Genomic DNA, 115343 nt, shown 5'->3' on the forward strand with positions numbered 1-115343 from the left:
GAGCCGGAGATCCGGACCGCGGCCGCGTCGTCGCCGGTCTCGAGGCCCACGAGCAGCTCGCCCGCCGGGTCGGCGGGGGACCCGCCGGTGAGGCCGCGGACGGCCTCCTCCAGCTCGCCGGGCGGGATCTTGCACGCGCAGCCGCCGCCGTGGGCGTACTGGGTCAGTCGGAGGGCCACGGGGTTCATCGTGCCCGTCCGCCGCGGACTTGGCAGGATGGCAGCCATGGTGCAGGGAGGCGTATCCGGCCTGGTGACCGGCGCGGTCTTCAAAACCGTTGAGCGGCAGGTCCTGCCGCTGGCGGGTTCGATTCCCGTCCGCCTCCGCCATGGGTGACCCGCGCCGCGCGATCCCGCGGACCGACGCGGTCCTGGCCGAGCCGCGGGTCGCGAAAGCGGCCGGCACGCTCGGGCGTGACCTGGTCAAGGCCGTGGTCACCGACGTCCAGCGGGCCGCGCGGAACGGCGAGATCGCGCCGGGGGACGTCGTCGACGCCGTCCTCGCGCGGCTGCCGGCGGGCGCGGCGTCGCTGCGGCCGGTCGTCAACGCGACCGGTGTCGTCGTGCACACCAACCTCGGGCGCGCGCCGCTGTCCGCGGCCGCGCTGGACGCCCTGGTGGCGGCCGGCGGCGCCACCGACGTCGAGTTCGACCTCGCGACCGGCGAGCGGGCCCGCCGCGGGCGGGGCGCGCTGGCGGCGCTCGCCGCGGCCGTCCCGGACGCCGGCGGCGTGCACGTGGTCAACAACAACGCGGCCGCCCTGCTGCTGTGCGCGCTCGCACTGGCGCCGGGCCGGGAGATCGTCGTCAGCCGCGGCGAGCTGGTCGAGATCGGCGACGGCTTCCGCATCCCCGACCTCCTCGCGGCCACCGGCGCCCGGCTGCGCGAAGTCGGCACCACGAACCGGACGTCGGTCCGCGACTACGCCGACGCCCTCGGCGCGGATACCGGGTTCGTCCTGAAGGTGCACCCGTCCAACTACCGGGTCACCGGCTTCACGTCGGAAGCGGCGCTCGGCGAGCTGGCCGGCCTCGGCGTCCCCGTGGTCGCCGACATCGGGTCCGGCCTGCTGGCGCCGCACCCGCTCCTGCCGGCCGAGCCGGACGCCACGACCGCCCTGCGGGCCGGTGCCACGGTCGTCACGGCCAGCGGCGACAAGCTGCTCGGCGGCCCGCAGGCCGGCCTGCTGCTCGGCGACGCGGACCTCGTCGAACGGCTGCGCCGCCACCCGGCCGCCCGCGCGCTGCGCGTCGACAAGCTCACGCTCGCCGCACTCGAAGCGACGCTGCGCGGACCCCGCCCGCCGGTGCGCGCCGCTCTCGACACGCCCGTCGAGAGCCTGCGGCAGCGGGCCCGAGCCCTCGCCCGCAGCCTGGCGGACGTCGGCGCCGAAGCGGTGTCCTCGGTGGCGGCCGTCGGCGGCGGGGGCGCACCGGGCGTCGAGCTGCCCAGTGCCGCGGTGAGCCTGCCCGCCCGGTACGCGGCGGCACTGCGGACCGGCGAGCCCGCGGTCGTCGGCCGCGTCGAGCGGGACCGCTGCCTGCTCGACCTGCGGACCGTGCGCCCCGAAGAGGACGCGAAGCTGCTGGAAGCCGTGCGCCGATGCGGGTGATCGTCACGGCCGGGCACGTCGACCACGGGAAGTCGACGCTGGTGCGCCGGCTGACCGGGATGGAACCGGACCGGTGGGCCGAGGAACGGCGCCGCGGCCTCACCATCGACCTCGGCTTCGCCTGGACCCGGATCGGCGGCGAGGACGTCGCGTTCGTCGACGTGCCGGGCCACGAACGGTTCGTGCCGAACATGCTGGCCGGCGCCGGGCCGGCCCCGGCGGTGCTGTTCGTGGTCGCCGCGGACGAGGGCTGGATGCCGCAGTCGGCCGAGCACCTCGCCGCGCTCGACGCGTTCGGCGTCTCCCGCGGCCTGCTGGTCGTCACCAAGGCCGACCGCGCCGACCCGGGCGCCGCGACGGAGGCCGCCCGCCACGAGATCGCCCGCACGTCGCTGGGCGCGGTGCCGAGCGTGGCCGTCAGCGCCGCCACGGGCGCGGGGCTCGACGAGCTGCGCGCGGCGATCTCGGCGCTGACCGGCGGGCTGCCGCCACCCGATCCGGACGCCGACGTCCGGCTGTGGATCGACCGGGCGTTCACCGTGTCCGGGGCGGGCACGGTCGTCACGGGCACCTTGGCCGCGGGTACCGTCGCGGTCGGCGACGAGCTGCTGCTGGGCCGGACGCGGGTGAAGGTCCGCGGCCTGCAGGCGCTCGGCGAGCCCCGCGACCGGGTCGCGGCCGTGGCGCGGGTGGCGGTCAACCTGCGCGGCACCGCGCGTGGCGACACCGGCCGCGGTGACGTCCTGCTGACGCCGGGCCGGTGGCTGACCACGGCCGAGTTCGACGTCCGGCTGCGCGGCGCGGCCGCCGCGGACCTGCACCGGAACCTGGTGCTGCACTTCGGGACCGCCGCCCTGCCGGTGCGCGTCCGTCCACTGGGGACGGACACCGCGCGGCTCACGACGGCCACCGCGCTGCCGCTGCGCGCCGGGGACCGCGGCCTGGTGCGCGACCCCGGCGAGCACCGGATCGCCGCGGGGTTCGACGTGCTCGACGTCCGGCCGCCGCCGTTGACCCGGCGCGGGGCGGCCCGCGCCAGGGCCGCCGAGCTGGCCGGCCCCGATCTCGCCGGAACCTTCCTGCGCCGCACCGGGTTCGTGCGGGCCGCGGACCTGGCGGCGATGGGCCTGCCGGAGACCGGGCAGCGGGTGGGGGAGTGGCTGGCCGACCCCGCCCGGCTCGCCGGGCTGCGCGCCGAGGCCGTGGCGCTCGTCGGGTCCTGGGACGCCGTCTCCGCCGGGATGCCGGTGGAAGCGCTGCGCCGGCGGCTCGGGCTGCCCGCGCCGGAGCTGGTCGCGCCGCTGCTGGCGGGCACCGGCCTGGACGTGGCGGGTGGTCTCGTGCGCCGTCCGGGCGGGCTGGCCCCGGCGGTGGAGAAGGCGCTGGAGACCGTGGAAGAGGCGCTCGCCGAGCACCCCTTCCGCGCGCCGGAGGCGGACGAGCTGCGGGCGCTGGGACTGGGCCGGCGCGAGCTGGCGGCGGCCGTCCGCCTCGGCAGGCTCACGGCGGTCGCCGACGGTGTCGTACTGGGACCGGACGCCGAAGAGCGGGCCGTGGCGCGGCTGCGCCGGCTGCCCCAGCCGTTCACCGTGTCGGCCGCGCGGCGGGCGCTGGACAGCACCCGCCGGGTGATGATCCCGTTGCTGGAACGCCTCGACGCGGCCGGGCGCACCGAACCGCTCGGCGACGGGACGCGCCGGACGCGTGGTTAGACCTGCGAACCGCGGGTATCGGTACTACCGTGCCAAGCATGGGTGTACGGCGGTGGATCGAAGGCTGGCCGGTGTACCGGCAGCTGACCGGTCCGGACCGGACAGGGCGCGCCTCCGCCGTCAAATCGGACGGGTCGGAGAAATGGCACGCGCGCACCGAGGACGCCGACAAGGTCGTCCCGTCCGTGTGCCCCTACTGCGCCGTCGGCTGCGGCCAGAAGGTCTACGTCAAGGACGGCCGCGTCACCCAGATCGAGGGTGACCCCGACTCGCCGATCTCGCGTGGCAGGCTCTGCCCGAAGGGCTCGGCCAGCAAGCAGCTCGTGACCAGCCCGAGCCGCGTCACCGAAGTCCTCTACCGCCGCCCGTACGGCACCGACTGGGAGCGCCTGCCCCTCGACAAGGCGATGGACATGATCGCCGACCGGGTCCTCAAGACCCGCGCCGAGACGTGGCAGGACGCCGACGACCAGGGTCGCAAGCTGAACCGCACGCTCGGCTTCGCCAGCCTGGGCGGCGCGACGTTGGACAACGAAGAGAACTACCTGATGAAGAAGCTGTACACCGCGCTCGGCGCGATACAGATCGAAAACCAGGCCCGTATTTGACACTCCGCCACGGTTCCCGGTCTGGGGACCTCCTTCGGTCGTGGGGGCGCCACGACGTTCCAGCAGGACCTCGCCAACGCCGACTGCATCGTCATCCAGGGCTCGAACATGGCCGAGTGTCACCCGGTCGGGTTCCAGTGGGTGATGGAGGCGAAGGCCCGCGGCGCGAAGATCATCCACGTCGACCCGCGGTTCACCCGCACCAGCGCGGTCTCGCACGTCCACGCGGCGTTGCGGGCCGGGACGGACATCGCGTTCCTCGGCGGCCTGATCAACTACGTGCTGGGCAACGAGAAGGACTTCCGCGAGTACGTGCTGGCCTACACGAACGCCGCCGCGATCCTGCGTGAGGACTTCGCCGACACCGAAGACCTCGACGGGCTGTTCTCCGGCTACGACCCCGAGCGGCGCCAGTACGACATGGCGTCCTGGGAATACGAGGGCGCGCCGACGGTGCCCGCGTCCGGGTCGGCCGACCCGGAGCAGCCGGGCGAGCCGGGCTCGGAGCACCACCACGGCGGCGAGGGCCACCAGAGCACGGCCCGGGCCGACACCTACGGCAGCGGTGGGGCGGCGGTCGGCGGCAAGCCGAAGACCGACGAGACGCTGCAGCACCCGCGGTGCGTGTACCAGGTGCTGAAGCGCCACTTCGCGCGCTACACGCCCGAGCTGGTCGCCGACGTCTGCGGCCTGCCGGTGGCGCAGTTCCACGAGATCGCCGAGGCGATCACGGCGAACTCGGGCCGCGACCGGACGACGGCGTGGGTGTACTCGGTGGGCTGGACCCAGCACACCGTCGGCGCGCAGTACATCCGCACCGCGTCGATCCTGCAGACCCTGCTCGGCAACATCGGCCGCCCCGGCGGCGGCATCCTCGCGCTGCGCGGCCACGCCAGCATCCAGGGCTCCACCGACATCCCGACGCTGTTCAACCTGCTGCCCGGCTACATCCCGATGCCGCACGCACACCAGCACCAGAGCCTCGACGAGTTCGTCGCCGCGGACGCGGGCAAGACCGGCTTCTGGGGCAACATGCGCTCGTACACGGTCAGCCTGCTCAAGTCCTACTGGGGCGACTCGGCCCGGCCGGACAACGACTTCCGGTTCGACTACCTGCCGCGGCTCACCGGCGACCACGGCACGTACGCGACCGTGCAGCAGCAGATCGCGGGCGAGTGCAAGGGCTACTTCCTGGTCGGCGAGAACCCGGCGGTCGGCTCGGCCAACGGCAAGTTCCAGCGGCTCGGCCTGGGCAACCTCGACTGGCTCGTCGTGCGCGACCTGCAGCTGATCGAGAGCGCGACGTTCTGGAAGGACGGCCCGGAGATCGAAACCGGCGAGCTGAAGCCGGAGGAGATCGGCACCGAGGTCTTCTTCCTGCCCGCCGCCGCGCACACCGAGAAGGACGGCAGCTTCACCAACACCCAGCGGCTCCTGCAGTGGCACCACAAGGCCGTCGAGCCGCCCGGTGACGCCCGCAGCGAGCTCTGGTTCTACTACCACCTTGGCCGGCTCATCCGCGAGCGGATCGGCGACGACCCGCGCGACGCGCCGATCCGCGACCTCACCTGGAGCTACCCGACCGAGGGCCCGACCGGCGACCCCAGCGCGGAGTCCGTGCTCGCGGAGATCAACGGCCACGGCCCGGACGGCCCGCTCTCGGCGTACACGCAGCTGAAGGACGACGGCTCGACCGCCTGCGGCTGCTGGATCTACTGCGGTGTCCGCGCGGACGGCAAGAACCACGCGGCGAACCGGCAGCCCGGCCCCGAACAGGACTGGGTCGCGGCGGGCTGGGCCTGGGCGTGGCCGGCGAACCGCCGGATCCTCTACAACCGCGCGTCGGCCGACCCGGACGGCAAGCCGTGGAGCGAGCGGAAGAAGCTGCTCAGCTGGGACGCCGGACAGGGCAAGTGGGTCGGCCCGGACGTGCCGGACTTCGAGCCGGCGAAGGCACCGGACTACGAGCCGCCGGAGGGCGCGAAGGCACAGGACGCGCTGAGCGGGCGGGACCCGTTCATCATGCAGACCGACGGCAAGGCCTGGCTCTACGTCCCGGCCGGGCTGGCCGACGGCCCGCTGCCCGCGCACTACGAGCCGTTCGAAAGCCCGGTCGGCAACGCGCTCTACGGGCAGCAGGTGTCACCGACGCGGCAGACGCTGGAGAGCCCGGCGAACCCGTACAACCCGTCCCGCAGCGAGGTCTACCCGTACGTGTTCACCACCTACCGGCTGACCGAGCACCACACCGCGGGCGGGATGAGCCGGACGCTGCCGTACCTGTCGGAGCTGCAGCCGGAGTTCTTCTGCGAGGTGTCGCCGGCGCTGGCCGCCGAACGCGGCCTCGAGAACGGCGGCTGGGCGACGATCGTCTCGGCGCGCACGGCGATCGAGGCCCGCGTGCTGGTGACCGACCGCGTGAAGCCGCTGAAGGTCCGCGGCCGGACGATCCACCAGATCGGCCTGCCCTACCACTGGGGCACGAACGGCCTGTCGCGCGGCGACGCGGCCAACGACCTGCTGTCGATCGTGATGGACCCGAACGTGCACATCCAGGAGGCCAAGGCGGCCACCTGCGACATCCGGCCGGGACGGCGGCCGCGCGGCGCCGCGCTGCCGGCCATGGTCGAGGAGTACCGGAGGCGAGCCGATGGCTGAGTACGGCACGCAGCCCCGGATGGGGTTCTTCACCGACACGTCGGTGTGCATCGGCTGCAAGGCCTGCGAAGTGGCGTGCAAGGAGTGGAACGGCGTGCCGGACCGGGGCGAGCTCGACCTGCTCGGCTCGTCCTACGACAACACCGGCGCGCTGGGCGCCGACAGCTGGCGGCACGTCGCGTTCGTCGAGCAGCCCGCGGTGGACCTCGGGATGCCGTCGGTCGGCGCGCCCGGCCAGGACGACCCCGGCGTGCGCTGGCTGATGTCCAGCGACGTCTGCAAGCACTGCACGCACGCCGCCTGCCTCGACGTCTGCCCGACCGGTTCGCTGTTCCGCACCGAGTTCGGCACCGTCGTGGTGCAGCAGGACATCTGCAACGGCTGCGGCTACTGCGTGCCGGCGTGCCCGTACGGCGTCATCGAAAAGCGCGAGAGCGACGGCCGCGCGTTCAAGTGCACCCTCTGCTACGACCGGCTGGGCGCCGGCCTGGAACCGGCGTGCGCCAAGGCGTGCCCGACCGACTCGATCCAGTTCGGCGAGCTGGAGCAGCTGCGGGAGCGGGCCGACGAGCGGGTCCGCGACCTGCACGAGTCCGGCGTGCCGCAGGCGCGGCTCTACGGCCGCGACCCGGACGACGGGGTCGGCGGCGACGGCGCGTTCTTCCTGCTGCTGGACGAGCCCGAGGTCTACGGGCTGCCGCCGGACCCGGTGGTCACGACCCGGGACCTCCCGGCGATGTGGAAGCGGGCGGCGGTGACGGCCGCCGGCGTGGCGGTGGCGCTCGCGGCGTCGTTCCTGGGGCGGCGCCGGTGAGCCCGCGCCGCGAACGGGCGATGGTCGAGCCCGCCGAGTTCCGCTCGTACTACGGCAGGCCGATCCTCAAGGAACCGGCCTGGAAGCAGCCGGACGTGCCGCTCTACCTGTTCCTCGGCGGTGCGGCGGGTGCGTCGGCGACGATGGCGGCGCTCGCCGACGTGACCGGGCGGCCGGGCCTGGCCCGCGTCGGCAGGCTCGTCGCTTCGGGTGGCTCGCTCGCCAGCGTGGCGGCGCTGATCCACGATCTCGGCAAGCCGTTGCGGTTCCTGCACATGCTGCGGGTGCTGAAGCCGACGTCGCCGCTTTCGGTGGGGTCGTGGATCCTGTCGCCGTTCTCGGGCCTGGCGGCGGTGGCCGCGGCGTCGGAGGTGACCGGGCGGCTGCCGCTGGCCGGACGGCTGGCCGGGGCGGGCGCGGGCGTGCTGGGCCCGGCCATGTGCACGTACACGGCGGTGCTGCTGGCGGACACGGCGACGCCGTCGTGGCACGAAGCCCACGGGACGCTCCCGGTGCTGTTCGCGGGCAGCGCGGTGACCAGCGGCGCGGGCGCGGCCCTGCTGGCGGCTCCGGCGGGCGAGACCGGCCCGGCGGTGCGCGCGGGCGTGGCCGGGGCGGTCGCCGAGCTGGTGGCCGCGCGGCACCTGGAGACCGGCCTGGGCCTGGCTTCGGAGCCGTACCGCACGGGACGCGCAGGCAAGCTTCTCAAGGCGGCCAAGGCGCTCACGGCGGCGGGGGCGGGACTGTCACTGGTGGCCCGGCGCCACCGGGCGGCCGGAATGCTGGCGGGCGCGGCCTACCTCGCGTCGGGGCTGTGCACGCGGTTCGGGGTCTACGCCGCCGGGGTCGAGTCCACAAGGGACCCGAAGTACGTCGTGGTGCCCCAGCGGGAGCGGGTCAGGCAGCGGGAAGGCCGCTGAAAGCCGCCCGGGCCGTTGATGCCCGTGCCGCGGCAGACCACAGGCGGAAGCCGCACCCCGGCGGACCGGGGTGCGGCTGTGGCGGGACGCGTCAGTCCTTGTTCGTCACGCCCTTGACGGCGTCCTTGACCTTCTCGCCTGCCTGCTTCAGCGAGCCCTTGGCCTGGTCGGACTTGCCTTCGGCCTGCCACTGCTCGTTGCCGGTGGCGTCGCCGACGGCCTCCTTGGCCCGGCCCTTGAGCTCTTCGCCCTTGTTTTCCAGCTTGTCGTTCATGAGGTGCACCTTTCGTCGCGGCGACATTTCCGGTTCGGCCAGTCGCCAAAAGGGCCTTGACATCGGAGTACCCACTCGTCCGGGGCGTACACATCAGAGCCACACGAGTGCGGTGAGCGCCGTCACCCCCACCAGGAGCCACGCGACGTAGTCCCCGACGTGCCCCGAATGACCGCGGTGCAGACCGTCGAGCGCCGCTTCGACCGGCCGCGGCCAGGACGGCAGCCGGTGCGGCCAGAGCGCCGCCGCCGCGAGCGCGACGGCCAGCAGCACGGTGAGGCCGCCGGTCAGCAGGCCGGTCGCGGTCCACTCCGCGTCCACCGCGGGCAGCATCCCGGGCGCGCCCACGGCCGGCAGGACGTCGTGCAGGTAGCCGCCGCGGTCGGCGTCCTGCCGCCCGGCCGCGACGGCGACGTCCCGCAGCCACGGGACCGCGAGCGCGGCCGCCAGCACCGCGACGATCGCGCCCGTCATCGTCGCCGGCGTGCGCGCGATCCGGTTCCCCGTCTCGGGTTCCTCGTTCGTGCCGGGCGTCCGGTCGCCGTCGTCGCGCCGCGGTGGCCGGCCCAGTCCGAAGTAGACACCCAGCCCGGCGCGCAGCACCGCGGCCGCGGTGACCGCCGTGACGGCCACGGACACCACCACCAGCCAGCCGTGGCCGGTCCGCCCGAGCGCGTGGCCGGCGACATCGCTGCCGAACGCGACGCCGAACGGCGGCAGCCCGGCCAGCACCAGCGCCGCCAGCACGAACAGCCCGCCCTCCAGCCGGGAATGCCCGCACTTGCCGAACAGCTCGTCCTCGTCGACGCTGCCGTAGCGGTCCTTCAGCACCCCGGTGAGCAGGAACAGCGCCGCCTTGGCCCCGGCGTGCCCGGCCACGGCCAGCACGAACCCCGCGGTCGCTTCGCCGTCGGCGGCGGCCAGGCCGCACAGGAACAACCCGGTGTGCGCGATGGTCGAGTAGGCCAGCAGCCGTTTCAGGTGGCGCTGGGTGAAGCACAGGACGGCGCCGAGCAGCGCGCTCGCCACGCCGAGCACCACCAGCACCCGCGCGAACGAGCCGTCGTCGAGCACGCCGCCGAACACCGTCCGCCGCACCCGCAGCACGCCGTAGACGCCCAGCTCCACCATGACGCCGGAAAAGAGCACGCACACCGGCGTCGGCGCGACCGCGTGCGCGTCGGCGAGCCAGAAGTGGAACGGCACCGCCGCGGCCTTGACCAGCAACCCGGTGCAGACGAGCACGAACGCGGCGAGCACCAGCGCGTCGGCGGGCTTCCCGTCGAGGGCGACGCCGAGCTGCGCCAGGCCGAGCTGCCCGCCGCGCGCGTAGAGCAGCCCGATGCCCATCAGCGAGAAGTACGCGCCGAGCGAGTTCACGACCCCGAAGTTGAGCGCGCCCTGGACCGAGTCGGCCTCCTCGACGCGGTAGCCGGTGAGCGCGTAGGCGACGCCGCTCATCAGCTCGAAGAAGACGAAGAGGGTGAACAGGTCGCCGGTGAGCAGGAACCCGAGCATGCCGGTGAGGAACAGCAGCATCATCGCGTGGTAGCGGGCTTCGACGGCCTCGAAGTAGTGCCAGCTGTACAGCAGCGCGCACGTCGTGAGGAACGACGCCAGCAGCGCCAGGGTCGTGTTGAGGCCGTCGGCGGCCAGGACGATGCCGAGCGACCGCGCGCCGTCCGGCCGGTGCCCGCCGAGCCAGCTCACCACCCGGCCGTGCTGCACGGCCACGAGCAGCACCGCGGTCAGGACCGTGACCGCGAGCGCCGCGGCGGTCGCGACGACGTCGGCCGCCACCCGCGGCAGCTTCGGGCCGATCCCGAGCAGCAGGCACGCGGCCAGCAGCGGGACGGCGACGACGAGGGACGGCAGCGCGTTCATCGGCTCAGCCGCGCAGCGCGCGCAGCTCGTCGGGGTCGACCGTCCCGTGCCGCTTGGCGATCTGGATGGTCAGGGCGAGCAGCAGCGCGGTGATCGTCGCCGACACGACGATGTCGGTCAGCGTCATCGCCTGCACCATCGGGTCGACGACGGGCTGCCGCTGGTCCTGCGCCACGATCGGCGCACCGGCGTCGCGCTGGTAGCCGATGCCCAGCAGCAGCACGTACGTCCCGGCCTGGGCCACCGAGAGCGAGACGACGGTGTGGACGAGGTGCCTGCTGCGCACGATGCCCGCCGCGCCGGCCAGCAGCAGCCAGCCCGCGACGCAGTAGCAGGCGAGGCCGGTCACGTGCCCTCCGCCGGGATCAGGGCCTGGTCGAGGAACCGGGACAGCAGCACCACGAACCCGGCCGTCACCTCGATGCCGATCAGGACGCTCAGCACCGGCACGGTCCCGGCCGACAGCAGCGACCCGAACCGGCCCGTCGGCAGCACGTTGGCCAGGAACGCCCCGCCGGCGAGCAGCCCGGTGAGGCCGGTGACGACGTACAGGCCGGTCGCCGCCGCCTCGGCGTACTCGCACCAGTCGATCGGGCGCAGCCGCACGAGCGCCGGGTAGCTGCCGGAGACGTAGAGCAGGTGCCAGCCGGTGGCCAGCACGACGCCGCCCTGGAAGCCGCCGCCGGGGGTGAGGTGGCCGTGCGCCACCACGTCGATGCCGAGCAGCAGCGTCACCGGCAGGACGACGTAGCCGGCGAGCTTGACCACGGGCAGCACGTGCCCGTGCTGGGGCCGCAGCCGCTTCCGTTCCGCCGGGGACGGCTGCAGCAGCGACAGCGCGCCCACGACGGCCGCGGCGACGATCGTCTCCTCACCCAGCGTGTCCAGCGCGCGCAGGTCGAAGTTGACCGAAGACACCAGGTTCGGCGTCGCCCGCGCGATCGCGGCGGGCAGCGCGAGGTCGCGGTAGCCGTGCAGGGCGCCGCCGAACTCGGGCATCCGCAGGAACGCGGTGACGAGCAGCACGGCGACGCCGAGCACGCCGGCCGCGCCCAGCCACGTCCGCGCCCGCCGCGTCACCGCCCGCCCACCTTCCGGATCGTGAGCAGCACGATCAGCGGCACCACGGCCGAGCCGACGGCCAGCTCCGACAGCGCGACGTCCGGGGCCTGCAGCGTGACGAACAGCAGCGCCAGGCAGAGGCTGAACACCGAGAGCGTGATGGCCTGCCGCCGCGGGTCGGACGTGGCCACCACCGCGAACCCCGCGACGGCGACGAAGGCGAGGGCGACGAGCTGCAGGACCGTCGTCACGACGGCAGGTCCTCGTCGATGACGCCCTGCCGCCGCGCCTCGATCCGGCCGACGGCCGACTGCAGCACCGGGCCGGTCACGGCGAGCAGCACGGCGGTGAGCAGGATGGCGCCGGAGCCGAGGTTCCAGCCGTTGGCCAGCGCCAGGCCGAGCCCGACGAGCGGCGCGCCCAGCGTGGTCACCGGCGCGAGCAGGTGCAGCCGGTTGAGCAGCGTGCGCGCCCGCAGCATCGTGCCGGCCGAGACCACGACGACGGCGACGCCGGCGAACACGAGGATCTGCGCGGCCACGGTCATTCCGTCGTCCCCAGCAGCCGGATGAACACGAGGGTGCCGGCGAAGGCCAGCACGGTCAGCGCGAGCGGCAGGATCACCGCGCTGGACGGCCCGTAAGCCTGCACGAGCAGCAGCAGGGTCAGCACGGTGACCGGGCCGGCGAGCTGCAGCCCGGCGAGCCGCCCGACCGCGTCGCCCCGCGCGGCCAGCCACAGCGCCGGGCCGAGGCCGCCCGCCATGAGCAGCACCGCGGCGACCAGCCAGCCGGTCACCGGCGCACCTCGTCCAGCACCCGGGAGCCGCCGTCGAGCAGCCGGTGGACGACCAGCTCGCGGTCACCCGGCGGGGTGGCGACGACCATCGTCCCCGGCGTGCTGCCGACGACGACGGCCGCGCAGGCCGCCCGGGCGTCCTGCACCGCGCCCGGCTCGTCCGGCAGGCTCGCGGTGTCGAACCGGCCCGCCCGCGGGTGGCGCACCACCTCCGCCACGGCCCGCACCGACTCGCGGACGGCGGTGCCGGGCACGGCGAGCGGCCAGCGTGCCCACCGCGCCCGTGGCCGCCACGCCCCGCCGACGGCCCGGCGCGCGGCACGGGCGGCGAACGCGCACGGCACCGCGGCGACGCCCGCGGCCACGATCTCGGGCAGCGACGGCGTCGACAGCGTCAAGACCCACAGGCCGGTCAGGCCGGCCCACCACGGCAGCACCTCGGATGTCACCCGCACGCCACGCGGGATACCCCGTGGCCGGGCCCGCCAACCGGGTCAGCGGGCCGGCAGGTGGCCGCCCATCCGTTCGATCCGCTGGATCGCCGGCTCGGCGAGCACGCCGTGCACCACCACGGACACGGCGACGGCGAGCGCGCCGACCCGCCACAGCACGTCCTGGTGCGCGACGGGCAGCCGGTCGAGGGCGTAGGCGAGGTAGTAGAGCGTGCCGATGCCGCGGACGCCGAAGAAGGCGATCGCCAGCGTCGCGGGCCGCCCGGCCGACGACCCGAGCAGCGACACCCAGCCGATCACCGGCCGGACCACCAGCACGGCGACGACGGCGAGCACCACTTCCACGGGACGCAGCCCGCGCAGCAGCCCGTCGCCGATGGCGAGCCCGAGCCCCAGCAGCGCCAGTGGCACGAACAGCCGTTCGAGCTGGTGGCCGAAGGCGTGCAGGACGCCGTGGTACTCGTGCTCGCGCTCCTGCTTGCGCACCACGACGGCCGCGACGAACACGGCGGCGAACCCGTTGCCGTGGGCCAGTTCCGCCAGCGCGTAGGGCAGGAAGGCCAGCGCCAGCAGGACCAGCCCGTCGCCGTACTCGGCCAGCCGCAGCCGGTCGGAGGACGTGTGGAAGATCGCCCAGCCGAGCCCGCGCCCGGCGACCAGGCCGATCAGCACGCCGGTCACGACCGGCAGCAGCAGGTCCACCAGCACCCAGGACAGCTCGAGGCGGGGCCTGCTGCCCGCCATGGCCAAGCCCAGCAGGACGAACGGCATGGTCAGCCCGTCGTTCAGCCCGGCCTCGGTGGTCAGGGTGAAGCGGATTTCGTTGTCCCGCGCCAGTTCCGGCTCGACGTCCGGGTGCGGCACGCCGACGTCGCCCGCGAGCACCGGGTCGGTCGGCGCCAGCGCCGCGGCCAGCAGCAGCGCCACGCCGGGGGCGAGCGCGAGCCACCAGTGGCCGAGCGCGGCGATCACGAGGATCGACACCGGCATGGTCAGCGCGAGCAGCCGCCACGTCGAGCCCCAGCGTTTCAGGCCGAACGGGCGGTCGACCGACAGCCCCGCGCCGGCGAGCGCGACGAGGATGCCCAGCTGGGTGAAGGATTCCACGCCGTCGAGGTGGGCCGTGGGGTCGCTCCAGCCGTTGCCGTAGGGCGACGGGAGCGGCAGCAGGCCGAGGACGACGCCGGCGACGAGCATCACCAGGGGCACCGAGAACGGGCGGTCGGCGACGAGCTTCGGCACGATCGCCGCGGCGAGCGCGAGCAGGCCGGCCACTCCGAACAGCACCGTCAACGCCGACAACGTCCCCTCCTGCCCGCTCGTGCCGTGCCGCCGGGGCGGGAGTCCGCGCGCGGAGCCGGCCGAGCGTGGAGCCGGGTCCGCGGACGCACCGGGCGGCCGGATGCGGGGTAGCGTGGCCACCAGGTGCGTCGCGTCCCGGGTTCCCGGCAGGCGAGCGGCGAAACCGGTGAGGAGGCGGCGTGACGGCGGCGAACGGGGCCGGGCGGCCCTGCCGGTTCTGCGGCACGGTGCGCGGCCCGCGGGTCCCCGGCAAGGCCGGGCCGATCTGCGTGGACTGCGTCCGCGCCGGGCTGCGGGTGGTGCGCGACGGCGCGGACCGGGAGACGACGAGCGGGGACGTGCTGGCGGCGGTGACCTCGCCGCTGGCCGCCGTCTGCGAGTTCTGCGGCCGCCGGGAACGGCGGACGTTCCTCGGCCTGCGGCGCCCGCTGCTGCGGGTCGACTGCGCCGCGCGGGACGCGGTGATCTGCGTCGACTGCCTGGACCACGCCGGGGACGTGCTGAACCTCGCCCTGCGTCACTGAGCGTGTTTCCGGCGGGGGCCTTCGGGTAACCGGACGGCATGACGTCGACTCAGGTGACACGCCCGGTCCCGGCTTCGGTGGCCGAGACCCTGCGGGTCGCGGCCGAGGTGGTGCTGCCGGCCCTGGCGGGCGGGGTGATCAAGCGCCGTCCCGCGGCGATGGGGCTGGCCGGGAAGCTGCAGTTCGACCGTCCCGCGGTCAAGCTGCTCACGCGCCTGCGTGACCGGTACGACGGGCGGCCGCTGCGGCTGCGCGTGCCCGGCCGCTCGGTGGAGCTGGCACTCTCCGGCGACGACGTCGCGACGCTGCTCGCCGGCGCGCCGACGCCGTTCAGCCCGTCCACCAAGGAGAAGCGGGCCGCGCTGGGGCACTTCCAGCCGCACGGTGTGCTGATCTCCGACGCCGCCGACCGCCCGGCGCGCCGGCGGTTCACCGAAGCCGTGCTGGAGCCGGGCCGTCCGCTGCACGAGCTCGCGGCGCCGTTCGCCGCGGCCGTCGCGGACGAAGCGGCCGTGCTGCTCAGCGAAACCACGCGCGAGGACGAGCTGAACTGGGACACCTTCAACGTCGCGTGGTGGCGGCTCGTGCGGCGGATCGTGCTCGGGACCGGCGCGCGGGACGACGAGACGCTCACCGACCTGCTGGAACGGCTGCGGATCGACGCGAACTGGGCGTACCTGCACCCGCGGCGCAAGCAGGTGCACGCGCGGTTCCGCGAGCGGCTGGCCGCGCACCTCGGTCGCGCCGAACCCGGCAGCCTGGCGGCGGCGGTCGCCGAGGCCGGCGACGACGGCAGCGCCGCCGACCAGGTGGCGCACTGGCTGTTCGCCTTCGACGCGGCCGGCATGACGACCTACCGGACGCTGGCCCTCTTGGCCACGCATCCGGCGGCGCTGGAGCGCGCCCGCACGGACCTGGCCGGCCTCGACCTGGCCGAGCCGAACCAGCTGGGTTACCTGCGCGCCTGCGTGCTGGACACCGTCCGGCTGTGGCCGACCACCCCGATGATCCTGCGCGAGACGACGGAGGAGACGGCGTGGGGCCCGGCGGGCACGACGGTGCTGATCTTCGCGCCCTTCTTCCACCGTGACGCGAAGCTGCCCTACGCCGACCGCTTCGAGCCGGACATCTGGCTCGACGGCCGGGCGGCGGCCAGCCCGGCGCTGGTGCCGTTCAGCGCGGGACCGGCGATCTGCCCGGGCCGTGACCTCGTCCAGTTCTGCGCGAGCACGATGCTCGCGAACCTGGTGTCGGGCCACGCTTTCGAGCAGACGTCCGGGCCGGTACTGGCCCCCGACCGGCCGCTGCCGGCCACTTTGGACAACTTCCACCTGGAGTTCGCGGTGCGGCCGGTGCCGCCACGCGAAGGTGGCGGCACCGGCTGATCGTCAGGCCCGCGCGGTGAAGACGTACGAACCCGCGGGCACGAAGAACGTCCCCGGCGCGGACGGCACCGCTTCCGGCGGCGCGGCGACCGACCCCGGCTGCGAGGTCGGCACCTGCACCGTCGCCGAAGTCCCGGCCGGGACGGTCACCCGCAGCGTCAGCTGCCCGCCCGTGATCGACCAGTCGCTGACCGCCGCGCCGTACGGGGTTTCGTACGCCGACTTCGCCGACGTCAGCCCGCCGCCCGGCCGCGGCGCCACCAGCAGCGACGCGTAGCCCGGGGACGCGGGCGACAGGCCGCCGACCGAGCGGTAGAGGAAGTCGCCCACCGAGCCGAGACCGTAGTGGTTGAACGAGTTCATCCCGGGGTCGTTGAACGTGCCGTCCGGCTTGATGCCGTCCCAGCGCTCCCAGATCGTCGTCGCGCCGCGCCCGATCATGTAGCCCCAGCCGGGGAAGTCCGGCTGCAGGAGCACCTGGTACGCGACGTCGGCGTGGCCGTGCGCGGCCAGCACCGGCAGCAGGTTCTCCACGCCGAGGAACCCGACGCTGAGGTGCCCGCCGGCCGCCGCGACCCGGGCGGCGAGCTTGTCCGCCGCCGGCTGGACCCGGTCTTCTGGCAGCAACCCGAACGCCAGTGCCAGCACGTATGCGGTCTGGGAACCGGCGCCGACCGTGCCGTCCGCCGCGACGAACCGGCGGGTGAAGGCGGCGGCGACCTGGTCGGCGAGCGTCCCGTACTGCACCGCCTCGGCCGGGTGCCCGGTGGCCGCGGCCATCCGTGACACGAGCCGGGACGACCAGGCGAAGAACGCCGTCGAGATCAGGTCCTGCGCGGTGCTGTCGTTGACGTTGAGCCAGTCCCCGTAGGTCGGGTGGTCGCGGATCAGGTCGGCACCGGAGGTCGAGCGCAGGTACTCCACCCACTTCACCATCGCGGCGAAGTGCTCGTCGATCACGGCGGTGCCGCCGTACCGCTGCCACAGCGTGTAGGGCACGATGACGCCGGCGTCGCCCCAGCCCGCGGTGCCGGAGCCGCCCAGCACGCCGGGCGCGACGTCGGTGAACGACCCGTCGTCGTGCTGCGCGTCGACCAGGTCGTCACTGAACTTGCCGAGGAAGTTGGCGACGTCGAGGTTGAAGGTCGAGGTACCGGCGAAGATCCCGATGTCGCCGGTCCAGCCGAGCCGCTCGTCGCGTTGCGGGCAGTCGCTCGGGATGGCGAGCATGTTCGAGCGCTCGCCCCAGACGATGTTGTGCTGCAGCTGGTCGACCAGCGCGTTCGACGTCGTGAAGGTGCCGGTCCGGGCGCCGGAGGTCCACATCGCCCGCCCGGTGAGGGTGGCCGCGGTGGGGGCCGAGGGCAGCCCGGTCAGCTCGACGTACCGGTAACCGTGCACGGTGAACCGCGGCTCGTACGTCTCGGCACCGCCGGTGCCGGCCAAGGTGAACCGGTCGGTGGCCTGCGCCGCGCGCAGGTTCGCCGTGTAGATCGTGCCGTCGGGGTTGAGGACCTCGGCGTGGCGCATGGTCACCGTGGTGCCGGCCGGGCCGGTCACCGCCAGCCGGTTCCAGCCGCTGAAGTTCTGGCCGAGGTCGGCCACCCAGACCCCCGGCTTCGGCTGGGTCCAGGCGACCGGCTTGAACTCCTGCTGCACCGTGACGCCGTTGTCCACCTGGGACACCAGGTTCGGCTTGGCGCCGCTGCCGATCCGGGGCGCCGCCCAGCCGCGGTCGTCGAAGCCGGGCCGGTCCCAGCCCGCCGCCGCGAGCCGCGCGTCGTAGGTTTCGCCCTGGTAGAGGTCGTCGGCGCGGATCGGGCCGTCCCCGGCTTTCCAGGTGCCGTCGGTGGCGATCGTGGTGCTCGTGCCGTCGGTGAACGTCAGCCGCAGCTGCGCCGAGTACCACGGCTCGGTGCCGTACTTCCGGCTGCCGGCGATGCCGATGCTCCCGGAGTACCAGCCGTTGCCGACCAGCGCGCCCAGGACGTTCTCGCCCGCGCGGATCTGCCCGGTGACGTCAGAAACGCGGTACTGCAGGCGTTTCGTGTAGTCGGTCCAGCCGGGGGCGAGGACCTCGGAGCCGACCTTGGCGCCGTTGAGGCGGGTCTCCTGCAGGCCGAGCGCGGTGGTGAGCAGGCGGGCGCTCGCGACCGGCTTCGTCACCGTGAAGCTCTTGCGCAGCAGGGGAGCGGGGGCACTGACCGCGACGTCCGCACCCCACGGCCCGCTGCCGTACGCGGTCAGCGCCCGTGCGGCCGGCCAGGTCGTGTCGTCGAAGCCGCGCTGCTGCCAGCCCGCCGGCCCGGTCTGGCTCGCCTTCCACGAGCCGTCCGTCACGACGGACTGTCCACCTTGGACGGTCAGCTTGGCGATCGCCCCCGCCGGGCTCTGCGTGGTGTTCTCCGTGCTGACCGCGATGGTGTTCGTACCGGCGGTCAGCAGGGCGCCGACGTCGAGGACGGCTGCGGTCTTCCAGGAGTCGGTGACCCGCGGCGAGTCGCTGACCTGCGTGCCGTTGACCCAGACGGTCGCGGTGTCGTCGCCGGTCACCACGAGCGTGGCCTTCGGCGGCGCGGCGGCGAGGTCGAAGGTCTTCCGGAAGAACCGGGTCGAGGGCGGCACGCCGCCGAGCGGATCGCCTTCGGGGAACCAGATCCAGCTCGCCCCGGCGAGGTCGGGCCCGGCCGTGGCGCGGCCGAGGAACGCGCCGGTCCATTCGGCGGCCGGGTCGCGCAGGGCGGTTTCGAAGCGCTGCACCGGGCTCCAGCCGCTCATCCGGCCCTGGCCGTCCCAGACCCGGACCTTCCACGTGTAGGCGGTGAGCGAGGCGAGCGCCGGCCCGCCGTAGGCGACGTCGGCCTGCTGCGCGGAGGTGACGCGGCCGCTGTCCCAGACGTCGGTCCCGCCGCCGGACACCACGATCTGGTACGCCGACTGCCGTTGCTGCGGAGCCGCCGACGCCAGCTTCCAGCCGAACCGCGGCCGCGCCGGGTCGACGCCGAGGGGGTCGGCCCGGTTCCCGACCGTGGCACTGGCGACCGACAGCGGTGTCTTGTCCGAGGGGCCCGGCGCGGTGACGCCGGTGCCCCACGGCGCCGTGCCGTACGTGCCGAGGTCGGCGGCCGCGGGCCAGCCGCCGTCGGCGAAACCGGGCTGTTCCCAGCCTTCCGGCGCGGTGGTGGCGCTCTTCCAGCCGGACCCGGTGGTCACGTCGGTGCTGCCCGAGGCGGTCGTCACCCGCAGGTGCCCGAGCAGGCCCGCCGGACCGCCGGTGTTGCGGACGGCGACGGCGAGCGTGTTGCCGCCCGGCACCAGCGCGGGCCGCAGGTCGACCCCGAGCGCGGAGCGCCACGAGTCCGCGGTGCGGGCCGAGGAGGCGAGTGGCTTGCCGTTGAGCCAGACGTCTGCGGTGTCGTCGCCGGCGACGACGAACCGGGCGTCGCTGACCGCGCCGGCGGGAACGGTGAAGGTGGTGCGGAAGTACCGGGTCGCGGCCGGCGCGGAGACGCGGGCGTCGCCTTCCGGGTACCAGATCCAGTGCGCGCCGGCGAGGTCGGGCGGTGGGGCGGCGCCGGCGGGCGGCACCGCCGCGGCGGAGAGGGCCAGGATCGCGGCGAGCGTGGTGGTGGTGGTCGCGCGCCAGCGTTTCGAGGGCAGCATCACGAGCTCCCTTACGGCGGGGGACGAGCGGGATTTAAACGTTTCAAGCAAACGTGACACGTGACTGTAATCACAAACCCACACGTTGGCAATACTCCACCGGGGCGCCGAGTCGGTGAACCGCTTCGACAGCAGTGGTGGCCCTGAAACGGTTCAGGGCCTCCTGCTCCCTCTGGCCGGGTCAGGCGCCCCGGTGCCGTTTCCGCGGCCGGACGGCCACTGTGACCGCCGAGCGCCCAGCAGGATCAGCACACCACGGGCACCGCCGTGGGCAGCCACAGCCACGCCCGGCCTTCGAAGCGGACGCCGTCGGGGGGGGGGGGGGGGGGGGGCAGCTCCAGGACCTTCGCCGTCCAGCGCGCCGTCGCGACGCCGGTGCGGCGCGAAAGGGCGCTCACCGCGGAGTCGTACGGGAACCCGGGCCGGTCGTGGACGTACTCGGGCGCCGGGCCGCCGGGCGGCGGGGTAACTCCGCGCGCCGCGCCGGGCACGAGCAGCCGGGCGAGATCCGGCGCCGCGGCCAGGCTCGCGCGGGGCGGGAACGTCAGCCCGTGCCGCGACCGGACGGGGCCGCGGCCGGCGCTGAGCGAGAGCGTGCGGGACGACAGCGACTGACCCTGCGTGTCGAAGATCGACGCGAGCTCGATCTCGCCGGCGCCGTCGGCGAGCAGCACGCCGATCTCGTCCGGGTTCCAGCGGAAAGCGGCGTTGACGATCGCGGCCGCGTCCGGCATCGACGCCGGAGCCGTCAGCCGATCGCCGTCGCGGCGCCCGCGGCTTCGCGCCCGGCCGGCCGTTCGACCCAGTGCAGCGTGCCGTCGATGCCGGAGAGGATGCCGGCGGTTCGTCGACGACGTCGCCGTCGTCGACGAACCGCCGGTTCCGCAGCCAGTGCACGGCGGGGTAGTCGGCGGCCCAGCTGTCGACCTTCAGCCAGTGCGCGGTGGCCGGCCGTCGGTCGAGCGGGCCGGCGGACGCGAGCACTCCGGCGCCGTTACAGACGCCGAGCAGCTTCGCGCCGCGGGCGGCCTGCGTCCGCAGCCACGTGGTGACCGGCTCGGTGCCGGCCTCGCCGACGTCCGGCAGGGCGGGTACGACGACGAGGTCCGGTGCCTCCGGGTCGGGCCGGGGGAGTACAGCGCTCCGAAGGCCGACAGCGCCGAGACCGTCGCGCCGGCAGCCGGGACGAGCAGGACGGCGAGCCAGAGCGCGACGCGCTTGAGGACGGTCCGCACGTCAGTGCCAGTATTCGGCGCGGCGCCACACCATGGCGGCGAGCATCAGCGGGAACATCACCACGTGCCCGGTGCCCATCACCGTCGCGCCGTCGACCGCCCCGAACCAGTACGGGACCAGCAGCGCGGCGAACGGCAGGTACATCACGGCGGCCATCTCGGCGATCCGCGGCCACGAGTGGCGGCGCAGCAGCATCGCCGCGGTCATCGCGACGGTCATGTCCGTGGCCATCACGAGGGCGCCGGCGTCCGGGCGGACCAGCCAGGACGGCGGCCACAGCGGCTGCAGCACCACCATCCCGACGAGCATGGCGGCGACCATTTCGGCGTAGTGGCTGGTGAACCGGGCGAGCTTGCGGGTGGTGCTCCGGGGCGGTGCGGTGGTGGTCATGGGTCCCTCCAGGGTTGCTCCCGGACGAGGATCCCGGGTGCCTGCCGTGCCTTGACGTGCCGGAAGTCACGACCCGGGTCATGTGACCGTTCAGAACAGCCCGAGGTCGCGGGCGCGCAGCGCGGCCTGGGTGCGGTCACGGGCGCCGAGCTTGCCGAGCACGTTCGTCACGTGGTTCTTCACCGTGCCCTCGGCCAAGAACAGCTTCGCGGCGATCTCCCGGTTGCTGCGGCCGTCCGCGAGCAGGCGCAGCACGTCGAGCTCCCGCTCCGACAACGGCACCACCAGCGGCTGCGGACGCGGCCCCGGCGCGTCGGGCAGCTGCACGAACCGCGCGACCACCTTCGCGGCGACGGACGGCTGCAGCACCGACTCCCCGCGCGCGGCGGCGACCACCGCTTCGACCAGCCTGGCCGACGAGACGTCCTTGAGCAGGTACCCGACCGCACCCGCGCGTAGAGCGGCGAAGACGTCCTCGTCGTCGTCGAACGTGGTCAGCGCGATGACCCGGACACCGGGGTGCTCCAGGCGCAGCCGCCGGGTCGCCGCGACCCCGTCGAGGACCGGCATGCGCAGGTCCATCAGGACGACGTCGGGCGCCAGCGCGGCGGCGCGGCGCAGGGCTTCGTCGCCGTCGCCCGCCTCGCCGACGACCTCGATGCCGTCGTTGGTGGCCAGCAACGTGGCGAGGGCTTCGCGGAACAGCGCCTGGTCGTCGACGAGCAGGACGCGGACCGGCGTCATCGCGGAACCTCCATGCGCAGCGTGCTGCCTTCGCCCGGCGCCGAGGTGAATTCGAGCGTGCCCCCGAGGTGCGCGGCGCGTTCCTGCAGTCCCAGCAGGCCGAACCCCGTCGTCCGGCCGCCGTCCGTGCCGGCGCCGTCGTCACGGACCTCGACCCGCACCGAGCCGCCGGTGTAGTCCAGCACGACGTCGGCGCGTCCGGCCGACGCGTGCTTGCGGACGTTCGTCAGTCCTTCCTGCGCCGCCCGGTAGAGCGCCTCGCGGTGCTCTTCCGGCAGGTCTCGTTCGACGCCGGACACCGTCAGCCCGGCCGGCACCCCGGCGGCGGAGGTCTCGGCGACCAGTGCCTGCAGCGCTTCCGGCAGCGGCGGCGCCGACCGCGGTTCGCGCAACGCCGTGACCGAGCGGCGCACCTCGGCCAGGGCGGCCTCGGCCTGTTCCTGCGCCTTCGCCAGGACTTCGTCGGCCTTGGCCGGATCGGTCGGCAGCACCGCCCGCGCGGCCTTGACCTGCATCTGGACGACGGTCAGCGCATGCCCGAGCCCGTCGTGGATGTCGCGCGCGACGCGGTTGCGCTCCTGCGCGGTCGCCAGCCGTTCCGCCTGGGCGGCGTAACCGCGCAGCTTCCCGTGGGCCTCGGCGAGTTCGCCGCGGGAGCGCTGTTCGCGCAGCAGCAGTTCGGTGATCACCGCCGCGAACAGCACGGAAACGAGCGTGCCGAGCCCTTCCCGCAAGCCCTCGCCGAGCGACATCCCGAGGTGCACCAGCGGCACCACGGCGATGACGAGCGCGATCACCGGCAGCGGCAGCCGCAGCAGCACGCACTGGCTGACCAGTACCACGAGGAACAGCGTCGTCCCGACCCCGGCGTCGATCGTGAACGTCACGAAGGCCAGCGGCAGCGCCACGACGACGTACGCGGCCGCCCACGCCCGGCCGCCCCGGGTCCGCACCCAGCCGAAGCCGGCGATGGCCAGCGCCGCGAAGACCGCGCCGAGCACGAGGGCGGCCACGGGCTCCCCGGAGCCGAGGACCCCGAGCACGATCGAGAGGAAGGCGCCGCAGGTCAGCACCCCGAGGGCCCGGTTCACGGTGTCACTCTGGGGGTTCCGGCGTCCGCGGTCAACCACTCCCGCGGAAGGGAAAGCGCTCTCCGTTCGCCCGGCCACGTCCCGGCGAAGCCCGTAGGGTGGAACCGGCGGCGAAGCCGAGACGGGAGTCCGACATCGATGTCAGTCCTCTGGGGCGTGTCTTTCGACGCGACGGCGCTGTCCGGGGTCGTGGTCGAGTTCCTCAAGACGGCGGGCCGGCTCGCCGGGCGGCGGGTGCACCTCGATCTGGGCTACGACATCAAAACCGACAAGGGCGCGTTCTTCCGCCCTTACCGCGACGAAGCCGGGCTGCTGCCCGGCTGGGTCACGCTCGACCGCGTCGCGGGTACCGGCGAAATCCGCGGGTACGACCGGGCGTTCGCCGAGCGGGTCCTGCGGGAGTTCGTCCAGGGCGGGGACGGCAGGCTGTGGCCGGAGATCGACCGGATCGCCGGCGAGCTGGCCGGGAAGATCGTCGCCACGTGGGAACGTCTCGGCGTCACGATGGTGATGGTGGAGAACGGGACCCTGCCGGAGAACGTCACCTACACCGAAGCGCTCTACCGGGCGATCGACCGCTACGGCGGCCGCCACCGGCTCGGCCGGTTCGTCTTCTGGCGCGACCACGACCTGATGTGGCAGAGCGAGCCGGGGATCGCCAAGTACGGCCGGTTCCCGTACCCGGGCGTCCCCGCGCCGCGGAACTCGCCGCACATCCACTACTTCGCGCTGCACGAGCACGCGAAAGCCGAGACGCTGCGGTGGGTGCCGGACCTGCGGAACATCGACGTGCTGCCCAACGCGTTCACCATCGCGCCGGCGCGGATCGACGGGCGCAACGCGGGCTTCCGGCGCGACCACGGAATTCCCGGCGACGTCCCGCTGCTGGCCCGGATCACGCGGATCATCCCGCAGAAGCGCCTCGACCGGGACCTCCACCTGCTCGCGCTGCTGCCCGGCGTCTGGCTGTTCGTCGCCGGCGACACCGCCGAAGCGCCTGCCGAGCACGCGCGCCTCGTGCGGCTCGCGACCCGGCTCGGCGTCCGCGACCGCGTCGTGTTCGGCGGCTGGCTCACCCCGTACGACACGACCGTGCCCGGCCGGTACTCGGTGCGCGACCTGCTCGCGCACGCGACCGTCGTGTCCTTCCTGACCTCCTACGACTACGAGAGCTACGGCAACCCGGTGAGCGAGGCGATCGCGTCCGGGACGCCGTACATCACCAGCGGATACGAGCTGTACGACGTCGTCTACGGCCGCGCGGGGTTCCGCGCGCCGGTACTGGACATCCGGGCCCGGGACCTGCCGGACGAGCCGTTCGCGCGGGAAGTGGCCGAGCTGATCACCGACGAAGGGAAACGAGCCGAAGTGGTGCGGGCGAACTCCGAACTCGGGCGGGCGCGCTTCGGCGCCGACGTCGTCGGCGACCTGGTCGAGCGGCTCTACCCGCCGCCGATGGGGGCGGGCACGCGGCTGAGCGTCGTGCTGCCGGTCTACAACGAGGCCGCGAACCTGCCGGAGGTCCTGCGCACGCTGCACGACCAGCGCGACGGCGACGGGCCGCTCGACAAGAGCCGCTACGAAGTCGTCCTGGTGGACAACAACTCCACCGACGACACCGTCGCCGTCGCGCACGCCTTCGCGGCCGACCACCCCGATCTGGCGCTGCACGTCGTCCACGAGGCCGAGCAGGGCGTCTCGTGCGCGCGGCGGGCGGGCATGGACTTCGCCGCGGCGCGCAGCCGGAACCGGCCCGACACCGACCCGGGCGAGCGGTTCTACCTCGTCTCGGCCGACGCCGACTGCCGGGTGGACGCGCACTGGCTGGGCGAGCTGTTCGCCGCGATGGAGGCGAGCAAGGCGGCGATCGGCGTCTGCGACTACTACTACGACGCCGGACACTTCACCGGGCGCCCGCGCCTGTGGGACGCCATCCGGAAGACCCTGCGGTGCCGTGCCGTCACGTTCTCGCTGTTCGGCGGCTTCCCGGACGGCAAGGGCTTCGCCGTCGAGCGCGACGCCTACGAGCGCGCCGGCGGTATCGAGATCTTCTACCAGCTGCGGGACGGCGAGTTCGTCAGCCACCTCTCCGACGACTGGGACTTCGGCATCAAGGTCGCGTGCGGCGGCGACGCGATCACCTACGCCCCGCGTTCGCGGGTCGAGATCAACCCCCGCCGCGTCGACCACGCCATCGACGAGGTCATCGCGGGCCGGGCCTACGGCTCCGGCGGCACCATCGTCATGCGGGACATCCGGCCGTCCGCGCCCGCGGCCGTCACCGACCTCACCGAGGCCGAGGCACGCCAGGCGTGGGAGTTCTCGATCAAGGACTTCACACCGAAGAACACGATCCTGCCGGTGCTGCTGACTCCGGCGCTGCTGGCGGACGACGCCGTCGTCGCGTTCTTCGGCCCGGACCTCGCCGCCCGGCTGGCCCGGCGGATCGCCGAGATCCGCGACGAGATGCGCGTCCTCGACTTCACCCCGATCCACGCCTACAAGACGCCGTCGTACCGGCTGTACTTCGAGTTCGCCGACGAGCTGTTCGCGTGCCTGCGCCGCCACGTCGGCGAGGACATCGGCTTCCCGCCGCCGCTGCCGCCCTGCCTGGCGAAGGTCCCGCCGGAGCGGTTCACCGAGTTCGTCCGCTACTACTGCGAGGACCGCGAGTCCGGCGAGGCCCACGACTACTTCGGCAACGGAGGGGTGTTCTGATGACCTCCGCCTACGAGGAGGCGATCGGCTCGCTGCACGCGCTCGACCCCGCGTGGCCGCGTCCCGCCGTGCTCGACGTCCTCGAAGCCCCGGAGAACCGGCACCTGCTGGACTTCGTGCGGGAGGACCCGTTCGGCGCGCACGTGTTCCCGGGCAACGTGCCCGGCACGCCCGCGGACTTCCTCCGCGACCTGGACGCGCAGCTGGCGTCGTGCGGGCCGATCCACCTGTGGTCCTACATCCCGACGTGCGCCTACCGCTGCCGCTTCTGCCAGTACCCGGTGGTGCTCGTCAAGGGCAACCCGGAAGTCGCGTACGACAAGGCGAAACGCTGGGTCGACCTCAACATCCGCGAAGCGCGGTCGTGGCTCGACGCGGTGCCGAACCTGCGCGACGCCGAGGTCGGGGAGTTCAACGTCTTCGGCGGGACGCCGTCCCTGCTGCCGGAGCCGGAGATCCGCCGCCTCCTGGACTTCTACCGCACGCACTTCGGGTTCACCGCCGGGACCACGATCCGGTTCGAGGGCGACCCCAGCACGTTCACCCCGGCCAAGCTCGAGCTGCTGCGGGAGCTGGGCTGCACCAAGCTGTCCAGCGGCGTCCAGTCCTTCGACGACCACGTGCTGCGGCTGTGCGGCCGCGAGCACACGGCCGCGATGTGCGTGGACTTCGTGCGCAACGCGCAGCGTGCCGGGTTCGAGTGGATCAGCGTCGACCTGATGTACGGCCTGCTCGACCAGAGCGTCGGCAGCGTGCGCCGCGACCTGGACCTCGTGCTGGAGAACGAGGTCACGGCCGTGGTCTGCACGAAGCTGCACCTGGCCTCCTACCGCGATACGCGCACCGGCGTCACCGGCGAGAAGCCCGCCGCGTGGCAGCTGCCGTCCTACCGGGACAAGCTGGTGCGCGACGGCCACCGCTGGCCGGCGCTCGGCGAGCAGTACCAGATGCGGGAGCTGCTCACCGAAGGACTGCGCGCGGCCGGCTACACCGAGCACCCGACGATGTACTTCGCCCGCGCCGGTCTGGGGCCCGAGAAGTGGAAGGCCATCATGGTCGACCAGGACAAGCAGGAACCGGAGGTCGCGATCGGGCTGGGCGGCAGCTCCAGCTGCCGGGCGTCGGAGGCGATCACGGACGTCGACCCGAAGCGGTACGCCGGAACCGTCGAGGCGGGCCGCATCCCGCTCGGATCGGCGACGCGGTTCACCCCCGATGCGCAGGAGGCCCGGGCGGTGAAGATGGCGCTGACGACGTTGCGGCCGGTGCGCGATGCCCTGCACGCCGCGCGGTTCCCGGGGCGTTCGCTGTTCGCGGAACCGTGGCTGGGCAAGTTCCGCTCGCTGGCCGCGCGGGGTCTCGTCCGGCTGCGGCCGGAAGCCGGCGTGATCGAGCTGACGCCCGCCGGTGAGGTCCTGGTCGAGGCGATCATCACCACCGAGCTCTGAGGGCCAAGATCACTACATCGTGTGACAGAAGCCTCGCGGACGGCGATCCGGGCAGGCAGCATGGGCTCCGGACGTGCCAGTACCGAGATCGGAGCACCGATGAGCCGAACCGTTGCCGGACACGACGAACGGCGGTGGCGGAGGAGAGCCGCCACCGCGGCCGCACTGGCGGCTCTCGCGACGGCGGCCGTCGCCACCCCGGCCGGAGCGGCGTCGCCCGACTACTCGCTGGCCGCGACGAACTACGCGGGCACGCAGATCGCCTTGCACGAAGGCGTGCAGGGCACCGCCCGCGCCGAGGCGGGGCAGACGCTCGGCCACGACGTCAGCGGCCACCAGGGCGTGGTCGACTGGCCGGCCGCGGCCGGCGCCGGCGCGAAGTTCACCTACGTCAAGGCGACCGAGGGCACGGGCTTCGTCAACCCGCAGTTCGCCGGCCAGTACGACGGCGCGCACGCGGCCGGCATCATCCGCGGCGCGTACCACTTCGCCCGCCCGGACGTCTCGGGCGGCGCGGAGCAGGCGGAGTACTTCATCGCCAACGGCGGCGGCTGGCGCGCGGACGGGACGACGCTGCCGGGCGCGCTCGACATCGAGTACAACCCGTACGGCGGCGACGTCTGCTACGGCAAGAGCCCGGCGGACATGACCGCGTGGATCGCGGACTTCACGCGCACCTACCTGGCCAAGGTGAAGCGCAGCGCGCTGATCTACACGAGCACGAGCTGGTGGAAGCGCTGCACCGGCAACACCGGCCGCTTCGGCGACACCGACCCGCTGTGGCTGGCGAGGTACGCCCCGGACATCGGCGAGCTGCCCGCGGGCTGGGACAAGCAGAGCATCTGGCAGTTCGCCAGGGACGGCGGCCTGCCGGGGGACCAGAACTACTACAACGGCCCACTCAGCCGCGTCCAAGCCCTGGCGAAGGGCTAGCCACGGCGTCCGGCCGCTGACAGGATCGGACAACCTGCTTGCCGCTTTCCGCACCCGCTCCCTACGATCGAGTGGCGGCGCCGCCGTCGCCGTGAAGTCCACTGTGGACCGGGAGGCACCGTGCGAGCAGCCCACAGGATCGCCTTGCTGGCCGCGGTTTCCGCAGTCGTCGTCGCCTCCGCGCCGGGTGCGGCCGGCGCCGGGCACGCCTGGTTCACCTCGTGGGCCCAGTCGCAGGACGGCCACGCCGACGCACCGGTGTCGGACCGGACGCTGCGGATGATCTCCCACCTCAGCCAGGGCGGCGACGCGGTCCGCGTCCGGCTGCAGAACACCTTCGGCTCCGGGCCGCTGACCGTCGGGCACGCGACGGCCGCCGTGAGCACGTCCGGTGCGGCGGTCGAGCCGGTGCGCGACCTGACCTTCGGCGGCCGGCGGGCGGTCACCATCCCCGCGGGCGGGGAGGTCTGGAGCGACGAAACGCGCCTGGTGACGCGGCCGGACACGAACCTCGCGGTCAGCCTGTCCGTCGAAGGCTCGGTGGTGCCCGGCCGGCACGGCGCGGCGCTCCGGGACAACTACCTCAGCGCGCCGGGCTCCGGTGACCACACGGCCGACGTGTCCGGCGGCGCCTACACGTCGACGGTCGGCTCGACGTACGTCGTGAGCGCCGTCGACGTGCACAATCCCGGGCTGAAGGGCACGCTCGTGCCGTTCGGCAGCTCGGTCGTCGACGGGATCGGCAGCACGAACTGCGGCCCGGGGTGCACGCAGCCCGGCGCGGACCGGCGGTGGACCGACGACCTGGCGCGGCGGATCGTCGCGGAACTGCCGCCTTCGGCGCAGCTGGCGGTCGCGAACGCGGGCGTCTCGGGAACGACGAGCGCCCGGTCGTGCCCCGGCATGCCGCCGTCGGTGGCGGGACTGGACGCGATGAGCCGGCTCGACCGGGACGTCCTGGCACTGCACGGCGTCACGGCGGTCATCTACTACTACGGCACCAACGACCTGGCCTACGGCTGCGACGCGGCCACGATCCTGGCGAGCTACCGCGCGGTCTTCGAGCGGTTGCGGGCGGCGGGCATCGCGGTCTACGTCACGCCGAGCACGCCCCGGCCGGGCTACAGCGACCAGGCCAACCTGGCCCGGCACGAGATCGGCCTGTTCGTTTCGCGGTGGAACAGCTGTGGCGGCGCGTGCTCGGGTGTCGTGGACTTCGACCAGGTGCTGAAGGACCCGCTGAAGCCGAACAGCATCCTGCCGGCGTACGACAACGGCGACGGCATCCACGCCAACGCGGCGGGCCAGCAGGCGCTGGCGGACTTCGTCTCGCTGCCGATGCTGGCCGGTGCCGCGCGGAAGTAGCATTTCACCCCGGTCCCGCTAAGGTTGGGCGGAGCCGATTTCGAGGGGAACGAGCGATGACCGAGCAGGAAGGCGCCGACTGGATCCCGCCGGGCGCGGACATCTCCCGGCCGAGCGCGGCCCGCATCTACGACTACCTGCTCGGGGGCGCGCACAACCTCGCCGCCGACCGGGCGGTGGCGCAGCGGCTGGAGGCCATCCAGCCGCAGGTGGCCACGGTGGCGCGGCGGAACCGCGCGTTCCTGCGGCGCGTGGTGCGGTTCATGGTCGAGCAGGGCGTGCGGCAGTTCCTCGACCTGGGGTCGGGGATCCCGACGGTCGGCAACGTGCACGAGGTGGCCCAGGCGGTCGACCCCGCCGCACGGGTCGTCTACGTCGACTACGAACCGGTGGCCGTCGCGCACAGCCTGCTGCTGCTGAAGGACAACCCGAACGCCGAGGCCATCGAGGCCGACGCGACGAACACGGAAGTGGTGCTGAAGTCCGAGCCCGTCCGGCGCCTGATCGACCTGGACGAGCCGGTCGGGCTGCTGGCCGTCACGCTGGGCCACTACCTGCCGCCGGAGCCCGCGCCCCGCACGGTGTTCGCGGCCTACCGGGACGCCCTGGCGTCCGGCAGCTACTTCGCGCTCACGCATCTGACCAACGACTTCGCGGTGCTGCGTGACCCGAAGATCGCGGAGACCATGCGGTCGACCCAGGACCACATCTACCCCCGCACGCGCGATGAGGTCCTGGCGCTGTTCGAGGGTTTCGAGCTGGTGGAGCCGGGCCTGACGACGTCGGCGAACTGGCGCCCGGACCGCCTGGCGGCAGTCGTCGACCCGGAGGAAGACGGCCTGTACGCCGGGGTCGGCGTCAAGCCGTAGCCGGTCATTCCTCGCCGGAGAAGGTCCCGCCGAGCGAGCGGGCATGTCGACTTCCGTGTTCGCGCGAACTTACCGACGCAAGGCTGAGCCTGACAGGAGAAAATCGGACGTCCACTCGGCGAGTTCGGTCATGCGGGCGGCGAGTTCCTCGATTTCGGCCCAGCGCCGGTGCTCGCGTTCGAGGTCGGGGACGAGGAAGTCTTCGACGAGGAGCAGCAGGGTGGCGATTTCGTGCGCGACGTCGGCGAGTTGCAGGAAGGGGCGGTACTGGGCTTCGGCGCCGGGCCCGTGGGTCGCGGCCCAGCGCCTCGCACCGTGCCCGGCGGCCTGGCACACGGAGACGACGGTCTGCCGCAGGGCACCACGCCGCGAGCCGGGCCTGCCTTCGGTCAGCGGGGCGAGGTTCCAGGCCACGGAGAGAAGGCAGCACCCGGCGTCGTCCATGGAGTTGTTCATCACCGGGGTACTCTGCGGACTCACGGGCACGTCTCGGCGGTTCCGACTCGCTGGGTCACGCGATGGTGTGAGAAGAAATGCCGGATCGGGTACCTCAGAAGAGGGCAAGCGGATTGACGGGAACTCCGGTCAGCCCGTCGATGCGCGGCGGCGCCACGGTGAGCAGAAAGGCGTAGCGGCCCAGTTCCGCGCAGGCAGCGGAAAGTTCGCCGGTTTCGACGGCGTCGATCAAGGGCAGGCCCAGCAACGGCAGTGCTACCCCGTGCAGTGGTGCGGGACAGGCAGGGTCCAGTGCCGGGTGCGCGTCTCCGATGTCGCCGGCGTAGAGCGACACTCCGCGCCGATGCATCCACTGCACCGCGTCGAGGGTCATTCCGGGCATCGGACGGTCGGCGTCGGGGGTCATGGCCCACCCGCAACGCACCACCAAGGCGTCTCCGGCCTCGAGCCGGACGTTCTCGCGTTCTTCCGCCGCGTCGAAGTCTTCCGAAGTGACCGCGTAACCACTGGGCAGCGGGCCGTCGGCCGCCAGGTCGAGCAGAACGCCCCGGGTGGCCACGCCGGCGGAGAACGCTGCCGTGGAGCCGTGCCGCACACCCGCGACGGTTACGCATTCGTCGAGGGGCCGTCCGGGGTAGACCCGTCCGGCCCGTGGCATGTGTGCGAGCGCGTCGAGATGCGTCGACCGCGGATGGTGGTTGGTGACGATCAGGACTTCCGCCGTCGCCAAGGGCGGACAGCCCGTGTATTGCAACAGCTGCTGTACCGGGGAGGCAGCTTGGGTGGCGGGGGCGAAGGGGCCGCTGATGACCGGCGTGGGCTGGATCGGCAGCGCGAGCGACACCGCCCTCCCCGTCCGGACCTCCGCGGCTGCCCGGGCCCTGGCCTCGTCGGTGATGAGGTTCAGCGTGCCGCGTTGGTCGTCCTCACCCCACCGCCCCCAGTTGGTCGGCAGATTCGCCTCGTCTGAAGTGCCGGCTTCGGTGTGTTGTGATCCCATGCGTCAGGTCCTTTCCGGGTGTTTTCCTGCGAGTCAGCCGTGTGGAGTGGCGGCCGATCATGCGTTGGGCGCGGGCCTCTTCGTCCCAAGTGATCGCGGTCCAGCGGAAGTCGGCTCTGCTTCGCGGTGCGCGCCGTACCCGATCCGCGAGGACCGTGCGGCCGCCCGGTGCGTCCGGGACGGGGACCGTGGTTCCGGAGCCATGGCTTCCTGCTTCTGTGAGAGACCGGCTTATGCGGAGGGTCCTCCGCTAAGGTCGACCGTAGCATAACCGGAGTAACCTCCGCTTTTCCGCCGCCGCACTCCGGGCCGGACGGACCCGGACCTGGGAAGCTCGGCTTTGCCCCCACCAGCGGCGGCGATGGGCTGCGGTCCGTGCGAGCCGACAGCAAAAGCTGCCGGGAGATTCGGCGCCGCCGTTGCCGCCCTCGGCCGAAGCTCATCGGTCATGGCCTTGCGCGGCCGGATGGTCTGCGGGATCAGGGCCGGTCGCCGACGAGAGCGAGTGCGCGCGGCTCGGGAACTCCCAGCATCAGCAGGCTCGTGATCGTCGCTGCCCGGGCGCCGGGGATCCGGTTCGGCAGGTCGCTGTCCGCGATGGCGAACACGGCGCCGTAGGCGAGCTGGCTCAGAATCCCTGCCGGCAGGTGCTGTGCGAACACGTCGCTGTCCTGACCGCGTTTGACGAGGTGGGCGAGGAGTTCGTCGAGTGGCCCGAGCAGGCTGTGGATCGCCTCGCCGTACTCGCCACGGCGCAGCGCCAGCAGCACTCGGTACCGGTGTGCCACCGGCCAGATGCGGGCGACGAATCCGGCCCACGTCGCGTCCGCTTCGGTGTCGGAGGCGGTGACTTCGGTGAGGACGGCCGTCATCTCGGTGACGGCCCGTTCCGTGAGTGTCCGAACCAGGTCGAGGCGTGAGGGGAAGTGGCCATACACGGTGCGACGGACGACCCCGGCCGCGGAGGCGATGTCGCCCATCCCGGCGTCGGGGTTCTCTCCCAGTACCTCGAGGGCGACGTCGAGGATGCGATCGCGTGTCTCGTTCATCGAGCGCGCACGGGAGGACTCGGTGGGCACCGCAGCAGTGTTGCACACCGGTGTGCAACGAGCTAGATTGCACACCAGTGTGCAACGAGAGTTGTGCTGTGCTTCGAGGCTCAGGAGAAGGCAATGACCGCACCGACCTCGGCCCTTGTCCGCCCGTTCACCGTCTCGATCCCGGATTCGGAGATCGACGACGTGCAGCAGCGGCTGGCCGGAACTCGATGGCCGGATCCGGAAACGGTGGACGACTGGTCGCAAGGGGTTCGCGTGGAGAACGCCAGATCGCTGGTCGACTACTGGCGGCACGACTACGATTGGCGACGCCTGGAGTCCCGGCTCAATCGCTTTCCCCAGTTCCTGACCGAGATCGACGGGCTGGACATCCATTTCATCCACGTCAGGTCCAAGAATCCGCACGCGATGCCGTTGCTTCTCACGCACGGGTGGCCGGGCTCGATCATCGAGTTCCTGAAGCTGATCGGCCCGCTGACGGATCCGGTTTCGTTCGGCGGCGACGCCGCGGATTCGTTCGACGTCGTCGTTCCGTCGCTCCCCGGGTTCGGGTTTTCCCAGAAGCCCACGGAGACCGGGTGGACTGTCTCGCGCATCGCCAGTGCGTGGGTGGAGTTGATGAAGCGTCTGGGCTACCGGAGCTGGGCCGCGCAAGGCGGCGATTGGGGCGCGGTCGTCACGACCGACCTGGGGGCCATGCGGCCCGAGGGGCTTCTCGGGATTCATCTGAACACCCAGTACGCTTTTCCCGCACAGATTCCGGAGACCTTGTCGCCCGAAGAGCGCTACGCCGTGGAGACGCTCGCGCGCTACACCGGTGATCTCGGTGGATCGAACCACCTCCACGGCACGAAGCCCGAGACTGTCGGATTCGCGCTGGCGGACTCTCCCGCTGGTCAGGCGGCCTGGATCTACGAGAAGTTCCAGTCCAAGACCGACAACCACGGGCTCGCCGAGGACGCCATCGCCGTGGACGACATGCTCGACGCGATATCCCTCTACTGGTTCACCAACAGCGCGGCGTCGTCCGGCCGCATCTACTGGGAGAACAAGTCGCGCACCTTCGCCGGTCCGAAGGTGACGCTTCCGGTCGCGGTGACCGTGTTCCCGAAGGACATCCCCCGCCTGCCACGAACCTGGATCGAAGACACCTACACCAACCTGATCCACTACGGCGAGGCTGGCAAAGGCGGCCACTTCGCGGCCTTGGAACAGCCCGAGATCCTGGTCGGCGAAATCCGCACCGGCCTGCGCGCCCTTCGTTCCTGATGCCGACGCGCGCTCAAGGAGCAGGATGCGCCGTGGCGCGTTCCGCTTCGAGTACGCAGGCCGATTGGTAGCTTCCTCGCATGACCGACTCCGATCCCAAGGCCGATCTGCGGCGATACCTGCAGGCGGCGCGCGACGCGCTGGTGTGGAAGCTCGACGGCCTTTCCGAGTACGACATGCGCCGGCCGATGACGCCCACCGGGACCAACCTGCTCGGCCTGGTCAAGCACATGGCCGGTGTCGAGCTCGGCTACTTCGGGGACACGTTCGGCCGGAAGTTCCCTGAGTCGCTTCCGTGGTACGACAACATGGACGACGAGCCCGGCGCCGACTTCTGGGCGTCGGAGGACGAGTCGCAGGACGACATCGTCGGGCTCTACCGGCGCGTCTGGGCGTTCGCGGACGAGACGATCGAGCCGAACCCGCTGGACGCGGCCGGCATGGTCCCGTGGTGGCCGCCGGAGCGCCGCGAGACGACGCTGCATCGGGTGCTGGTGCACGTGATCGCCGAGATCAACCGGCATGCCGGTCACGCCGACATCGTCCGTGAACTCGTCGACGGCGCCATCGGCCTGCGGGCCGACGCGTCGAACCTGCCCGATCTGCACGCGGACTCGTGGGCGGAGCACCGCGAGAAGCTGGAGCGGGTCGCCCGCGCGGCCGGGCCGGTGCAGTCCTAGCGAGGCCGGCGTGGGTCGCTGGGGTGTCGACCCGTCGGCGCACTCGGAGCCGCGTCCATCAGTGCGGGCCGAGTACGAGGCTCAGTGCGCCCGCGGCCGGCACGCCGGTCACGCGGACATCGTGCAGTGGCGCCGGAGAGCGAGGTGCAGCTCGACGGTCCGACGGGTGAGCTGTCCGGGGCAGGGCGCGGTGTCGTTGCCGTGGAGTTACGTCGAGAACGGCGAGGAAGCGCCCTCCGCGCGAGTGCGGCCCTTGCGGCCCGCCGCGGACAGCGGCTGCGCGATCTCCTCCAAGGACTTGCCTTCCGCGTCCACGGCCAGGAACCGGGCCACCAGGCCGCCGGCGATCATGATCACCGCGCCGAGCAGGTAGCCGATGAACAAGCGGACCGGGTGATCGCCCGCGCCGATCAGCGCGCCGTAGATCACCGGCCCCAGCGCGCCGAAGCACTGGGCGATCGCGAAGAACACCGCGATCGCCTTCGCCCGTACTTCCAGCGGGAAGATTTCGCTGACTGTCAGGTAGCCCGCGCTGGCGCCGGCCGATGCGAAGAAGAAAATCACGCACCAGGCGATGGTCTGCGTGATCGCGTTGAGCGAGCCGGTGTAGAACAGCACCGCCGTGACGGCCAGCAGGGCGCCGGAGACGAGGTAGGTACCCGCCAGCATGGTGCGGCGGCCGAGCGTGTCGAAGAGGTGGCCGATGGTGAACGGGCCGACCAGGTTGCCGATCGCGAACGCGATCAGGTAGATCGGCGTGGCCGCCGACGGGACCCCGTAGAACTTGCCGAGCACGAGGGTGTAGGTGAAGAAGATCGCGTTGTACAGGAACGACTGGCTGATCATCAGCGACGCGCCCAGGATCGCCCGGGACGGGTAGTCGCGGAAGAGCACCCTGGCCAGCGCCACGTACCCGATCCGCTCGGCCGGGATCACCTCGATCGCCTTGCTCTCGTCGACCGCGGGCAGGCTGCGGCCCGCGTGCTCGACCTCCTGCTCGATCTGGCTGATCGACTCCTCCGCCGCGTCGGCCTTGCCGTGCATGATCTGCCACCGCGGGCTCTCCGGCAGATGCCGGCGGACGAACAGGATGATCAGCCCCAGTATCGGGCCGATCAGGAAGCCCAGCCGCCACCCCAGGGACAGGTCCATCCGGTTCAGCAGGATGTACGTGCCGATCGTGCCGAGCACCGCGCCGGCCCAATACGTGCCGTTGACGGCGATGTCGACGCGGCCACGGTAGCGGGCCGGAATCAGCTCGTCGATCGCGGAGTTGATCGCCGCGTACTCGCCGCCGATGCCCATGCCGGCGACGAACCGGGTGGCGTAGAGGAACAGCACCCAGCCCGCGCCGTTGCCGAGGGTCAGCGCGGTCAGGCCGCTGCCGACGAGGTAGACCGCCAAGGTGAGCATGAAGAGGTTCCGGCGCCCCAGCTTGTCGGACAGGCTGCCGAAGAACAGGGCCCCGACCACCTCGCCGGCCAGGTAGATCGTCGCCAGCAGCCCGACGGCCGCCGAAGACATGTGCAGCGTCTCGGGCTTGGTCAGCGTGTCGGCGACCGCGCTGGCCACGGTGATCTCGAGGCCGTCCAGGATCCAGGCCACCCCGAGCGCGACGACCATCCGGGTGTGGAACCGGGACCAGGGCAGCCGGTCGATGCGCGCGGGGATCAGCGTACGGACCGCGGATGACGCCGGAACGGGTGTCGCCGCCATGCCAACCTCCTCGTGAGCGTGCCCGCGGCGCGAATTCCCTGGACGCCACGGCCGAAACCCGAGGCGAGCGGTCGTTGCGGCAGTGTGACCGGGCCTCGACGAGTGCGACCGGCTGACCGACGACCATGACGCTGTGGTTGCTCGTGGACTCCGGGGCGCCGGGGAGTGCGCCGCATCGCAGTGGCAGGCCATCGAGCGGGTCGCCGCCGAGGCCACCGTCACCGTCTCCCGCGCCGTCTCGGCCACACCTCCGGCGGGCGAGCAGCGCCGGGCATGCCGACCGCCGGCTTCGACCGGCTAGCGTGAGCCGGTGCGGCGGATCGCGGCGTCGAGCATGTCTTCGAGGAATGTCCGGTACTGCTCGGCGGTCCACTTCCGGTGGTGCACCAGGTCGGCGTAGACGGCGGGTCCAGTCAGGACCCAGATGGCGTCGGTGAGCTCCGCGGCCGACCGTGCGTCGCTGCCGGGCCGGAGCAGGTTCGCCAGCCGGCGGTTTTCGGTGAGCCGCCGGTCGGCGCCCGCGGCCGCCAGCTCCTTGGCGGTGGGGTCGCTGCGGGCGGCGTCCTGCAGCACGAGGAAGAGTGCCGCCGCGCGGTGGTATGCCTCGGCGGTGGCCGCCGCGAACGCCCGCAGGCGCTGCGTCTTGTTCAGGCCCGGTTCGTACGCTGCCGCGAAGGACGGGCGGTCGGCGAGCATGACGTCGTCGGCGGAGCCGGCGACCGCCGTCTCGACGGCGCGGACGAGCAACGCCGGCTTCCCTCCGACGGCCTGGTACACCGCCTGCGGGGTCACTCCGGCCCGGGCGGCGATCGCGGCCACCGTGGTGCCCGCCCAGCCGTGCTCGGAGAACTCCTCGACGGCGGCTTCGGCGATGCGCTGGCGGGTCTGCGCGGCCTGCTGCTCACGCAGGGGTGCGTGATAGCCGCGCTTGACAGGTCCCACAGTTCGGTTGTATCACATCAAGTCAATTGATACGTTCTCAACTGAAAGTGGGGCCGCGTCATGACTGTCGCGCTCACCTCGCCCGAGACAGCGGAAAACCTCGATCGCGCCGGCGGCCGGGGCATGCGGTTGCTGCTCGACAGCGCCGCGACCAGCGGAACGCTGTCGGTGCTGCTGTGTGAAGCACCCGCGGCGGAGGCGGGCCCGCCGCTGCACGTGCACCCCGGATCCGACGAGACGTTCGTCGTGCTCGAGGGCACCCTGCTGCTGCACGCCGCCGGCCGGACGCACCCGGTTCCGGCCGGCGGCTCGATGTTCGTCCCACGCGGAACACCGCACACCTTCGCGACGGCGTCCGGCCGCCCGGTTCGGTTCGTCACCATCCACACGCCGGGCGGTTTCGAGCGGATGCACCGTGACGTGCGCGCCGCCGAGAGCGAGGCCGGCCGCCCGCTGGCGCCCCCGGAGATGATCGCGATCGCCCGCCGGCACGACTGGGAGCCGGCCGGTCCGCCGTTGCTGCCCACCGGGGAACTGGCCCCAGCCCCCGCCCCACGATGACGGCGACCCCGGCCGAACGCCGCAAGCCCACTGGCCCGCCGGACGGAAACGCGCCAGAATGCGGGGACATCCGGGAGGGGAGTCCCGACGTGACCGCAGAACCGGCTCGATACGTGCTCGACGGCAGCGACGAGGACCTACGACGGCTGCTCGGCATCTCGGCGGTGCTGAATCCGACGACGCGGACCGCGCTGGCCACCGTCGACGTCCGGCCCGGCTGGCGAGCGCTGGAATGCGGCTGCGGGCCGCTGGGCGCGATGCCGCTGCTCGCCGAGCTGGTCGGACCGTCCGGAAGCGTCGTGGGTGTGGACTTCACGGCCTCGACCGTGGAGCGGGCCCGTTCGGTCGTGACCGAACTGGGTTTGCGCAACGTCGACGTCCGCGTCGCGGACATCAACGACCCGGCGGCCGATCTCGGTGGTCCCTACGACCTCGCGTTCACCCGCTGCTTCCTGATGCACCAGCGCGACCCGCGGCACACGCTGACCCGCATCCGCCACGCGCTGCGTCCGGGTGGCTGGCTCGTGGCGATGGAACCCGTCCCGGCCCCGCCGCCGTTCAGCTTTCCGCCCGACGACACACTGCGCGTCGCCTGGGACCTCCTCCACCAGGCGATCGAACGCGGCGGCGCGTCCCCCACCGCGGTCGAGGACCTGCCGGCCACGGCGGACCGGGCGGGCTTCGACGTCGTGCGGCTCGGCGGGTGCTTCCAGCCCATCGAGCCGGCCACCGGCTACGGACTGCACGCGGCGACCATCGCCGCGGTCCGGGAACGGATCGTGGCCAGTGGGGTCGCGACAGCCGAGGAGACCGACGAAATCATCGACCGGCTGCGCACCGCGGGAAACCGCGGCGGCGTTCAGTGGGTCACTTCACCGGTGTCACTGACTGTGACCATGCGCAACCGCGGCTGACTCGGCCGGCATCAGCCTTCGGGCCGCAAGCCCGACTGCTGCGGGATGTCGCTCGGCGCCGAGCTGTATGGCCGCCGGCGAGCACCCGGGCTTCTCGGACTGGGTCCCGCCTTGCGGACGAGGCCCGTAGCACAACCTGTGGAGTCGGATAGCGCGATCGGCTTAAAGACCCTCTCCGGATCGGGGGTTACTCAGGGCGCGTTTGAGGATCTTCCCGTTGGCGTTCTTGGGCAGCTCGTTGAGAAACGTGATGGACTTCGGCTTCTTGAACGACGCCAGGTGCGCACGGCTGTGCGCGATGAGTTCTGCTTCGGTGACGTCGGTGCCCGGGCCGGTCACGACGAATGCGCCGACGTTCTCGCCCCATTCGGGATCGGGGATGCCGACGACCGCGGCTTCGTGGACCGCCGGATGCGTGAGCAGGACTTCTTCCACCTCGCGGGGGTAGATGTTCGAGCCGCCGCTGATGATGACGTCTTTCGACCGGTCGGTGAGATACAGGAATCCGAGCTCGTCGACGTGCCCGACGTCGCCGGTGCGCAGCCAGCCGCGGTCGATGGTGCCGGCGGTGGCGGCCGGATCGGACCAGTATCCGGTCATCACGACGTCGCCGCGAACCCGGATTTCCCCGGTCGTCCCCGCGGGCAGCTCGGCGCCGTCGGCGTCGGCGACCCGGACCTCGACGCCGGTGAACGGCCGGCCGCAGGACCGGCGGCGGGGGTGTGCGTGGTCGTGGGGAACCTGGTCCGGTTTCATGACTGCGATGGTCATGGGCGCCTCGCCTTGTCCGTACATCTGGGTGATGATCGGCCCGAACGCGTCGAGCGCTTCCTGCAGATCTTCCTGATAGAGCGCGGCTCCGCCGATGACGAGGCTGCGCAGCTGTGGAAGCTCCGGGGCGGAGCCGGCTCGGACTTCGTCGGTCAGCCGGCGCAGCATCGTGGGTGCGAGGAACGCTCCGTGGGTGACCTGGTCGGCCTGGGCGAGTGCGAGATAGTCGGCCGGGTCGAAGCTGCCGGCCGCGGAAATCACATTGACCGCTCCGTGTCCCACCGCGGGGAGCAGGTACATCCCGCTGCCGTGGGTGAGCGGGGCGGCATGGAGGAAAACGGCATCGTCGTGGACCGGGTCGACGTCGGCGTAGTAGTTGAGCGTCATGCTCACCAGATTCCGGTGGGTGAGTGTGGCGCCCTTCGGCCGCCCGGTGGTCCCTGAGGTGTAGAAGATCCACGCAGCGTCCTCGGGGCGCACCTCGGCGACAGGCACCGGCTGCCCGGCTGTGAGCGCCTCGTATGCCGGTGAGCCGGTGCGGAGCACGGTGGCGTCGGTCGTGTCGCTGCTCGCCGCGTCGTCGGTTTCGGGCGCGACGACGACGAGCTTCGCGCCGGAGTGAGCGAGGACGAACGCCACCTCGCGGGGGTGCAGGTGGCGGTTGACCGGCACCGTCACCAGCCCGGCCCAGAAGGTCGCCCACAGCAGTTCGAAGAGGTCGGGCCCGTTCGGCAGGACGAGGGCCACCCGGTCGCCGGTGCGGAGCCCGAGCGCCTGGAGCCCGCCGGCCAGGCGCGCGATCCGGTCGCGGGCGAGCGCGTAGCTCGCGGACCGGTCGCCGTGGCGCCAGGCATCCCGTGTCGGTACCCGGAGCGCGCTGGCTGCCAGCAGAGTTGCCACGTTCATCGTGTCGTCAGCCTTCGGCGTCGTCCGGTTCGGGGAAGTACTCCACCGGCGAGCCCGGCGGGATGGCGTCGTTGACGAGCGGGCCGCCATCTTCGCGCCACATCTCGTAGGCGATCTCCTTGGTGATTTTGCCGTCCCGGAGTTCGAAGCAGTGCACGATCCGGAGGCTGATCCGGCTGCCGACGGGGAAGGGCAGGTTGGGCATCTCGTCGCCGACCACGGTCACGTCGGCGACTGCGTCGTCGAACACGAACTGTTCCGTGCCGAAGCGCCGCAATGTGGTCAGCGAGTGGAACTGCAGGGTGCGGAAGATCTTCAGGTAGGCGTCGCGGACGTCGGCGGCATCGGTGTAGACGAGCCCGCGGTTGGGGGCTTCCCAGGAGATCTCGGGGGCGTAGAGAGCGATCGCCTTGTCGACGTCGTCGGGGTTTTCGTTGTGGAAGTGTTCCTGTACCACTTCGAGGTTGCGCGCGATGATCTCGTCGCGGGTCAGCGTCGCGTCCGGTCGTATGGTCGTCATGAGCCAGGGTCCTTTGCGGCAGAAGGGAAAGGCTATTTGTCGAGCCACGGGTAGCGGGCGGTGTCGGCGTCGGCGTAGTCCGGGTCGAGGTAGACGAACAGACGCTGGATCTTGAAGTCGCGGATTTCGAACACGTCGCACCACGGCCCGGTGGAGGTCACTCCCGCACGCCACTCGACGCCGGTCGCGGTCGTGCCGTGGCTGGTGCCTTCGACGACGACACGGTCGCCGTCGACGACGTAGTTGAAGTACGCGGTGTGGTGTTCGATCGACGAGATGATGCCGCCGAGCCGGCCGAAGAATTCCTGGATCTTGTCGATGCCGCGGACCATGCCGTATTTCGGGAAGCAGAACTGGGCGTCGTCGGCGAAGAGTTCGAGGACGTTGCCGCCCGAATCGACTCGCTTGAGGAACTCCAGGGCTACCGACTTGCGCTGTTCGTCGGTCATGGTGCCGGTCGTGATCGTCATTTCGAGCCTCCTTGATCGAATGAAGGGCCGGGTTCAGGTGCGGGAAAGGGCGGACTTGGCCGCTTCGCGCAGCGCGCTGACCGGGTCGCCGGCCTTGTCGTGGCTGCGCCAGGCGATGTGGCGGTCGGGCCGGACCAGCAGGCAGCCGCCGTCGGTCACCTCGCGGGTTCTGGCCCAGTCGCCGTACACGTCGTCGAAGGCGAGCCGGTAGCCGATGGGTGCGCCGGCGATCTCGACGCCCAGCTCCGCGCTGATCTTCTCCGCGGCGGCGGTCCAGGCTTCGCCGCCGATGCCGGTGATCAGGGTGAACTTGCCGTGCCCGACGACGTCGAGCGTCGAGATCTGCTTGCCGTGGCGTTCGATCCAGACGTGGGGGAGGTACGCGCCGGGATGGGTGGTGGGCTGGTAGTAGAGCTCGGGATCGCGGGTGTAGTCCGGGAACGGGGTGCCGTCGTCGACGACGGCGGCCGAGGTGTAGCGCTGGCCGAGTTCGACGCCGTGCGCGTGGAAGTGGTACGCGTTCTCGTCGAGGCAGTCTTCGAGCGCTTTCCGTCGCCTGCGGCCGTCGTCGGTGTCGGCGAAGAACCCGTCGATCGCCGCCCAGCCTTCCTCGTCGGTCTGGCCCGGCCGGATGCCGAGAATGGACGGCACCCGGCCCACGATGTCGGCGCTTTTCAGGGCCCGGTCGACAACCTGGCGACCTACCGGGTGGCGCTCCTGGTGGTAGCTCTCGAGCAGCGCTTCGCCGGCCTGGCCCTTGAGGACCGCGGCCAGTTTCCAGGCGAGGTTGTAGGCGTCCTGGACCGAGGTGTTGGACCCGAGCCCGTTCGCGGGCGGGTGCCGGTGCGCGGCGTCGCCGGCCAGGAACACCCGTCCTCGCCGGTACTCGGTGGCGAGGACGTGGTTGACCTGCCAGGTGGAGACGTTCTTGATCGTGACCGGGACGCTGTCGTCGCCGATGGCCTTGTGGATGCGAGGCAGCATCGCTTCCTCGCTGGTGTCGATCTCCTCGGTGTCCGGGTCGTACATGAACACCAGGACCCATTCGTGCCAGGGCCGCACGGTGATGAAGACTCCGGAGCCGAGCCAGAAGTCGTTGCCCGGCCGGGCGGTCCAGAACAGCACGCCCGGCCGGTGTGCGCGGAAGCGCGAGAGGTCGGCTTCGAGCCAGATGTTGACCGCGTATCCGAGACCGGTTTCTCCCTCCAGCGAGAACCCGAGCTGTTCGGCGACCGTCGAGCGGCCGCCGTCGGCGCCGATGGCGTACTGCGCTTTGATCTGATACGTCTCGCCGGTGTGGCGGTACCGGACGGTCGCCGTGACACCGGCGTCGTCCTGGGTGATTTCGGTCAGTTCGGTGGAGAAGCGGACGTCGGCGCCGCGGTCGACCGCGCCTTGCAGGATCAGCGGCTCGAACAGGTGCTGGGGCATGTTGCACATGGCCGACGGACTGCCCGCCTCGTAGTCGGCCTTGCGCTCGACCATCGTCCCCCAGGTCTTCACCCGGGCGATCTCCTTGCCCGCCATGCTCGTGGCCCACACGTTGTCGGCCATCAGCTCGTTGGGGACGGAGACGGCGCGCACCTGTTCCTCGATGCCGAGGTCCCGCATGACCTCCATGGTGCGCTGGTTCGTGATGTGCGCCCGCGGCGTGTTGGCGGTACGCGGGTACTTGGTGACGGTGATGGCCTCGACGCCGTACATCGCCAGGAACGCCGCGGCCGTGAGGCCGCAGGGCCCGGCGCCCACGACGAGGACATCGGTTTCGACGACTCGCATGGTCGGTCTCCTTGCCGGTCAGCCGCGGGGTGCGACGAGGCGGTGGGTCATCCGGCCCAGCCCCTCGGTCCGGGTGGTCAGCACGTCGCCGGCGGCGAGGTAGCGCTGGGGGTGCGAGCCGAGGCCGACGCCGGCCGGGGTCCCGGTGAAGATCAGGTCGCCGGGGTAGAGCGTGAGGACCTCGGAAAGCTGGGCGATCAGCACGGGCACCGGGAAGATCAGGTCCGAGGTCCGGCTCTTCTGGACCTCTTCGCCGTTGATCGCGCAGGCGATCTCCAGGTCGTCGGGGTTCTCCAGTTCGTCCGGGGTGACCACCCACGGCCCGATCGGGCTGAAGCCGGGGTGCGACTTGGCCAGGCTGAACTGCGGCACCGGCCCGGCGAGCTGCCGGGTGCGCTCGGAGATGTCCTGGCCGTTGGTCAGCCCGGCGACGTGGTCCCACGCGTCCTGTTCACGCACGGCGCGTGCCTCGCGGCCGATCACGACGACCAGTTCCGCTTCCCAGTCGACGTTCCCGTCGACGAGGGCGATGTCGCCGGCCGGTCCGGTCAGCGACGAGGCGAACTTGGTGAACACCGATGCCTCGGCCGGGATTTCGAAGCCCGACTCGGCCGCGTGCGCCCGGTAATTGAGCGCGATCGCGAAGATCTGCCGCGGCCGCGGCACCGGCGGGCCGAGCAGCGCCTCGTCGAAACTCCGCGGAGCCAGCGGCGCGCTTCGCGCCCACTCCCGGAACTCGGCCCACCGCTCCAGGACCGCCAGGGGATCCGGGCCGAAGCGCCCGTCGCTGTCACGGGCGATGTCAGCCGCTCCGTCGCCGGTCACCAGGACCGCTCGTCCTGCCAGGTTCGCCAACTTCATCGTCGTCCTCCTCGGCCGGGGCGGCCGGCGCCACCCTGCGCTGTGGGTCTCAGCATGCGCGCTAACTTTCTAAAGTTCAAGTGAAAGAAGAAAGTTGAGGGTACGTTCTCTTCTGCTGCTACTGTTGAAACATGGCGCGATCCACGTACGGCACCCGGGCGGATGACACGTTCGCGACGATGCGGGCCGACATCCTGGCCGGGCGGCTGGCCCCGGGGGAGAAGCTGAAGTTCCCGGAGCTCGGTGCCAGGTACGGCGTCGGTGTGGGGGTGCTCCGCGAAGCTCTGACCCGGCTGGTCGAGCAGGACCTCGTCCGGTCGCAGCCGCACCAGGGTTTCCAGGTGACGCCGTTGTCCGCCGACGACCTGACTGACCTCACCGCCGCCCGCGTGGCGATCGAGTGCCTGGTGCTGCGGATGTCGCTGGCCGAGGGCGACACGCCATGGGAATCGGATCTGGTCGCGAAGCACCACACGCTCGAGCGGACTCCGCAGTACGACCAGGACGATCCGGATCGGGTCAGCGACGCGTGGTCACGGGCGCACGCGGACTTCCACCATGCGCTGCTGGCCGGCTGCCGCAACTCCCGCCTGCTGGCCATCGCGAACTCGTTGCGCGACTCGGCGGAGCTGTACCGCTCGTGGTCGCAGCAGCACTCCAGGCACCCCGGCCGCGATGTGATCGCAGAACACCGCACGCTCATGGAACTCGCGCTCGCCCGCGACACCGAAGCCGCTGTCGAGGCATTGGCGTGGCATATCGGCCGTACGACGGAAATCCTGCTCGACGGCGACCGAGCCTGAGCGACGTTCGACGAGCCGGCCGGGCACGGCGGAGCGAACGGAGACCTGACCGAGCCCCTTCGCTTGCGCAGCAAAAGTTCGACCAGCCAGCGCGTTCGTGCGGGTGGGGCCCCCGGGGGGCTTGCAGGCGTTCGCACACCTGGAGGGACTGCGGGTCCTCGATCGGCGAGACACGGTACCCAGGCCCCGGCGGGTAGCGCGGCGCAAAAGTGCCACCAGCGGCCGCGGGGTTCGCCGAAGCGTGTGGTATCGCGGTGCCGGGTGCCTCGTCGAGGCGCAAGAGTGCACCGGGGGCCTCGGGCTGGTCGTAGTAGAGGTCCGGCCGGAGCGGGTATCGGTCGAGGCGGCGGGCGATGGCTGCCGGATGCCGTCGCCATACCACCCGCTGAGACGGTGCTCCGGGACTCCGGTGCGCCGACCGGGTGAACTGATCCGGGTGGCCGGGCCGAACGGACGCTCCGATTTGCTCCGTTCGCCGCACTGATTGCTGCGATCGCCCGGGTTTGCCGGCGCGGGGAAATGGTTAACCACCGTGGTTTCGGCCGCCCCATTGATCACCGCGTTGCGTTGCCCGACGATTTTGGATGCGGTACAAAGTAATTACACGCCGCTTCGACGGTGATGAATCAATCATTGCGACAAAATGTCCATCACTATCTGCTGGGGGCATTGTGACGGGTCGTCACGCCTTCGTTTCCTGTGCACACCTCATGGACCGGATCGATTCCGCTTACATGGATTGCGTGTCCGACGTCGTGGCTCTCCTGCTGGCCCACGCCGGTGTGGCCGACGTCCGCACTCCTTTTGTCTACCAGTGGGCATTCCGGGTCGTCGGCGGCACCGGCGGGGTGCTGGAGCCGGATCTGCCGCCGCGGGCGCGGGATCGCTCGGTCGCCCGGTTCGCCGGGCTCCGGCCGAAATGGTCGCCGATCGGCCCGGTCGCGGAATGCGTCGAATCGTGGCGGCACGAGATCGGCTGTGGCAATGCGGTCGCCGTCACGGCGGACGCCTATTTCCTGCCCTGGCTGCCGTATTTCGGAAAAGAACACATGGAACACGGATTCGTCGTCGAGGGCGTGGAAGGAGGCCGGGAAGCCTTGCTGCACGTCGTCGATCCCTACGAAAACCGGACCCGGTGGGGCCAGGCGAGCCCGACGACGACCAAGATCACCCTCGGGGACCTCGGGCACGCGCTCGACCGGGGCGCCTGGGGCGTGCTCGAGCCGTGCGGCCCGGCCGAGCCGCTGGACCCGGAGCGCGAGGTCCGGGCCAACTGCGAAGCCGTCCTCGCCTCCCACGCCGACGGCACGATGGCCGCCTTCGCCGGTCAGTACCGCGACCCCGACGCGGCGGCGCTGCACCGGCTGGCCCTGCAGAGCTGGCTGATCACCCGCGACCGGCAGCTGCACGCCCTGTGGCTGCGGGAACTGCCCGGCACTCCGGCGCCCGGCTTCTCCCGCGCCTTCGACGAGACCGTCCTCCCGCGCTGGCAGAAGCTGCAGGAAATCGCGTACGTCGCGATCCGCCGCGTCGAAGCCGGCCGCGCGGCGCCGCCGGCGGTGCACGCGGCGCTCGAAGCCGCGCTGACCGCCGAAGCCGAGCTGGCCCGAACCTCCCTGGACCATCCGGAAGGAAGCGCTTGATGCTCACCCACCAGCACTTCTTCGCTCAGGCCCGGCGCACGCCCGGCGCCGTGGCCCTCGTCGAAGACGACGGCGGGTCGATCACCTACGGCGCGCTGAGCCACGTCGCGGCCGCGCTCGCCCGGCGGCTCGGCGACGGGTCCGGCCGCGTGGCCGTGGTGAGCCGCAAGCGGATCGGCACGGTCGCCGCCTTCCTGGCGTGCCTGCGGGCCGGCCGCGCCTACGTCCCGATCGATCCCGCTCACCCGCGGGAACGCCACGACTTCGTTCTCGCCGACGCCGGCTGCTCCGTGCTGCTCGACGCCGAGGATCTCGACCTCGGCGCGCTGCTGGACGAACCGGACGGCGAACCGGCGCCGGTGCGGCCGGACGACGAGGCGTACGTGCTCTACACGTCCGGGTCGACCGGCACCCCGAAGGGCGTCGTCATCACCCACCGGAACGCGGCGGCGTTCACCGGCTGGGCCGCCGCCGAATTCCCGCTCACCGCGGACGACCGGGTCGCGGTGCACGCGCCGCTGCACTTCGACCTGCCGGTCTACGACCTCTACGCCGGGTTGCGCGGCGGCGCCGAGCTGCACTTGGTGCCCGAGCGCACCGCGCTCTTCCCGGCGGCGCTGGGCCGCCTGCTGCGCGAACGCCGCATCACGAGCCTCTACGCGGTGCCGACGGCGCTGGCCGCGCTCGCCCGCCGCGGCGGACTGGCCGCCGGCGACCTCCCGGCACTGCGGCAGATCCTGTTCGCCGGCGAGGAGTTCCGGACGGCCGCGCTCGCCGAGCTGATGGCGCTCGTCCCCGGCGCGGCCGCGGCCAACCTGTACGGGCCCATCGAGACGAACGTCGTCACCGCCCACCGGCTGCCCGGGCCGCCGGAACCGGACTCGCGGCTGCCGATCGGCCGGCCGGTCACCGGCGCCGTGATCGGCCTGCGCGACCCCGGCGGCCGGATCCGCCTCGACGGCGAAGGCGAAGGGGAACTGGTCGTCGCGGGCGACTGCGTGACGCCCGGCTACCTGGGGCGGCCGGACCTGACGGCGGCCGCGATCGTCCACTCCGGACACCGGCGGTTCTACCGCACCGGCGACATCGCCCGCCGTGCCGCCGACGGCTCGCTGCAGCTGCTCGGCCGCGCCGACGGGCTCGTGAAAACCCGCGGGTACCGCGTCGAGCTGGGCGACATCGAAGCCCACCTCGCCGCGCACCCGGGGGTGGACGGCGTCGCGGTCGTGGCGATCCCGGACCCGGCCACGACGCACCGGCTGGAGGCCGCGGTGGTCCCGCGCCCGGGCACCGACGGCGACGCGCTGCCCGCGGACCTGCTCCGCCACTGCCGCGCCCGGCTGCCGCACTACATGGTGCCGAACCGCGTCCACGTCCTGACGGCGTTGCCCACCACGAGCACCGGCAAGACGGCGAAGCGAGCGCTGGCCGAGGCGCTCGGTGTGGCCGGAGGCCCGCGATGACCGACGCCATCGCCCGGACGGTCGCCGACGTGCTCGGCGTGCCCGCCGCCGACGTGCTGGCGGCCGAGTCCCTGTTCGACCTGCCCGGCTTCGACTCGATCGCCATCGTCTCGGTCCTCGAACGCCTCGAAGACGACCACGGCGTCGAGGTCCCGGCCGCGCAGATCGTGCCCGAGTCGTTCGAAACCCTCACCACCCTGCGGTCGCTGCTCGCCGCCGCCCACCCGGAAGGAGCACACCCGTGACCCCGCGGTTGCTGCACGAACTGCTCGACCGGCGCACGGCGGCCACGCCGGACGCCCCGGCGCTCGCCCGCGACGACCTGCGCTGGACCTACGCCGACCTCCGCCGCCGCTCGCACACGCTCGCCGCCTGGCTGGCCGGCCGGGGCGTCGGCCGCGGGGACCGCGTCCTCGTCGCCGCACCGCACGCGCCCGACACCGTCGCGCTGCTGTACGCGGTGTCCCGGCTCGGCGCGGTCTACGTCGTCGTCAGCGACCGGATCCGGCCGTTCCACCTCGACCACATCCTCGCCGACAGCGAACCCGCGCTGGTGCTGGCCGCCGACTCCGCGGCCGAGACCGTCTCCCGCAGCACGGCGAAGGTGCACAAGCTGAGCGAACTCCCGGCGACCGGGACGGCCGAGGTCCCCGCGTCCCGCGCGGCCGGCGTCGACATCCTCAGCCTGATCTACACCTCCGGCAGCACCGCGATGCCCAAGGCCGTGGTCTCGACCCACGAGCAGGTGCTGTTCGCGGTGTCCGCCATCGCGGAACGGCTGGGCTACCGGGCGGGCGACCGCGTGCTCTGCTGCCTGCCGCTGTCCTTCGACTACGGGCTCTACCAGGCGTTCCTCGCCGCCGAAGCGGGCGCCTGCCTGGTGCTCGGCGACGAGGGCGCGGCCGGGCCGGCTCTGCTGTCCACTGTGGAGCGCGAGGCGGTGACCGTGCTGCCGCTCGTGCCCGGCCTCGGCGCCACCCTGGCCCGGCTCGCCGCCCGGGCCGGCCGCTTCCCGGCCTCGCTGCGCCTGGTCACCAACACCGGCGCGGCGCTGCCGGCCGCGTTGTCGGCCAGGTTGCGCGAGCTCTCGCCGGACCTGGACGTCGTGGCCATGTACGGCCTCACCGAATGCAAGCGGGTGTCCATCGAGGACCCGAACGCCTACCTGACCCGGCCCGGCTCGGCCGGGCGGCCGCTGCCCGGTACCGAGGTCCTCGTCCTCGACGAGCACGGCGCCGAGCTCCCGCCCGGCCAGGTCGGCCAGTTCGCCGTCCGCGGGCCGAACGTGATGGCCGGCTACTGGCGCGCGCCCGAGCTGACCGCGCACCGCTTCCCGCGGGACGCCTACGGCCGCGCCACCCTGCTGACCGGCGACCGCGGGAAGGTCGACGAAGACGGCAACTTGTATTTCGCGGGCCGCGACGACGACCTCTACAAGCAGGACGGGTTCCGGGTCAGCGCGGTCGAGGTGGAGGGCGCCGCGGCCGACGTCGACGGCGTCACCGAGGCCGCGGTGCTCCCGCCCGCCGGCGACCGTCCCGCCGTGCTCGCGGTCACCGGCGAGCTCGACGCCGCGCAGCTGCGCGAAGGGCTCGCCGAACGCCTCGAGCCGCACAAGATCCCCGACCGCGTCGAGGTCGTCGGCGCGCTGCCGCACGGCGTGAACGGCAAGATCGACAAGCGGGCCCTGGAGGCCGCCCTGTGATCACGCCGCTGCACCAGCGGATCGTGGCCCGCCACGGCACGCCCGCGTTCGTCTACGACCTCGACGCCGTCCGCCGCGCCCACGCCGACCTCACCGCCGCGTTGCCGAGTCCGTCCACGGTGTACTACTCGGTCAAGGCGAACCCGCACCCGCGGATCATCGCGCTGCTGCACGAACTCGGCTGCGAAGCCGAAGTCAGTTCGACCGGGGAGATCGACGCCGCACTGGACGCCGGCGTGCCGCCCTCGGCCCTGCTGCTCACCGGCCCGGCCAAGTCCACCGAGACGGTCACGCACGCCCTTTCCCGTGGCCTCACCCGCTTTTCGGTCGACTCGCCGGAGGACCTCGCCCGCGTCGACGCCCTCGCCCGGCGAGCGGACGTCGAAGCGCGGTGCGCGTTGCGCGTCAACGCCGACGAGCCGGTGCCCGGTGCGGGGCTCAGCATGACGGGGACGTCGTCGCAGTTCGGCGCGGACCTGTCGTGGGTGCTGGCCGAGACCCCGCGGTTCACCGGGTTCGCGCACGCCCCCGTCACCGGGCTGCACCTCTACATGGGCACCAACCTGACCGACGAGAAGGACCTGCTGGCCCAGTTCGAGGTCGGCATCGGGATCGCGGAGAAGCTCGCCGTGCTCTTCCCCGGCCTCACCGAGATCGACCTCGGCGGCGGGTTCGGCCTGCCGTACGCCCGGGCGGGGGAACGGCCGCGGTTCACCGGGCTCGCGGCGGCGCTGGAAACCCTGCTCGACGACCGCCTGCCCGCGTGGCGGGACGGGACGCCGCGCGTGTCCTTCGAGTCCGGCCGCTACCTCGTCGGCGACTGCGGGGTGCTGCTCAGCCGGGTCGTCGACGTCAAGGAGTCCAAGGGCACCCGGTACGTCCTGCTCGACACCGGCGTGCACCACCTCGGGGGCATGTCCGGCCTGCGCCGCATCCCGTCGATCTCGGCCAGCGTGCTGGCCGGCGGCCCGGTCGAGGACGAGCCGGTGACGGTGGCCGGCCCGCTGTGCACCCCGCTGGACGTCCTCGCCCGCGGCGCCCGACTGCCGCGCACCGAGGTCGGGGACCTCGTGGCCGTGCCCAACGCCGGCGCCTACGGCCCGACCGCGGGCCTGCTCGCGTTCCTCGGCCACCCCGCACCCGCCGAGGCGGTCGTCGACGGCGGCCGCCTGGACTCCGCGTCCCGCCTGCACGTGACCCGCCACCCGCTCTGAGGAGACGAAACCATGGACACCGAACGCTTCGACACGATCCTGCGCAAGTACCTCAAGAACCTCGGCCCGCAGCAGGAGCTGACCGCCGACGCCCGCCTCAAGGACCTCGGCCTGAACTCGATGCGCGCCATCGACCTGCTCTTCGACCTCGAGGACGAGTTCGGCGTCGAACTGCCCGACGAGGCCATGACCGATGACACGTTCGCCACCCGCGCGGCCCTGCTGGACCGTGTCCGGCAGGCCCGGGACACGACGGCGGGTGCGCGGTGACGGCGCTCGCGACCGCCGCGCCCACGCTCGCCGAGCGCACGGCCCGGGTCGCGGACGTGCTCGCCGAGCACGCGCGGGAGGTCGACGACAGTGCCACGTTCCCGGTCGCCTCCCTCGACGCGCTGCGGGAGAGCGGGCTGATGGGCCTGCTCGTCCCGGTCGAGCACGGCGGCCTCGGCGGCGACCTGGCCGACCTGGCCCGCACGGCAGCGGAGCTCGGCGGCGCCTGCCTGTCGACGGCGATGATCTGGGCGATGCACGGCCAGCAGGTCGCGGCGATCGCCGCGCACGCCGGGCCGCGGCTGCGCGCGGACCTGCTGCCGCGGATCGCCCGCGGCGAGGTCTACGTCGCCTCGGTCACCAGTGAACGCGGCAAGGGCGGCCACCTGCTCACCGCCGAGGCGCCGCTGCGCCCCGAAGGCGACCGGCTCCGCATCGAGCGCGACGCCCCGATCGTGACCGGCGGCGCGGTCGCCGACGGCTTCCTCGTCACGATGCGCGCGTCGCCCGAGGCCGGCCACGACGACGTCTCGCTCGTCTACGCCGACCGCGGTCAGCTCACGGCCACCCCCGGCCGCGGCGGCTGGAACCCGATGGGCATGCGCGGCACGCACAGCGTCCCGCTGCGGATCACCGGCGACGTCCCGGCGGACCAGCTCGTCGGCGCTCCGGGCGGGTTCCGCGCGGTGGCCACCCGCACTTTCGTGCCCGCCGGGCACATCGGGTGGGCCGCCTGCTGGCTCGGCGCCGCGCGCGGCGCGCTGAGCATGGTCCTCGGGATGATCCGCGATCCGCGCACCCGGGGCTCGTTCGACCCGTCGTCGGAGCTGCTGCGCCGGCGCCTGGCCCGGGCCCGGCTCGACCTCGACACCGTCGCGGCCCTGCTGGCGCAGGCGATCCGCGACGCGGCCGACGCAACCGACCCCGAAGCGCCGGCCGTGCAGCTGCGGCTGAACGGCCTGAAGGTGCACGCGGCCGAGCGCTGCTCCGCCGTGGTCGACGAGCTCGTCGAGCTCACCGGCCTGCGGCACGGGTACATGCGGGACTCGGCGCTGCCGCTGGAGCGGGTCCACCGCGACCTGCGCTCGGCGAGCCTGAACTACGCGAACGACCGGCTCTACGACGCCAACGGGGCGATCGCCCTGCTGGACCGGGACGTGACGCTGGCGTGGGCGGGACGGCCGTGACCGCGCCGGCCGGGCTGACCGGCGACCAGCTGGCCCACCGCAGCCTGATGGCGCAGTGGCCGACCGGCGCCACCATCGTGTCCACTTCGGACGGTGAGGGGCCCGCGGGGTGCACGGTCAGCGCGATGATGTCCCTTTCGGACACCCCGCCGCTGGTGGTCGTCTCGCTGCTGGCCCGTGGCGCGACGCTGGCGGCGATCCGGCGGGCGGGCCGGTTCGCGATCACGGTGCTCAGCTCGGCCCAGGCCCGGCTGTGCGCCGACTTCGCGCGGCTGCCGGTGACCGAGCGCTTCTCGGCCACCGACCTGCGCGAGGTGGACGGGCTGCCGCTGCCGACCGGCGGGGTCGCCGCACTGACCTGCGAGCTCGCCGACGAGCTGCCCTACGCCGACCACGTGCTGCTGGTCGGGGCGCCGACCTGGACGGAGATCCGGGAGGACCGGGACCCGCTCGTGGTGCACCGGCGCGAGCTGAAGGCCGTGCGGTGACCGCCGTCGAAGTCGCCGGCGGGGTGCACCTGGCGGCCGCGCCGGCCGACGAAGCACTGGCCGCGCTGCCGGTGCCGGAGTGGGCGACGCGGGAGGCGCGTGGCCTGGCGCCGCGCCGGGCCCGCGAATACCTGGCCGTTCGCGCGCTCTACGCCCACCTGGTGACCGAGGTCGACGGTGGGCCGGCGAGCCCGCTGGCCCGGACCGCCCGCGGCGCGCCGGTGGTGCCCGGACGGCCGGGCCTGCGGGTCAGCCTCGCCCATTCCGACGAAGTCGTCGCCGTGGCGCTAGGCCGCGGCCGGGCGGTCGGGGTGGACGTCCAGGACGCGGGCCTGCCCGGGCCGGCGATGCTGCGCCGGTGCTGCCCGGCCGAGGCCGGCCGGATGACGGCCGACCCGGCGGCGGGCGGGCGCGACTTCGCCCGCGTGTGGGCGGCGCAGGAAGCCTGCGTCAAGGCGACGGGACAGGGCATCGCGGGCCGGCCCTGGCGCATCCCGGTCACCGCGGCGGCCGTGACGGGCCGCTGGCAGGACCTCACGTGGACCCAGCTGCGCGGCCGCGAGAGCGCATCCGCGCTGTGCTGCGCGTTCACCGACCGGACGGAGGAGGGGCGATGACCGACGGCTTGAGCTGCTACACCGCGAATCTGGCGGCCTACCTGGAACACCACGGCGCGCCGGGTTCCGCGGACCTGATCGCCGTGTCCGTGCGGCTGGCCGTCGACCTGCGCCGGCCGGACGGGCTGGTCGCGGTCTCGCACCACGACCGCCCGCTCGACCGGATGGGTGACGGCACCCGCCTGACCTACCGCGGTCACGACGGCTTCGCCGGCTTCCGCGCCGACCTGGACCGGGAACTGCTCCGGCACGGGTGCGCGCTGGTGGTCGGGCACAGCACCCAGCTGCCCTGGGCGGCCCAGCGCGAAGGGACGGCGGCTCCGCACTTCCTGCTGGTCGACGGGCACGACGGCGACAGGTGGCACGTCGAGGACCGGTTCACCGGCCTGATGACGTCGGGCCGCCGGCAGGAGCCGTTCACCGGGTGGATCGCCGAGGCCGACCTCGACCGGCTCGCCCGGCGCACCGGCCCCGAACCGGCGAAGCACCGCCTGCGCAACACGCTCGCGTTCGGGTTCGAGAACCCGGTTCCCGCCGGATGCCCCTACCTGCTGCTGCGGCGGCAGTCGCGGCCGGTGCACCCCAACCCGCTGCCCGCGCCCTGGGTGACGGGGACCGTCGAAGCCCTCGACGCGCTGGGCACGCACCTGGCCGGCAGCGACGCGCTGGTCCGGGACCCCGACGTCGTCGACGACTGCTGGGCCGCGGCCCAGCACCACCTGTGCAGCCACCGGCGGCTGGGCCGGCACCTGGGCTTCCGCACCACGAGCGAGCGCCGGCGCGCCGCGCTCGCAGAAGCGGTGCGGTGCTGGGAAAAGCTGCCGCGGACCCTGCGCTTCGCCGCGACGTCGGCGTGGCGCGGACGTCCCCGGCCGGAGCTCGTCCGCGCGGCCTTCACCGAGCTCGCCGCCCGCGAGCACGAAGCCGCCGAAGCCCTGACCGGCGCCGTCCTCGTGACGGCCGGCGCCGGCGACTGACCGAAGGAGAACAGTGGACATGACCGGATCAGTGGCCGCGGTGGCGGACCTGCTCAGCCGGCACCTCGACGAACCCCCGGCCGCCGGGATCACCGCGGCGACCCGGCTCGAGGACGACCTCGGGCTCAACTCGGCCCAGGTGGTCGACCTGCTGTCGGAGCTGGAGGACCGGTTCGGCTGCGTCGTCGAGGACGACGACCTCGACACCCTGGAACGGGTCGGCGACCTCGCCGCCGTCATCGACCGGGCGGGTGCCCGGTGAGCGTCGCGATCGAAGCGCCGGCGGATCCGGCCGCACGGAAGTGGCGGACGCTCCGGGTCACCTGGCCACCGGGCGGCGACCTGCGCGTGACGATCCGGGGGACCGGCGCGGGCAACGTCCTCGGCGGCACGTTCTGGACCGAGCTCGCCGAGCTGCTGGACCTCGCCGAGGCCACCGGCCGGCCGGGCAGCATCGTCCTGGCCGGCGACGGCGGCACGTTTTCGCAGGGCCTGGACCTGCGCTGGTACCTGACGCGGCTGCGGCGCGCCGCCCGCGGCCGACGTGTCGGCGACCTGCTCGCCGCCGACGCCCGGCGGCTGCAGGACACCATCACCATGCTGGCCCGCAGCAGCCGCGCGGTGATCGCGGACATCGACGGCGAGTGCACCGGGGCGGCCTTCGAGCTGGTGTGCGCGTGCGACGTCCGGTACGCGTCGGCCCGCACGTGGTTTTCGCTGCCGGAGGCCGAACTGGGGCTGGTCGCCGACCTCGGCGGCCTGCAGCGCCTGCCCCGCCTGCTCGGCGAGGGCCTGGTCCGCGAGCTGGCCCTGGGCTGCGGCCGGCTCGGCGCCGCCCGGGCGGCCCGGATCGGCCTGGTCAACGGCACCCCGGCCGAGCTGACGGCGTTCGCCGGGCGGGTCCGCGTCCAGCCCCCGGCGGTCGTCGCCGAGCTCAAGCGCCAGCTCGAAGCACCCCACGAGCAGGAACTGGCCCGCGGCCTGGAGCGCGCGGCCGGCTGGAACACCGGCCACGCGGCCGACGGCCTGCCGGCGCGCATGCGGGCCCGGCTCGCCGGTGGCCCCGAACCGAGGAGGTGACCGCCGTGGCCACGACCGAGTGCGCCCCGGAGAACCGTGCGCGGCGGCAGGCCCGCGCGCCGCAGCACTTTCACGCGCCGCCCGGTGGCCCGGCCCGGCCGGGCGATCCGCGCACCGACGACGACCCGAGGAGGTGACCGCCGTGTCCATCACCACGCACGGCCCCGAACCCCGCGCCCTGCCCGGCATCCGCCTGCGGCGGCCCACCATCGCCGACGCGGTGGCCATCCACCAGCTAGTCGTACGGTCGCCACCGCTCGACGTCAACTCCGTGTACGCCTACCTCCTCTGGTGCCGCGACTTCGCCGCCACCTCGGTCGTGGCCGTGCGGGGGAACCGGCTGGCCGGGTTCGTCACCGGGTACCGGCCGCCGCGGGATCCGGCCACCTACTTCGCCTGGCAGTCGGCCGTCGATCCCGCGCTCACCCGGCCCGGCCTCGCGTTCGCGATGATGACCGAGGTCGCCGACCGCGCGCGGCGGACCGGTGCCCGCTTCTTCGAGACGACCGTCAACCCCGGCAACCGGGCGGTCGTCATGCTGGTCCGGAAGCTGGCCCGGCACTACGGCGGCGCTCCGGAGGTCTCGACGCTGTTCGAGAGCGCCGACCTCGGCGGGGACCACGAGCCCGAGGTGCGGTACCGGTTCCCGCTGCCGGCCCCCGGGATTGAGATCGACGGGACCGGGTAGCCGGTGACCGAGTGTGTCGATTCCGGTACGGGGAGGGGCGGAGCATGAGCATCGGGACACTGCTGGGGTTCGCGGGGGTCGTCATGGTGGCCTACGTCGTCCCCGGCCCCGACTGGATGGTGATCCTCCGCTATTCCGCCCGCGCCCGGCGGCGTGGGTTCCTCGCCGCGGCCGGGGTGCAGTGCGGCCTGTGCGTGCACATGGCCGCCGCCGCGCTCGGGGTGTCCACCGCGCTGCTGCACAGCCCCGTCGCATTCACCGTCCTCAAGCTCGTCGGCGCCGCCTACCTGGTGTTCCTCGGGGGCCAGGCGCTCTGGCAGTCGTGGCGGCGGCGCCACGACGACCGGCCCGCCGAACAGCCGGGCGAAGAGCCGGAAACCGAGGCCCGTCCGGCGCGGGTGTTCCGGCAGGCGTTCCTGTCCAACGTGCTCAACCCGAAGGCGGCGCTGTTCTTCGTCAGCGTCCTGCCGCAGTTCCTCGACCCCGCGGGTCCCGCCGCCGCGCAGGTCCTCGTCCTGGGGACCCTGGACATCGGCCTCGGCGTGCTCTGGTGGGCGCTGTTCGTGCTGCTCACCGCCCGGCTGTCCGGCCTGATGCGGCGCAGCGGCCCGCGCCGGGCCCTCGACCGGGTGACCGGCACCGCGCTCGTCGGCCTCGGGGTCACGCTGGTCGCCACCAGCTGACTGTCCGACTCCAGCGCTCGAGCCCTGGGCGCTCACTTCACGAGCCCATGTACTGAGGGGAAATCCGTCATGCTCACCGAACCCATGCCGTCGGGGACCGTCCTCGTCACCGGAGGTCTCGGCTTCGTCGGCCGGACCCTGACCGCGCTCCTGCGGGAACGCGGCGAGACCGTCGTCGTCACCGACGTCGCCGCGCCCGCCGCCGTCCCGGCCGCCGACCGCGGGAGCTACCGCCAGGCCGACCTGCGCGACCCGGAACAGGCGCGCGCCGTCGTCGCCGGCGCGGACCTCGTCTACCACCTGGCCGGCAACCCCAGCGGCACCCTGTCCGTGCGGCGCCCGTTGCTGGACTTCGGCATCAACGCCCAGGGGACCGCGAACGTGTGCGCCGCGGCCGCCGAGACCGGCGTCCGGCGCCTGGTCTACCTGTCCACGGCGATGGTCTACGGCCGGCCGCTGGTCGTGCCGATGCCCGAAACCCACCCCACCACGCCGTTCCTGCCCTACGGCGCCTCCAAGCTGGCCGGGGAGCACGTCGTGCGCAGCTTCGGCGAAACCTTCGGGCTGGAGACCGTCATCGGGCGGGCGTTCACCCTCTACGGGCCCGGCGAGGACCCGCGCACCGCCGGTGGCGAGGTCTCCCAGTACCTGCGCTGGCACCTGAACGGGCTGCCGGTCCGCGCGGTCGGCGACGCCGACCGGAAGACCCGCGACTTCACCCACGTCCACGATCTGGTCCGCGCGCTGCGCGTGCTGGCCGCCGACGGCGTACCGGGGGAGGCCTACAACCTCGGCACCGGCGTCGAATGCAGCCTCCGCAGGCTCGCCGAAACCATCGCGGTGGCCACCGGGCGCCCGGTGGACCTGGTCGAGGACACCGGCATCTCCGAGGACACCTACCGGCACGTCCCCGACGTCACCAAGCTGCGCGCGCTGGGCTTCACGCCGGCCACTTCGCTGAACGCGGGGATCTCGGCGCTGGCCGGCCACCTCGGCCCGGCTCCGGAACTGCCGTCGGTCCCGACGATCTTCAAGCCCGGCCAGCCCGTCGCGAGCTGAAAGGAGCCGCACATGACGCACTACCGCATCCCCCAGCACGGTCAGGGCAGCGGGGTCACCGGCGACGACGTCGCCGCGGTCACCGCCGTCCTCACGTCGGGCCGCCACCTCTCCGACGGCAGCGAGGTCACCGCGTTCGAAGCCGAGTTCGCCGCCTACACCGGCGCACCGCACGCCGTGGCCGTCTCCAGCTGCACGATGGCGCTCGAGCTGGCCACCCGGATCCTCGGCCTCGGCCCCGGCGACGAGGTGATCACCACGCCGCTGACCTTCCAGGCGACCGCCGCGCCCCTGCTCGAACGCGACGTCACCGTCCGCTTCGCCGACATCGACGACCACACGCTCTGCCTCGACCCGGCCGCCGTCGAGCGCGCGATCGGCCCCCGCACCCGCGCGGTGTTCACCACGCACTACGGCGGGCTCTGCGGCGGGATCGAGCGGCTGCGCGCGGTGACCCGCGAAGCCGGGGTCACGCTGGTGGAGGACTGCGCCCACGCCCTCGGCGCGGCCGCCGGCGGCCGCAGCGCCGGCACCTTCGGGGACCTCGGCTGCTGGAGCTTCCACTCGCTCAAGAACATCAGCACCCTCGGCCAGGGCGGCATGATCACCACCGCCGACGCGGGCTACGCGGCCCGCCTGCGCGATCTGCGTGCCATCAACCCCGACGCGGACTTCGTCCCGCGCCCGGACGGCCCGGACGCCACCGGGCGGCCCCGGCTCGTCACCCACGAGAAGAACGCCTACACCCACGACTGCGTCCGGCTCCGCAGCGGCGGCCTCAACGCCCAGCTCGCCGAGCCGGCGGCCGCCATGGGCCGCTCCCAGCTGCGGCGCCTCGACCGGCTGGTGGCCCGGCGCCGGGCGCTCGCCGAGCGCGTCGACGCGCACCTGCGGACCGTGCCGGGGATCCGGGTCGTCGAGACCCCGCCGGGGTACCGGCACGCCCACCACCTCCACACCTTTCTCCTCGAGGACCCGGCCGTCCCGCGCGACGCCCTCGCCCGGGAGCTGGAGCGGCGCGGCATCGAAGTGGTGCTCCGGTACTTCCCGGTCCACCTGCTGCCCGAGTGGCGCGGCCGCGCCCGGGTCACCGCGGCCGTCCCGGTCGCCGAGCGCGTCTGGTTCGGGCAGCTGGTGAACCTGCCGCTGTCGCCGCAGCTGACCGACGCCGACGCCGACTTCCTGGCCGGGTCGGTGGAAAGCGCGCTGACCGCGCTGCGCCGCGGGGCGGTGGTCTCGTGAGCGACGTCGTCCGCCGCACCCTGCGGCGCTTCCGCGACGAGCACGACGTCCCCGGCGTCGCGGTGTGCACCTTCACCGGCGCCGGCCCCGAAACCGCGGTCGCGGACGGGGTCACCAGCGCCGAGACGCAGCACGCGATGACGCCGGACACCGTGTTCCGGATCTATTCGATCGCGAAGTTCGTCACTGCCACGATGATCGTGTCGCTCGCCGCCGACGGCGTCCTCGACCTGGACGCCCCCATCGACGGCTACGTCGGCGGACTGCGCCGGCGGACCGGGTCCGGCAGCGACGGCACCACCCTGCGCCACCTGCTGAGCCACCGGTCCGGCCTGCTGCCGGACGCGGTGCTGCACGACGGGCTGAGCCGGGATCCCGGCGGCCTCGCCGCCGCGGTGCGCCACGACTACGCGCGCACCCCGGTGCTGGCCCGGGCCGGGGAGTTCTACGGCTACAGCAACCTGGGCGTCAGCCTGGCGGGACTCGTCGTGCAGGAGGTCACCGGCACCCCGTTCGCGGACCTGGTGCGGGACAGGGTGTTCCGGCCCCTCGGCATGACGCGCAGCACCCACGACCCGGCGGTCGCGATGACCTACCCCCTCGCCCAGCACCACCTCCCCGGCGACGGTGGCGGTTTGCGCGTCGACCACGGAGCCAAGGCCGGCACCAAGCACGAACCGTCGTCGCTGTGCTATTCGACCGCGCTCGACATGGCGCGGCTGGGCGCGCACCACCTCCGCGCCCGCGCCGAGCTCGGCCAGATGCACCTGCCGCACGCGGACCCGCGGCTGGACATCGACCTGCGCTACGGGCTCGGCTGCTACCTGTCGCCCGAAGTGCAGGGCATCCGCCAGGTCGGCCACGAAGGCTTCTACGGCGGGATGTGGGCCAAGCTGGTCCTCGATCCCGCGGCGGGGCGGGGCGTCGTGTGGCTGGACAACCGCGGCGAAGAGCTGCGTGAGCAGCGCTACCGCGCGATCCGCGACCTGTTCGACGGTCTCGGCCGCATCGACGCGGCCGGGCCCTCGGTCTCGCCGTCGAAAGCGAGGCGGTGCACGGCGAGTACGTCCGCATGGGCGCGCCGCCGCTGACCGTCTCCGGCCGCCCGGCGCTGGAGCTGACGACCGACGGCAGCCGGACCGTGCTGGTGCCGCACCAGCGGGCCGTGTGGCGCAGCGAAGACCGGTACGGCCCCGGCGCGCCACCGTGGGGACCGCACGCCGGAACCGACCGGATAGTGCTCGGCGCGACGGCGTGGCGCGACGGCTCGGTGCCGGTGGTGCACCTCAACGGGCTCCCGTACGTCCGGCGAGAGTGGCGGAAGCAACTGCGCTCCCGCACGATGAGCACCGGAGGAGCGTGAGCGGATGCGGGAACGCGGGGCTGTCCTGCTGCTGTGCCTGGCGCAGTTCGTCGACGTCCTCGGCGTGACGATCGCGGTGGTCGGGCTGCCGGAGATCGGCCGGGGGCTGGGCGCTCCGGGCGCGGCCACGCAGTGGGTGGTCAGCGGGTACGCCCTCCTGTTCGGCGGATTCCTGATCCCCGCCGGCCGCCTCGGTGACCGTTTCGGGCACCGCCGGAGTTTCCTCGCCGGCGTGGCGGCTTTCGCCGTGGCCAGCCTGGCCGCCGGGCTCGCGCCCACCCTGCTCGTGGTGCTCCTGGCACGGGCCGCACAGGGGCTCGCGGCCGCGTTCGTGGTGCCGTCGGCGTTCGCGTTGGTGCTGGCTCTCACCGAGGAGGGCCCGGAGCGGGTGAAAGCGGTGGGCTGGTGGACCGCGACGGCGGCGGCCGGGGGCGCCGCGGGGTTCCTGTGTGGTGGCGTGCTGGTCCAGAGTCTCGGCTGGCGGGCGATGTTCCTGGTCAACGTGCCGATCTGCGTGCTGGTCCTGGCGCTCGCCCCGAGCCGCCTCGCCGGCCGTGGCGGTGACGGCGGCCGCCGCGCGCCCCTGGATCTGCCGGGAGCGGTGCTGGTCACCGGCGCGCTCCTGGCCGGGATCGCGGCGCTTTCGGGCGTGGTCCCGGTGGTGCTGGCCCCGTCGGCGCTGCTGCTGCTGGGGATGTTCGCGGTGGTGGAGCTGCGGTCGGCGAACCCGCTGCTGCCGGGCCGTCTCGTCCGTTCGGCGCGGTTCTGCTCGGCGCTGGCGGCGGCGTTCGCGCTGACGTGCGCGACGACCCCGGCGAGCGTGGTGGCAACGGCGTTCTTCCAGACGGCGCAAGGACTTCCGGCAGGGCTGACCGGGGTGCTGTTCGCGCCCTTCAGCGTGGGTGTGGTCGTCGGCAGTGCAGCGGCTTCCCGATTGCTGAGCCGGTGGGGCGCCAGGTTGTGCGCCGGCATCGGGTTCGGCATCGTGGTGGCGGCGTTGCTGGTGGGCGCGGCAGCGGTGGCGGCCGGATCGACGGCGCTGTTCACGGCGTCGTTGGCGCTGTCGGGTGCCGGACTGGGCGGGGCTTCGGTGGCGGCGACCCACGCGGGCACCGAGGTGGTCGGGGACGAGCACCGCGGGATCGCGTCGGGCTTGCTGAACACGGCTCCTCAGCTGGGGTCGGCGATCGGCACGGCGGTGATCGGGGTGGTGGCGTTGTCCAGCGACCCACCGAAGCTCCTGGCCGGGATGCTGGTGGCCGCCGGAGTGGCGGTCGCGGGCACGCTGGCGGTAGCGGGATTGCGGGACCGCGTCGCGAAGGTGACCGACGTGCGCTCCTAGGCGATCGCCGGGGCGCGGCTTCCGGATCGGTTTCCGCGGTGACGCGGCCGTAGGCGTCGCGTTCGTACGGGGTGGTCGCGCCGAGCGGATCGACTTCGCGGACCAGCTGCCGGCCGTCGTCGAAGTGGTACGTGGTCCCCGCGCCGAGCGACTTGCGGTGGGCCGTGATCCTGTTCGGTCAAATTCGTCGGCATCGGGAGAGGCTCGAGTCAAGGTGTCACCGAGTGCTGTGCTAGACCGGATCGACACCCACGACCACAGCAAAAAGCGGGCCTCCGCAGCTGTGAGCTGCGGAAACCCGCTGTCCGGTCGGGCTGACAGGATTTGAACCTGCGACCCCTTGACCCCCAGTCAAGTGCGCTACCAAACTGCGCCACAGCCCGGACCCGCACTCGCCGAGTGCGTGAGAAGTACTCTAGCGTGCCCGCCAACACGCTCTGCAAGCAGGTCCCGTCAATACCCTGACCTGCGAAAATACGCCAAACCGGCACTCAAGCATGGTTGACTGCGTGCGTCAGCGTCTGGGTGTGCGTCAGCCACCCCGGGCGCGTAAGGGGCCGCCGAAACGGTCAGCCCGCCGAACGGAACCCGTTCAGCGGGCCGAACCCGAACGTCAGCCGAGGCCGTTGCTGACCGCGTTCATCAGCACCCCGGTGTCACCCGACATCTCCCACGCCATCACGCCGAGGAGGCCGCGCGACTTGAGCCACGTCGTCTTCTGCCCGATCGACCACGCGTCGTCGAACGTCCACCACTGGCCGCCGTTGCCCGTGTAGCACGATGTCGCCACCGCTGCCGTGTCGTGGTACACCGTGCAGCCCGGGACGCTCGCCACGAGGTTCGCGTAGCCGCGCGTGCCTGCTTCCTCCGCGAACTGGCCCGGTGCCGCGCCGTTCGCCGATTGCCACTCGCCGTTCTTGCCGCCGTCGGCGACGCCCTGCCAGCCTCGGCCGTAGAACGCCAGGCCCAGCGTCAGCCGCCGGGGATCGACGCCCGCGTTCGTGTACGCGTTGATCGCGTTCTCCACGCTGAAGTGGAACGCGTACGGGTCGTCCGCGTCGGCGTACAGGTTGCCCTGGTGACCGGTGCGGTTCGGCTCCCACGAGTTGTCGCTGCCCGAGCCGTGGAAGTCGTACCCCTGCACGTTCGCGACGTCCAGGTAGTTGAACACGCGGGACAGGTCCCACCCGGACGCCACCTTGTTCGGGTCCGCCGGGGTGAACGCGTGCAGCTGGTAGCGCTTGCCGGTGGTCGCGCCGTACCCGTCGAGCTGCGTGCGGAACTCGGCCAGCAGCGCCGTCAGGTTGTCCTTGTCGCTGGGGCTCCAGTGGTTGCCCGGGTGGCCGTCGGCGCTGGCGGGCCACTCCCAGTCGAGGTCGATGCCGTCGAAGATGCCCGCCGCGGTGCCCGGGCCGCCGGCGCCGCCGTAGGACGCGATGTTGCCCTTGATCCAGGTGTCGATGCACGACGAGACGAACTTCTTGCGCGAGGCGTCCGTGGCCGCGACGTCGGAGAAGTACTTCGAGTACGTCCAGCCGCCCAGCGACACCAGCACCTTCAGGTTGGGGTGCTTGGCCTTGAGCTTCTTGAGCTGGTTGAAGTTGCCGCGCAACGGCTCCCAGCCGGTGTCCGCCACGCCGTCCACCGACTGCGCCGCCGAGAACGGCCGGGAGTAGTCGGCTTCGGCGTCGCCCGCGCCGTCACCCTGGTTCGGGTCCTCGGGGTTGGACGTCGTGCCCTTCGTGACGCCGGACAGGCACGTCAGGTTCACCGGATCGATGTTCTCGAACGCGTACAGCAGGTGCGTCAGCTTCGCCGCCGCGCCGGTCGTTTCGAGGTTCTTCACGAAGTACTGGCGCCCGTAGATGCCCCACTGCACGAAGTAGCCGACTTTCGCGTAGCCCGACACGATGTCGCCGGTCTTGGCGGTCACGGCGTTGCTCGGCGCCGACACGTTGTCGTAGCCGTCGCGGGCCCGTACGGTGAAAGTGTACGAAGTGGACGGTGACAGTCCACTCACGACAGCGGACGTCGTGGTCACCGTGGTGGCCAGCGTCGACCCGCGGTAGACGTCGTAGCTCACCACGCCGGTGTTGTCGGTCGACGCCGTCCAGGCGAGCGAGACGCTGGCCGAGTCGGCACCGGTCGAGCGCAACCCGCTCGGCGCCGACGGCGGCTGCGTGTCGTCGGCCGGGTTGTTCGTCGTCACGGCCAAGGCCGCGCTGGCCGGCGAGGTGTTCCCCTTGCCGTCCTTGGCTTTCACCGTGAACGAGTACGCCGTGCCGGGCGTGAGCCCGCTGATCGTGGCGCTGGTCCCGGTCACCGAGGCGGCCAGTGACGTTCCCTGGTAGACGTCGTAGCCGGTCACCGGCAGCGAACCGGCCGCCGAGGCGTTCCACGCCAACGCGACCGTCTTGGTCGTCTTCGCGACCAGGCGCAGGTTCGCCGGCGCGCCCGGCGGAGTGTCCGGTGAACCGTCGCAGTTGGCGTTGTCGACGCGGCACTGCGTCGGCGTCGCGGCTGCGCTGAGCCGGAACGTCGGGCTGTACGGGTAGGTGTTCCGGCCGGGCGCCAGCGTCGCGATGTAGTACGCCGGGGTGAGCGTGACCTGGGTGCCGTTCTGCGTCACGGTCCCGTTCTCGCCGGTACTGGCGGTGACGCCGGCGGGCAGCGTGAAGGTGATGGCCCAGTTGCTCACGGACGCGGTGCCGTTGTTGGTCACGGTGTAGGTGCCGGTGGTGCCGCTCATCGCCAGGGTCGCGGTGAGCGAACCGGCCGCGGCGGCGGGTGGTGCGAGCGCCGCGGTGCCGCCGAGCGCGATCAGCAACGCGGCGAGTGCGGAACGTAGTCGGGTGGGAGTGCGTCTCATGGCGGTTCTCCAAGCGGCGCGATGCGGGGACGAGGTGGTCTAGACCACATCGAATGTAACCCGGTGCGGGGAGAGCCGCGCACGCCCGAACGGCGGCAACCGGTGGCCGAACGGACGGTTAACGTCCCGAGAAGGTCGCTTTCCCCGGCCCGTCGGCGAGAAAGGACTTCACGGCGTTGCGGAGATCTTCGGTTTCGAACAGCTCCGCCGCGATCGCCGTGATGTGCGCGTTGGCCTCCGCAACCCCGCCCGCGGAGAAGTGGTCGAGAACGCGTTTGGTCGCCGCGTGGGCGCGCGTGGGCCCCTCGGCCAGCTTCGCCGCGAAAGCCCGCGCCGCGGCGTCGAAACCCTCGTCGGGCAGGACGCGGTTCACGACGTTCCAGCGCTCGAGCGTCGCGGCGTCGTAGGTGTCGCCGGTCATCACGAACTCCTTCGCGCGGCCGACGCCGGCGCGCGCGGCGAGCCGCTGGGTGCCGCCCATCGTCGGCGTCAGCCCGACGACCTTCTCGACCAGCCCGAACTTCGCGCGCGACGCGGCGAGGATGACGTCGCACGCCACGGCGACCTCGAACGCCCAGGTCAGGCACAGGCCATGGGCGGCGAACACGGTCGGGAACGGCAGCGCGGCGATCCGGTCCGGCACCGCGAGCATCTCGTCGAAGAGCACCTTCGCCTCGGCGGCCGAGCCCTGGGCGTCGAACAGCGAGACGTCGACGCCGCCGCTGACGATCCTGCCCTCGGCGCGGACGAGCAGCGCCCGCGCCGGCGTTTCCTCCAGCGCGCCGATCGCGGCGGACAGGTCCGACTGCAGCGAAGCCGTGTAGAGGTTCAACGGCGGAGCGTCGACGGTCAGGACGGCGAGCCCGCCGTCACGATCGAGGCGGACCTGCTGAGTCATGTTCACCCTGCTTCTTCGGCGGCGACGATGTCGTCCCAATACTGCTGGGCTTCGGGGCGCCAGTCGACGTGTTTGTGATGGAACAGTTCCGCCGCCTTCGTCCCGCTCCACTTGGCGGGCAGCAGCTCGGCCGGCAGCTGCGGGTCGAGGAACGGGAACCGCCGCCACTCGTGCACCAGCTCGGTCTGCGCCCGCAGCACCGCCCGGCCACCCGTCGGGTGCAGGCCGGTGAACCGGTCGATGAAGTCTTCGTAGCGGTCCTTCAGCTCGGTCAGGTCCCACGACCGGGCGACCATGGTCTCCTGCTCGCCGACCTCGCCGTACGCGGCGGTGAAGGACATCGCCTGGGCGTCGAGCCCCAGCTCGCTGACGATCTGCTGCGCCTCCCGCTGCCGGCTCAGGTCCGGGCTGACCCAGACACCGGCGACCGGCGAGCCGAAGCCCGCCCAGGTCAGCCGCGTGCGCAGGCGGTGCCGCAGGTCGCGCTTGGCCTCCGGCACCGAGACGATGAGCATCAGCCACTGCCCGTTCCAGCGGCGTTCCTCGCGCCCGAAGGCGTAGATCCGTTCCGCGCCCTCGGTGAGCAGACGGCGCCCCGGCGGGGTCAGCGACCAGCGCACGCGGCGCCCGACGCGCTCGGAGACCACCCAGCCCTCGGCGGCGGACCGGGCCAGCGCCTGCCGCGCCGACTTCTCCTCGACGTCCAGGATGCCGAGCACCTCGACCAGCATCGACGTCCACACCGGCTTGTCCCGGGGCAGCGCGTACTCGCCGAGCACGGTCATCAGCAGCGACCGCGCGCTGGCGTGGCTGACCTCGCGGCGCCGGCTCACCGTGGGGCGCGGCGCGGACGGGCGGCCTTCCCTCGGTTTCGGCCGGCGGCCGAGGGTGACCGGGGGAGCGGGTTCGCCCATCTGTGTTCACCAGCCTCACTGCTCGGGAGTCGCGACAACCGAACAGGGTACCCACACTCAGTGATCAAAGCGCCACCGGACACACACAGCCGGTGGCTTTGACCATGATCTGACACCTCGGGGCGGCCCCGTAGACTCGGTTCCCTCATGAGCGCAACCCTCGTCGCGAAGGACCTCGCCGCCGGCCACGGTGACCGCACCCTCTTCTCCGGCCTCGACCTCGTGGTCGCGCCGGGCGACGTCGTCGGCCTGGTCGGCGCCAACGGCGCCGGCAAGTCGACGCTGCTGCGGACGCTGGCCGGGCTGGCCAAGCCGGACGGCGGCGAGATCCGCCTGAACCCGCCGACGGCGACCGTCGGGCACCTGCCCCAGGAGCCCGAACGGCGCGAAGGCGAGTCGGTGCGGGCGTTCCTGGCGCGGCGCACCGGCGTGTCGTCGGCCCAGGCCGACCTCGACGCGGCGACCGAAGCGCTGACGGCGGGCGAAGCGGGCGCGGACGACCGGTACGCCACGGCGCTCGACCGGTGGCTCGCCCTCGGCGGCGCCGACCTCGACGACCGCGCCGCCGAAGTGGCGGACGACCTGGGCTTGGCGGTCGATCTGGACCAGCTGATGACGTCCCTGTCGGGCGGCCAGGCCGCGCGGGCCGGGCTCGCGTCGCTGCTGCTGAGCCGCTACGACGTCTTCCTGCTCGACGAGCCGACCAACGACCTCGACCTGGACGGGCTGGCCCGGCTGGAGCGGTTCGTGTCAGGCCTGCGGGCCGCGACGGTGCTGGTGAGCCACGACCGGGAGTTCCTGGCCCGTACGGTCGACCGCGTCGTCGAGCTGGATCTGGTGCAGCAGCAGGTGAACGTCTACGGCGGCGGATACGAGGCGTACCTGGAAGAGCGCGAGGTCGCCCGGCGCCACGCGCGGGAGCAGTACGAGGAGTACGCGGACACGAAGTCCGCGCTCGAAGCGCGCGGCCGGATGCAGCGGGCGTGGATGGAGAAGGGCGTCAAGAACGCCCGCCGGAAGCAGCCGGACAACGACAAGGCGGCGCGTAAGTTTCGCACGGAGGCGACCGAGAAGCAGGCGTCGAAGGCGCGGCAGACGGACCGGATGATCGAACGGCTGGAGGTCGTCGAGGAGCCGCGCAAGGAGTGGGAGCTGCGGATGGAGATCGCCGCGGCCCCACGGGCGGGCGCGGTGGTCGCGACCCTGCGCGGTGCGGTGGTTCGGCGGGGCGGGTTCACGCTGGGGCCGGTGGACCTGCAGATCGACTGGGCGGACAAGGTCGCGATCACGGGCGCCAACGGCTCGGGCAAGTCGACGCTCCTGGCGGCGATGCTGGGCCGAGCTGTCCTCGATGAAGGCAGCGCGACGCTGGGTCCGGGCGTGGTGGTCGGCGAGGTCGATCAGGCCCGGCGGCTGTTCCTCGGTGACGTGCCGCTGGCTGAGGCGTTCGCGCGGGAGGTGCCGGAGTTCGCCGACGCGGAGGTTCGGACGTTGCTGGCGAAGTTCGGCCTGAAGGCGGCGCACGTGTTGCGTCCAGCTGCGACGCTGTCGCCGGGCGAGCGGACGCGTGCGGCGTTGGCGTTGTTGCAGGCGCGTGGGGTGAACCTGCTGGTGCTCGACGAGCCGACCAACCACCTTGACCTGCCGGCGATCGAGCAGCTCGAGTCGGCGCTGGACACGTACCCGGGGACGCTTCTGCTGGTGACCCACGATCGTCGGATGCTGGACGCCGTGCATGTCACGCGCCGCTTGGAGGTCGACGGTGGCAAGGTCCGCGAGTTGTGACCGCCGGTTATTCCCGCCGTGGCCGCTGTGATCAGTGCTCACTGCCGTGAGCGGTGCTCGCTCCCGTGGGTGGCTTGTGATCTACGAGTGAGCAGTGCTCTCGACTCGAAGCGGCGCTCGTCTTTTGGGGTGAGCGCTGCTCTCTGCTGTGGGCGCCGGGCGCGGCGGCTCGCGAGCAGCGCTCTCGCCCGCGCCGGGCGACGCCTGCCTCGGCGGTGAGCTGAGTTCCGGGCGAGGGCGCGAGGCACTCATTGCGCGAGAGCGGTGCTCTCGCCTGTGAGCGCTGATTGGCTAGCACTTGTGCGGTGCTCTCGCGTCTGATCGGTGCTCGCCTCGGCGGGCGAGCTGGCTTCCGGGCGGGGTGAGACCCCTCCTCGTACCGCGCGAGCGGGCGCCCTCACCTCGAGTCGGTGCTCGCCTCCGTGGCGGAGCTGGCTCTTGGGCTGACGCAACGCGCCTGTCGCGCGTAAGCGGCGCTCTCGCATGTGATCGGCGCTCGCTCGGCCGCATGTGATCGGCGCTCGCTCGGCGGGCGAGTTGGTTCTCGGATGGGACGCGAGTTCTCCGTGGCGGGTGAGCACTGCTCTCGGCTGTCGGCGGCGCCTGCGGCCGCTTGTGAGCGGCGCTCTCGGCTGTGAGCGGCCGCTGCCCGCCCGGGTGAGCGGTGCTCTCCGCGTGGAGCGGGCTGTTGCTTCAGCGCGTGAGCGGTGCTCTCGGATGAGAGCAGTCGACCAAGAGCGCGAGTGAGCAGTGCTCTCGCCGGAGGGCGTCGCTCAACCCTTCGTCGCACCTCCGGTCAAGCCCTTCACGAACTGCTTCTGCAACGCAAGATAGAAAATCAACACCGGCAGCGTCGCCAGGAACATCAGGGCGAACACGCTTCCCAGATCCGCCTGATACTGCCCGATCGACCGGTAGATCCCCGTCGTGATCGTCGTGCCCTGGCTGGGACCGAGGATGATCAGCGGGTCGATGAAGTCGTTCCAGATCCACACGCCCAGGAAGATCAACACCGACGCCGTTGCCGGGCGCAGCAGTGGGAACACCACCCGCCAGAACACCTGCATGCGGCTCGCGCCGTCCAGCAGTGCCGCCTCCTCCAGCTCCACCGGCACCCCGCGGATGAAGCCCGTGAACACGAACACGCCGAACGGCACGTAATACCCCACGTTGAACAGGATCAGCCCCTGCAGCGTCGCCATCAGGTGCGTCACCCGCAGGACGTCCGTGATCGGGATCAGGATCACCTGCGGCGGGATCATCAGCCCAGCCAGCAGCACGAGCGTCAGCACTTTCGTCCACCGCTTGCCCGACCGCGCCAGGTAATGCCCGAGCATGGCCGACAGCACCGTCAGCACCAGAATCGACAGCACCGTGACCACGATGCTGTTGGTCAAGCTGACCCAGAACAGGCCGTCCGGGCGGGTCAGCACCGCGTGGATGTTCGCCAGCGTCGGCGGCAGCGGCAGCGACGCCGGCTCCTTCGCGATCAGCTCGCCCCGCTTGACCACGTTCGCCAGCACCAGATACAGCGGCACGAAGAACACCGCGCTGACCAGCAACGCGACCGACGGCCGCAGCCAGGAGCGGGTCACAGGTCCACCTCCCGGCGGCGCAGGACATTGAGCACCACGCTCGTCACGACCGCCACGATCACCAGCATCAGCACCGCCATCGCGGACGCGTAGCCGACGTGGTTGGCGTCGAACCCCGTCTGCAGCACGTCGAACGCGATCGTCGCCGTCGCGCCGGAACCCGGGCCGCCGTTGGTGATCACCTTGACGTAGTCGTAAGTCTTGAACGCCGAGATCAGCAGCACCACCGTGTTGATCGTCAGCGACGGCGCCAGCAGCGGCCACGTCACCGCGCGGAACCGGCGCAGCGGCCCGGCGCCGTCGATCTCCGCCGCCTCCAGCAACTCCGCGGGCACGCCCTGCAACCCGGCCAGGTAGACGACGACGCAGAACCCGAGCATCTGCCAGCACACGATCGACGCCACCGAGTACAGCGCGACGTCCGGATCGGACAGCCAGCCCGGCGGATGCGCGACACCGAGCGCGCGGAGCAGGTTGTTCAGCGGACCCTGGTCGTCGAGCAGCCGCGACCACACGATCGAGACGACGACCGAGCTGAGGATCACCGGGGTGAAGAACACGCTCCGCAAAGCGTTGTACAGCCAGCCTTTCCGGTCCAGCAGCAACGCCACGCCGAGCCCCAGGACGTTGGGCACGACGACGACGATCACCGTCAGGATCGTCGTGACCTTCAACGCGGTCAGGAACTGTTCGTCGGTGAAGAGAAGCTGGTAGTTGCCGAAGCCGACGAACTTCACCGGCGGGTTGAACGGGTTGTAGTTCGTGAGGCTGTACCCGAAGCTGATCAGGATCGGCGCCATCACGAAACACAGGTACACGAGCACGCCCGGCGCGCCGAACGACGCGAAGTGCCACACCCGCGGCAGGACCGGCTTGCGACGCCGGCGGTGGGCGGGGGAGCGGCGCGCGCTCGGCGCCGCGGGCGGGGAGACGACGGCGGCCAAGGTGCGTCAGCCCGCCTTCGCCCACTCGGTGTCCAGGAACGCGCACGCGTCGGCCACGGACTTGCGGCCGGTGATGACGTCCTGGGCGGCCTGGTCGACCTTGTCCTTCATGCCGGGCAGCAGGCCGTCGTCGGCGGTCTCCCAGCGGAACGCGTGCACCACGGCGTTCTGCTGCACGGCCTGCGTGTAGAGGTCGTAGCCGGCCTTGAAGGTCGGGCCGACGTCCGCGGGCGGCGTGTAGCCTTTGATCGCCGGGAAGAGGCCGTCGGCCTTGACCGACGCGTCCAGCTGGTCCTTGTCGAGCTGGAAACCGAGCGCGAACTTCTTGGCCGCGTCCAGGTGCGTGGCCTTCGCGTTGACGATCATGCCGCCGCCGGTGTACGCCGGGACGACGAGCTTCCCGTCCTCGGTGGGGAAGTTGAACACGCCGATCTCGAAGTCGTGCTTCTTGCTGTCGGCGTTGGCGGCGAACCAGTTGCCCATCGGGTACATCGCGCCCTTGCCGTCGAGGAACGCCTGCTCGGTCGCCGCGTAGTCGCGGGACACGCTCGTCTTGTCCACGTACCCCTTCGCCGCGAGGTCCGCCAGCTTCGCGAACGCGTGCTGGAACGCCGGATCGGTGAACTTGACCTTGTCCTGACGGCGCTGGGTCAGCCAGTCCGGCATCGTGTTGTAGACCTCGGTGCTGACCAGACCGGAGAGGATCATCGACGACGGGAAGCCGTCCTTGCCGCCGCCGATGGTGAACGGCGGGTAGCCCTTGTCCTTGAGCTTTCCCGCGTCGGCGACCAGCTCGTCCCACGTCTTCGGTGGCGCGGCGATGCCGGCGTCGGCGAACATCTTCTTGTTGTAGTAGACCGGCGGGATGGTCTGGGTGTTCGCCGGCAGCTGGTAGAACTTGCCCTTCACCGGGTTGGCCTCGGGGAACTGGAAGTCCTTGAGCTCGTCGGGCGACCACGCGTAGAGGTTGCCCGCTTCGGCGAAGCCCGCCGAGTCGACGGCGATCATGACGTCCGGGAACTGACCGGACTGCAGGAGCTGCTTCGCGTACGACGTCCGCCCGTCCGCGGTCGGCGCGACGAGCTTCTTCACCTTGATCCCCGGGTTCTTGTCCGTGACGCGCTTGATGGCGGCGTCCCAGTAGGCCGGGGTCAGGTTCGGGGTCTCGAACGTCAGGAAGGTGATCTCCGCGTCGCCGCCGCTGCCGGTGTTCGAGCCGACCGAGCACGCGCTCACCGCCAGGAGCGCCGCTGCCCCCAGCGCCAGGAACCTTCTCATGTCCCGCACCTTCCTCGCCGTCACCCACCATATGCGATGTATGACGCATTCGATCGGATGTATGCGAGGATGTCAAGCGTCGAATGCCGTCGAAACACGGTTCTCGGGCCACATAGGTCAGATCTTTATCCGGTCGAGACGGACCACAGTGCTGGCGAAGTCCCCGGCGGGCAGAGCGGGGACGAGGCCGTGCGCGAGCAGGACGGCCCCGCTGTGCGTGCGGCCGGTGTCCGCGTCGCGGTAGCGCGCGGCCGGGTCGAGGCCGTCGAGCCGCAGCGGGCGCTCCGGCGCGTTGAAGTGCGCGGCCTGCCGGTAGGCGAAGACGACCGCCCGGCCGCCGTGGACGTACTGGAGCGCGGTGACGCCGTCGTCGGCCGGCGGCCGCAGCCGGTACTGGGCGCCGTGCTGCACCACCGGGCGGATGTCCTTGTACAGCGCGATCAGGTCCCGGGCGAGCGCGACGTCCTCGACGGGCCAGCGCACGATGTCGCCGCCGACGCCGAGGACGCCGGCCATCGCGACGTGGAACCGGAACCGCAGCGGCACCGAGCGGGCCGTCACGAAGTTCGGGTTGTCGGTGACCCACGCCGACATCGCCCGTGCCGGGTAGACGTGGCTGTAGCCGTGCTGGATCCGCAGCCGGTCGAGGGCGTCGGTGTTGTCGGAGGTCCAGACCTGGTCGGTGCGCGCGAGCACACCGAGGTCGATCCGGCCGCCCCCGCCGCTGCACGCCTCGATCCGCAACCCCGGGTGGTCCGCGCGCAGGCGGTCCATGAGCGCGTACACCGCCCGCGTGTGGTCGACCCACAGCCGATCCTGGTCCGCTTCGCCGGGCCAGCCGGCCTCGCTGAACGGGCGGTTCATGTCCCACTTGAGGAAGTCGATGCCGTGTTCGCCGACGAGCCGGTCGAGCCAGCCGCGCGCCCACGCGGCGACGTCGGGTCGCGCGAAGTTGAGGACCAGCTGGTTGCGCAGCTCGGACCGGCGCCGGTGCGGGTGGTGCAGCACCCAGTCCGGGTGCGCGCGGTAGAGGTCGCTGTCGGGGTTGACCATCTCGGGCTCGACCCAGATGCCGAACTTCATGCCCAGGCCGTGCACGGCCTCGACCAGCGGCCCGAGGCCATCGGGGAAGCGCTCGCGGTTGACCTGCCAGTCACCGAGCCCGGCGTGGTCGCCGGTGCGGGCGCCGAACCAGCCGTCGTCCATGACGAACAGCTCGACGCCGAGCGCGGCGGCCCGCTCGGCGAGCGCGCGCTGCCCGGCTTCCGTGACGTCGAAACCCGTGGCTTCCCACGAGTTGTACAGCACCGGGCGCAGTTCCCCGGGATGGGGCAGGACGTGGTCGAGGACGTAGGCGTGCCACGCCCGGCTGGCCGCGCCGAAGCCGCCCCGCGTGTACAGCCCGGCCGCGATCGGCGTGGTCAGCGGCTTTCCCGGCCCGACGCGGTGGACGACGCCGTCCTGCCCGAAGCCGCCGCTCACGGTCAGCCGTCCGGTGGACGAGCGCGTGGTGGTCAGGCGCCACGACCCGCTCCACGCCAGCGCGACGCCGTAGACCTCGCCGTGCCGCTCGGTCGCCGTCCCGTCGTCGACCATCACCCACGGGTTGGCGTGGTGGCCGGTGATGCCGCGACGGCTGGCGAACACGGTCTCGCCGTGCGGCGCGGGCACCCGCCGCAGCTGGGTTTCCGCGGCCCAGCGGCCGGTGACGTGGCTGAGCCGGTAGTCCTCGAACACCGGCAGCGCCCAGGTCGCCGAGTCCGCCCGGATCACCTCGGCTTCGGTGTCCGCGGCGAGCTCGGTCCAGCGTTCGACGACGTCGCCCCGCAGCCGGTAGTGCAGGGTGATCCGGAAGGGATAGTGCCGGTCGGTGCACCGGATCGCGAGGTGGTCGCCGGTGATCTCGTGCGTCTCGTACCGCCATTCGAGGGCACGCGTTCCGTCGGCGAAGCGGACTTGCAGAGCGGGCGTCCAGTACCGGGTGCCGCCGTCGGCGGCGAGTTCGCCGAGCCCTTCGTTCGGGTCGTTGAAGCCGTCCCACCAGGGAAGCGTTTTCCCGGCCAGCTCGACGACGTCGGCGGCGGCGAGCGGGGGACCCCAGTACACGTGCGCCGGGACATCGTCTTCGTCGAGCCGCAGCGCGTAAGTGCTCGACGTGCCGGTGAGCACCCACGTGCGGTGGTCTTCGAGGAAGCGGATCTCGCCCATGCGCGCCATCCTGGCGCCGGGCGGGCCCGGTGGCCAGGGGATGTCCCGCTCACCGGTCAGGGGCGGCCGGTGAGGTAGCCGCCCATCGTCTTGAAGTACTCGGCCGCGGGCAGGTCGGTGCCGTCCGCGGTGCGGACGCGCTCGACGACCAGGCCGGGGGACCGCCCGCGCCGGGCCCCGGGGCCGGCCACGATCACCACGCCGTCGCCCTCGCGGATGAAGACGCGGCCGGGCGTGCCGCCGTAGTGGCCCTTCGACACCGACGCCTTGGTGATCCGCAGCTGTTCGCCGCGGTGGTAGGTGAACGCGTTGGGGTACGGGTCGGACAGCGCGCGCACGAACCGCTCGATGTCCTCGGGCGGCGAAGTCCAGTCGACGAGGCTGTCCCGCGCCGCGCGCTTGTGGAAGAAGCTCGCCTTCGACCGGTCCTGCGGCACCGGCGTGTAGCCGCTCTCGATCAGCTGGATGGCTTCGGTGGTGATCGGCGCGATCAGAGCCACGGTGCGGTGGAACAGGTCGGTCGTCGTGTCGGCGGGCCCGACCGGGATCGCGCGCTGCACGACGATGTCGCCCGCGTCCAGCTCGCCGTCCATCATGTGGGCGGTGACGCCGACCTCGGGCTCGCCGTTGATCATCGCCCAGATCAGGGGCGAGAAGCCCGCGTACGCCGGCAGCAGCGAGTCGTGGACGTTGAGGGTGCCGTGGCGCGGCAGGCCGAAGATCTCCGGCGGCAGCCAGGTGCGCCAGTTGTTCGCCACGATCAGGTCGAGGTCCGCCGCGGTCAGCTCGGCGAGCAGCTCGGCGTCGTCCGGCCGGTTCCGCAGCAGGACGCGGATGCCGTGGGCGGCGGCGAGGTCGGCGACCGAGTCGGCCCAGATGCGCTCGTAGGCGTGGTCGCTCTTCGGGTGCGTCACCACGAGGGCGATCTCGTGGCCCGCGTCGATGAGCGCCTGGAGGGTCCGGTGCCCCCAGGTCTGGTAGCCGAACATCGCCACGCGCATGGGGAGAGCCTTTCGTGATCGGGGACGAACATCACCACGAACGTACTAGGTGAGGCTTGCCTAAGTTAGGTTAGGGTTCCCTGAACCATACCGGAGCGCGTGAGGGAGCACCATGACTGCAGTGGCCGGCGAACAGGTTCCGCTCTACGACGTCGTCGGGGTGGGCTTCGGGCCGTCGAACCTGGCCCTCGCGATCGCGCTCGCCGAGCACAACGCCGGCCCGGGCACGCCGGTGACCGCGCACTTCCTCGAGCGGCAACCGCGGTTCGGCTGGCACCGCGGGATGCTCATCGACACCGCCACCATGCAGGTCTCGTTCCTCAAGGACCTGGTCACCATGCGGAACCCGACCAGCGAATTCAGCTTCCTCAGCTACCTGCACGCGGCCGGCAGGCTCGTCGACTTCATCAACCACAAGAACCTGTTCCCGCTGCGCGTCGAGTTCCACGACTACTTCGAGTGGGCGGCGGCGAAGGTCGACGACGTCGTCTCCTACGGGACCGAAGTCGTCGCGGTGAAGCCGGTCCACGACGGTGCCGAGATCGCGTACTTCGACGTCCAGGCGTCGGACGGCTCGTCGCTGCGGGCCCGCAACCTGGTGGTGGGCACCGGCCTGCGGCCCCGGCTGCCCGACGGCGTCACGGCCGGGCCCCGCGTCTGGCACAACAGCGAGCTGCTGTTCCGCCTGGACGCCTTGCGCGGCACCGATCCGCGCCGGTTCGTCGTGGTCGGCGCCGGCCAGAGCGCGGCGGAGGTCGCGGCGCTGCTGCACGACGAGTTCCCGCGTGCCGAAGTGTGCGCGGTGTTCGCGCGCTACGGCTACAGCCCGGCCGACGACAGCTCGTTCGCCAACCGCATCTTCGACCCCGACGCCGTCGACCAGTTCTACCGCGCGGGCGAGCCGGTCAAGGACCGCCTGATGCGCTACCACGGGGCGACCAACTACTCCGCCGTCGACGTCGACCTCATCGACGAGCTGTACCGCCGGGTCTACCGCGAGAAGGTGCTCGGGGTGCGACGCCTGCGGTTGTTCAACGTCTCGCGCCCGGTGGAGGTGACCGACGCGGGGACGGTGACCGTCGAATCCCTGACCACCGGCGAGCGCACGGTGCTGGCGGCCGACGCGGTCGTCTACGCCACCGGGTACCGGCCCGCGGACCCGACGTCGCTGCTCGGCGAGCTGGCCGCGCGCTGCCGGCGCGACGACGAGGGCCGGCTGCGGGTCGAACGCGACTACCGGATCGCGACGGAACCCGCCCTGCGCGGCGGGATCTACCTGCAGGGCGGGACCGAGCACACGCACGGCATCACGTCGTCGCTGCTGTCGAACACGGCGGTGCGGGTGGGCGAGATCCTCAGGTCCATTGTGGACCGCCGGGTGGTCGCGGAGCCGCCGGAGTACGCCGTCAGCGCGCGCTGAGCTGCTCCCGGAGGATGTCGCCGTGGCCGGCGTGGCGGGCGAAGTCCTCGATCAGGAGCAGGTACACGAACCGCAGGTTGACCTCGCCGAGCACCGGGTGGGTCCACGTGTCGTCCAGGTCGAACCCCGCCGCGGTCTCGCGGGAGCGCGCGCTCGCCCGCTCGAACTCGGCGATCACGCCGGCCGGCGTTTCGTCCTCGCCGACGACGAAGCTGGGATCGCCCGCGGTCGTCGGGCCGCCGCACTCGGACTCGGGCAACCCGAGCAGGAACAACGGGAACCACCGGCGCTCGGCCGTGGCCGCGTGCTTGACGAGGCCGATCGGCGTCGTCAGCGACGTGACCAGCCGCTTCCGGGCGTCGGTCTCGGAAAGGCCGCGCGCGGTGTCGATCACCGCGCGCCGGTTGCGGTCCATCATCGCCTCCAGCAGAAGGCGTTCCGGACCGGTGGTGATTTCGGGCAGCACGAACACAGCGCAGCTCCAGGTGTCGGGATGGCGGCCGGACGGACCTCGGGACGGCACGAGGCGGGCCACGCCCAGGATAGCCTAGTTCACCGGCGCCGGGTGGTGGCGGCTGATCGGGATCACCAGCGGCGTGCCGCTGACCGGGTCCGGCCGCACCTGGCAGCGCACGTCGAAGACCTCGTCCACCAGGTCCTCGGTGATGACCTCCGCCGGGGCGCCCGAGGCGACGATCCGCCCGGCCTTCATCGCGATCACGTGGTCGGCGTAGCGGCAGGCCTGCGGCAGGTCGTGCAGCACCATGACCACGGTCCGGCCGTCGCCGCGGTTGAGGTCGACGACCAGGTCGAGCACGTCGATCTGGTGGGCCAGGTCGAGGTAGGTCGTCGGCTCGTCGAGCAGCAGCACCGGCGTGCCCTGGGCGACGGCCATCGCGATCCACGCGCGCTGCCGCTGGCCGCCGGACAGCTCGTCCACCGGGCGGTCCGCGAGGCCGGTCATGGCGGTCGCGTCGAGCGCCGCCCGCACCGCGCCTTCGTCCGATGTGGACCATTGCCGCCACCAGCTCTGGTGCGGGGCGCGGCCGCGGGCGACGAGGTCGGCCACCGTCATGCCCTCCGGCGCGGCCGGGGCCTGCGGCAGGATCCCGAGCCGCTGGGCGACCTGGCGGGTCGGGAGGTCGTGGATCGACCGGCCGTCGAGGTACACCGCGCCCGCTTCCGGGGTCAGCAACCGGGCGAGCGCGCGCAGGAGCGTCGACTTCCCGCAGGCGTTCGGCCCGACGATCGCGGTGATCCGGCCCGGGGGGACGTCGAGGTCCAGGCCGTCGATGACGACCCGGTCGTCGTAGGCCACGCGCAGGTCCTGCACGCGCAGGGACGGTGTCATCTTCTCAGCCTCTCGAGCCGGATCGGTCGGCCCTGGCCAGCAGCCAGAGCAGCAGCGGGGCGCCGAGCACGCCGGTCACGATGCCGACCGGCAACGGCGACGACGTCAGCGAGCGGGCGATGATGTCGCTGCCCAGCACCACGACCGCGCCGGTCAGCGCGGACGCGGTGACCGGCGGCGACGGCAGCCGGGCGAGCCGCTGCGCGATCTGCGGCGCGGTCAGGGCCACGAACGAAACCGGGCCCGCGGACGCGGTCGCGAACGCGACCAGGCCGGCGCCGGCGAGCAGCAGGCCCAGCCGGACCGGCTGTACCGGCGTGCCGAGGCCGGCGGCCACGTCGTCGCCGAGCAGCAGCGTCCCCATCCACCGGGACAGCGCCAGCACCAGCGGGAACAGCACGACGAGCGCGAAGAACAGCGGCACGACGTGCTCCCAGCCGCGGTTGGCCAGGTTGCCGACCAGCCAGCCGATCGACGCCTGCGCTTCGGTGATCTGGGCCTTGCTCAGCAGGTAGTCGGTGAGGCTGGTGCACATCGCGAAGATGCCGATGCCGACCAGCAGGATCCGGTAGCCCGTGGTGCCGCGCCGCCACGCCAGCGCGTACACGAGCAACGCGGTGAGCAGGCCGCCGGCGAGGCCGAGCGTCGTGGTGCCGAGCCCGCCGCCGAAGCCGAAGGCGATGCCCGCGACGACGAAGGTGGCCGCGCCCGCGTTGATGCCGATCATGTCCGGGGCGGCCAGCGGATTGCGGGTGATCGTCTGGAACACCGCGCCGGACGCCCCGAACGCGAGCCCGGCCAGCAGCCCGGTCAACGCCCGGGGCAGCCGCAGCTCCCGCACGATGTAGCCGGTTCCGCCGCCGGTGCCGCCGAACAGGCCGGACAGCACCTCGGAAACGCTCATCGGGACGTCGCCGAACGTCATGCCCGCGCAGAACACCACGAACACCAGCACCGCGAGGACGACGGAGACGAGCAGCAGCCGCGGCCGGATCCGCCCGGACACCGCGCCGGCGCGGAAGGTGACGCGGTCGAGCCGCAGCAGGCTCACCTCAGGACTCCACGAGCTTGCGGCGGCGGACCAGGAAGATGAAGAACGGGGCGCCGAGGAACGCGACGATCACGCCCGCGCGGACCTCGCCCGGCCGCGCCACGACCCGGCCGAGGATGTCGGCGGCGAGCAGCAGGCACGGGGCCAGCACCGCGGTGTAGGGCAGCAGCCAGCGGTGGTCGGGGCCGAGCACGAACCGCACGGCGTGCGGGACGATCAGCCCGAGGAACACGATCGGCCCGGCGACGGCGACGGCGGCCCCGGTCAGCAGCGTGATCGCCACGGCGCCGCGCAGCCGCAGCGGGCCGAGCCTGCGGCCGAGGGAGACCGCGACGTCGTCGCCGAGGGCGAGGCTGTTGAGCGCCGGGCCGCCGGCGATCGCCAGCACCACGCCGGCGACGAAGAACGGCAGCACCTGCAGCAGCGCGTGGCCGTCCACACCGGACAGCGAGCCGGCGGACCAGAAGCGGTAACGGTTGAGCGCCACCGGGTCCGACAGCACCATCGCGCTGGTGAACGAGGTGAGCAACGCCGTGACGGCGGCCCCGGCCAGCGCCAGCTTGACCGGGCTCGACCCGGCGCGCCCGCGGGTGCCGAGGAAGTAGACGACGGCCGTCGCCGCGAGCGCGCCGGCGAAGGCGAACCAGATGTAGCCGTAGAGCGAGCTGATTCCCAGCACGGTGACCGAGAAGACGATCGCGAACGCGGCCCCGGCGCTGACGCCGAGCAGGCCGGGATCGGCCAGCGGGTTGCGGGTCAGCGCCTGCATGAGCGTGCCGGCGAGCCCGAGCCCGGCGCCGGCCAGCACTCCGAGCACCGTCCGCGGCATCCGGACACTGTGGATGATCACCGCGTCCGCGGACCCGTCGTCGTGCCAGAGCACGTGCCAGACGGCAGCGAACGAAATCTCCTTCGACCCCAGCCAGATGCTCAGCAGGGACAGCAGGACCAGCACGGCGAAGGCGGCCAGCAGACCGAGCGCGCGGCCCGTGTGTGGCGGGCGTCGCGTGAGAGCGATCCCTCCGGGGTCTGTTCGCACCGCACCTCCGACTGGTACTGATTTAGGTAAGGCTAACCGATGGTACAGGAGTGCGTCTGCACCCTCCGTTTGTTAGGGCACCTAAGTTGGCGCCTCGATCGGGGTGCCGTGAGCGGCGGGAGGCTGGTCTACCGGTGAGCAACGGTGACGCTGTGCAGCAGGTGGCGGAGCTCGACTACTGGCGTGACCGGCTCGCCTCGGCGCCGGAGGAACTCCCGTTGCCGGCCGACCGGCCGCACGCCGCCGAGCCCGTCTTCGCCCGGCTGACGCGGCCGCTGCCCGCGGCGGACGAACTGACCCTCCTCTCGGCTTTCGTCGTGCTGCTGTCGCGTTATGCGGGAACCGTGGACGTCGTGCTCGGCATCGGCGCCCTGGTGCCGCTGCGGGTGGACCTCGGGGGCTCGCCCGGCTTCGCCGACGTCGTCACGCGTGTGCGTGAGGCGCGTGAAGCGGCACTGCGGCACGAAGTTCCGTTCGGTGACCTGGTCGCCGCGTTGCGGCCCGAGCCCGGCCGCGGGGGATCGGTGCTCGTCAACGTCGGCTTCGGCGCCGCTACCGACCTGCCCCTCGACCTCAACCTCACCCCGGACGGCGTGCGGTACCGCGCCGACGTCCTCGACGAGTCCACTGTGGACCGCATGATCGGCCACCTCGGGCACCTGCTGGCCGACGCGCTGGACCGTCCACAGTGGCCGGTCGCGCGGCTGGACCTGCTGCCCGGGCCGGAGCTGCGCCGGATTCTCGAAGAGTGGAACGACACGGACCTCGACACGCCGCTGTCGACGCTGCCCGAGCTGTTCGCCGCCCGCGTCCGCGAAGCACCGGACGCCGTCGCGCTCGTCTTCGAGGACGAGGAGCTGACCTACGCCGAGCTGGACGCGCGGGCCAACCGGCTCGCCCACGTCCTCATCGGACGCGGCGCGGGACCCGAGCGTGTGGTCGCGCTGGCGGTCCCGCGCTCGGCGGACATGATCGTCGCGGAGCTGGCCGTCCTCAAGGCGGGAGCGGCGTACCTGCCGCTGGACCCCGACCACCCGGCCGGGCGGATCGCGTTCACGGTCGCCGACGCGCGGCCGGTCTGCGTCGTCACCACGAGCGATCTCGCCGGCGGCTTCGACGGCGACGTCCTGTGCCTGGACGAGGTGGACCTCGGCGGCGCCCCGGCGACAGATCCGGCGCCGGGCATCGTCCCCGCCAACGCGGCATACGTGATCTACACGTCCGGTTCCACCGGTCGGCCGAAAGGTGTCGTGGTCTCGCACGCGGGGGTCGCGAAGCTGGTTGCGACGCAGGTGGAGCGGTTCGGGGTCGGTCCGCGCAGCCGGGTGCTGCAGTTCGCGTCGCCGAGTTTCGACGTCGCCTTCTGGGACTTGTGCCTGGGCCTGCTGTCGGGTGGACGGCTGGTCGTCGTCCCGGCCGAGCGGCGCGTTCCCGGTCCGGCGCTGGCCGAGTACGCGCACGCCAAGGGCGTCGACTTCATGATCCTGCCGCCCGCGCTGCTCGCGGAGTTCCCCGGGAACTGTGAGCTGCCGCGGGACAGCGTGCTGCTGGCCGGGACCGAGCGGGTGTCTGCGGAGCTGGTGAAGCGGTGGGCGCCGGGGCGGCGGATGTTCAACGCCTACGGCCCGACCGAGGCCACGACCAACTCGACGCTCGGCCGGTGCGACCCGGAGATCGCGCCCGGCTCGGCCGTGCCGATCGGTGTCCCGGACCCGGGCACGCGCGCTTACGTCCTCGACGCGCACCTCGCCCCGGTTCCGCCCGGCGTGGTGGGGGAGCTGTACCTGGCCGGATCGGGGCTGGCGCGTGGGTACCTGGGTCGGCCGGGGCTGACGGCGGAGCGGTTCGTGGCCGACCCGTTCGGCTCCGGCGGGCGGCTTTACCGTACCGGTGATCTGGTGAAGTGGCTGCCGGACGGGCGGCTGGTGTTTCTCGGCCGGGCCGACGACCAGGTCAAGATCCGCGGTTACCGGATCGAGCCGGGCGAGATCGAAGCGGTGCTCGCCGAGCACCCGCGCGTCGGGCAGTCGGTCGTCGTCGCCCGGGACGGGCAGCTCGTCGCCTACGCCGTGCCGGTGCCGGACCGCGACCCGGCGGCCGAGGAAACCCACGTCGCGCAGTGGCGGGCCGTCCACGAGGAGATGCTCGCCAGCTCGTCCGGCATCGAGGAGAACTTCGCCGGCTGGAACTCCAGCTACGACGGCGCGGAGCTGCCCCTGGCCGAGATGCGGGAGTGGCACGCGGCGACGGTCGAACGGATCCGCGCCCTGCGGCCGGAACGGGTGCTGGAAATCGGCGTCGGCAGCGGGCTCATCCTCTCGCGCATCGCGCCGGACGCCGAGGCGTACTGGGGTGTCGATCTGTCCGAGAGCGCGATCGCGAACGTCCGGCGCGAGGTCGCCGGGCTGCCCTTCGCCGACCGCGTGCACCTGGCCGCCCGTCCGGCGCACGACCTCGGCGAGCTGCCGGACGAGCCGTTCGACACCGTGATCGTCAACTCCGTGGCCCAGTACTTCCCGAGCGCGGGCTACCTCACCGAAGTCGTCCGGGCCGCGGCCGCTCGCCTGGCCCCCGGGGGCACGATCTTCCTCGGCGACATCCGCAACCTCCGGTCGCTGCGCGCGTTCCGCACCGCCGTCGAGCTGCGCCACGGCCGGGCCGATGGCGCCGCGGTCGACCAGGCCGTCGCCCGCGAGGGCGAGCTGGTGCTCGACCCGGACTTCTTCCCGGCACTGGCCCGCGAACTGGACGGGTTCGGCGACGTCGACCTCTGGGTGAAACGCGGCAAGGCGCACAACGAGCTGACCCGCCACCGCTACGACGTCGTCCTGCGGAAGTCCCCGCCGCGGGCCCCGGCGGGCGAACAGGTCGTCGCGTACGGGGATCTCGGTGCGGTGGAACGGTTCCTGGCCGCCGACGCGCCGGAGCGGCTGCGCGTCACCGGAATCCCGGACGCGCGCCTGTCCGGCGAACTCGCCGCGGTGCGCGCGCTCGACGAAGGGGACGCCGAGGGAGCACTCGCCGCGCTGGAACGCCGTGACGGTGTCGAACCGGAAGCCCTGCACCGGCTCGGCGGACGCGCGGGCTACCGGGTGGCGGTGACGTGGGCCGCCGAGACGGGCGAGCTGGAGGCCGTCTTCACCAAGAGCGGCGACGGCTCCCCGGCCTACCGTCCGGCGCGCGCTTCGGCCACCCCGGCGTCGTACGCGAACAACCCGGCGGCGCGGCGGGAAACCGGAGCGCTGGTGGCGTCGCTGCGCGCGCACCTGCGGGACCGGCTGCCGCAGTACATGGTGCCGTCGGCGTTCGTCGTGCTGGACAAGCTGCCGGTGCTCACCTCCGGCAAGCTCGACCGCAAGGCCCTGCCCAGCCCCGGAGGGTTCACGGCCGGGCCGGGCCGCGCGCCGCGCAACCCGGTCGAGCAGCTGCTGTGCGAGCTGTTCGCCGACGTCCTCGGGCTGCCGCAGGCTGGGCCCGACGACGACTTCGTCGCCCTCGGCGGCCACTCCCTGCTCGCGACCCGGCTGGTCCAGCGCGTCCGCGCGGCCGCCGGTGCCGAGGTGCCGGTGCGGGCGGTGTTCGACGCGCCCACCCCGGCCGCGCTCGCGGACTTCCTGGCCGGGGCGGCGACCGGCACGGGACGGCGCCCGCTCACCCGCGCCGCCGCGCGGCCTGAGCGGCTGCCGCTGTCGTTCGCGCAGCAGCGGCTCTGGTTCCTGCACGGGCTCGAGGGCGGGTCGGCGACCTACAACGTCCCGCTGGTGCTGCGGCTGGCCGGCGAGCTGGACGTCGAGGCGCTGCGCGCGGCGCTGTCCGACGTCACCGGCAGGCACGAGGCGCTGCGCACGGTGTTCCCGGCCGCCGGTGGCGTGCCGTACCAGCGAATCCTCGCCGAAGCGACGGTGGAGCTGGCCGTCCGCACGGTGCCCGGGTCCGAAGTGGACTCCGCGGTGGACGAGCTGGTCCGCGGCGGGTTCGACCTCGGTGCCGGGGTTCCCGTGCGGGCCGCGCTGCTGTCCGTCGACCCGCGGCGGCACGTGCTGGTCCTCGTCGTGCACCACATCGCCGCCGACGGCTGGTCGCTGGCCCCGCTCTGGCGTGACGTCGCCACGGCCTACCGCGCCCGGCTGCGCGGCGAAGCTCCACAGTGGACGCCGTTGCCGGTGCAGTACGCCGACTACACCTTGTGGCAACGCGATCTCCTCGCCACCGAAGAGCCGGCCCAGCTGAACTACTGGCGCACGGCACTGGCCGGGCTGCCGGAGCGCATCCCGCTGCCGCTGGACCGGCCGCACCCGGCGGTGTCCGCCTACCGCGGCGAGTTCTTCACCTTCACCTGGGACGCCGGGCTGCGGGCCGGCCTGTCCGACCTCGCGCGGACGTGCGGCGCCAGCCCGTTCATGGTCGTGCACGCGGGCCTGACCGCTCTGCTCACCCGGCTGGGCGCGGGCACCGACGTGCCGATCGGCACCCCGATCGCCGGGCGCACCGACCCGGCGCTGGACGACTTGGTCGGGTTCTTCGTCAACACGCTGGTCCTGCGCGTGGACACGAGCGGTGACCCGTCGTTCCGCGATCTGGTGGCCCGTGTGCGCGAGCGCAACCTCGATGCCTACGCCCACCAGGACGTGCCGTTCGAGCGGCTGGTCGAGGTGCTGAACCCGGCCCGGTCGCTGGCGCACCACCCGCTGTTCCAGACGATGCTCGCCTGGCAGAACACGCCGGCCGCCGGGGTCGAGCTGCCCGGGCTGACCGTCACCGAGCGGCCCGTCGGCACCGGCACCGCCAAGTTCGACCTCTGGTTCTCCTTCACCGAACGGGCCGGCGCCATCCACGGCCAGGCCGAGTTCAACAGCGAGGTGTTCGACCGGGCGACCGTGACGGCCATCCTGGACCGCCTCGAAGTGCTGCTGCGCCAAGTGGTCGCGGCCCCCGATCGCCGCCTGGGTTCGCTCGACGTGCTGACCCCGGCCGAACGCGCCGCCCTGCCCGCGCTCTGGTCGGGCGCCGCCGCCGACGTCCCGGCGGTGACCGTGCCCGAGCTGTTCGCCGCCCAGGTCGCGCGGACCCCGGACGCCACCGCGCTGGTCTTCGAGGACGAGGCACTGACCTACGCCGAGCTGGACACCGGCTCGAACCGCCTCGCCCGCGTGCTGGCCGAGCGGGGTGCCGGGCCCGAACGGGTGGTCGCACTGGCCCTGCCCCGCTCGGCCCATCTGGTGACGGCGATCCTCGCGGTGCTCAAGACCGGCGCCGCCTACCTGCCGCTCGACCCCGGCTACCCGGCCGAGCGCATCGCCTTCATGCTCGAGGACGCCCGCCCGGCGCTCGTGCTGGCGACGGCGGACACGGCTGTCGACGGCGCGCTCCTCGTGGACGATCCGGAGGTCGTCGCCGGCGTCCCGGCCGCGCCGCTGACCGGTGTCACGCTCCGGCCCGGGAACCCGGCCTACGTCATCTACACGTCCGGGTCGACGGGCCGCCCCAAGGGGGTCGTCGTGCCGCACGAGGGCATCGTCAACCGGCTGCTGTGGATGCAGGACGAGTACGGCCTGACCGGCGACGACCGCGTGCTGCAGAAGACGCCGTCCAGCTTCGACGTCTCGGTGTGGGAGTTCCTCTGGCCGCTGGTCACCGGCGCCACGGAGGTCCTGGCCCGGCCCGGCGGCCACCAGGACCCCGCCTACCTCGCGCGGCTCGTCCGCGACCGCGGCGTCACGACCGTCCACTTCGTCCCGTCGATGCTCCAGGCGTTCCTGCCGGAGCCCGTGGCGCGGGAGTGCACCGGCCTTCGCCGCGTCCTCTGCAGCGGTGAGGCGCTGCCGCCGGACACGGTGACACAGTTCAGCCGGGTCCTCCACGCCGAACTGCACAACCTGTACGGCCCCACCGAAGCTTCGGTCGACGTGACGGCGTGGCGGACGTCCGCCGGGGAGCCGGGTGTCCCGATCGGACGTCCGGTGTGGAACACCCGGACGTACGTGCTGGACGGTGCCCTGCGCCCGGTGCCGCCGGGCACCGCCGGCGAGCTGTACCTGGCCGGTGTCCAGCTCGCCCGCGGCTACCTCGGCCGGCCCGGGCTGACCGCGGAGCGGTTCGTCGCCGACCCGTACGGCCCGCCGGGCTCGCGGATGTACCGCACCGGCGACCTCGCGCGCTTCCGCCCCGACGGCGTCCTCGAATTCCTCGGCCGCGCCGACGAGCAGATCAAGATCCGCGGCTTCCGCGTCGAACCCGGCGAGATCGCCACGACGCTCGCCACGCACGACGGCGTCGCCCACGCCGCGGTCCTGGCCCGCGAGGACCGGCCCGGCGACGTCCGGTTGGTCGCCTACGTCGTGCCGGCCGGCACCGCCACGTCGGCCGAAGAAGAGACCGAACGGGTCGGCGAGTGGCGCGCGCTGTACGACTCGATGTACTCCGGCGACGGCGACGAGTTCGCCGGCTGGACCTCCAGCTACACCGGCGAGCCGATCCCGCGCGCGGAGATGGTGGAGTGGCGGGACGCGATCGTCACGCGGATCCGCGAGCTGCGCCCGCGGCGCGTGCTGGAGATCGGCGTCGGGACCGGCCTGCTGCTCACCGAGCTGGCGCCGCACTGCGAGACCTACTGGGGCACGGACTTCTCCGCCGAGGTGATCGCCTCGCTCGGCGGCCGCGTCGCGGCCGACCCGGTGCTCGCCGGGCGCGTCGAGCTGCGTACCCGGGACGCCGCCGACGTCACCGGCCTGCCGTCCAGGTTCTTCGACACGATCGTGCTCAACTCGGTCGTCCAGTACTTCCCGAGCGGGACGTATCTGCTGGACGTCCTGCGCAAGGCCGCCGGCCTGCTCGCGCCGGACGGGTCGGTGTTCGTCGGCGACGTCCGTGACCTGCGCCAGGTCCGCGCGTTCCACACCGCGGTCGCCCGGGCCCGCGGAGGCGACGTCGAGCAGCGCCTCCTACGGGAGAAGGAGCTTCTCGTCGCCCCGGAGTTCTTCGCCGGCCTGGACGGGATCGCCGCGGACATCCGCGTCAAGCGCGGTCGTGCGGTCAACGAGCTGACCCAGTTCCGCTACGACGTCGTCCTGCGCCCGGGAGCGGCTCCGGCGCCGGACCTGCCGGTGCTCGCTTGGGGCACCGACGTGTCCACTGTGGATGAAGTGGCGGCGCGGCTCGGCGCCGGGCTGCGCGTCGAAGGCGTCCCCAACGCCCGGATCGGGGACGGCGTCGACCCCGAAGACTGGTACGTCCTCGGCGAGACCCACGGCCACCGCACGGTCGTCACCTGGTCCGCCGCGGGCGACGGCTCGGTCGACGTCGTGTTCACGACCGGCGAGACCGCCGGCGCGTTCCGGCCCGGCTCCGGGCCGCTGCTGTCCTACACCGGCAGCCCCGGGCGCTTCCGCCGGGCCAGCACCCTCACCGCGGACCTGCGGGCGCTGGCCGCCGCCCGGCTGCCCGAGCACATGGTGCCTTCGGCGATCGTCGTGCTCGACGCGTTGCCGGTGACGGCCAACGGCAAGCTGGACCGCCGCGCGCTCCCGTCGCCGGACCCGGCCGTGCCGACGTCGGACCGGGAGCCCCGCACGCCGGCCGAGCGGCAGCTGTGCGAGCTGTTCGCCGAGGTCCTGGGGCTGCCGCGGGTCGGCCCGGACGACAGCTTCTTCACCCTCGGCGGCCATTCCCTGCTGGCCACCCGCCTGATCGCCCGCATCCGCGCGACGCTGCACGCCGAGCTGGAAGTCCGCTCGGTGTTCGAGACGCCGACGCCCGCCGGCCTGGCCGGGCTGCTCGCCACGAGGAGCGGGACCGCGCGGCCGCCACTGGTCCCGCGGGACCGCCCGGCGCCGGTGCCGCTGTCGGGCGCGCAGCAGCGGCTGTGGTTCCTGCACCACCTCGAAGGCCCGTCGGCGACCTACAACGTGCCGCTGGTCATGCGGCTCGAAGGCGACCTCGACGTCGACGCGCTGCGGGCCGCGCTGTCCGATGTGGTCGCCCGCCACGAAGCGCTGCGGACGCGGTTCCCGCAGCGGGACGGCGTCCCGTACCAGGACGTCCTTCCCGCCGGGGAGGTCGATCTCCCGGTGCGCGCCGTGACCGGCCTCGACGAGGCGCTGACCGGGCTCGTCCGCGGTCCGTTCGACCTCGAACGGCACGCGCCGATGCGCGTGGAGCTGCTGCGGCTGGGCGCGCGTGAGCACGTCCTGGCGCTCGTCTTCCACCACATCGCCTCCGACGGCTGGTCGATGGCCCCGCTCTGGCGCGACCTGGCCGCGGCCTACACCGCCCGGCGCGCCGGCGAAGCTCCGCAGTGGACGCCGTTGCCGGTGCAGTACGCCGACTACACGCTGTGGCACCAGGACCTGCTGGGCAGCGAGGACGACCCCCGCAGCCTGCTGAGCACGCAGCTCGACTACTGGCGGGAGACCCTGGACGGCCTGCCGGAACGCATCGAGCTGCCGCTCGACCGGCCCCACCCGGCCACCGCGACCTTCCGCGGTGAGCTGCACACCTTCACCTGGGACGCCGATCTGCACGCGGGGATCGCGTCCCTCGCGCGGGACTGCGGCGCCAGCGTCTTCATGGTCGTCCACGCGGCGCTCGCCGGTCTGCTCACCCGGCTGGGCGCGGGCACCGACGTGCCGATCGGCTCGCCGATCGCCGGGCGCACGGACCCGGCGCTGGACGACTTGGTCGGGTTCTTCGTCAATACGCTGGTCCTGCGCGTGGACACGAGCGGTGACCCGTCGTTCCGCGATCTGGTGGGGCGTGTGCGCGAGCGCAACCTGGACGCCTACGCGCACCAGGACGTGCCGTTCGAGCGGCTGGTCGAGGTGCTGAACCCGGCCCGGTCGCTGTCCTACCACCCGCTGTTCCAGGTGATGATCGCCGGGCAGAACAACGCCCGCGCCGACGTCGCCCTGCCCGGCCTGACGGTCACGGAGATCCCGGTGACCACCGGGACGTCGAAGTTCGACCTGGCGATCTCGCTGACCGAGCGCGAGGCCGGGATCGCCGGAGTGCTGGAGTTCAACGCCGACGTCTTCGACCACCCGGGCGCCGACGCGATCCTGCGGCGCCTGGAAGTGCTGCTGCGCGCCGCGCTGGCCGAGCCGGACCGCCCGCTCGGCGCACTGGACCTGATGGCCGGTGACGAGCGCGACCGGGTGCTGACCGAGTGGGCCGGTTCGCCCGAACCGGCGGGCACCGAGACGTTCCCCGGGCTGTTCGGCCGCCGCGTGGCCGAGGCACCGGACGCCGTCGCGCTCGTGTTCGAGGACCTCGAGCTGACCTACGCCGAGGTCGACGCCCGCGCCAACCGGCTCGCGCACCTGCTGGCCGCGCGTGGCGCCGGGCCGGAGCGGGTGGTCGCGCTGGCCGTCCCGCGCTCGGCGGACATGATCGTCGCGGAGCTGGCCGTGCTCAAGGCAGGCGCCGCGTACCTGCCGGTCGACGTCGACTACCCCGGTGACCGGATCGCCTTCATGGTCGAGGACGCGCGCCCGGTGTGCGTGGTCACCACGCGCGAAGTCGGCGGCCAGCTGCCGGCGGGCCTGCCGCGCGTGCTGCTCGACGACCCGGCGCTCGCCGGAATGTCCGCTGAGGACCCCGGCGTCCCGGTCAGGCCCGAGAACGCGGCCTACGTGATCTACACGTCCGGCTCGTCCGGGCGGCCGAAGGGCGTCGTCCTCCAGCATTCGGGGGTCGCGAAGCTGGTCGCGACGCAGGTGGAGCGGTTCGGGGTCGGTCCGCGCAGCCGGGTGCTGCAGTTCGCGTCGCCGAGTTTCGACGTCGCCTTCTGGGACTTGTGCCTGGGCCTGCTGTCGGGTGGACGGCTGGTCGTCGTCCCGGCCGAGCGGCGCGTCGCCGGCCCGGCGCTGAGCGAATACGCGTTCGCCCACGGCATCGACTTCATGATCCTGCCCCCGGCGCTGCTCGACGCGATGCCGGCGGACTGCGACCTGCCGCGGGACAGCGTGCTGCTGGCCGGGACCGAACGCGTGTCTCCGGAGCTGGTGAAGCGGTGGGCGCCGGGGCGGCGGATGTTCAACGCCTACGGCCCGACCGAGGCGACCACCAACTCGACGCTCGGCGAGAGCGACCCGGCCGAGCTGGCGGACGCGACGGTCGTCCCGATCGGCGTGCCCGACCCCGGCACCCGGGCGTACGTCCTCGACACCGGCTTGCGGCCGGTTCCGCCCGGCGTGGTGGGGGAGCTGTACCTGGCCGGATCGGGGCTGGCGCGTGGGTATCTGGGTCGGCCGGGGCTGACGGCGGAGCGGTTCGTGGCCGACCCGTTCGGCTCCGGCGGGCGGCTTTACCGTACCGGTGATCTGGTGAGGTGGCTGCCGGACGGGCGGCTGGTGTTTCTCGGCCGGGCCGACGACCAGGTCAAGATCCGCGGTTACCGGATCGAGCCGGGCGAGATCGAAGCGGTGCTCGCCGAGCACCCGCGCGTCGGGCAGTCGGTGGTCGTCGCCCGGGACGGGCAGCTCGTCGCCTACGCGGTCCCGGCCGCCGGCCGCGACGAAGCGGCGGAGCTGGACCACGTCGGCGAGTGGCGCGAGCTGCACGAGAACGTCTTCACCGAAGCGGCCGGCGGCGGGATCGAGGAGAACTTCACCGGCTGGAACTCCAGCTACGACGGCTCCGCGATCCCGCTGGCCGAGATGCGCGAGTGGCACGCGGCGACGGTCGAGCGGATCCGCGCCCTGCGGCCGGAACGGGTGCTGGAAATCGGCGTCGGCAGCGGGCTCATCCTCTCGCGCATCGCGCCGGACGCCGAGGCGTACTGGGGTGTCGACCTGTCCGAGCAGGCCATCGCCACCCTCCGGCGCGAGCTGGCCGCGACGCCGTACGCCGGCAAGGTGCACCTCGCGGCCCGCCCGGCGCACGACCTCGGCGAGCTGCCGGACGAGCCGTTCGACACCGTGATCGTCAACTCCGTGGCCCAGTACTTCCCGAGCGTCGGCTACCTCGCCGAGGTCGTCCGCACGGCCGCGGCCCACGTCCGGCCGGGCGGGGTGATCTTCCTCGGCGACATCCGGAACCTGCGCTCGCTGCGGGCCTTCCGCACGGCCACCGAGCTGCGGCACGGCCGGGCCGACGCCGCCGCGGTCGACCAGGCCGTCGCCCGCGAGGGCGAGCTGGTGCTCGACCCGGACTTCTTCCCGGCACTGGCCCGCGAACTGGACGGGTTCGGCGACGTCGACCTGTGGGCCAAGCGCGGCAAGGCGCACAACGAGCTGACCCGCCACCGCTACGACGTCGTCCTGCGGAAGGCGCCGGCTGCCGGCCCGGTCGAGGAAGACGTCGTCGCCTTCACCTCGCTGACCGAGCTGGAGCGCCGGCTCGGCGAGCGCCCGGCGCGGCTGCGGGTCACCGGCGTGCCGGACGCCCGGCTGTCGGGCGAACTGGCCGCCGTCGCCGCGCTGGCCGAAGGCGACACCGGCGCGGCACTGTCCGCGTTGGACGCCGATCCGTCCGGAGTGGACCCGGAGGCGCTGCACGAGCTCGGCGCGAGCCTCGGGTACCGCGTCTGCTCGGCGCCCGCGGCCGCGGGCGCACTGGAGGTCGTGTTCACGACCGGCGAGCCGGTGCGGATCCACCGCGCCCGGCCGGTCCGGGCCGCCCTCGCCGCGCTGGGCAACCACCCGGCCGGACGGCGTGACACCGGCGCGCTGGTGGCGGCCCTGCGGGCGCACGTCCGCGACCGGCTGCCGCAGTACCTGGTGCCGTCGGCGTTCGTGGTGCTCGACCGGCTCCCGCTGCTCGCGTCGGGCAAGCTCGACCGCCGGGCGCTGCCGAGCCCGGACCGGGAGGCCGTCCCGGCGGGCCGGGCGCCGCGGACCCCGGTCGAGGAAGTCCTCTGCGGGCTGTTCGCCGAGGTGCTCGACACCGCCACGCCCGGCGTCGACGACGACTTCTTCGCGCTGGGCGGCCATTCGCTGCTGGCGACGCGCCTGGTCGCGCGGCTGCGCGCGGTGTTCGGGGTGGAGCTGCAGGTCCGGTCGGTGTTCGAGACGCCGACCGTGGCCGGGCTGGCCACCCTGCTCGCCGCGGCGGACGCCGCGGCCGCCCGGCCGCCGCTGGTGCGGGCCGAGCCGCGGCCGGACGTCGTGCCGCTGTCGTTCGCCCAGCAGCGGCTGTGGTTCCTGCACCGGCTGGAAGGCCCGTCGGCGACGTACAACATGCCGACGGCGGTCCGGCTGACCGGCGACCTCGACACCGAGGCGCTGCGCGCGGCGCTGTCCGATGTGGTCGAACGCCACGAAGCCCTGCGCACCGTTTTCCCCGAAATCGGCGGCGATCCCCGCCAGCACGTCCTCGCCGGCGTCACGGTCCCGCTGCCCGTCCGCACGGTCACCGAAGCCACGCTCGCCGACGCCGTGTCGGCGGCCGCCGGCACCGTGTTCCGGCTGGGCTCGGAGATCCCGCTGCGGGCCGAGCTGCTGCGGCTGGGCACGCGTGAGCACGTCCTCGTGCTGGTGTTCCACCACATCGCCTCGGACGGCTGGTCGACCGCACCGCTGTGGCGCGATCTCGCGACGGCCTACGCCGCCCGGCGCGCCGGCGAAGCTCCACAGTGGACTCCACTGCCGGTCCAGTACGCCGACTACACGCTGTGGCAGCGGGACGTCCTCGGTGCGCGGGTGATCGAACCGCAGCTGGCCTACTGGCGCGAAGTCCTCGCCGGGCTGCCCGAACGGATCGAGCTGCCCACCGACCGGCCGCACCCGGCCGAAGCGTCCTACCGCGGTGAGCAGTTCGCGTTCGGCTGGGACGCCGGCCTCCACAGCGGGCTCGTCGAGCTGGCCAGGGCCTGCGGGGCCAGCGTGTTCATGGTCGTGCACGCCGGGCTGGCCGCGGTGCTCACCCGGCTCGGCGCGGGCACCGACATCCCGATCGGCACGTCCATCGCCGGGCGCACCGACCAGGCGCTCGACGACCTCGTCGGCTTCTTCGTCAACACGCTGGTCCTGCGCGTGGACACCGGGGGCGACCCGACGTTCCGCGAGCTCGTCGCCCGCGTCCGCGAGCGCGGCCTGGACGCCTACGCCCACCAGGACGTGCCGTTCGAGCGGCTGGTCGAGGCACTGAACCCGGCCCGGTCGCTCGCCCACCACCCGCTGTTCCAGACCATGCTCGCCTGGCAGAACAACGCCGTCGCCGACGTCGCGCTGCCCGGCCTGGCCGTCGCCGAAGAACCGGTCCGCACCGGCACCGCCCGGGCCGACCTGACGTTCTTCGTCGGCGAGCGGCCCGGCCACCAGGCCGGGATCCGCGGAACCGCCGAATACAACAGCGACGTCTTCGACCGCGCGAGTGTCGAAGCGATCCTGGACCGGCTGCGGATGCTCCTGCGGGCCGTCGTCGCCGACCCGGACACCCGGATCGGCGCGGTCGGCCTGCTCACCGAAGCCGAGCACGAGCTGATCGCCGCCGCGCCGGCGACGACGCTGCCGGCCGAGACGGCCGCCGGGCTGTTCGCGGCACAGGTGGCGCGGACGCCGGACGCGACCGCGGTGGTGTCCGGCGCCGAGCGGCTCACCTACGCCGAGCTGGACTCGCGGGCCACGACGCTCGCCCGTGCGTTGCTGGCCAGGGGCGCGGGACCCGAGCGGGTCGTGGCGGTCGCGCTGCCGCGCTCGGCAGACCTGGTCACCGCGCTGCTGGCGGTGCTCAAGACCGGCGCCGCGTACCTGCCGCTGGACCTCAACCACCCACCGGAACGTCTCGAGGTGATGCTCACCGACGCGGCCCCGCACCTCGTCATCGCCGACGACGGCTTCGGCGACCGTCTGGTCCGGCCGTCCGCGGCGGCGGCGGAACCGGCGGCGTGGCCGTCGATCGATCCGCAAAACCCGGCGTACGTCATCTTCACCTCGGGCTCGACCGGACGGCCGAAGGCGGTCGCGGGAACCCAGCGCGCGCTGGCCAACCGGCTGCACTGGGGCCGTGACCTCGCCCGGGGCGTGCGGATCGCGAAGAGCGCGCTGACGTTCATCGACGGGTCGACCGAGCTGCTCGGCGGCCTCGTCGCGGGCGACCCGGTCGTCCTCGCCGACGACGCGACCGCCGCCGACCCACTCGCGCTCGCCGAACTGGCGCGCGCGGCCGGCGCGCAGGTCGTCACCGTGGTGCCGAGCCTGCTGGACAGCTTCGCCGAGGACGCCCCGGCCGGCGCGTTCGGCTCCGTGACCACGTGGATCACCAGCGGCGAGCCGCTGTCGGCAGCGCTCGTGACGAAGGTGGCGAGCCGGTGGCCGTCGGCGAAGCTGGTCAACCTCTACGGCTGTTCCGAAGCCGCGGGCGACAGCCTGGCCCACGTCTGCGGCGGCTCGGTGGCGATCGGGCGGCCGATCGCGAACACGCGCGCGTACGTCCTCGACGCCGCGCTGCGGCCGGTGCCGCCGGGCGTGCGCGGCGAGCTGTACCTGGCCGGTGCCGGGCTGGCCCGCGGCTACCTCGGCCGTCCGGCCCTGACCGCGCAACGGTTCGTGGCCGACCCGTTCGGGCCGCCGGGGGAGCGGATGTACCGCACCGGCGACGTGGTCCGCCGCCGCCGCGACGGCACCGTGGAGTTTTTCGGCCGCGCCGACGAGCAGGTCAAGATCCGCGGCTTCCGCGTCGAACCGGGGGAGGTGGAAGCCGTGCTGACGGCGGACGCCTCGGTGGCGCGCGCGGTCGTGATCGCCCGCGAGAACCGGCTGCTCGCCTACGTCGTACCGGCCGGGGACAGCGCCGACCCGGATGCGCTGCGGGCGCTGGCCGCCGGGCGCCTGCCGGAGTACCTGGTGCCGTCGGCCGTCGTGGTCCTGCCCGAGCTGCCGGTGAACGCCCACGGCAAGCTCGACCGCGCCGCCCTGCCGGACCCGCGGGCGCGGACCTCGGGGCGGCTCGCGCGGACGCCGTCCGAACAGGCGTTGTGCGAGCTGTTCGCCGACGTCCTCGGTGTTCCGGTGGTCGGCCCGGACGACGGCTTCTTCGCCCTCGGCGGGCATTCGCTGCTGGCGATCCGGCTGGTCAGCCGCATCCGCGCGCGGCTCGGCGCCGAGGTGCCGATCCGGGCGGTGTTCGACGCGCCGACCCCGGCCCGGCTCGCGGAGCTGCTCGAGCCCGGCCGCCGTGGCCGTCCGGCGCTGGTCCCGGCCGAGCGGCCCGAGGTGCTGCCGCTGTCGTTCGCGCAGCAGCGGCTGTGGTTCCTGGACCGCCTGGACGGGCGCAACGCGACCTACAACATCCCGTGGGCGTGGGAGCTGACCGGCCCGGTCGACGTCGGCGCCCTGCGAGCCGCGCTGACCGACGTGGTGACGCGCCACGAGGTCCTGCGGACGCTGCTGGTCGAAGAACAGGGCACACCGCGGCAGGTCGTGCTCGCCGACGCGCACCCGGTGCTGGTCACCGAGGACGTTTCCCCGGCGGACCTCGACGGACGCGTCAAAGCCGCGGCGTCCCACTGCTTCGCCCTGGACGCCGAGATCCCGATCCGGGCGACGCTCTTGTCCACCGGGCCGGAGCGGCACGTGTTCGTCCTGCTGGTGCACCACATCGCGGGCGACGGCTGGTCGCTCCCGCCGCTCAAGCGCGACCTCGACACCGCGTACGCGGCGCGGCGGCGCGCCGAGAGTCCACAGTGGACGCCGTTGCCGGTGCAGTACGCGGACTACACGCTGTGGCAGCGTGAGATGTTCGGCCGCGCCGACGACCGGGACAGTGTTCTCGGCCGCCAGGCGGCGTTCTGGCGGGACACCCTCGCCGGTCTGCCCGCCGAGCTGGCGCTGCCGGCGGACCGGCCGCGTCCGGCCCGCTCGACCGGCCGCGGGGCCGCCGTGCCGTTCACCGTGCCCGGCGGCGTCCACCGCCGGCTGCGCGAGCTGGCGCACGGCAACGGCACCAGCACGTTCATGGTGCTGCAGGCGGCGCTCGCGGCGCTGCTGACCCGGCTCGGCGCGGGCACCGACATCCCGCTCGGCACGCCGGTGGCCGGCCGCGGCGACCACGCGCTGGAGGACCTCGCCGGGTTCTTCGTCAACACGCTGGTGCTGCGGACCGACACCGGAGGCGACCCGACCTTCCGGGAGCTGCTGGCGCGCGTGCGCGAAGCCGACCTCGCCGCCTACGCCCACCAGGACCTGCCGTTCGAGCACCTCGTCGAGCTGCTCAACCCCGCCCGGTCGCTGGCGCGGCACCCGCTGTTCCAGGTCATGCTCACCGTCCACCACGCCGGCTCCGGCCCCGAACGGCTCCTCGGGCTCGACGCGTCCCACCGGGACACCGGCCTGCGGCAGGCGAAGTTCGACCTGTCCTTCGACCTGGTCGAAACCGCCGACGGCATCGACGGCGATCTCGCCTACAGCGTCGACCTCTTCGACGAGCCGGCCGCGCGGACGCTCACCGAGCGGCTGGTGCGGCTGCTGGCCGTGGTCGTGGCCGATCCGGACCGGCCGCTGAGCCGGGTCGACGTCCTCGACGCGGCCGAGCGGCACCGGATCCTGACCGGCTGGGGCCGCGGCGCGCCGCTGACGACCGCCGCGCCCACGGTGGTCGACCGGCTGGCCGCGCAGGTGGCGGCGACCCCGGACGCGACCGCGCTGAGCGACGCGAACTCGAGCGTCACCTTCGCCGAGTTCGGCGCGCGCACCGGCCGCCTCGCCCGGTGGCTGGCGGCGCACGGCGCGGGTCCCGAGACGGTCGTGGCCCTGGTGCTGCCGCGGTCGGCGGCGGTCGTCGAGGCGATCTTCGGCGTGTTCAAGGCGGGCGCGGCATATCTGCCGATCGATCCGGACCAGCCGGTGGACCGGACCACCGCGATGCTCGCCGACTCCGGTGCCGCGCTGGTGCTGACCACCCGCGCACTGGCCGATCGGGTCCCCGCGGAGCGAACCCTGTTCGTCGAGGACATTGTGGACAGTGACGTTGTGGACAGTGACGCGCGCCTGGCACCGCCGTCCCCGGCCAACCCGGCGTACGTGCTCTACACGTCCGGCTCCACGGGCACGCCGAAGGGGGTCGTCGTCCCGCACTCGGCGCTGGTGAACCTGTTCCACAGCCACCGCGCGACGCTCTACCGCCCGGCGGTCGCGGCGGCCGGCGGGCGGCGGCTGCGCGTCGGGCACGCGTGGGCGTTCTTCTTCGACGCGTCGTGGCAGCCGCAGCTGTGGCTGCTCGACGGGCACGAGGTGCACGTCGTCGACGACGACACGCGCCGCGACCCGGACCGGCTCGCCGCGGTGGTGCGCGAGCGCGGGCTCGACTTCCTCGAACTCACGCCGTCGCACTTCGCGCAGCTGGCCGAGGCGGGCGTGGTCGAAGACGGCAAATGTGCTCTCGGTGTCGTCGGCGTCGGCGGCGAAGCGGTTTCGCAGCCGCTGTGGGAGACCTTGCGGTCGTTGCCGGGCACGGAGGCGTACAACCTCTACGGCCCGACGGAGGCCACGGTGGACGCGCTGGTCGGCCGGGTCCGTGACGCCCAGCGGCCGGTGATCGGCCGTCCGGTGCACAACGCCCGCGCGTACGTGCTCGACCACGGGCTGAGCCCGGTTCCGGCCGGCGTTCCCGGCGAGCTGTACCTGGCGGGCGCGGGCCTGGCCCGCGGCTACCGCGGACGTCCGGCGCGGACCGCCGAACGGTTCGTCGCCGATCCGTTCGGGCCGCCGGGGGAGCGGATGTACCGCACCGGCGACCTCGTGCGGTGGCGGCCCGACGGGCAGCTGGAGTACCTCGGCCGGACCGACGCGCAGGTCAAGGTCCGCGGCTTCCGGATCGAGCCGGGCGAGATCGAGACGGCGCTGACCCGCCACGACGACGTCGGCCGGGCGGTGGTGGTCGTCCGCGAGGAGCGCCTGGTGGCGTACACGACGCCGGAGACGGCGGACCCGGCGCGGCTGCGGGAGTTCCTGGCGCGGTCGCTGCCGGCGTACCTGGTGCCCGCGGCGATCGTCCCGCTGGCGGAGTTCCCGGTGACTCCCAACGGGAAGCTCGACCAGGCCGCCCTGCCCGCACCCGGGTTCGCCGCCCGCGGCCGGGCCCCGGAAGCACCGCTGGAAAAGGCCCTCTGCGAAGTCTTCGCGGAGGTGCTGGACGTCGAGGCCGTCGGTGCCGACGACGACCTGTTCACCCTCGGCGGGCATTCGATGCTGCTGGTGGTCCTGCGCACGCGGATCGCCGAGCGGCTCGGGGCCGACGTCCCGATCGCCGAGTTCTTCCGTACCCCCACCGCGGCCGGGCTCGCCGCCCTGCTGACCCGAGACGCGAGGTAGACCGTGTACCGCACCCTGATGAACGCCAAGATCCACCGCGCCACCGTCACCCAGGCGGACCTGCACTACGTCGGCTCGCTGACCATCGACGCGGACCTGATGGCCGCCGCGGACATCGTCGAAGGCGAGCAGGTCCAGGTCGTCGACGTCACCAACGGCGCCCGGCTGGAGACCTACGCCATCACCGGCGAAGCGGGCTCCGGCGTCATCGGCGTCAACGGCGCGGCCGCGCACCTCGTGCACCCCGGCGACCTCGTCATCATCATCACCTACGCCCAGGTGGCCGAGTCCGAGCGCGCGGCGCACCGGCCGCGGGTGGTGCACGTGGACGGCCGCAACCGGCAGGTCCACCTGGGACACGACCCGGCCGAGCCGGTGCCCGGCGCCGAGGCGCAGCTTTCCGGCCGGGTGGGCGCTGACACAGTTGCTTTCCGCAGGCTGCCCTAAATAAGGTGTGCCTATCCTAAACTTCGGCGAGAGGTGCTCATGTCCGTGTTCCAAGGCGCTGCCGGGCTCAGCCGGCGCGGATTCCTGATCGGGGCGGGCGGCCTCGCGGCGACCGCCGCGCTGACCGCGTGCGGCAGTGGCGGAGCTTCGGGGCCCGCGGCGTCCGGTCCGTGGGAGTTCACCGACGACCGGGGCCGGCAGGCCGCGCGCGAGCAGCGTCCGGCGCGGGTCGTCGCCTACGTCAGCTCCGCCGCCGCGCTGTGGGACTACGGCGTCCGCCCGGTCGGCGTGTTCGGCCCGCAGAAGACGGCCGACGGCAAGAAGGAGATCCAGGCGGGCAACATCGACCTGAACGCCGTCACGTCGATCGGGAACGCCTGGGACGACTTCAGCATGGAGAAGTTCGCCGCCACCAAGCCGGACCTGGTGGTCACCGGCCTCACCGGCGCCAAGCCGACCGACCTGTGGGTGCTCAAGGACGACCTCGGCCCGAAGGTGCAGCCGATCGCGCCGATCGTCGCGCTGTCGGAATACAAGGTCACGCTGCCCAAGGTGATCGAGCGCTACGAGCAGCTCGCGGTGGCCCTGGGCGGCGACGCGAACTCGGATGTCATCAAGAAGGGCAAGGAAGACTTCCGGAAGGCGTCCGACGACCTGAAGGCGGCGATCAAGGCGAAGCCCGGCCTGAAGGTGCTCGTGGTGTCCAGCGACAAGGACAGCCTCTACGTCTGCAAGCCGGAGTTCTTCGCGGACCTGGCGTACTACCGCGACCTGGGCCTGGACATCGTCAACGGCGGCGGCTCGGACGACTACTTCGAGACGCTCAGCTGGGAGCAGGCCGGCAAGTACCCGGCCGACCTGATCCTCACCGACAGCCGCACGTATGCGTTGTCGCGTCAGCAGATGGCGCAGTTCCCGACGTGGGCGCAGCTGCCCGCGGTCCGGGCCGGCCAGCTCGCCGACTGGTCGACCGAACCCCGGTTCAACCCGGTGCTCGCGGCCCCGGTCATCCGGAAGCTGGCCGAGGTCGTCACGGGCGCCCGCACGGACATCACCGCCTGAGGAGGCCTGGCATGACCAACCCGTTCGAAGACCCGTCCGGGACGTATCTGGTCCTGGTCAACGCCGAGAACCAGCACAGCCTGTGGCCGTCGTCGATCGACGTCCCGGCCGGCTGGACGGCCGCCTACGGCCCGGCGGGCCGCCAGGAGTGCCTGGACCACGTGGAAGCGAACTGGACGGACATGCGCCCGAAGTCCCTGGCCGACGCCATGGACGCCTGACCTTCCGCATCCGGCGCGCCGGGAGCCACGCGGCTCCCGGCGCGCCGTCGTTTCGCAGCACGCGTGGAGTCGCCGCGGCGTCAGGCGCGCTGGCCCGACCAGGCCGCCCACAGCTTCGCGTACCGGCCGCCCGCCGCGACGAGGTCGTCGTGGGTGCCGGACTCGGCCACCGTGCCCGCGTCGAGCACCACGATCCGGTCCGCCGCCGCCGCCTGGGTCAGGCGGTGCGCGACCACCAGCGCCGTGCGGCCTTCCAGGGCCGCGGCGGCCGCCGACTCCAGGACCCGCGCGCCCGCGCTGCCCGCTTCCGCGGTGGCTTCGTCGAGGATCGCGATCGGCGGGTCCGCCAGCACCAGCCGGGCCAGGGCGAGCTGCTGGGTCTGCGTCACCGTCAGCCGGTGGCCGCCTTCGCCGACCACCGTGGCCAGGCCGTCCGGCAGACCGTCCACCCAGGACAGCGCGCCGACCTTCGCCAGTGCCTCGCGCAGCCGCGCGTCCGTCGCCGACGGCCGGGCGAGCCGCAGGTCCTCCGCCAGCGGGCCCGTGAAGACGTGGACCTCCTGGCTGATGAGCGCGACCGTCCGGCGCGTGGCCTCCGGGCCCAGCTCGTCCAGCGGGACGCCGCCGAGGGTGACCGAACCCGGGTCGGCGCGGTGGATCCCGGCGATCAGCTTGGCCAGCGTCGTCTTCCCGGCGCCGCTGGCCCCGACCAGCGCCACCCGCTCGCCGGGTGCCACGTCGAGGTCGATGCCGCGCAGCACCGGATGACCGTCCACATAGGAGTAGCCGGCCGCCGCCGTCTTGACGGACGCGTCGACGGGCCGTGCCGGCCGCGACGGCGACGGGTCGACGGGCAGGTCGGCGACGCCGATCAGCCGCGCGAGGCTCGCCGCGGCTGCCTGCGCGTCGTCGACCAGCGCCAGCGCCGTGGTGATCGGGCCGAACAGGCTGTGGAAGTACAGCGCCGCGGCCGTCGCCACGCCGACCGTCACCGCGTCCGTGCCGACCAGCACGAACCCCGTGGCCAGCACGGCCGACAGCCCGGCGAACTCGGCCAGGTTGAGCCGCGCGTAGAACCGCGTCACCAGCCGGATCCCGCGCAGCGCCAGCTCGAGGGCCGCGCCGGACCGCTTCCGCACCCGGTCCAGGTGCGGTTCCGCCAGCCGGAAGGCCCGGACGGTCTTGGCGCCGCCGATCGTGTCGAGAAGCTGCTGCTGTTGCGCGCCGACGGCTTCCCGCTGCGCGGCGTACAACGGCTTCGCGCGCGGCACGTACCACCGCACGGTCCACAGCTGGATCGGCACGGCGACCAGCGCGGCCAGCAGGAACCGCCAGTCGAGCACGGCCAGCGCGCCCAGCGTGAGCAGCACGGTCAGCACGGACCGGCCCAGCTCGGGCAGCGCCTGCCGGACGGCCTCGGCGACCACCGAGACGTCGTTCGTCACGCGGGCGGTGAGGTCGCCGGACCCGGCGCGCTCCAGCTGTTCGAGCGGCAGGCCGAGGGCCCGCTCGACGAAGCGTTCCCGCAGCTCGGCGAGGATCGTCTCGCCCAGCCGGGCCACCAGGGACACGCCGATCGCCGTCGCGACGGCCTGTCCCGCCGCGACGAGCACCAGCCCGGCGACCGGCGTGATCAGCTCGGCCGCCGGGTGCCGGGTCGCCGCGAGGTCGACGACCCGGCCGAGCAGGGGAGCGGTGAGCAGGCCGATCGCGGTGGCCGCCACCAGCGTCGTGAACGCGGCCGCGGCCCGGCCTTTCGACCGGGCGGCCAGCTCGCCGACGACGGCACGGATCCGGCGCCCGTCGGCGACGGGCAGGAGTTCGCGGGTCACGACAGCACCGCCGCCCGGTAGTCGGCACGGACCGCGAGGTCGGCGTGGCTGCCTTCGCCCGCTATCCGCCCGTCGTCGAGGAGGACGACGCGATCGGCCGCCGCGAGCAGGGCCGGGCTGGTGGTGACGAGGATCGTGGTGCGGCCGCGCCGCAGCTCGGCCAGGCCGGCGGCGATCCGGGCCTCGGTGACGGTGTCGACGGCGGTCGTCGGATCGTGCAGCACGAGCACCGGCGCGTCGGCGGACAGCGCGCGGGCCAGGGCGACCCGCTGGCGCTGGCCGCCGGAGAGCGACCGGCCGCGTTCGCTGACAGCGGTCGCGACGCCGTCGGGAAGGGCGGCGGCGACTTCGTCGACGGCGGCCGCGGCCATCGCCTCCGCCGCGCGCGGCCCGGAACCGACGTTCGCTTCGACGGTGCCGGCGAACAGGTCCGCGTCGTGCGCGGCGACCAGCACCACCTCGCGAACCCGGTCTGGGTCCACAGTGGACAGATCGCCCGAGTCGACCGACACCGAACCCGCCACGGGATCGGCGGCGCGGCCGAGGCAGTCGAGCAGATCGGTCGCGGCGGCCGGATCGGTGGCGACCACCCCGAGCAGCTCGCCGGGGCGGGCTTCGAACCCGACGTCGCGCAGGGCGCCGCGGCGAAGCGAGGACAGCCGCACGTGCCCGGCCGGCCGGGCGGGCAGCGTGGCGTGCCCGGTGCCGACGGCGGGCGGTGCGTTCAGGACGTCCGCGATGCGGGCGGCCGACGCGCGGCCCTGGGCGAGTTCGCCGTTGACCCAGGAGAAGATCGTGAACGGCGTGATCAGGTACTGGGCGAGCCCGACCGCGGCGACGAGGTCGCCGACGCTGATGGCGCCGTCGGCCGCGAGGGTGCCGCCGACGAGCGCGACCACGGCGATGAAGATGCCGGTCAGCGCGAGGAGCGCGCCGTTGTGCCAGGCCTGGGCCCGCGCGGCACGCAGGGTCGCGCGCAGCGAGTCCTGGCTGGTCCGGCGGTAGCGGTCGACGGCGGCCCGTTCGGCGCCGATGCCTTTGAGCACGCGCAGCCCCGCGACGAGGTCGGTCGCGACGCCCGAGGCGAAGGCGGACCGTTCCTGCTCGGCCTCGCTGCGGCGTTCGAGGGGCTTGCCGACCAGGTGCGCCAGGTACAGCACCGGCGGCGTGCCGAGCAGGACCAGCAGGCCGAGCGGGACGCTCATGGTGAGCAGCACGACGGCGCTGACCAGCAGCCCGGCCAGGCCCGCGGCCCCGAACGGCAGGACGCCGTTGACCTGGCCGACGCGCTTCGCGTCCGACGTCCCGATGCTCACCAGCTCGCCCGCGAGGTTGCCGGCTTCGGCACCGCCGCCGGGGTGCAGCACGCGGCGTCCGACGTCGAGGCGCAGGTCGTGGGCCGCCCGCTCGGCGGCGCGCTCGCCGAACCGGGCGCCGAGGCGGTAGCTGGTCGACAGCGCGGCGAAGAGCACGCCCAGCACCGCGAGCCACAGCAGCAGGGTGCCCGCCGAGCCGCCCGCGACGGCCTGGTCGATCACCACGCCGATCACCACCGGCACCAGCGCCTCGCCGCCCTGGTGGCACGCGGTCAGCAGCGCCGCGAGGGCGACCGGACGGCGTTGCCCGGTGATCGAGCGGCGGAGGACTTCCCGTCCGGTCGTGCGCACCCGCGCCTCCCTGTCCTGTCGTGGGATAGGTAAGGCTAGTCTAAGTAAAGGAGTTACGGGAGCGTGGTCGGCTTCGTCTCACTTCGGTCCGTCGCCGGTTCCCCGAAGCGCGCCAGTGCGAGCGCGGCGGCCACCGCGAGGGCGAACCCGGCGACGGCGGCGACCGCGAACCCGGGCCGCGTCCGGTCGCCGAGGACGAGGACGCCGACCAGCGAAGGGAACACCGTCTCGCCGAGCACCATCATCGCGGTCGACGTGGTGACGCTGCCGCGTTGCAGCGCCGTCGCGTAGAACAGCATCGCCATGCCGCCCGCCACGGCGACGGTGTAGGTGGCCGGGTCGGTGAGCAGGTCCAGCGGGGCCAGGCTCGGGATGATCCGCCCGGCGATCGCGACGACGCCGAAGCTGAGCCCGGCGACGAGCCCGAGCGCGGGCGTCCGCACCCGGCGGTTCGCCTTGCCCGCGGCGACGCCGGCGACGGCCAGCACGGCGACCGCGCCGATCAGCCCGAGCCGGAAGCCCAGCCCGACCGGAGCGGAACCCTCGCTCTCGGCGGCCGCGCCGAGGAGCGCGAGCCCGGCGCACACGACGGCGACGGCCGCCCATTCCCTGGCACCGAGCCGGACGCCGAGGAACCGCGCGGCGACGGCGGTCACGGCGAGGCTGGCGGCGAGCGCGGCCTGCACGACGAACAGCGGAAGCACGTGCAGGGCGGCGATCTGCGCGACGAACCCGAGGACGTCGAGCGACAGCCCGAGGACGAACTTCCACTGGCCGAGCACGCGCACGAGCAGTTTCGGGTCGACCCCTTGCGCGCCGGTGTCGGCCGCCCGGGCCGCCACCGACTGCATCACCGACGCCACGCCGTACGCGATTGCCGCGCCGAGGGCGCACAGGAGTCCCCACCACATGGCGATCACTCTATTTTGTCGGACCGGTGCGGTACGTTGCGGCCATGTCGAACACGAGTTCGAAGACGCATCGCGAGTGGCCAGGCCCCCTGGCGGGTGACGAATGGCGGCTCCAGCTGGACTTCCTGCAGTTCCTGCGAGCGACGGCGGTGAACAAGCTGGCGGGGTTGTCCCGCGAGCTGGCGGTGGCGACGCCGTTGCCGACCTCGCCGCGGATGAGCGCGCTGGGGGTGGTGAAGCACCTGACGGCGGTGGAGCGGTGGTGGCTGTCGATCGAGGCCGGGGGTGCGGACCTGCCGTCGTTGTGGGCCGGGTCGCCGGATCCGAGCTGGGACGTTGCGGCGGAGGACACGCCGGCGTCGGTGGTGGCGGCGTACAAGGCGGAGTGGGCGCGGGCGGAGAAGTCGTTGCGCCGGCTGGGGCCGGACGACCGCACCCGGCGGCGTGGCGAGTTCACCGTGCGGTGGGTGGTCGCGCATGTGGTTCAGGAGACTGCGCGGCATGTGGGGCATTTGGACGTGCTGCGCGAACTGGCCGACGGGGAGGTGGGCGAGTGAGGTGAGGGGTGGGGCCGCCGGGGGCCGGGCAGGGGAGCACGGGGAAGGGGCCGTGGCCGAAGGGCAGCCCGGGCCGGGGCGGAGAGGGGGCCGGGCCGAAAGGCTGCCGGGGCCGGGGCGGAGAGGGGGCCGTGGCCGAAGGGCAGCCCGGGCCGGGGCGGAGAGGGGGCCGGGCCGAAGGGCTGCCGGGGCCGGGGCGGAGAGGGGGCTGGGCCGAAGGGCTGCCGGGGCCGGGGCGGAGAGGGGGCTGGGCCGAAGGGCTGCCGGGGGCGGGGCCGAAGGCAGCCGGGGGCCGGGGCCGAGAGGGGGGCTGGGCCGAAGGGCTGCCGGGGCCGGGGCCGAAGGCAGCCGGGGGCCGGGCCGAGCCTTTCGCCGCCGGTTTGCCGTAAACCGCGTGACAGGTTGCTTAACCTGGACTCGTGGCCGTTGTCGCGGGGTACCGCCGATTTACCGGCCCCCTGGCCCTTGCCGGTGCCAGCGGGGTCTCCGTGCCATGTCCGCCGTCCGCGTTGCCTCACCAGGCGAGCCCTTCCGCGACAGCGAGCCGCCAGCGCTGAACCTCACCGGGTTCCCGGGCCAGGGGGTGCATCCCGTCACCGTCCCCCCATCCCGGAGGTTCCGTCATGCCCACCGCACTCACCCCCGCCCAGCTCGCCCGTGACCTCGCCGTCCGTGATCTCACCGATCCCGGCGCCGGGCCGCATGCCGTTCAGCTCGTCGTCCGGCGGGCCGTCGCCGCCCTTCACGACACCCTCCGCTGTGTCGTCCGGTGGTCGCCCGGGGACCGGATCGTCTCGATCGCCGACAACTACGACAACCTCCGCTACCACCCCGCCGACGTCACCCGCGACGCGCGCTACACCCGCTACGTCGACGCCCGGCACGTTCTGCGCAGCCACTCCAGCGCCATGGTCCCGGCCGCGCTCCGGGCGCTCGCCGCCGATCCCGCCGATGACGTCCTGCTCGTCTGTCCCGGTCTCGTCTACCGCCGCGACAGCATCGACCGGCTGCACACCGGCACCCCGCACCAGCTCGACCTCTGGCGCGTCACCCGCACCCGCACCGGCCGCGCCGACCTCGAGGAGATGGTGTCCCTGCTCCTCGGCGCCCTGCTGCCCGGACGGAAGTGGCGGCTCGAACCCCGCCGTCATCCGTACACTGTGGACGGTGCGCAGCTCGACGTGCGCCACGACGGCGAATGGGTCGAGGTCGCCGAGTGCGGGCTCGCCCATCCCGCCGTGCTCGGCCGCGCGGGGCTCGATCACCGCTGGTCCGGCCTGGCGCTCGGCATGGGCCTCGACCGGATGCTCATGCTGGTCAAGGGCATCCCGGACATCCGCCTCCTGCGCTCGCCCGATCCCGCCGTCGCCGCGCAGCTGACCGATCTCGCGCCCTACCGGCCGGTTTCGGGTCTTCCCCCGGTCCGCCGCGACCTCTCCATCGCCGTCGCCGCGGACGACCGGGCCGAGGACCTCGGCGACCGGGTCCGCACCGCGCTCGGGGACGACGCCGACGTCGTCGAGTCGGTCGAGATCCGGCAGGAGACGCCGTGCGCGCGGCTGCCGCCGCAAGCCCGCGCCCGCCTCGGCGCGACACGGGACCAGAAGAACCTCCTGGTCCGCGTCGTCCTCAGGCCGCTGGGCGCGACGCTGTCCGACCGTGAAGCGAACATCCTCAGAGACCGCGCCTACGCGGCCCTGCACCAGGGCAGCGTGCACCAATGGGCGGTGTCACGCCCGGAATCCGCGGAGCGCGAGCGCGGCGAAGCGCCGTGAAGCCGCGACGCGCGCCGCCGGTGTCGGGGCCTGGATGCCGTTGTTGGCCATGAGGACCAGGATGACGTCGTCCAGGACGACGTCCGGGTGCACCCGGCCGGCGTCCTGCGCACGGCGGATCAGCTCGGCGATCGACTTCAACGCCCGCGCGCGGTCCGCGGCGAAGTCCAGCGCGTGCGGGAACGCCGACACGAACGCCGCGGTGAAGCCCCGGTCGCGGGCGTGCAGCTCGCAGAGCCGCTCGACGACCAGGGCGAAGCCGTGCCAGGGATCCGGGTCGGCGAGACCTTCGTCGACGATCGCGTAGCAGGCGCGCATCTGGTCCTCGAACGCCTCGGTGGCCAGGAGTTCCTTGGTCGGGAACCGGCGGTAGAGCGTCGCCGGGCCGACGCCGGCGCGGCGGGCGATCTCCCGCATCGGCACGTCGAGGCCCTCGGTCGCGAACAACGCGCGGGCCGCGTCCAGGACGCGCTCGCGGTTGTCCTGCGCGTCGGACCGCAGCAAGTGAGGCACTCGGTCGGGCACCCTCTCACTTTAGCCAAGTGGACGGGGGCGTCCATTACCGTCGATCCGGTGAAAGCGATAGCGATACAGCAGTTCGGCGGTCCGGACGGACTCGCGGTCGTCGACCTGCCCACCCCCGAGCCCGCCGCCGGGCAGGTCGTGCTCGCCACCGAGGCGATCGGCGTCGGCGGGGTCGACGTGCTCATCCGGAGCGGCGCGCTGGCCGCATACGGCTTCGAAGAAGGACACATCCTCGGTGGCGAAGTCGCGGGCACGGTGACGGCGGCCGGCGCCGACGTCGACCCGTCGTGGGTCGGACGGCGCGTGTGGGGCTTCACCGGTGTCGGCGGCGGCTACAGCGAGCAAGCCGTCGCCCCGGCCGCGTCGCTCGTCGCCCTTCCCGAGACGTTGTCGGCCGTCGACGCCGTCACGCTCGGCAGCTCCGGTGTGGTGGCCCACTTCGGTCTCCGCCACGCCCGCTTCGCGCCGGGCGAGTCGGTGCTGGTGCGCGGCGCGTCGGGCGGCATCGGGATCATGGCCGTGCAGCTCGCCGCCCAGGCCGGCGCGGGCACGGTCGCGGTCACGACGTCCTCGCCCGAGCGGGGTGCCCGCCTGCGCGAGCTGGGTGCGACCCACGTGCTGGACCGCGCGGGCACGGGCGAGGACACGTTCGACGTCGTCATCGACGTCGTCGCCGGCGCGCACCTGCCCGAGTTCTTCGCCAAGCTGAAGCCGAACGGGCGGCTGGTGGCCGTCGGCGCGGTCGCCGGCGACCCGCCGGCCGACTTCGGCGCGCGGCTGTTCCGCACGTTCCGCAAGTCGTTGTCGTTCGCGACCTTCAGCGCGGACACCGTGCCACTGGCCGACCGGCGCGTGGTGACGGCGGAGCTGTTCGCGGCCGCGACCCGCGGCCAGCCGGCGGCCGTCGTGCACGACGTGCTCCCCCTGGAGCAGGCCGTGGCGGCGCACCGCAAGATGCAGGCGGGCGAGGTGTTCGGGCGGATCGTCCTGACCGTGGGCTGAGACCGCGCCGTAGGGTTGGGCCCATGGCAGATCGGCTCTACTTCCGGCAGCTGCTCGCCGGGCGGGACTTCGCCGTCGGCGATCCCGTCGCGACGCAGATGGTGAACTTCGCCTACCTCATCGGCGACCGGGACACCGGGGACGCGGTGATCGTCGACCCGGCCTACGCCGTGCAGGACCTCGTGACCGTGCTCGAGGACGACGGCATGCGGCTCACCGGCGTGCTCGCCACCCACCACCACCCCGACCACGTCGGCGGCGCCATGCTCGGCTTCGAGCTGCCCGGGATCGCCGAGCTGCTCGCCATCCGGCCGGTGCCCATCCACGTCAACGGCGCCGAGACCGAGTGGGTCCGGCGCGTCACCGGCGTCTCCGGCACCGACCTGCGCGCGCACGACCACGACGACGTCCTCGAAGTCGGTGCCATTCCCATCCGGCTGCTGCACACGCCCGGCCACACCCCGGGCAGCCAGTGCTTCCTCGTCGAGGACAAGCTCGTTTCCGGCGACACGCTGTTCCTGGAAGGCTGCGGCCGCACCGACTTCCCCGGCGGGGACGCCGAGGAGATCTACCGCAGCCTGCAGGCGCTCGCCGGCCTGCCCGGCGACCCGGTCGTCTATCCCGGGCACCAGTATTCGGCCGAGCCGTCCGCCGCGCTGTCGGAAGTGAAACGCACGAACTTCGTCTACCGGCCGCGCTCGCTCGACGAATGGAAGGTCATGTTCGGGGGCTGACGCAACGAGCGTTCACGGATTGGGACTGCGCGTCCACGGATTGACTTCGCCGCGCGGGGGCTCGAAGCTCGGGAGCACGCAATCCCGCAATTCCCCGTCCCCGGGAGAAATCCGTGTCGATTTCCACCACGGGTGTGCTGACGCGCGCCCGGAAACGCGCCGAAGGGCCGCCGCGCAAACCCGTGCGCCGGCTCGACCTGCGGCGCTGGATCAGCCCGGTGGCGCTCGTCGCCGCCTGGCAGGCCGCGAGCGCCACCGGCGTCCCTGCCGCCCGACAAGCTCAGTTCACCGTGGACGGTCGTGCAGGCCGGTGTCGAAGCCGCGCGCGGCGGCGAGCTCGGTGACGCGTTCGCCGTGTCGCTCGGCCGCGTCGGCGCCGGCTTCGCGCTCGGCCTCGTCGCCGGGGTGGCGCTCGGCATCGTCTCGGGGCTGTCGCGCTGGGGCGAGGCACTGGTCGACCCACCGGTGCAGATGCTGCGCACGCTGCCGTTCCTGGGCCTGATCCCGCTGTTCATCCTCTGGTTCGGCATCGGCGAAGAAACCAAGATCGTGCTGGTCGCCCTCGGGGTCGCGTTCCCGCTCTACCTCAACGTCCACTCGGGAATCCGGGGCGCCGACCCGGACCTCGGGGAAGCCTCGCGCGCGCTCGGGTTCAGCCGCGCGGAACGGCTCTGGCACGTCGTCCTGCCCGGCGCGCTGCCGCAGGCGCTCGTCGGGCTGCGGCAGTCGCTGGGCCTGGCGTGGCTCGCGCTGATCGTCGGCGAAACCGTGAACGCCGACGCGGGTGTCGGCTACCTGATCAACAACGCGCGGGAGTTCCTGCGCACCGACGTCGTGGTCGTCGGTCTCGTCCTGTACGCCCTGCTCGGCCTGGTCACCGACGCGCTGGTCCGGCTGCTGGAACGGAAGGTGCTGCGGTGGCGAAACCGGTAGCCGAGGTCCGGGGCCTCACGAAGCGGTTCGGCGACCGGACCGTCCTGAGCGGACTCGACCTGACCGTCGAGCGTGGCGAGTTCGTTGCGCTGCTGGGCCGCAGCGGCTCGGGCAAGTCGACGCTCCTGCGCGTGCTCGCCGGCCTCGACGACGACGTCGAAGGGCGTGCGGAAGTGTCCGGGACCGTCTCCGTCGCGTTCCAGCAGCCGCGGCTGCTGCCGTGGCGGAAGGTCTGGCGCAACGTCGTCCTCGGCCTGCGCCAGGACGGCGTCGCGAAGTCCCGCAACCGCGCCCTCGCCGAATAGGCGCTGGGCGAGGTCCACCTGGCCGAGCACGCCGACGACTGGCCGCTCACGCTGTCCGGCGGGGAAGCGCAACGCGTCTCGCTGGCCCGGGCGCTGGTGCGCGAACCCGATCTGCTCCTGCTGGACGAGCCGTTCGGCGCTCTCGACGCGCTCACCCGCCTCGCCATGCACCGGCTCGTCGCCGAGCTGTGGCGGCGGCACCGGCCGGGCGTGCTGCTGGTGACCCACGACGTCGACGAGGCACTCCGCCTCGCCGGCCGGGTCCTGGTGCTCGACGGCGGCCGGATCGTGGCCGGGCACCGGCCGCGCGGGGCCGGCAGCCACGACGATCTCCGCCGGCGCGTGCTGGCGGACCTGGGGGTGACCGAAGATGCGGTGGCGTAAGGCAACGGCCGTCCTCGCGGCGGCCTTCGCGCTGGCCGGCTGCGGCCCGGCGACGGGCACGGACCAGGCGGCCGTGCCGGGCCCGGTCAGCGCGGCGGACCTGGCCAAGGTGACGCTCAAGGTCGGTGACCAGAAAGGTGGCGTGAAGTCGCTGCTCACCGCCGCCGGCCAGCTGACCGGGACGCCGTACCGGATCGAATGGTCGACGTTCACCTCGGGGCCGCCGCTGCTGGAAGCCGCGTCGGCGGGCGCGATCGACACCGGCCGCGTCGGCAACACCCCGCCGATCTTCGCGGCCGCCGCGAAGGCGAAGATCAAGGTGATCAGCGCTTCCCGCAGCAACGTCGAGCGGGAGGCCGTCCTCGTCCCGTCCGATTCGCCGTTGCGGGACGTCGCTTCGCTGAAGGGCAAGACCATCGGCGTCGCGAACGGCACGTCGGCGCACGGGCAGCTGCTGAACACGCTGCACAACCACGGACTGTCTACAAAGGACGTCAAGCTGAGCTTCCTGCAGCCGTCGGAGGCCTACGCCGCGTTCACCCAGCACACGATCGACGCCTGGGCGATCTGGGACCCCTACACCGCGCAGGCCCAGCTGGAAGCGCACGCCCGGGTGCTCGCCGACGGCCGCGGCGCCTCCAACGGCCTCGGCTTCCTCACCGCGAGCACCGCGGCGCTGGCCGATCCGGGCCGGAACGCGGCGCTGCGCGATTTCGCCGTCCGCGTGGTCAAGGCGCAGAAGTGGGCCGACACGCACCGCGCGGAGTGGGCGCAGGCGTGGGCGAAGGAGACCGGGCTGAAGCTCGAGGTGGCGCAGAAGGCCGTCGACGCCGGGCGGGACCTGCCGGTCGCGCTGGACGATTCGGTGGTGCGCTCCGAACAGCAGCTCGCGGACGCGTTCACCGACGAGAAGACACTGCCGGGCAAGGTGGACTTCGCCGCGTTCGCCGACCGGCGGTTCGCCGCGGACCTGGATCAGGCGAGGAGCAACGGATGAGCATCAGGCTGCACTGGTTCCTGCCCACCAGCGGCGACGGCCGCACGATCGTGGAACGCTTCCACGCCAACCGGTCCGCGGGGCCGGCGGCCCAGCGCGACCCCGACCTGGACTACCTGGCCCAGGTCGCCCGCGCCGCCGAGCGGCAGGGCTTCGAAGGCGTGCTGACCCCGACCGGCACGTGGTGCGAGGACGCGTGGCTGACCACGGCCGCGCTGATCCGCGAGACGACCCGGCTGAAGTTCCTGGTCGCGTTCCGCCCCGGCGTCCTCTCGCCCACGCTGGCGGCGCAGATGGCGGGCACGTTCCAGCGCCTGTCCGGCGGCCGCGTGCTGCTGAACGTCGTGACCGGCGGCGACGCGGTCGAGCAGCGGCGCTTCGGCGACTGGCACGACCACGACGCCCGGTACGCCCGCACGGACGAGTTCCTCACCATCGTGCGCGGGGTCTGGTCGGGGGAGCCGTTCACCTTCGCCGGCGAACACCTCCGGGTCGAAGGCGCGACGACGCTGGCGGCGCCGGACCCGGTGCCGCCGATCTACTTCGGCGGCTCGTCGGCGGCCGCGCTGCCCGTCGCGGCCAAGCACGCCGACGTCTACCTGACCTGGGGTGAACCGCCCGCGCAGGTGGCGGAGAAGATCGGCAAGGTCCGCGAGCTGGCCGGCGACCGGCCGGTCCGGTTCGGCGTCCGGTTGCACACGATCTCCCGCGACACGTCGGCCGAAGCGTGGGCGGAGGCCCGGAAGCTGCTGGCCGCGCTGAGCCCGGAGCAGGTCGCGAAGGCGCAGGCACAGCTGGCGGCGAGCGAGTCGGTGGGGCAGCAGCGGATGGTCGCGCTGCACGGCGGCCGGACCGGCGGCGGTGTCCGCGGGCTGGAGATCCACACGAACCTGTGGGCGGGCATCGGCCTGGTCCGCGGCGGCGCGGGCACGGCGCTCGTGGGCAGCCACAGCGAGGTCGCGGACCTGATCGAGGAGTACCACAGTGTCGGCGTGACGGAGTTCGTGCTGTCGGGCTACCCGCACCTGGAAGAGGCGTACTGGTTCGGCGACGGTGTCCGCCCCGAACTCGCCCGGCGCGGCCTCCTGGGCGGCGTCCCGGCGCCGCACCGGCCGTCACACCCGGAACGGCACGTCGCGGCGCTCTAGCGCCGGCCGTCCGCGGCGGGCGCCGACAGCGTCCGGGTCAACGCGAGCGCCACCGTCCGGACGGCGGGTGCGACCCGTTCGGTCCGCATCCGGTTGGCCCAGCCGGAAATCGACACCGCGGCGACCGCGACGCCCCGCGCGTCGAGCAGCGGGCTGGCCGCGCACACGACGCCGACCCCGGATTCCTCGCGTTCCAGGGCGACGCCTTCCTCGCGGACCCGGGTGAGCTGACGGCGCAGCAGTCCCGGCGCGGTGATCGTCCGGGCGCTCAGCCGGGGCAGCCCGGCGTCGATCACCTTGGTCACCACCGGTTCCGGGGAGAACGCGAGGATGGCCTTGCCGACGCCGGTGGCGTGCGCGGGGAACCGGCCGCCGATGCGCGAGGGCAGGGTCGGCGCGTCGGGCCCGCGCAGCACGTCGAGGTAGACGACCTCGGTGCCTTCGAGGATCGCCAGGTGCACGGTGTTGCGCGTCGCCTCGCGCAGGTCGGCGAGGTACGGGCGGGCCGCTTCGACGAGCCCGCGGCGCGGCGAGGCGAGCTGGCCGATTTCGAACAGCCGCAGCCCCAGCCGCACCGCGCCGTCCTCGCGCTCGAGCAGACCGGTGCCGGTGAGGTGGCCGACGAGCCGGTGCACGGTCGTCTTCGCCAGGCCCGTCCGGCGGGCCAGCTCCGAGACGCCGAGACGCTCGTCACCCGGCCGGAAGGCTTCCAGCAGCGCGGCGAGCCGGGCGGCGACCAGGCCGTCGCCGCTCGCGCCGTCGTTCCGGCCAGCGGTACGCATGGGTTGAGTGTGCCCGATCACCCGCGCCAGTGTCACCGGGTCAGCGGAGGTGAGGTCAGTGGTCGTCGGCGCCGAGCACGAGTTTGACGCAGTGCGCGACGAGCCGCTCGCGCGACACTTTCAGCGAGCCGTCGAGGTAGGCGATGAAGACGTTGCTCAGCGCGCCGACCAGGCCGATCGCGATCATCCGCCGTTCGGTCTCGTCTCCGTGCGAAAGCTGCTCGCCGACGAGCGCGGCGAACACCGGCAGCAGGTGCAGCCCGCGGCGGGTCAGCGCCGGGTCGGTCAGCGGCGCGAGCAGCAGCACCCGGCCCTTGCGGGGGTCGTCGACGATCAGCTCGACGAACGCGCGCACGGCGTGCTCGGCCCGCAGCCTCGGGTCCGGCGCGTCCCGGACCGCGTCGACGAGCGCCTGCCGTGCCTGCTCGCCGACGTGCTCGTACACCGCCGCGACCAGCTCTTCGCGGTCGGCGAAGCTCTCGTAGAAGTAGCGCTCGGTCAGCTTCGCGCGCCGGCACACCGCGCGCACGCTCGTCCCGGCCGAGCCTTCGGTGCCCAGCAGCTCGAGGCCCGCGGAGACGAGCTGCGCGCGCCGCAGCGCCTTCCGGTCGTCCAGGGTCGTGCCCGCCCACGTGCGGCCCGGCATGGTGGCTCCTCGGTTGACTACATCTGTTGTCAGATCCTAGCCTGACAACAGCCGTAGTCAGTTTCGGACCCGACGAGGAGCCGCGATGCCAGCCCGGACACCGGAGCCACTGGGGCCCGACTCGCTGACCTGGAAGTACTTCGGCGACTGGCGCGGGCTGCTCATTGCGCTCTGGGCGGGGTCGATGCAGAACATGCACCCGGGGCTGGGCGCCGGCGTCGAGCAGCACTCCCGGTTCTTCGAGGAACGCTGGCAGCGCCTGTTCCGCTCGCTCTACCCGATCGGCGGCGTGGTCTACGACGGGCCCCGGGCGCACCGGACCGCGCTGGAAGTCCGCGGCTACCACGACCGCATCAAGGGCGTCGACGCCCGCGGCCGCCGCTACCACGCGCTCGACCCCGGCACCTTCTACTGGGCGCACGCGACGTTCTTCGTCAGCACGATCCTCATCGCCGACCACTTCATGGGCGGCATCGGCGAGGCGGAGAAGCGGCGGCTGTTCGACGAGCACGTCCAGTGGTGGCGGATGTACGACATGACCATGCGGCCGGTGCCGGACAGCTGGGAGGACTTCCAGCGCTACTGGAAGCACATGTGCGCCGGGGTCCTGGAGGACAACAAGGCCACC

Annotated in this window: 93 protein-coding genes, 2 tRNA genes and 2 pseudogenes (2 of these 97 running past the window's edge); 53 read left to right on the forward strand and 44 right to left on the reverse strand. The window is 72.9% G+C overall.

From position 1 onward, the window contains the following. A protein-coding gene (gene selD, locus BT341_RS25300) for a selenide, water dikinase SelD (RefSeq protein ID WP_072478646.1) crosses the window boundary here: on the reverse strand, window positions 1-188 show its beginning. The gene continues 814 nt to the left of window position 1, outside the view; the window shows 188 of its 1002 coding nt (coding positions 1-188); the start codon lies at window positions 186-188; the stop codon falls past the left edge of the window. A gap of 46 nt (window positions 189-234) precedes the next feature. Here selD and BT341_RS25305 point away from each other — a divergent pair. From BT341_RS25305 to nrfD, 6 genes are all read left to right on the forward strand, one after another. After that, a tRNA-Sec gene (locus tag BT341_RS25305) sits at window positions 235-329 on the forward strand. Next, window positions 329-1612, forward strand: coding sequence for an L-seryl-tRNA(Sec) selenium transferase (gene selA / locus BT341_RS25310; protein ID WP_072478647.1), 1284 nt, complete (start codon window positions 329-331; stop codon window positions 1610-1612). The genes BT341_RS25305 and selA overlap by 1 nt, the downstream gene beginning before the upstream one ends. After that, entirely contained in the window at window positions 1603-3324 is a 1722-nt protein-coding gene (gene selB / locus BT341_RS25315) for a selenocysteine-specific translation elongation factor (RefSeq protein ID WP_072478648.1), read from the forward strand. Before selA ends, selB begins: the two co-directional genes overlap by 10 nt. A 38-nt stretch (window positions 3325-3362) precedes the next feature. Continuing rightward, complete coding sequence (gene fdh, locus BT341_RS25325; RefSeq protein ID WP_245805099.1) at window positions 3363-6590, forward strand: formate dehydrogenase; 3228 nt, start codon at window positions 3363-3365, stop codon at window positions 6588-6590. Further along, a complete protein-coding gene (locus BT341_RS25330; protein WP_072478651.1) occupies window positions 6583-7404 on the forward strand; it encodes a 4Fe-4S dicluster domain-containing protein in 822 nt (273 codons plus the stop codon). The genes fdh and BT341_RS25330 overlap by 8 nt, the downstream gene beginning before the upstream one ends. Next, window positions 7401-8324 (forward strand): NrfD/PsrC family molybdoenzyme membrane anchor subunit, encoded by a 924-nt coding sequence (gene nrfD, locus BT341_RS25335; protein WP_084743259.1) that lies wholly within the window; start codon window positions 7401-7403, stop codon window positions 8322-8324. The genes BT341_RS25330 and nrfD overlap by 4 nt, the downstream gene beginning before the upstream one ends. 91 nt (window positions 8325-8415) lie before the next feature. Here the strand turns inward: nrfD and BT341_RS25340 are convergent, their stop codons facing one another. The 9 genes from BT341_RS25340 to BT341_RS25380 form a co-directional block, all read right to left on the reverse strand. After that, window positions 8416-8598: a CsbD family protein gene (locus BT341_RS25340; protein ID WP_072478652.1), complete on the reverse strand. Its 183-nt coding sequence runs from the start codon at window positions 8596-8598 to the stop codon at window positions 8416-8418. A gap of 93 nt (window positions 8599-8691) precedes the next feature. Continuing rightward, window positions 8692-10482, reverse strand: a complete 1791-nt coding sequence (locus BT341_RS25345) for a complex I subunit 5 family protein (protein ID WP_072478653.1) — start codon at window positions 10480-10482, stop codon at window positions 8692-8694. A gap of 4 nt (window positions 10483-10486) precedes the next feature. Next, the gene (locus BT341_RS25350; protein WP_072478654.1) at window positions 10487-10831 is read right to left on the reverse strand and encodes a sodium:proton antiporter; all 345 of its coding nucleotides are present in this window, start codon (window positions 10829-10831) and stop codon (window positions 10487-10489) included. Beyond that, window positions 10828-11562, reverse strand: coding sequence for an MnhB domain-containing protein (locus BT341_RS25355; RefSeq protein ID WP_072478655.1), 735 nt, complete (start codon window positions 11560-11562; stop codon window positions 10828-10830). The genes BT341_RS25350 and BT341_RS25355 overlap by 4 nt, the downstream gene beginning before the upstream one ends. After that, on the reverse strand, window positions 11559-11795 hold the full coding sequence (locus BT341_RS25360) for a Na(+)/H(+) antiporter subunit B (RefSeq protein ID WP_072478656.1): 237 nt from the start codon (window positions 11793-11795) through the stop codon (window positions 11559-11561). The genes BT341_RS25355 and BT341_RS25360 overlap by 4 nt, the downstream gene beginning before the upstream one ends. After that, complete coding sequence (locus BT341_RS25365; protein ID WP_072478657.1) at window positions 11792-12091, reverse strand: monovalent cation/H(+) antiporter subunit G; 300 nt, start codon at window positions 12089-12091, stop codon at window positions 11792-11794. The genes BT341_RS25360 and BT341_RS25365 overlap by 4 nt, the downstream gene beginning before the upstream one ends. Then, window positions 12088-12342, reverse strand: a complete 255-nt coding sequence (locus tag BT341_RS25370; RefSeq protein ID WP_072478658.1) for a hypothetical protein — start codon at window positions 12340-12342, stop codon at window positions 12088-12090. The genes BT341_RS25365 and BT341_RS25370 overlap by 4 nt, the downstream gene beginning before the upstream one ends. Beyond that, window positions 12339-12797: a Na+/H+ antiporter subunit E gene (locus BT341_RS25375; protein WP_072478659.1), complete on the reverse strand. Its 459-nt coding sequence runs from the start codon at window positions 12795-12797 to the stop codon at window positions 12339-12341. The genes BT341_RS25370 and BT341_RS25375 overlap by 4 nt, the downstream gene beginning before the upstream one ends. A gap of 39 nt (window positions 12798-12836) precedes the next feature. Next, on the reverse strand, window positions 12837-14096 hold the full coding sequence (locus tag BT341_RS25380; protein WP_072478660.1) for a cation:proton antiporter domain-containing protein: 1260 nt from the start codon (window positions 14094-14096) through the stop codon (window positions 12837-12839). A 179-nt stretch (window positions 14097-14275) separates the two neighbouring features. On the opposite strand from BT341_RS25380, the gene BT341_RS25385 reads away from it, so the two are divergent. Together BT341_RS25385 and BT341_RS25390 are read left to right on the forward strand one after the other, a co-directional pair. After that, entirely contained in the window at window positions 14276-14620 is a 345-nt protein-coding gene (locus BT341_RS25385; protein WP_072478661.1) for a hypothetical protein, read from the forward strand. Window positions 14621-14658: 38 nt separating this feature from the next. Next, window positions 14659-16005: a cytochrome P450 gene (locus BT341_RS25390; protein ID WP_072478662.1), complete on the forward strand. Its 1347-nt coding sequence runs from the start codon at window positions 14659-14661 to the stop codon at window positions 16003-16005. A gap of 3 nt (window positions 16006-16008) precedes the next feature. Here the strand turns inward: BT341_RS25390 and BT341_RS25395 are convergent, their stop codons facing one another. The 5 genes from BT341_RS25395 to BT341_RS25415 form a co-directional block, all read right to left on the reverse strand. After that, a complete protein-coding gene (locus tag BT341_RS25395; protein WP_072478663.1) occupies window positions 16009-19668 on the reverse strand; it encodes a family 78 glycoside hydrolase catalytic domain in 3660 nt (1219 codons plus the stop codon). Window positions 19669-19913: 245 nt separating this feature from the next. Next, on the reverse strand, window positions 19914-20402 hold the full coding sequence (locus tag BT341_RS25400; RefSeq protein ID WP_072478664.1) for a hypothetical protein: 489 nt from the start codon (window positions 20400-20402) through the stop codon (window positions 19914-19916). A gap of 502 nt (window positions 20403-20904) precedes the next feature. Beyond that, window positions 20905-21294 (reverse strand): hypothetical protein, encoded by a 390-nt coding sequence (locus BT341_RS25405; RefSeq protein ID WP_072478665.1) that lies wholly within the window; start codon window positions 21292-21294, stop codon window positions 20905-20907. A gap of 90 nt (window positions 21295-21384) precedes the next feature. Beyond that, window positions 21385-22038: a response regulator gene (locus tag BT341_RS25410; RefSeq protein ID WP_072478666.1), complete on the reverse strand. Its 654-nt coding sequence runs from the start codon at window positions 22036-22038 to the stop codon at window positions 21385-21387. Further along, window positions 22035-23129 carry a sensor histidine kinase gene (locus BT341_RS25415; RefSeq protein ID WP_072478667.1) on the reverse strand — a complete coding sequence of 365 codons (1095 nt, stop codon included), beginning with the start codon at window positions 23127-23129 and terminating at the stop codon, window positions 22035-22037. Before BT341_RS25415 ends, BT341_RS25410 begins: the two co-directional genes overlap by 4 nt. Window positions 23130-23267: 138 nt before the next feature. On the opposite strand from BT341_RS25415, the gene BT341_RS25420 reads away from it, so the two are divergent. The 5 genes from BT341_RS25420 to BT341_RS25440 all read left to right on the forward strand — a co-directional run bounded on the left by BT341_RS25420 (window position 23268) and on the right by BT341_RS25440 (window position 30462). After that, window positions 23268-25847 (forward strand): glycosyltransferase, encoded by a 2580-nt coding sequence (locus tag BT341_RS25420; RefSeq protein ID WP_072478668.1) that lies wholly within the window; start codon window positions 23268-23270, stop codon window positions 25845-25847. Continuing rightward, the gene (locus BT341_RS25425; protein ID WP_072478669.1) at window positions 25847-27295 is read left to right on the forward strand and encodes a radical SAM protein; all 1449 of its coding nucleotides are present in this window, start codon (window positions 25847-25849) and stop codon (window positions 27293-27295) included. Before BT341_RS25420 ends, BT341_RS25425 begins: the two co-directional genes overlap by 1 nt. A 99-nt stretch (window positions 27296-27394) precedes the next feature. Continuing rightward, entirely contained in the window at window positions 27395-28228 is an 834-nt protein-coding gene (locus BT341_RS25430) for a GH25 family lysozyme (RefSeq protein WP_072478670.1), read from the forward strand. A 120-nt stretch (window positions 28229-28348) separates the two neighbouring features. Continuing rightward, complete coding sequence (locus BT341_RS25435; protein WP_072478671.1) at window positions 28349-29593, forward strand: GDSL-type esterase/lipase family protein; 1245 nt, start codon at window positions 28349-28351, stop codon at window positions 29591-29593. A gap of 56 nt (window positions 29594-29649) precedes the next feature. Next, entirely contained in the window at window positions 29650-30462 is an 813-nt protein-coding gene (locus BT341_RS25440) for an SAM-dependent methyltransferase (protein ID WP_072478672.1), read from the forward strand. A 69-nt stretch (window positions 30463-30531) separates the two neighbouring features. Here the strand turns inward: BT341_RS25440 and BT341_RS25445 are convergent, their stop codons facing one another. From BT341_RS25445 to BT341_RS25455, 3 genes are all read right to left on the reverse strand, one after another. Next, the gene (locus BT341_RS25445) at window positions 30532-30918 is read right to left on the reverse strand and encodes a hypothetical protein (RefSeq protein ID WP_072482173.1); all 387 of its coding nucleotides are present in this window, start codon (window positions 30916-30918) and stop codon (window positions 30532-30534) included. 94 nt (window positions 30919-31012) lie between these two features. Continuing rightward, entirely contained in the window at window positions 31013-31918 is a 906-nt protein-coding gene (locus BT341_RS25450) for a cyclase family protein (RefSeq protein ID WP_072478673.1), read from the reverse strand. 479 nt (window positions 31919-32397) lie between these two features. Further along, a complete protein-coding gene (locus BT341_RS25455) occupies window positions 32398-32967 on the reverse strand; it encodes a TetR/AcrR family transcriptional regulator (protein ID WP_072478674.1) in 570 nt (189 codons plus the stop codon). Window positions 32968-33090: 123 nt separating this feature from the next. Between BT341_RS25455 and BT341_RS25460 the strand changes: the two genes are divergently transcribed. Further along, on the forward strand, window positions 33091-34245 hold the full coding sequence (locus BT341_RS25460) for an epoxide hydrolase family protein (protein ID WP_072478675.1): 1155 nt from the start codon (window positions 33091-33093) through the stop codon (window positions 34243-34245). 80 nt (window positions 34246-34325) lie between these two features. After that, window positions 34326-34925, forward strand: a complete 600-nt coding sequence (locus tag BT341_RS25465) for a DinB family protein (RefSeq protein ID WP_072478676.1) — start codon at window positions 34326-34328, stop codon at window positions 34923-34925. A 207-nt stretch (window positions 34926-35132) separates the two neighbouring features. On the opposite strand, the gene BT341_RS25470 is transcribed toward BT341_RS25465, so the two are convergent. Then, window positions 35133-36641, reverse strand: a complete 1509-nt coding sequence (locus BT341_RS25470; RefSeq protein ID WP_072478677.1) for an MFS transporter — start codon at window positions 36639-36641, stop codon at window positions 35133-35135. A gap of 297 nt (window positions 36642-36938) precedes the next feature. Continuing rightward, window positions 36939-37583 (reverse strand): TetR/AcrR family transcriptional regulator, encoded by a 645-nt coding sequence (locus BT341_RS25475; protein WP_072478678.1) that lies wholly within the window; start codon window positions 37581-37583, stop codon window positions 36939-36941. A gap of 60 nt (window positions 37584-37643) precedes the next feature. Here BT341_RS25475 and BT341_RS25480 point away from each other — a divergent pair, with 60 nt between their 5' ends. Both BT341_RS25480 and BT341_RS25485 read left to right on the forward strand, forming a co-directional pair. After that, window positions 37644-38144 carry a cupin domain-containing protein gene (locus BT341_RS25480; RefSeq protein ID WP_072478679.1) on the forward strand — a complete coding sequence of 167 codons (501 nt, stop codon included), beginning with the start codon at window positions 37644-37646 and terminating at the stop codon, window positions 38142-38144. A gap of 89 nt (window positions 38145-38233) precedes the next feature. Next, the gene (locus tag BT341_RS25485) at window positions 38234-39058 is read left to right on the forward strand and encodes a class I SAM-dependent methyltransferase (RefSeq protein WP_177328893.1); all 825 of its coding nucleotides are present in this window, start codon (window positions 38234-38236) and stop codon (window positions 39056-39058) included. A 162-nt stretch (window positions 39059-39220) separates the two neighbouring features. Here the strand turns inward: BT341_RS25485 and BT341_RS25490 are convergent, their stop codons facing one another. The 5 genes from BT341_RS25490 to BT341_RS25510 are packed head-to-tail and all read right to left on the reverse strand — an operon-like array spanning window position 39221 to window position 44365. Next, window positions 39221-40735 (reverse strand): class I adenylate-forming enzyme family protein, encoded by a 1515-nt coding sequence (locus tag BT341_RS25490; RefSeq protein ID WP_072478681.1) that lies wholly within the window; start codon window positions 40733-40735, stop codon window positions 39221-39223. A gap of 7 nt (window positions 40736-40742) precedes the next feature. Next, the gene (locus BT341_RS25495) at window positions 40743-41255 is read right to left on the reverse strand and encodes a nuclear transport factor 2 family protein (RefSeq protein ID WP_072478682.1); all 513 of its coding nucleotides are present in this window, start codon (window positions 41253-41255) and stop codon (window positions 40743-40745) included. A 32-nt stretch (window positions 41256-41287) separates the two neighbouring features. Next, the gene (locus tag BT341_RS25500) at window positions 41288-41725 is read right to left on the reverse strand and encodes a nuclear transport factor 2 family protein (protein WP_072478683.1); all 438 of its coding nucleotides are present in this window, start codon (window positions 41723-41725) and stop codon (window positions 41288-41290) included. A gap of 33 nt (window positions 41726-41758) precedes the next feature. After that, complete coding sequence (locus BT341_RS25505; protein WP_072478684.1) at window positions 41759-43504, reverse strand: FAD-dependent oxidoreductase; 1746 nt, start codon at window positions 43502-43504, stop codon at window positions 41759-41761. Between the two features lie 18 nt (window positions 43505-43522). Beyond that, window positions 43523-44365 carry a fumarylacetoacetate hydrolase family protein gene (locus tag BT341_RS25510; RefSeq protein ID WP_072478685.1) on the reverse strand — a complete coding sequence of 281 codons (843 nt, stop codon included), beginning with the start codon at window positions 44363-44365 and terminating at the stop codon, window positions 43523-43525. A 131-nt stretch (window positions 44366-44496) separates the two neighbouring features. On the opposite strand from BT341_RS25510, the gene BT341_RS25515 reads away from it, so the two are divergent. The 21 genes from BT341_RS25515 (at window position 44497) to BT341_RS25610 (ending at window position 62189) form a co-directional block, all read left to right on the forward strand. Next, window positions 44497-45168: a GntR family transcriptional regulator gene (locus tag BT341_RS25515; protein WP_072478686.1), complete on the forward strand. Its 672-nt coding sequence runs from the start codon at window positions 44497-44499 to the stop codon at window positions 45166-45168. 743 nt (window positions 45169-45911) lie between these two features. Then, window positions 45912-46811, forward strand: coding sequence for a hypothetical protein (locus BT341_RS45485; RefSeq protein ID WP_177328894.1), 900 nt, complete (start codon window positions 45912-45914; stop codon window positions 46809-46811). Then, window positions 46811-48274 (forward strand): amino acid adenylation domain-containing protein, encoded by a 1464-nt coding sequence (locus BT341_RS45490; protein WP_072478688.1) that lies wholly within the window; start codon window positions 46811-46813, stop codon window positions 48272-48274. Before BT341_RS45485 ends, BT341_RS45490 begins: the two co-directional genes overlap by 1 nt. Then, window positions 48271-48519 (forward strand): acyl carrier protein, encoded by a 249-nt coding sequence (locus BT341_RS25530; RefSeq protein ID WP_072478689.1) that lies wholly within the window; start codon window positions 48271-48273, stop codon window positions 48517-48519. The genes BT341_RS45490 and BT341_RS25530 overlap by 4 nt, the downstream gene beginning before the upstream one ends. Further along, window positions 48516-49979 carry a class I adenylate-forming enzyme family protein gene (locus BT341_RS25535; RefSeq protein WP_072478690.1) on the forward strand — a complete coding sequence of 488 codons (1464 nt, stop codon included), beginning with the start codon at window positions 48516-48518 and terminating at the stop codon, window positions 49977-49979. Before BT341_RS25530 ends, BT341_RS25535 begins: the two co-directional genes overlap by 4 nt. Next, entirely contained in the window at window positions 49976-51193 is a 1218-nt protein-coding gene (locus BT341_RS25540) for a type III PLP-dependent enzyme domain-containing protein (protein ID WP_245805100.1), read from the forward strand. The genes BT341_RS25535 and BT341_RS25540 overlap by 4 nt, the downstream gene beginning before the upstream one ends. 12 nt (window positions 51194-51205) lie before the next feature. Further along, window positions 51206-51463, forward strand: a complete 258-nt coding sequence (locus BT341_RS25545; RefSeq protein ID WP_072478691.1) for a phosphopantetheine-binding protein — start codon at window positions 51206-51208, stop codon at window positions 51461-51463. Further along, entirely contained in the window at window positions 51460-52650 is a 1191-nt protein-coding gene (locus tag BT341_RS25550; RefSeq protein WP_072478692.1) for an acyl-CoA dehydrogenase family protein, read from the forward strand. Before BT341_RS25545 ends, BT341_RS25550 begins: the two co-directional genes overlap by 4 nt. Next, window positions 52632-53138: a flavin reductase family protein gene (locus tag BT341_RS25555; protein ID WP_072478693.1), complete on the forward strand. Its 507-nt coding sequence runs from the start codon at window positions 52632-52634 to the stop codon at window positions 53136-53138. Before BT341_RS25550 ends, BT341_RS25555 begins: the two co-directional genes overlap by 19 nt. Further along, window positions 53135-53755, forward strand: a complete 621-nt coding sequence (locus BT341_RS25560; protein WP_072478694.1) for a 4'-phosphopantetheinyl transferase family protein — start codon at window positions 53135-53137, stop codon at window positions 53753-53755. The genes BT341_RS25555 and BT341_RS25560 overlap by 4 nt, the downstream gene beginning before the upstream one ends. Further along, window positions 53752-54732: a hypothetical protein gene (locus BT341_RS25565; protein WP_084742994.1), complete on the forward strand. Its 981-nt coding sequence runs from the start codon at window positions 53752-53754 to the stop codon at window positions 54730-54732. The genes BT341_RS25560 and BT341_RS25565 overlap by 4 nt, the downstream gene beginning before the upstream one ends. A 19-nt stretch (window positions 54733-54751) precedes the next feature. Further along, entirely contained in the window at window positions 54752-54994 is a 243-nt protein-coding gene (locus tag BT341_RS25570; protein ID WP_084742995.1) for an acyl carrier protein, read from the forward strand. Then, window positions 54991-55812, forward strand: a complete 822-nt coding sequence (locus BT341_RS25575; RefSeq protein WP_072478696.1) for an enoyl-CoA hydratase-related protein — start codon at window positions 54991-54993, stop codon at window positions 55810-55812. The genes BT341_RS25570 and BT341_RS25575 overlap by 4 nt, the downstream gene beginning before the upstream one ends. Before the next feature lie 5 nt (window positions 55813-55817). After that, entirely contained in the window at window positions 55818-55949 is a 132-nt protein-coding gene (locus tag BT341_RS47385; RefSeq protein WP_281256007.1) for a hypothetical protein, read from the forward strand. A 5-nt stretch (window positions 55950-55954) separates the two neighbouring features. After that, the gene (gene ectA / locus BT341_RS25580) at window positions 55955-56500 is read left to right on the forward strand and encodes a diaminobutyrate acetyltransferase (RefSeq protein ID WP_218177774.1); all 546 of its coding nucleotides are present in this window, start codon (window positions 55955-55957) and stop codon (window positions 56498-56500) included. A 44-nt stretch (window positions 56501-56544) separates the two neighbouring features. Then, entirely contained in the window at window positions 56545-57183 is a 639-nt protein-coding gene (locus BT341_RS25585) for a LysE family translocator (RefSeq protein WP_072478697.1), read from the forward strand. 69 nt (window positions 57184-57252) lie between these two features. Further along, the gene (locus BT341_RS25590) at window positions 57253-58242 is read left to right on the forward strand and encodes an NAD-dependent epimerase/dehydratase family protein (RefSeq protein WP_218177775.1); all 990 of its coding nucleotides are present in this window, start codon (window positions 57253-57255) and stop codon (window positions 58240-58242) included. A 12-nt stretch (window positions 58243-58254) separates the two neighbouring features. Beyond that, window positions 58255-59484, forward strand: a complete 1230-nt coding sequence (locus tag BT341_RS25595) for a DegT/DnrJ/EryC1/StrS family aminotransferase (RefSeq protein ID WP_072478698.1) — start codon at window positions 58255-58257, stop codon at window positions 59482-59484. Then, window positions 59481-60575 (forward strand): serine hydrolase domain-containing protein, encoded by a 1095-nt coding sequence (locus BT341_RS25600; RefSeq protein ID WP_072478699.1) that lies wholly within the window; start codon window positions 59481-59483, stop codon window positions 60573-60575. Before BT341_RS25595 ends, BT341_RS25600 begins: the two co-directional genes overlap by 4 nt. Next, on the forward strand, window positions 60557-60847 hold the full coding sequence (locus tag BT341_RS25605) for a hypothetical protein (RefSeq protein WP_143168647.1): 291 nt from the start codon (window positions 60557-60559) through the stop codon (window positions 60845-60847). The genes BT341_RS25600 and BT341_RS25605 overlap by 19 nt, the downstream gene beginning before the upstream one ends. A 4-nt stretch (window positions 60848-60851) precedes the next feature. Then, window positions 60852-62189, forward strand: coding sequence for an MFS transporter (locus BT341_RS25610; RefSeq protein ID WP_072478701.1), 1338 nt, complete (start codon window positions 60852-60854; stop codon window positions 62187-62189). A 309-nt stretch (window positions 62190-62498) separates the two neighbouring features. Here BT341_RS25610 and BT341_RS25620 read toward each other — a convergent pair. From BT341_RS25620 to BT341_RS25635, 4 genes are all read right to left on the reverse strand, one after another. Continuing rightward, window positions 62499-62572 (reverse strand) — tRNA-Pro (locus tag BT341_RS25620). 230 nt (window positions 62573-62802) lie between these two features. Beyond that, on the reverse strand, window positions 62803-65016 hold the full coding sequence (locus BT341_RS25625) for a glycosyl hydrolase family 18 protein (RefSeq protein WP_072478702.1): 2214 nt from the start codon (window positions 65014-65016) through the stop codon (window positions 62803-62805). Between the two features lie 160 nt (window positions 65017-65176). After that, the gene (locus tag BT341_RS25630) at window positions 65177-65956 is read right to left on the reverse strand and encodes an enoyl-CoA hydratase/isomerase family protein (protein WP_072478703.1); all 780 of its coding nucleotides are present in this window, start codon (window positions 65954-65956) and stop codon (window positions 65177-65179) included. A 2-nt stretch (window positions 65957-65958) separates the two neighbouring features. Then, window positions 65959-66870, reverse strand: coding sequence for a PaaX family transcriptional regulator (locus BT341_RS25635; RefSeq protein WP_072478704.1), 912 nt, complete (start codon window positions 66868-66870; stop codon window positions 65959-65961). Window positions 66871-67017: 147 nt separating this feature from the next. On the opposite strand from BT341_RS25635, the gene BT341_RS25640 reads away from it, so the two are divergent. Continuing rightward, entirely contained in the window at window positions 67018-68655 is a 1638-nt protein-coding gene (locus BT341_RS25640) for an ABC-F family ATP-binding cassette domain-containing protein (protein ID WP_072478705.1), read from the forward strand. Between the two features lie 773 nt (window positions 68656-69428). Here the strand turns inward: BT341_RS25640 and BT341_RS25645 are convergent. The 5 genes from BT341_RS25645 to BT341_RS25665 form a co-directional block, all read right to left on the reverse strand. Further along, on the reverse strand, window positions 69429-70250 hold the full coding sequence (locus tag BT341_RS25645; protein WP_072478706.1) for a carbohydrate ABC transporter permease: 822 nt from the start codon (window positions 70248-70250) through the stop codon (window positions 69429-69431). Then, window positions 70247-71194 (reverse strand): carbohydrate ABC transporter permease, encoded by a 948-nt coding sequence (locus BT341_RS25650; RefSeq protein ID WP_072478707.1) that lies wholly within the window; start codon window positions 71192-71194, stop codon window positions 70247-70249. The genes BT341_RS25645 and BT341_RS25650 overlap by 4 nt, the downstream gene beginning before the upstream one ends. Before the next feature lie 6 nt (window positions 71195-71200). Further along, complete coding sequence (locus tag BT341_RS25655) at window positions 71201-72472, reverse strand: extracellular solute-binding protein (RefSeq protein ID WP_072478708.1); 1272 nt, start codon at window positions 72470-72472, stop codon at window positions 71201-71203. 117 nt (window positions 72473-72589) lie between these two features. Further along, window positions 72590-74680, reverse strand: coding sequence for an alpha-galactosidase (locus BT341_RS25660; RefSeq protein WP_072478709.1), 2091 nt, complete (start codon window positions 74678-74680; stop codon window positions 72590-72592). A 56-nt stretch (window positions 74681-74736) separates the two neighbouring features. Then, window positions 74737-75681 (reverse strand): methionyl-tRNA formyltransferase, encoded by a 945-nt coding sequence (locus tag BT341_RS25665; RefSeq protein WP_072478710.1) that lies wholly within the window; start codon window positions 75679-75681, stop codon window positions 74737-74739. Between the two features lie 112 nt (window positions 75682-75793). On the opposite strand from BT341_RS25665, the gene BT341_RS25670 reads away from it, so the two are divergent. After that, window positions 75794-77101, forward strand: a complete 1308-nt coding sequence (locus BT341_RS25670) for a lysine N(6)-hydroxylase/L-ornithine N(5)-oxygenase family protein (RefSeq protein ID WP_072478711.1) — start codon at window positions 75794-75796, stop codon at window positions 77099-77101. On the opposite strand, the gene BT341_RS25675 is transcribed toward BT341_RS25670, so the two are convergent. The 4 genes from BT341_RS25675 to BT341_RS25690 all read right to left on the reverse strand — a co-directional run bounded on the left by BT341_RS25675 (window position 77088) and on the right by BT341_RS25690 (window position 80542). Then, window positions 77088-77573, reverse strand: a complete 486-nt coding sequence (locus tag BT341_RS25675; RefSeq protein WP_072478712.1) for a DinB family protein — start codon at window positions 77571-77573, stop codon at window positions 77088-77090. The genes BT341_RS25670 and BT341_RS25675 overlap by 14 nt on opposite strands. 75 nt (window positions 77574-77648) lie before the next feature. Then, window positions 77649-78452: an ABC transporter ATP-binding protein gene (locus BT341_RS25680; protein ID WP_072478713.1), complete on the reverse strand. Its 804-nt coding sequence runs from the start codon at window positions 78450-78452 to the stop codon at window positions 77649-77651. Between the two features lie 4 nt (window positions 78453-78456). Further along, entirely contained in the window at window positions 78457-79503 is a 1047-nt protein-coding gene (locus BT341_RS25685; protein ID WP_072478714.1) for a FecCD family ABC transporter permease, read from the reverse strand. Window position 79504: 1 nt separating this feature from the next. Beyond that, on the reverse strand, window positions 79505-80542 hold the full coding sequence (locus BT341_RS25690; protein WP_072478715.1) for a FecCD family ABC transporter permease: 1038 nt from the start codon (window positions 80540-80542) through the stop codon (window positions 79505-79507). Between the two features lie 134 nt (window positions 80543-80676). Between BT341_RS25690 and BT341_RS25695 the strand changes: the two genes are divergently transcribed. Genes BT341_RS25695 through BT341_RS25710 form a run of 4 tightly spaced genes read left to right on the forward strand, consistent with a single transcriptional unit; the run spans window position 80677 to window position 100517 of the window. Beyond that, window positions 80677-98787 (forward strand): non-ribosomal peptide synthetase, encoded by an 18111-nt coding sequence (locus BT341_RS25695; protein WP_072478716.1) that lies wholly within the window; start codon window positions 80677-80679, stop codon window positions 98785-98787. 3 nt (window positions 98788-98790) lie between these two features. Further along, the gene (gene panD / locus BT341_RS25700; protein WP_072478717.1) at window positions 98791-99234 is read left to right on the forward strand and encodes an aspartate 1-decarboxylase; all 444 of its coding nucleotides are present in this window, start codon (window positions 98791-98793) and stop codon (window positions 99232-99234) included. A gap of 39 nt (window positions 99235-99273) precedes the next feature. Beyond that, window positions 99274-100296, forward strand: coding sequence for an ABC transporter substrate-binding protein (locus tag BT341_RS25705; protein ID WP_072478718.1), 1023 nt, complete (start codon window positions 99274-99276; stop codon window positions 100294-100296). 11 nt (window positions 100297-100307) lie between these two features. Then, complete coding sequence (locus BT341_RS25710) at window positions 100308-100517, forward strand: MbtH family protein (RefSeq protein WP_072478719.1); 210 nt, start codon at window positions 100308-100310, stop codon at window positions 100515-100517. 80 nt (window positions 100518-100597) lie between these two features. On the opposite strand, the gene BT341_RS25715 is transcribed toward BT341_RS25710, so the two are convergent. The 3 genes from BT341_RS25715 to BT341_RS25725 are packed head-to-tail and all read right to left on the reverse strand — an operon-like array spanning window position 100598 to window position 104927. Then, window positions 100598-102349: an ABC transporter ATP-binding protein gene (locus BT341_RS25715; protein ID WP_072478720.1), complete on the reverse strand. Its 1752-nt coding sequence runs from the start codon at window positions 102347-102349 to the stop codon at window positions 100598-100600. After that, entirely contained in the window at window positions 102346-104016 is a 1671-nt protein-coding gene (locus tag BT341_RS25720; protein WP_072478721.1) for an ABC transporter ATP-binding protein, read from the reverse strand. The genes BT341_RS25715 and BT341_RS25720 overlap by 4 nt, the downstream gene beginning before the upstream one ends. Window positions 104017-104069: 53 nt before the next feature. Next, entirely contained in the window at window positions 104070-104927 is an 858-nt protein-coding gene (locus BT341_RS25725; RefSeq protein WP_072482177.1) for a DMT family protein, read from the reverse strand. 44 nt (window positions 104928-104971) lie between these two features. On the opposite strand from BT341_RS25725, the gene BT341_RS25730 reads away from it, so the two are divergent. Together BT341_RS25730 and srmL are read left to right on the forward strand one after the other, a co-directional pair. Further along, entirely contained in the window at window positions 104972-105484 is a 513-nt protein-coding gene (locus BT341_RS25730) for a DinB family protein (RefSeq protein WP_072478722.1), read from the forward strand. A 623-nt stretch (window positions 105485-106107) separates the two neighbouring features. Then, the gene (srmL, locus tag BT341_RS25735; RefSeq protein ID WP_072478723.1) at window positions 106108-107259 is read left to right on the forward strand and encodes a PheS-related mystery ligase SrmL; all 1152 of its coding nucleotides are present in this window, start codon (window positions 106108-106110) and stop codon (window positions 107257-107259) included. On the opposite strand, the gene BT341_RS25740 is transcribed toward srmL, so the two are convergent. Further along, complete coding sequence (locus BT341_RS25740) at window positions 107215-107772, reverse strand: TetR/AcrR family transcriptional regulator (protein ID WP_245805103.1); 558 nt, start codon at window positions 107770-107772, stop codon at window positions 107215-107217. The two genes, srmL and BT341_RS25740, sit on opposite strands and share 45 nt — an antisense overlap. A 60-nt stretch (window positions 107773-107832) precedes the next feature. On the opposite strand from BT341_RS25740, the gene BT341_RS25745 reads away from it, so the two are divergent. The 6 genes and pseudogenes from BT341_RS25745 to BT341_RS25770 all read left to right on the forward strand — a co-directional run bounded on the left by BT341_RS25745 (window position 107833) and on the right by BT341_RS25770 (window position 113287). Beyond that, on the forward strand, window positions 107833-108786 hold the full coding sequence (locus BT341_RS25745) for a zinc-binding dehydrogenase (protein WP_072478725.1): 954 nt from the start codon (window positions 107833-107835) through the stop codon (window positions 108784-108786). A 23-nt stretch (window positions 108787-108809) separates the two neighbouring features. After that, window positions 108810-109520: an MBL fold metallo-hydrolase gene (locus BT341_RS25750; protein WP_072478726.1), complete on the forward strand. Its 711-nt coding sequence runs from the start codon at window positions 108810-108812 to the stop codon at window positions 109518-109520. 113 nt (window positions 109521-109633) lie between these two features. Then, a pseudogene (locus BT341_RS25755) lies at window positions 109634-110453 on the forward strand (ABC transporter permease). Beyond that, a pseudogene (locus BT341_RS25760) lies at window positions 110438-111142 on the forward strand (ABC transporter ATP-binding protein). Before BT341_RS25755 ends, BT341_RS25760 begins: the two co-directional pseudogenes overlap by 16 nt. After that, window positions 111129-112139, forward strand: coding sequence for an ABC transporter substrate-binding protein (locus tag BT341_RS25765; protein WP_072478727.1), 1011 nt, complete (start codon window positions 111129-111131; stop codon window positions 112137-112139). Before BT341_RS25760 ends, BT341_RS25765 begins: the two are co-directional and overlap by 14 nt. Next, on the forward strand, window positions 112136-113287 hold the full coding sequence (locus tag BT341_RS25770) for an LLM class flavin-dependent oxidoreductase (RefSeq protein WP_072478728.1): 1152 nt from the start codon (window positions 112136-112138) through the stop codon (window positions 113285-113287). The genes BT341_RS25765 and BT341_RS25770 overlap by 4 nt, the downstream gene beginning before the upstream one ends. On the opposite strand, the gene BT341_RS25775 is transcribed toward BT341_RS25770, so the two are convergent. Together BT341_RS25775 and BT341_RS25780 are read right to left on the reverse strand one after the other, a co-directional pair. Continuing rightward, a complete protein-coding gene (locus BT341_RS25775; protein ID WP_072478729.1) occupies window positions 113284-114069 on the reverse strand; it encodes an IclR family transcriptional regulator in 786 nt (261 codons plus the stop codon). The two genes, BT341_RS25770 and BT341_RS25775, sit on opposite strands and share 4 nt — an antisense overlap. A 55-nt stretch (window positions 114070-114124) precedes the next feature. After that, window positions 114125-114715 carry a TetR/AcrR family transcriptional regulator gene (locus BT341_RS25780; protein WP_072478730.1) on the reverse strand — a complete coding sequence of 197 codons (591 nt, stop codon included), beginning with the start codon at window positions 114713-114715 and terminating at the stop codon, window positions 114125-114127. An 85-nt stretch (window positions 114716-114800) separates the two neighbouring features. Between BT341_RS25780 and BT341_RS25785 the strand changes: the two genes are divergently transcribed. Continuing rightward, a protein-coding gene (locus BT341_RS25785; RefSeq protein ID WP_072478731.1) for an oxygenase MpaB family protein crosses the window boundary here: on the forward strand, window positions 114801-115343 show its 5' portion. It continues 384 nt past the right edge of the window; the window shows 543 of its 927 coding nt (coding positions 1-543); its start codon is at window positions 114801-114803; its stop codon lies beyond the right edge, outside the window.

This window comes from Amycolatopsis australiensis (genome assembly GCF_900119165.1).
GTDB classification, from domain to species: domain Bacteria; phylum Actinomycetota; class Actinomycetes; order Mycobacteriales; family Pseudonocardiaceae; genus Amycolatopsis; species Amycolatopsis australiensis.

What these genes read in the sequence shown, in the direction of transcription:
- selA (WP_072478647.1), top strand. Translation starts at nt 329, where the DNA reads ATGGGTGACCCGCGCCGCGCGATCCCGCGGACCGACGCGGTCCTGGCC.
- selB (WP_072478648.1), top strand. Translation starts at nt 1,603, where the DNA reads ATGCGGGTGATCGTCACGGCCGGGCACGTCGACCACGGGAAGTCGACG.
- BT341_RS25330 (WP_072478651.1), top strand. Translation starts at nt 6,583, where the DNA reads ATGGCTGAGTACGGCACGCAGCCCCGGATGGGGTTCTTCACCGACACG.
- BT341_RS25340 (WP_072478652.1), bottom strand. Translation starts at nt 8,598, where the DNA reads ATGAACGACAAGCTGGAAAACAAGGGCGAAGAGCTCAAGGGCCGGGCC.
- BT341_RS25345 (WP_072478653.1), bottom strand. Translation starts at nt 10,482, where the DNA reads ATGAACGCGCTGCCGTCCCTCGTCGTCGCCGTCCCGCTGCTGGCCGCG.
- BT341_RS25365 (WP_072478657.1), bottom strand. Translation starts at nt 12,091, where the DNA reads ATGACCGTGGCCGCGCAGATCCTCGTGTTCGCCGGCGTCGCCGTCGTC.
- BT341_RS25390 (WP_072478662.1), top strand. Translation starts at nt 14,659, where the DNA reads ATGACGTCGACTCAGGTGACACGCCCGGTCCCGGCTTCGGTGGCCGAG.
- BT341_RS25395 (WP_072478663.1), bottom strand. Translation starts at nt 19,668, where the DNA reads ATGCTGCCCTCGAAACGCTGGCGCGCGACCACCACCACCACGCTCGCC.
- BT341_RS25400 (WP_072478664.1), bottom strand. Translation starts at nt 20,402, where the DNA reads ATGCCGGACGCGGCCGCGATCGTCAACGCCGCTTTCCGCTGGAACCCG.
- BT341_RS25405 (WP_072478665.1), bottom strand. Translation starts at nt 21,294, where the DNA reads ATGACCACCACCGCACCGCCCCGGAGCACCACCCGCAAGCTCGCCCGG.
- BT341_RS25410 (WP_072478666.1), bottom strand. Translation starts at nt 22,038, where the DNA reads ATGACGCCGGTCCGCGTCCTGCTCGTCGACGACCAGGCGCTGTTCCGC.
- BT341_RS25420 (WP_072478668.1), top strand. Translation starts at nt 23,268, where the DNA reads ATGTCAGTCCTCTGGGGCGTGTCTTTCGACGCGACGGCGCTGTCCGGG.
- BT341_RS25425 (WP_072478669.1), top strand. Translation starts at nt 25,847, where the DNA reads ATGACCTCCGCCTACGAGGAGGCGATCGGCTCGCTGCACGCGCTCGAC.
- BT341_RS25430 (WP_072478670.1), top strand. Translation starts at nt 27,395, where the DNA reads ATGAGCCGAACCGTTGCCGGACACGACGAACGGCGGTGGCGGAGGAGA.
- BT341_RS25440 (WP_072478672.1), top strand. Translation starts at nt 29,650, where the DNA reads ATGACCGAGCAGGAAGGCGCCGACTGGATCCCGCCGGGCGCGGACATC.
- BT341_RS25445 (WP_072482173.1), bottom strand. Translation starts at nt 30,918, where the DNA reads ATGAACAACTCCATGGACGACGCCGGGTGCTGCCTTCTCTCCGTGGCC.
- BT341_RS25450 (WP_072478673.1), bottom strand. Translation starts at nt 31,918, where the DNA reads ATGGGATCACAACACACCGAAGCCGGCACTTCAGACGAGGCGAATCTG.
- BT341_RS25455 (WP_072478674.1), bottom strand. Translation starts at nt 32,967, where the DNA reads ATGAACGAGACACGCGATCGCATCCTCGACGTCGCCCTCGAGGTACTG.
- BT341_RS25460 (WP_072478675.1), top strand. Translation starts at nt 33,091, where the DNA reads ATGACCGCACCGACCTCGGCCCTTGTCCGCCCGTTCACCGTCTCGATC.
- BT341_RS25465 (WP_072478676.1), top strand. Translation starts at nt 34,326, where the DNA reads ATGACCGACTCCGATCCCAAGGCCGATCTGCGGCGATACCTGCAGGCG.
- BT341_RS25470 (WP_072478677.1), bottom strand. Translation starts at nt 36,641, where the DNA reads ATGGCGGCGACACCCGTTCCGGCGTCATCCGCGGTCCGTACGCTGATC.
- BT341_RS25480 (WP_072478679.1), top strand. Translation starts at nt 37,644, where the DNA reads ATGACTGTCGCGCTCACCTCGCCCGAGACAGCGGAAAACCTCGATCGC.
- BT341_RS25490 (WP_072478681.1), bottom strand. Translation starts at nt 40,735, where the DNA reads ATGAACGTGGCAACTCTGCTGGCAGCCAGCGCGCTCCGGGTACCGACA.
- BT341_RS25495 (WP_072478682.1), bottom strand. Translation starts at nt 41,255, where the DNA reads ATGACGACCATACGACCGGACGCGACGCTGACCCGCGACGAGATCATC.
- BT341_RS25500 (WP_072478683.1), bottom strand. Translation starts at nt 41,725, where the DNA reads ATGACGATCACGACCGGCACCATGACCGACGAACAGCGCAAGTCGGTA.
- BT341_RS25505 (WP_072478684.1), bottom strand. Translation starts at nt 43,504, where the DNA reads ATGCGAGTCGTCGAAACCGATGTCCTCGTCGTGGGCGCCGGGCCCTGC.
- BT341_RS25510 (WP_072478685.1), bottom strand. Translation starts at nt 44,365, where the DNA reads ATGAAGTTGGCGAACCTGGCAGGACGAGCGGTCCTGGTGACCGGCGAC.
- BT341_RS25515 (WP_072478686.1), top strand. Translation starts at nt 44,497, where the DNA reads ATGGCGCGATCCACGTACGGCACCCGGGCGGATGACACGTTCGCGACG.
- BT341_RS45490 (WP_072478688.1), top strand. Translation starts at nt 46,811, where the DNA reads ATGCTCACCCACCAGCACTTCTTCGCTCAGGCCCGGCGCACGCCCGGC.
- BT341_RS25530 (WP_072478689.1), top strand. Translation starts at nt 48,271, where the DNA reads ATGACCGACGCCATCGCCCGGACGGTCGCCGACGTGCTCGGCGTGCCC.
- BT341_RS25545 (WP_072478691.1), top strand. Translation starts at nt 51,206, where the DNA reads ATGGACACCGAACGCTTCGACACGATCCTGCGCAAGTACCTCAAGAAC.
- BT341_RS25565 (WP_084742994.1), top strand. Translation starts at nt 53,752, where the DNA reads ATGACCGACGGCTTGAGCTGCTACACCGCGAATCTGGCGGCCTACCTG.
- BT341_RS25570 (WP_084742995.1), top strand. Translation starts at nt 54,752, where the DNA reads ATGACCGGATCAGTGGCCGCGGTGGCGGACCTGCTCAGCCGGCACCTC.
- BT341_RS25585 (WP_072478697.1), top strand. Translation starts at nt 56,545, where the DNA reads ATGAGCATCGGGACACTGCTGGGGTTCGCGGGGGTCGTCATGGTGGCC.
- BT341_RS25590 (WP_218177775.1), top strand. Translation starts at nt 57,253, where the DNA reads ATGCTCACCGAACCCATGCCGTCGGGGACCGTCCTCGTCACCGGAGGT.
- BT341_RS25595 (WP_072478698.1), top strand. Translation starts at nt 58,255, where the DNA reads ATGACGCACTACCGCATCCCCCAGCACGGTCAGGGCAGCGGGGTCACC.
- BT341_RS25605 (WP_143168647.1), top strand. Translation starts at nt 60,557, where the DNA reads ATGGGCGCGCCGCCGCTGACCGTCTCCGGCCGCCCGGCGCTGGAGCTG.
- BT341_RS25610 (WP_072478701.1), top strand. Translation starts at nt 60,852, where the DNA reads ATGCGGGAACGCGGGGCTGTCCTGCTGCTGTGCCTGGCGCAGTTCGTC.
- BT341_RS25630 (WP_072478703.1), bottom strand. Translation starts at nt 65,956, where the DNA reads ATGACTCAGCAGGTCCGCCTCGATCGTGACGGCGGGCTCGCCGTCCTG.
- BT341_RS25635 (WP_072478704.1), bottom strand. Translation starts at nt 66,870, where the DNA reads ATGGGCGAACCCGCTCCCCCGGTCACCCTCGGCCGCCGGCCGAAACCG.
- BT341_RS25640 (WP_072478705.1), top strand. Translation starts at nt 67,018, where the DNA reads ATGAGCGCAACCCTCGTCGCGAAGGACCTCGCCGCCGGCCACGGTGAC.
- BT341_RS25655 (WP_072478708.1), bottom strand. Translation starts at nt 72,472, where the DNA reads ATGAGAAGGTTCCTGGCGCTGGGGGCAGCGGCGCTCCTGGCGGTGAGC.
- BT341_RS25660 (WP_072478709.1), bottom strand. Translation starts at nt 74,680, where the DNA reads ATGGGCGAGATCCGCTTCCTCGAAGACCACCGCACGTGGGTGCTCACC.
- BT341_RS25665 (WP_072478710.1), bottom strand. Translation starts at nt 75,681, where the DNA reads ATGCGCGTGGCGATGTTCGGCTACCAGACCTGGGGGCACCGGACCCTC.
- BT341_RS25670 (WP_072478711.1), top strand. Translation starts at nt 75,794, where the DNA reads ATGACTGCAGTGGCCGGCGAACAGGTTCCGCTCTACGACGTCGTCGGG.
- BT341_RS25680 (WP_072478713.1), bottom strand. Translation starts at nt 78,452, where the DNA reads ATGACACCGTCCCTGCGCGTGCAGGACCTGCGCGTGGCCTACGACGAC.
- BT341_RS25705 (WP_072478718.1), top strand. Translation starts at nt 99,274, where the DNA reads ATGTCCGTGTTCCAAGGCGCTGCCGGGCTCAGCCGGCGCGGATTCCTG.
- BT341_RS25710 (WP_072478719.1), top strand. Translation starts at nt 100,308, where the DNA reads ATGACCAACCCGTTCGAAGACCCGTCCGGGACGTATCTGGTCCTGGTC.
- BT341_RS25725 (WP_072482177.1), bottom strand. Translation starts at nt 104,927, where the DNA reads ATGTGGTGGGGACTCCTGTGCGCCCTCGGCGCGGCAATCGCGTACGGC.
- BT341_RS25730 (WP_072478722.1), top strand. Translation starts at nt 104,972, where the DNA reads ATGTCGAACACGAGTTCGAAGACGCATCGCGAGTGGCCAGGCCCCCTG.
- srmL (WP_072478723.1), top strand. Translation starts at nt 106,108, where the DNA reads ATGCCCACCGCACTCACCCCCGCCCAGCTCGCCCGTGACCTCGCCGTC.
- BT341_RS25750 (WP_072478726.1), top strand. Translation starts at nt 108,810, where the DNA reads ATGGCAGATCGGCTCTACTTCCGGCAGCTGCTCGCCGGGCGGGACTTC.
- BT341_RS25765 (WP_072478727.1), top strand. Translation starts at nt 111,129, where the DNA reads ATGCGGTGGCGTAAGGCAACGGCCGTCCTCGCGGCGGCCTTCGCGCTG.
- BT341_RS25770 (WP_072478728.1), top strand. Translation starts at nt 112,136, where the DNA reads ATGAGCATCAGGCTGCACTGGTTCCTGCCCACCAGCGGCGACGGCCGC.
- BT341_RS25775 (WP_072478729.1), bottom strand. Translation starts at nt 114,069, where the DNA reads ATGCGTACCGCTGGCCGGAACGACGGCGCGAGCGGCGACGGCCTGGTC.
- BT341_RS25780 (WP_072478730.1), bottom strand. Translation starts at nt 114,715, where the DNA reads ATGCCGGGCCGCACGTGGGCGGGCACGACCCTGGACGACCGGAAGGCG.